This is a genomic window from Streptomyces sp. NPDC079167 (assembly GCF_040686735.1).
Lineage (GTDB): Bacteria > Actinomycetota > Actinomycetes > Streptomycetales > Streptomycetaceae > Streptomyces.
Genome location: NZ_JBFBLO010000009.1, coordinates 1 through 111540, shown reverse-complemented (window position 1 = coordinate 111540; position 111540 = coordinate 1). Strand labels below are relative to the sequence as shown.

107 protein-coding genes, 3 pseudogenes and 1 riboswitch (1 of these 111 only partly in view) are annotated in these 111540 nt (G+C 71.2%); of the genes and pseudogenes, 54 read left to right on the top strand and 56 right to left on the bottom strand.

The window, feature by feature from the left end; all coding sequences use genetic code 11:
- Positions 1–750, top strand: partial view of a LysR family transcriptional regulator gene (locus AB0P41_RS20290; RefSeq protein ID WP_365933293.1) — the 3' portion only. It extends 165 nt beyond the left edge of the window; the window shows 750 of its 915 coding nt (coding positions 166–915); its start codon lies off the left edge, out of view; its stop codon occupies positions 748–750.
- Positions 751–865: 115 nt separating this feature from the next.
- Here AB0P41_RS20290 and AB0P41_RS20285 read toward each other — a convergent pair whose 3' ends face one another.
- Complete coding sequence (locus tag AB0P41_RS20285) at positions 866–1297, bottom strand: ATP-binding protein (RefSeq protein ID WP_365933291.1); 432 nt, start codon at positions 1295–1297, stop codon at positions 866–868.
- A 227-nt stretch (positions 1298–1524) separates the two neighbouring features.
- Between AB0P41_RS20285 and AB0P41_RS20280 the strand changes: the two genes are divergently transcribed.
- Both AB0P41_RS20280 and AB0P41_RS20275 read left to right on the top strand, forming a co-directional pair.
- Positions 1525–2478: a helix-turn-helix transcriptional regulator gene (locus tag AB0P41_RS20280; protein ID WP_365933289.1), complete on the top strand. Its 954-nt coding sequence runs from the start codon at positions 1525–1527 to the stop codon at positions 2476–2478.
- On the top strand, positions 2415–2621 hold the full coding sequence (locus AB0P41_RS20275; protein ID WP_365933288.1) for a DUF397 domain-containing protein: 207 nt from the start codon (positions 2415–2417) through the stop codon (positions 2619–2621). Before AB0P41_RS20280 ends, AB0P41_RS20275 begins: the two co-directional genes overlap by 64 nt.
- Here AB0P41_RS20275 and AB0P41_RS20270 read toward each other — a convergent pair.
- Complete coding sequence (locus AB0P41_RS20270; protein ID WP_365933286.1) at positions 2614–3762, bottom strand: 8-amino-7-oxononanoate synthase; 1149 nt, start codon at positions 3760–3762, stop codon at positions 2614–2616. The genes AB0P41_RS20275 and AB0P41_RS20270 overlap by 8 nt on opposite strands.
- A 144-nt stretch (positions 3763–3906) precedes the next feature.
- Between AB0P41_RS20270 and bioB the strand changes: the two genes are divergently transcribed.
- The 4 genes from bioB to AB0P41_RS20250 all read left to right on the top strand — a co-directional run bounded on the left by bioB (position 3907) and on the right by AB0P41_RS20250 (position 7821).
- Complete coding sequence (gene bioB, locus AB0P41_RS20265; RefSeq protein ID WP_356714994.1) at positions 3907–5070, top strand: biotin synthase BioB; 1164 nt, start codon at positions 3907–3909, stop codon at positions 5068–5070.
- A complete protein-coding gene (locus AB0P41_RS20260) occupies positions 5063–6367 on the top strand; it encodes an adenosylmethionine--8-amino-7-oxononanoate transaminase (protein ID WP_365933284.1) in 1305 nt (434 codons plus the stop codon). Before bioB ends, AB0P41_RS20260 begins: the two co-directional genes overlap by 8 nt.
- A 1-nt stretch (position 6368) precedes the next feature.
- Positions 6369–7058 (top strand): dethiobiotin synthase, encoded by a 690-nt coding sequence (bioD, locus tag AB0P41_RS20255; RefSeq protein WP_365933282.1) that lies wholly within the window; start codon positions 6369–6371, stop codon positions 7056–7058.
- A 67-nt stretch (positions 7059–7125) separates the two neighbouring features.
- Positions 7126–7821, top strand: coding sequence for a class I SAM-dependent methyltransferase (locus tag AB0P41_RS20250; RefSeq protein WP_365933280.1), 696 nt, complete (start codon positions 7126–7128; stop codon positions 7819–7821).
- Positions 7822–7831: 10 nt separating this feature from the next.
- On the opposite strand, the gene AB0P41_RS20245 is transcribed toward AB0P41_RS20250, so the two are convergent.
- Complete coding sequence (locus AB0P41_RS20245; RefSeq protein ID WP_356715002.1) at positions 7832–8203, bottom strand: fic family toxin-antitoxin system, toxin component; 372 nt, start codon at positions 8201–8203, stop codon at positions 7832–7834.
- A complete protein-coding gene (locus AB0P41_RS20240; protein ID WP_356715004.1) occupies positions 8200–8427 on the bottom strand; it encodes an antitoxin in 228 nt (75 codons plus the stop codon). The genes AB0P41_RS20245 and AB0P41_RS20240 overlap by 4 nt, the downstream gene beginning before the upstream one ends.
- 122 nt (positions 8428–8549) lie before the next feature.
- Between AB0P41_RS20240 and AB0P41_RS20235 the strand changes: the two genes are divergently transcribed.
- The 6 genes from AB0P41_RS20235 (at position 8550) to mug (ending at position 14660) form a co-directional block, all read left to right on the top strand.
- The gene (locus tag AB0P41_RS20235; protein ID WP_365933278.1) at positions 8550–8969 is read left to right on the top strand and encodes a GNAT family N-acetyltransferase; all 420 of its coding nucleotides are present in this window, start codon (positions 8550–8552) and stop codon (positions 8967–8969) included.
- A 209-nt stretch (positions 8970–9178) separates the two neighbouring features.
- Positions 9179–10513: a hemolysin family protein gene (locus AB0P41_RS20230; RefSeq protein WP_365933276.1), complete on the top strand. Its 1335-nt coding sequence runs from the start codon at positions 9179–9181 to the stop codon at positions 10511–10513.
- Complete coding sequence (locus AB0P41_RS20225) at positions 10510–11529, top strand: hemolysin family protein (protein WP_356715011.1); 1020 nt, start codon at positions 10510–10512, stop codon at positions 11527–11529. Before AB0P41_RS20230 ends, AB0P41_RS20225 begins: the two co-directional genes overlap by 4 nt.
- A gap of 123 nt (positions 11530–11652) precedes the next feature.
- On the top strand, positions 11653–12489 hold the full coding sequence (locus tag AB0P41_RS20220) for an SGNH/GDSL hydrolase family protein (protein WP_356715013.1): 837 nt from the start codon (positions 11653–11655) through the stop codon (positions 12487–12489).
- 164 nt (positions 12490–12653) lie between these two features.
- Positions 12654–14096, top strand: coding sequence for an adenylosuccinate lyase (purB, locus tag AB0P41_RS20215; protein ID WP_356715015.1), 1443 nt, complete (start codon positions 12654–12656; stop codon positions 14094–14096).
- An 18-nt stretch (positions 14097–14114) separates the two neighbouring features.
- On the top strand, positions 14115–14660 hold the full coding sequence (mug, locus tag AB0P41_RS20210; RefSeq protein WP_365933273.1) for a G/U mismatch-specific DNA glycosylase: 546 nt from the start codon (positions 14115–14117) through the stop codon (positions 14658–14660).
- Between the two features lie 195 nt (positions 14661–14855).
- Here the strand turns inward: mug and AB0P41_RS20205 are convergent, their stop codons facing one another.
- The 3 genes from AB0P41_RS20205 to AB0P41_RS20195 form a co-directional block, all read right to left on the bottom strand.
- Positions 14856–15293, bottom strand: a complete 438-nt coding sequence (locus tag AB0P41_RS20205; RefSeq protein WP_365933271.1) for a hypothetical protein — start codon at positions 15291–15293, stop codon at positions 14856–14858.
- A 127-nt stretch (positions 15294–15420) separates the two neighbouring features.
- Positions 15421–16161: an ABC transporter permease gene (locus tag AB0P41_RS20200; protein ID WP_365933270.1), complete on the bottom strand. Its 741-nt coding sequence runs from the start codon at positions 16159–16161 to the stop codon at positions 15421–15423.
- Between the two features lie 5 nt (positions 16162–16166).
- Positions 16167–17108: an ATP-binding cassette domain-containing protein gene (locus AB0P41_RS20195; protein ID WP_365933268.1), complete on the bottom strand. Its 942-nt coding sequence runs from the start codon at positions 17106–17108 to the stop codon at positions 16167–16169.
- 107 nt (positions 17109–17215) lie between these two features.
- Between AB0P41_RS20195 and AB0P41_RS20190 the strand changes: the two genes are divergently transcribed.
- The 3 genes from AB0P41_RS20190 to AB0P41_RS20180 all read left to right on the top strand — a co-directional run bounded on the left by AB0P41_RS20190 (position 17216) and on the right by AB0P41_RS20180 (position 20378).
- Entirely contained in the window at positions 17216–18388 is a 1173-nt protein-coding gene (locus AB0P41_RS20190; RefSeq protein WP_356715024.1) for a histidine kinase, read from the top strand.
- Positions 18389–18392: 4 nt separating this feature from the next.
- On the top strand, positions 18393–19043 hold the full coding sequence (locus AB0P41_RS20185; protein ID WP_356715026.1) for a response regulator transcription factor: 651 nt from the start codon (positions 18393–18395) through the stop codon (positions 19041–19043).
- 177 nt (positions 19044–19220) lie between these two features.
- Complete coding sequence (locus AB0P41_RS20180; protein WP_365933266.1) at positions 19221–20378, top strand: ROK family protein; 1158 nt, start codon at positions 19221–19223, stop codon at positions 20376–20378.
- Between the two features lie 160 nt (positions 20379–20538).
- Here AB0P41_RS20180 and AB0P41_RS20175 read toward each other — a convergent pair whose 3' ends face one another.
- Complete coding sequence (locus AB0P41_RS20175) at positions 20539–21306, bottom strand: GntR family transcriptional regulator (protein WP_365933264.1); 768 nt, start codon at positions 21304–21306, stop codon at positions 20539–20541.
- 278 nt (positions 21307–21584) lie between these two features.
- Positions 21585–22469, bottom strand: coding sequence for an RNA polymerase sigma factor SigJ (sigJ, locus tag AB0P41_RS20170; protein ID WP_365933263.1), 885 nt, complete (start codon positions 22467–22469; stop codon positions 21585–21587).
- 179 nt (positions 22470–22648) lie between these two features.
- On the opposite strand from sigJ, the gene AB0P41_RS20165 reads away from it, so the two are divergent.
- Complete coding sequence (locus AB0P41_RS20165; RefSeq protein ID WP_365933260.1) at positions 22649–23512, top strand: alpha/beta fold hydrolase; 864 nt, start codon at positions 22649–22651, stop codon at positions 23510–23512.
- Positions 23513–23527: 15 nt separating this feature from the next.
- Here AB0P41_RS20165 and AB0P41_RS20160 read toward each other — a convergent pair.
- Positions 23528–24376, bottom strand: a pseudogene (locus AB0P41_RS20160) (DMT family transporter); the annotation flags it as partial.
- Positions 24377–24423: 47 nt separating this feature from the next.
- Between AB0P41_RS20160 and AB0P41_RS20155 the strand changes: the two are divergent.
- From AB0P41_RS20155 to AB0P41_RS20145, 3 genes are all read left to right on the top strand, one after another.
- Positions 24424–25911, top strand: coding sequence for a PLP-dependent aminotransferase family protein (locus AB0P41_RS20155; RefSeq protein ID WP_365933259.1), 1488 nt, complete (start codon positions 24424–24426; stop codon positions 25909–25911).
- 143 nt (positions 25912–26054) lie between these two features.
- Positions 26055–27635 carry an alkaline phosphatase D family protein gene (locus AB0P41_RS20150; RefSeq protein WP_356715038.1) on the top strand — a complete coding sequence of 527 codons (1581 nt, stop codon included), beginning with the start codon at positions 26055–26057 and terminating at the stop codon, positions 27633–27635.
- A 165-nt stretch (positions 27636–27800) separates the two neighbouring features.
- A complete protein-coding gene (locus AB0P41_RS20145; protein ID WP_365933498.1) occupies positions 27801–29183 on the top strand; it encodes a GNAT family N-acetyltransferase in 1383 nt (460 codons plus the stop codon).
- On the opposite strand, the gene AB0P41_RS20140 is transcribed toward AB0P41_RS20145, so the two are convergent.
- On the bottom strand, positions 29113–30333 hold the full coding sequence (locus AB0P41_RS20140; protein WP_365933257.1) for a PLP-dependent transferase: 1221 nt from the start codon (positions 30331–30333) through the stop codon (positions 29113–29115). The two genes, AB0P41_RS20145 and AB0P41_RS20140, sit on opposite strands and share 71 nt — an antisense overlap.
- 59 nt (positions 30334–30392) lie before the next feature.
- On the opposite strand from AB0P41_RS20140, the gene AB0P41_RS20135 reads away from it, so the two are divergent.
- The 3 genes from AB0P41_RS20135 to AB0P41_RS20125 all read left to right on the top strand — a co-directional run bounded on the left by AB0P41_RS20135 (position 30393) and on the right by AB0P41_RS20125 (position 33586).
- Positions 30393–30887, top strand: coding sequence for an Lrp/AsnC family transcriptional regulator (locus AB0P41_RS20135; protein ID WP_356715042.1), 495 nt, complete (start codon positions 30393–30395; stop codon positions 30885–30887).
- Positions 30888–30942: 55 nt separating this feature from the next.
- A complete protein-coding gene (locus AB0P41_RS20130; RefSeq protein WP_365933255.1) occupies positions 30943–32631 on the top strand; it encodes a DUF885 domain-containing protein in 1689 nt (562 codons plus the stop codon).
- 85 nt (positions 32632–32716) lie between these two features.
- Positions 32717–33586, top strand: coding sequence for an ATP-grasp domain-containing protein (locus AB0P41_RS20125; RefSeq protein ID WP_365933253.1), 870 nt, complete (start codon positions 32717–32719; stop codon positions 33584–33586).
- Between the two features lie 15 nt (positions 33587–33601).
- Here AB0P41_RS20125 and AB0P41_RS20120 read toward each other — a convergent pair.
- Positions 33602–34086: pseudogene (locus tag AB0P41_RS20120) on the bottom strand (rhodanese-like domain-containing protein).
- A 93-nt stretch (positions 34087–34179) separates the two neighbouring features.
- Between AB0P41_RS20120 and AB0P41_RS20115 the strand changes: the two are divergent.
- Entirely contained in the window at positions 34180–34626 is a 447-nt protein-coding gene (locus tag AB0P41_RS20115) for an Lrp/AsnC family transcriptional regulator (RefSeq protein ID WP_356715049.1), read from the top strand.
- Here the strand turns inward: AB0P41_RS20115 and AB0P41_RS20110 are convergent.
- The 3 genes from AB0P41_RS20110 to AB0P41_RS20100 all read right to left on the bottom strand — a co-directional run bounded on the left by AB0P41_RS20110 (position 34616) and on the right by AB0P41_RS20100 (position 39600).
- Positions 34616–37669, bottom strand: a complete 3054-nt coding sequence (locus AB0P41_RS20110; RefSeq protein ID WP_365933252.1) for an SMC family ATPase — start codon at positions 37667–37669, stop codon at positions 34616–34618. The two genes, AB0P41_RS20115 and AB0P41_RS20110, sit on opposite strands and share 11 nt — an antisense overlap.
- Positions 37666–38832, bottom strand: coding sequence for an exonuclease SbcCD subunit D (locus AB0P41_RS20105; RefSeq protein ID WP_356715053.1), 1167 nt, complete (start codon positions 38830–38832; stop codon positions 37666–37668). Before AB0P41_RS20105 ends, AB0P41_RS20110 begins: the two co-directional genes overlap by 4 nt.
- 132 nt (positions 38833–38964) lie before the next feature.
- Complete coding sequence (locus tag AB0P41_RS20100; protein ID WP_356715055.1) at positions 38965–39600, bottom strand: YigZ family protein; 636 nt, start codon at positions 39598–39600, stop codon at positions 38965–38967.
- A gap of 82 nt (positions 39601–39682) precedes the next feature.
- On the opposite strand from AB0P41_RS20100, the gene AB0P41_RS20095 reads away from it, so the two are divergent.
- A complete protein-coding gene (locus tag AB0P41_RS20095) occupies positions 39683–40099 on the top strand; it encodes a CoA-binding protein (protein ID WP_356715057.1) in 417 nt (138 codons plus the stop codon).
- 104 nt (positions 40100–40203) lie between these two features.
- Entirely contained in the window at positions 40204–41013 is an 810-nt protein-coding gene (locus AB0P41_RS20090; protein WP_365933249.1) for an AAC(3) family N-acetyltransferase, read from the top strand.
- A 64-nt stretch (positions 41014–41077) separates the two neighbouring features.
- On the opposite strand, the gene AB0P41_RS20085 is transcribed toward AB0P41_RS20090, so the two are convergent.
- Positions 41078–41632, bottom strand: coding sequence for a YbaK/EbsC family protein (locus AB0P41_RS20085; protein WP_356715061.1), 555 nt, complete (start codon positions 41630–41632; stop codon positions 41078–41080).
- A gap of 31 nt (positions 41633–41663) precedes the next feature.
- Entirely contained in the window at positions 41664–42248 is a 585-nt protein-coding gene (locus AB0P41_RS20080; RefSeq protein WP_356715063.1) for an XRE family transcriptional regulator, read from the bottom strand.
- Positions 42249–42341: 93 nt separating this feature from the next.
- On the opposite strand from AB0P41_RS20080, the gene AB0P41_RS20075 reads away from it, so the two are divergent.
- Positions 42342–43208: an EamA family transporter gene (locus tag AB0P41_RS20075; protein ID WP_356715065.1), complete on the top strand. Its 867-nt coding sequence runs from the start codon at positions 42342–42344 to the stop codon at positions 43206–43208.
- 44 nt (positions 43209–43252) lie between these two features.
- Here the strand turns inward: AB0P41_RS20075 and AB0P41_RS20070 are convergent, their stop codons facing one another.
- On the bottom strand, positions 43253–44005 hold the full coding sequence (locus AB0P41_RS20070; RefSeq protein ID WP_356715067.1) for a DapH/DapD/GlmU-related protein: 753 nt from the start codon (positions 44003–44005) through the stop codon (positions 43253–43255).
- A gap of 148 nt (positions 44006–44153) precedes the next feature.
- On the opposite strand from AB0P41_RS20070, the gene AB0P41_RS20065 reads away from it, so the two are divergent.
- Complete coding sequence (locus tag AB0P41_RS20065; protein ID WP_365933246.1) at positions 44154–44687, top strand: gamma carbonic anhydrase family protein; 534 nt, start codon at positions 44154–44156, stop codon at positions 44685–44687.
- A 57-nt stretch (positions 44688–44744) separates the two neighbouring features.
- Here AB0P41_RS20065 and AB0P41_RS20060 read toward each other — a convergent pair whose 3' ends face one another.
- Entirely contained in the window at positions 44745–45392 is a 648-nt protein-coding gene (locus AB0P41_RS20060; RefSeq protein ID WP_356715070.1) for a DedA family protein, read from the bottom strand.
- A gap of 131 nt (positions 45393–45523) precedes the next feature.
- On the bottom strand, positions 45524–45961 hold the full coding sequence (locus AB0P41_RS20055) for a DUF4442 domain-containing protein (RefSeq protein ID WP_356715122.1): 438 nt from the start codon (positions 45959–45961) through the stop codon (positions 45524–45526).
- A 108-nt stretch (positions 45962–46069) separates the two neighbouring features.
- Between AB0P41_RS20055 and AB0P41_RS20050 the strand changes: the two genes are divergently transcribed.
- Together AB0P41_RS20050 and AB0P41_RS20045 are read left to right on the top strand one after the other, a co-directional pair.
- Positions 46070–47104: a hypothetical protein gene (locus AB0P41_RS20050; RefSeq protein ID WP_356715072.1), complete on the top strand. Its 1035-nt coding sequence runs from the start codon at positions 46070–46072 to the stop codon at positions 47102–47104.
- A 66-nt stretch (positions 47105–47170) separates the two neighbouring features.
- Entirely contained in the window at positions 47171–48481 is a 1311-nt protein-coding gene (locus AB0P41_RS20045; RefSeq protein ID WP_365933244.1) for an MFS transporter, read from the top strand.
- Here AB0P41_RS20045 and AB0P41_RS20040 read toward each other — a convergent pair.
- The 3 genes from AB0P41_RS20040 to tuf form a co-directional block, all read right to left on the bottom strand.
- Entirely contained in the window at positions 48443–49288 is an 846-nt protein-coding gene (locus AB0P41_RS20040) for a fused MFS/spermidine synthase (protein ID WP_365933242.1), read from the bottom strand. The two genes, AB0P41_RS20045 and AB0P41_RS20040, sit on opposite strands and share 39 nt — an antisense overlap.
- 116 nt (positions 49289–49404) lie before the next feature.
- On the bottom strand, positions 49405–50256 hold the full coding sequence (locus AB0P41_RS20035; RefSeq protein ID WP_356715078.1) for a patatin-like phospholipase family protein: 852 nt from the start codon (positions 50254–50256) through the stop codon (positions 49405–49407).
- 67 nt (positions 50257–50323) lie between these two features.
- A complete protein-coding gene (tuf, locus tag AB0P41_RS20030) occupies positions 50324–51493 on the bottom strand; it encodes an elongation factor Tu (RefSeq protein WP_356715080.1) in 1170 nt (389 codons plus the stop codon).
- Between the two features lie 409 nt (positions 51494–51902).
- On the opposite strand from tuf, the gene AB0P41_RS20025 reads away from it, so the two are divergent.
- The 8 genes from AB0P41_RS20025 (at position 51903) to lnt (ending at position 59597) form a co-directional block, all read left to right on the top strand.
- A complete protein-coding gene (locus AB0P41_RS20025) occupies positions 51903–52649 on the top strand; it encodes a TVP38/TMEM64 family protein (RefSeq protein WP_356715082.1) in 747 nt (248 codons plus the stop codon).
- 171 nt (positions 52650–52820) lie between these two features.
- The gene (locus AB0P41_RS20020; RefSeq protein ID WP_356715084.1) at positions 52821–53693 is read left to right on the top strand and encodes an undecaprenyl-diphosphate phosphatase; all 873 of its coding nucleotides are present in this window, start codon (positions 52821–52823) and stop codon (positions 53691–53693) included.
- 472 nt (positions 53694–54165) lie between these two features.
- The gene (locus tag AB0P41_RS20015) at positions 54166–54948 is read left to right on the top strand and encodes an SGNH/GDSL hydrolase family protein (protein WP_365933239.1); all 783 of its coding nucleotides are present in this window, start codon (positions 54166–54168) and stop codon (positions 54946–54948) included.
- Positions 54949–55050: 102 nt separating this feature from the next.
- Positions 55051–56046, top strand: coding sequence for an alpha/beta hydrolase-fold protein (locus AB0P41_RS20010; RefSeq protein WP_356715089.1), 996 nt, complete (start codon positions 55051–55053; stop codon positions 56044–56046).
- A gap of 105 nt (positions 56047–56151) precedes the next feature.
- A complete protein-coding gene (locus AB0P41_RS20005) occupies positions 56152–56400 on the top strand; it encodes a hypothetical protein (RefSeq protein ID WP_365933237.1) in 249 nt (82 codons plus the stop codon).
- A 112-nt stretch (positions 56401–56512) separates the two neighbouring features.
- On the top strand, positions 56513–57376 hold the full coding sequence (locus AB0P41_RS20000) for a universal stress protein (RefSeq protein ID WP_365933235.1): 864 nt from the start codon (positions 56513–56515) through the stop codon (positions 57374–57376).
- A 66-nt stretch (positions 57377–57442) separates the two neighbouring features.
- Entirely contained in the window at positions 57443–57913 is a 471-nt protein-coding gene (locus AB0P41_RS19995; RefSeq protein WP_356715095.1) for a nuclear transport factor 2 family protein, read from the top strand.
- Between the two features lie 109 nt (positions 57914–58022).
- Positions 58023–59597 carry an apolipoprotein N-acyltransferase gene (lnt, locus tag AB0P41_RS19990; RefSeq protein WP_356715097.1) on the top strand — a complete coding sequence of 525 codons (1575 nt, stop codon included), beginning with the start codon at positions 58023–58025 and terminating at the stop codon, positions 59595–59597.
- Positions 59598–59693: 96 nt separating this feature from the next.
- Here lnt and AB0P41_RS19985 read toward each other — a convergent pair whose 3' ends face one another.
- Positions 59694–60152, bottom strand: coding sequence for a MerR family transcriptional regulator (locus AB0P41_RS19985; RefSeq protein ID WP_356715099.1), 459 nt, complete (start codon positions 60150–60152; stop codon positions 59694–59696).
- Here AB0P41_RS19985 and AB0P41_RS19980 point away from each other — a divergent pair.
- Positions 60151–60978 carry an SDR family NAD(P)-dependent oxidoreductase gene (locus AB0P41_RS19980; protein WP_365933233.1) on the top strand — a complete coding sequence of 276 codons (828 nt, stop codon included), beginning with the start codon at positions 60151–60153 and terminating at the stop codon, positions 60976–60978. The genes AB0P41_RS19985 and AB0P41_RS19980 overlap by 2 nt on opposite strands.
- Before the next feature lie 82 nt (positions 60979–61060).
- Here the strand turns inward: AB0P41_RS19980 and AB0P41_RS19975 are convergent, their stop codons facing one another.
- The 4 genes and pseudogenes from AB0P41_RS19975 to AB0P41_RS19960 form a co-directional block, all read right to left on the bottom strand.
- Positions 61061–61477 (bottom strand): hypothetical protein, encoded by a 417-nt coding sequence (locus AB0P41_RS19975; RefSeq protein WP_365933230.1) that lies wholly within the window; start codon positions 61475–61477, stop codon positions 61061–61063.
- Positions 61474–61793, bottom strand: a pseudogene (locus AB0P41_RS19970) (IS5/IS1182 family transposase); the annotation flags it as partial. The gene AB0P41_RS19975 and the pseudogene AB0P41_RS19970, both read right to left, overlap by 4 nt.
- Before the next feature lie 114 nt (positions 61794–61907).
- Positions 61908–62819 (bottom strand): Gfo/Idh/MocA family oxidoreductase, encoded by a 912-nt coding sequence (locus tag AB0P41_RS19965; protein ID WP_365933229.1) that lies wholly within the window; start codon positions 62817–62819, stop codon positions 61908–61910.
- Between the two features lie 33 nt (positions 62820–62852).
- Positions 62853–64064: an FAD-dependent monooxygenase gene (locus AB0P41_RS19960; RefSeq protein WP_365933227.1), complete on the bottom strand. Its 1212-nt coding sequence runs from the start codon at positions 64062–64064 to the stop codon at positions 62853–62855.
- A gap of 82 nt (positions 64065–64146) precedes the next feature.
- On the opposite strand from AB0P41_RS19960, the gene AB0P41_RS19955 reads away from it, so the two are divergent.
- A complete protein-coding gene (locus AB0P41_RS19955) occupies positions 64147–64785 on the top strand; it encodes a TetR family transcriptional regulator (protein ID WP_365933225.1) in 639 nt (212 codons plus the stop codon).
- Between the two features lie 41 nt (positions 64786–64826).
- Positions 64827–65339, top strand: a complete 513-nt coding sequence (locus tag AB0P41_RS19950; protein WP_365933223.1) for a DinB family protein — start codon at positions 64827–64829, stop codon at positions 65337–65339.
- A 20-nt stretch (positions 65340–65359) separates the two neighbouring features.
- Here AB0P41_RS19950 and AB0P41_RS19945 read toward each other — a convergent pair whose 3' ends face one another.
- Both AB0P41_RS19945 and AB0P41_RS19940 read right to left on the bottom strand, forming a co-directional pair.
- Positions 65360–65896: a hypothetical protein gene (locus AB0P41_RS19945; protein ID WP_365933221.1), complete on the bottom strand. Its 537-nt coding sequence runs from the start codon at positions 65894–65896 to the stop codon at positions 65360–65362.
- 76 nt (positions 65897–65972) lie between these two features.
- Positions 65973–66692 (bottom strand): uracil-DNA glycosylase, encoded by a 720-nt coding sequence (locus AB0P41_RS19940; RefSeq protein WP_356715115.1) that lies wholly within the window; start codon positions 66690–66692, stop codon positions 65973–65975.
- Between the two features lie 278 nt (positions 66693–66970).
- Between AB0P41_RS19940 and AB0P41_RS19935 the strand changes: the two genes are divergently transcribed.
- Positions 66971–68185 carry an IS110 family transposase gene (locus AB0P41_RS19935; protein ID WP_365933219.1) on the top strand — a complete coding sequence of 405 codons (1215 nt, stop codon included), beginning with the start codon at positions 66971–66973 and terminating at the stop codon, positions 68183–68185.
- A gap of 47 nt (positions 68186–68232) precedes the next feature.
- Here the strand turns inward: AB0P41_RS19935 and AB0P41_RS19930 are convergent, their stop codons facing one another.
- The 5 genes from AB0P41_RS19930 to AB0P41_RS19910 all read right to left on the bottom strand — a co-directional run bounded on the left by AB0P41_RS19930 (position 68233) and on the right by AB0P41_RS19910 (position 72932).
- Positions 68233–69813 (bottom strand): ABC transporter substrate-binding protein, encoded by a 1581-nt coding sequence (locus AB0P41_RS19930; protein ID WP_365933217.1) that lies wholly within the window; start codon positions 69811–69813, stop codon positions 68233–68235.
- A gap of 116 nt (positions 69814–69929) precedes the next feature.
- A complete protein-coding gene (locus tag AB0P41_RS19925; RefSeq protein WP_356717139.1) occupies positions 69930–70685 on the bottom strand; it encodes an SDR family oxidoreductase in 756 nt (251 codons plus the stop codon).
- A 22-nt stretch (positions 70686–70707) separates the two neighbouring features.
- Positions 70708–71469 carry a 3-oxoacyl-ACP reductase FabG gene (gene fabG / locus AB0P41_RS19920; protein WP_014157515.1) on the bottom strand — a complete coding sequence of 254 codons (762 nt, stop codon included), beginning with the start codon at positions 71467–71469 and terminating at the stop codon, positions 70708–70710.
- Positions 71470–71670: 201 nt separating this feature from the next.
- On the bottom strand, positions 71671–72054 hold the full coding sequence (locus tag AB0P41_RS19915) for a DUF3037 domain-containing protein (protein ID WP_356717137.1): 384 nt from the start codon (positions 72052–72054) through the stop codon (positions 71671–71673).
- A complete protein-coding gene (locus AB0P41_RS19910) occupies positions 72051–72932 on the bottom strand; it encodes a HipA family kinase (protein WP_365933496.1) in 882 nt (293 codons plus the stop codon). The genes AB0P41_RS19915 and AB0P41_RS19910 overlap by 4 nt, the downstream gene beginning before the upstream one ends.
- 283 nt (positions 72933–73215) lie before the next feature.
- Between AB0P41_RS19910 and AB0P41_RS19905 the strand changes: the two genes are divergently transcribed.
- On the top strand, positions 73216–73560 hold the full coding sequence (locus tag AB0P41_RS19905; protein WP_365933215.1) for a hypothetical protein: 345 nt from the start codon (positions 73216–73218) through the stop codon (positions 73558–73560).
- Between the two features lie 590 nt (positions 73561–74150).
- Positions 74151–76793 carry an FxSxx-COOH system tetratricopeptide repeat protein gene (fxsT, locus tag AB0P41_RS19900; RefSeq protein ID WP_365933213.1) on the top strand — a complete coding sequence of 881 codons (2643 nt, stop codon included), beginning with the start codon at positions 74151–74153 and terminating at the stop codon, positions 76791–76793.
- On the opposite strand, the gene AB0P41_RS19895 is transcribed toward fxsT, so the two are convergent.
- Positions 76773–79586: an AAA family ATPase gene (locus AB0P41_RS19895; protein ID WP_365933211.1), complete on the bottom strand. Its 2814-nt coding sequence runs from the start codon at positions 79584–79586 to the stop codon at positions 76773–76775. The genes fxsT and AB0P41_RS19895 overlap by 21 nt on opposite strands.
- A gap of 194 nt (positions 79587–79780) precedes the next feature.
- Here AB0P41_RS19895 and AB0P41_RS19890 point away from each other — a divergent pair, with 194 nt between their 5' ends.
- Both AB0P41_RS19890 and AB0P41_RS19885 read left to right on the top strand, forming a co-directional pair.
- On the top strand, positions 79781–80695 hold the full coding sequence (locus AB0P41_RS19890; RefSeq protein ID WP_365933209.1) for an MBL fold metallo-hydrolase: 915 nt from the start codon (positions 79781–79783) through the stop codon (positions 80693–80695).
- Between the two features lie 21 nt (positions 80696–80716).
- Positions 80717–82207, top strand: a complete 1491-nt coding sequence (locus tag AB0P41_RS19885; protein WP_365933207.1) for a carboxylesterase family protein — start codon at positions 80717–80719, stop codon at positions 82205–82207.
- Positions 82208–82322: 115 nt separating this feature from the next.
- Here the strand turns inward: AB0P41_RS19885 and AB0P41_RS19880 are convergent, their stop codons facing one another.
- Positions 82323–83372: a zinc-binding dehydrogenase gene (locus tag AB0P41_RS19880; protein ID WP_365933205.1), complete on the bottom strand. Its 1050-nt coding sequence runs from the start codon at positions 83370–83372 to the stop codon at positions 82323–82325.
- A 74-nt stretch (positions 83373–83446) separates the two neighbouring features.
- Here AB0P41_RS19880 and AB0P41_RS19875 point away from each other — a divergent pair, with 74 nt between their 5' ends.
- The gene (locus AB0P41_RS19875) at positions 83447–84022 is read left to right on the top strand and encodes a TetR/AcrR family transcriptional regulator (protein WP_365933203.1); all 576 of its coding nucleotides are present in this window, start codon (positions 83447–83449) and stop codon (positions 84020–84022) included.
- Between the two features lie 175 nt (positions 84023–84197).
- The gene (locus AB0P41_RS19870; protein ID WP_356716627.1) at positions 84198–84650 is read left to right on the top strand and encodes a Rieske (2Fe-2S) protein; all 453 of its coding nucleotides are present in this window, start codon (positions 84198–84200) and stop codon (positions 84648–84650) included.
- A gap of 116 nt (positions 84651–84766) precedes the next feature.
- Here the strand turns inward: AB0P41_RS19870 and AB0P41_RS19865 are convergent, their stop codons facing one another.
- Positions 84767–85708 (bottom strand): LysR family transcriptional regulator, encoded by a 942-nt coding sequence (locus tag AB0P41_RS19865; RefSeq protein ID WP_365933201.1) that lies wholly within the window; start codon positions 85706–85708, stop codon positions 84767–84769.
- Positions 85709–86232: 524 nt separating this feature from the next.
- The gene (locus tag AB0P41_RS19860) at positions 86233–87564 is read right to left on the bottom strand and encodes an aminotransferase class I/II-fold pyridoxal phosphate-dependent enzyme (RefSeq protein WP_365933199.1); all 1332 of its coding nucleotides are present in this window, start codon (positions 87562–87564) and stop codon (positions 86233–86235) included.
- Between the two features lie 35 nt (positions 87565–87599).
- On the opposite strand from AB0P41_RS19860, the gene AB0P41_RS19855 reads away from it, so the two are divergent.
- A complete protein-coding gene (locus tag AB0P41_RS19855) occupies positions 87600–88328 on the top strand; it encodes a pyridoxamine 5'-phosphate oxidase family protein (protein WP_356716633.1) in 729 nt (242 codons plus the stop codon).
- Between the two features lie 9 nt (positions 88329–88337).
- On the opposite strand, the gene AB0P41_RS19850 is transcribed toward AB0P41_RS19855, so the two are convergent.
- From AB0P41_RS19850 to AB0P41_RS19835, 4 genes are all read right to left on the bottom strand, one after another.
- Entirely contained in the window at positions 88338–89294 is a 957-nt protein-coding gene (locus AB0P41_RS19850) for an EamA family transporter (protein ID WP_365933197.1), read from the bottom strand.
- Between the two features lie 156 nt (positions 89295–89450).
- Complete coding sequence (locus AB0P41_RS19845; RefSeq protein WP_356716636.1) at positions 89451–90470, bottom strand: EamA family transporter; 1020 nt, start codon at positions 90468–90470, stop codon at positions 89451–89453.
- 67 nt (positions 90471–90537) lie between these two features.
- The gene (locus AB0P41_RS19840; protein WP_365933195.1) at positions 90538–91086 is read right to left on the bottom strand and encodes a Clp protease N-terminal domain-containing protein; all 549 of its coding nucleotides are present in this window, start codon (positions 91084–91086) and stop codon (positions 90538–90540) included.
- 211 nt (positions 91087–91297) lie between these two features.
- Entirely contained in the window at positions 91298–91918 is a 621-nt protein-coding gene (locus AB0P41_RS19835) for a PadR family transcriptional regulator (protein ID WP_356716639.1), read from the bottom strand.
- Between the two features lie 146 nt (positions 91919–92064).
- Between AB0P41_RS19835 and AB0P41_RS19830 the strand changes: the two genes are divergently transcribed.
- On the top strand, positions 92065–92724 hold the full coding sequence (locus tag AB0P41_RS19830) for a class I SAM-dependent methyltransferase (RefSeq protein WP_356716641.1): 660 nt from the start codon (positions 92065–92067) through the stop codon (positions 92722–92724).
- A 98-nt stretch (positions 92725–92822) separates the two neighbouring features.
- The gene (locus AB0P41_RS19825; RefSeq protein WP_365933193.1) at positions 92823–93644 is read left to right on the top strand and encodes a PhzF family phenazine biosynthesis protein; all 822 of its coding nucleotides are present in this window, start codon (positions 92823–92825) and stop codon (positions 93642–93644) included.
- 22 nt (positions 93645–93666) lie between these two features.
- On the opposite strand, the gene AB0P41_RS19820 is transcribed toward AB0P41_RS19825, so the two are convergent.
- Both AB0P41_RS19820 and AB0P41_RS19815 read right to left on the bottom strand, forming a co-directional pair.
- Positions 93667–94446, bottom strand: coding sequence for a type II CAAX endopeptidase family protein (locus tag AB0P41_RS19820; RefSeq protein WP_365933191.1), 780 nt, complete (start codon positions 94444–94446; stop codon positions 93667–93669).
- 93 nt (positions 94447–94539) lie between these two features.
- On the bottom strand, positions 94540–96045 hold the full coding sequence (locus tag AB0P41_RS19815) for a glutamate-cysteine ligase family protein (RefSeq protein ID WP_356716646.1): 1506 nt from the start codon (positions 96043–96045) through the stop codon (positions 94540–94542).
- A gap of 492 nt (positions 96046–96537) precedes the next feature.
- Between AB0P41_RS19815 and AB0P41_RS19810 the strand changes: the two genes are divergently transcribed.
- Together AB0P41_RS19810 and AB0P41_RS19805 are read left to right on the top strand one after the other, a co-directional pair.
- Positions 96538–97152 (top strand): hypothetical protein, encoded by a 615-nt coding sequence (locus tag AB0P41_RS19810; protein WP_356716647.1) that lies wholly within the window; start codon positions 96538–96540, stop codon positions 97150–97152.
- A gap of 288 nt (positions 97153–97440) precedes the next feature.
- A complete protein-coding gene (locus AB0P41_RS19805; RefSeq protein WP_356716649.1) occupies positions 97441–97647 on the top strand; it encodes a DUF5999 family protein in 207 nt (68 codons plus the stop codon).
- Between the two features lie 67 nt (positions 97648–97714).
- On the opposite strand, the gene gcvP is transcribed toward AB0P41_RS19805, so the two are convergent.
- Positions 97715–100600, bottom strand: coding sequence for an aminomethyl-transferring glycine dehydrogenase (gene gcvP / locus AB0P41_RS19800; protein ID WP_356716651.1), 2886 nt, complete (start codon positions 100598–100600; stop codon positions 97715–97717).
- Between the two features lie 193 nt (positions 100601–100793).
- Positions 100794–100889: riboswitch (glycine riboswitch) on the bottom strand.
- Positions 100890–101022: 133 nt separating this feature from the next.
- Here gcvP and AB0P41_RS19795 point away from each other — a divergent pair.
- A complete protein-coding gene (locus AB0P41_RS19795) occupies positions 101023–101394 on the top strand; it encodes a PRC-barrel domain-containing protein (RefSeq protein WP_365933189.1) in 372 nt (123 codons plus the stop codon).
- Here the strand turns inward: AB0P41_RS19795 and AB0P41_RS19790 are convergent.
- The 10 genes from AB0P41_RS19790 to AB0P41_RS19745 all read right to left on the bottom strand — a co-directional run bounded on the left by AB0P41_RS19790 (position 101316) and on the right by AB0P41_RS19745 (position 111352).
- Positions 101316–102785, bottom strand: a complete 1470-nt coding sequence (locus AB0P41_RS19790) for a DNA polymerase IV (RefSeq protein ID WP_365933186.1) — start codon at positions 102783–102785, stop codon at positions 101316–101318. The genes AB0P41_RS19795 and AB0P41_RS19790 overlap by 79 nt on opposite strands.
- 65 nt (positions 102786–102850) lie before the next feature.
- Positions 102851–103468 (bottom strand): MerR family transcriptional regulator, encoded by a 618-nt coding sequence (locus AB0P41_RS19785; protein ID WP_104790518.1) that lies wholly within the window; start codon positions 103466–103468, stop codon positions 102851–102853.
- Positions 103469–103635: 167 nt separating this feature from the next.
- On the bottom strand, positions 103636–104109 hold the full coding sequence (locus AB0P41_RS19780) for a bifunctional nuclease family protein (RefSeq protein ID WP_006123076.1): 474 nt from the start codon (positions 104107–104109) through the stop codon (positions 103636–103638).
- Between the two features lie 53 nt (positions 104110–104162).
- Entirely contained in the window at positions 104163–104897 is a 735-nt protein-coding gene (locus AB0P41_RS19775; RefSeq protein WP_356716657.1) for a MerR family transcriptional regulator, read from the bottom strand.
- A gap of 41 nt (positions 104898–104938) precedes the next feature.
- The gene (locus tag AB0P41_RS19770) at positions 104939–105712 is read right to left on the bottom strand and encodes an FHA domain-containing protein (protein ID WP_356716659.1); all 774 of its coding nucleotides are present in this window, start codon (positions 105710–105712) and stop codon (positions 104939–104941) included.
- Positions 105713–105902: 190 nt separating this feature from the next.
- The gene (locus AB0P41_RS19765) at positions 105903–106772 is read right to left on the bottom strand and encodes a DUF881 domain-containing protein (RefSeq protein WP_356716661.1); all 870 of its coding nucleotides are present in this window, start codon (positions 106770–106772) and stop codon (positions 105903–105905) included.
- Positions 106773–106789: 17 nt separating this feature from the next.
- Positions 106790–107122, bottom strand: coding sequence for a small basic family protein (locus AB0P41_RS19760; protein ID WP_003970459.1), 333 nt, complete (start codon positions 107120–107122; stop codon positions 106790–106792).
- Entirely contained in the window at positions 107119–108039 is a 921-nt protein-coding gene (locus AB0P41_RS19755; protein ID WP_356716663.1) for a DUF881 domain-containing protein, read from the bottom strand. Before AB0P41_RS19755 ends, AB0P41_RS19760 begins: the two co-directional genes overlap by 4 nt.
- Before the next feature lie 98 nt (positions 108040–108137).
- Positions 108138–110633 carry a mannose-1-phosphate guanyltransferase gene (locus tag AB0P41_RS19750; protein ID WP_356716665.1) on the bottom strand — a complete coding sequence of 832 codons (2496 nt, stop codon included), beginning with the start codon at positions 110631–110633 and terminating at the stop codon, positions 108138–108140.
- Between the two features lie 110 nt (positions 110634–110743).
- Positions 110744–111352, bottom strand: a complete 609-nt coding sequence (locus tag AB0P41_RS19745; protein WP_104790512.1) for a CDP-alcohol phosphatidyltransferase family protein — start codon at positions 111350–111352, stop codon at positions 110744–110746.
- Positions 111353–111540: the final 188 nt, after the last annotated feature.

Here is a 111540-nt window from a genome sequence, read left to right as displayed (position 1 = left end):
GCGCGGCTGACTGCCGCCGGTGAGCTGCTGGCGGGGCGGGCGAGACGCGTCCTGGACGAGATGGACCAGGCGCGGCACGAGCTGGCCGGGCTGGCAGGGCTGTCGGGCGGCCGGCTGCGGGTCGGCACGTTCGTGACGGCCGGGATCCATCTGCTGCCGCCGGTGCTCACCGCGTTCCGGCGCGCCCACCCCGATGTCGAACTGGCTGTCACGGACTGCGAGCCGCCCGCCGGTGTCGCCGCCGTGGCGGCCGGCGACGTGGACCTGGCGCTGACCCACGCCTACGAACCCGCGGCCGCCGACCCGCTCCCGGCGGGGGTCTGCGCCGAGCCGCTGCTCGTCGAGGAGCTGGTGCTGGTCACCGCGCTCGGGCAGAAGCTGTCCGAGGGCAGCGGCCCGCTGCCCGTGGCCGAACTCGCGGGCCGCCCGCTGATCAGCAGCGCGCCCGGCCATCCACCGCGCCGCGGGGTGGAGCGTGCGCTGGCGGAGGCGGGGGCCACCCCCGCCGTGGTGTGCGAGTCGCCCGGATACGCACTGGTGTGCGCGCTGGTCAGCGCGGGGATCGGGGTGGCGGTGGTGCCGGAGATGGTGGCCGCGATGTCTCCGGCGCCGCTCGCCGTCCGGCGCCTGGAACCAGCCGCCTTCCGGCGGACGATCTCCGTGGCACACCGGGGCGACCGGAACACCGCGGCGGCGACGACGCTGATGGCCCTGCTGCGCAGCGGCTTCGGCCGGGCTTCCGCAGTGTGAGGGGGCTCCGCACCGCACGGGTGGGCCGCCCACCGCACGGCACGCCCGCACCGCACGGGTGGCCCGCCCACCGCACGGCACCGCCCGCACCGCACGGGTGGCCCGCCCGACGGTGTCAGGCCCGGGCGGAAACCGGCCATGGCAGAGCGACCGACACGGTCTTGCCACCGTCCGGGGTGGGGCTGACGCTGAGCCGCCCGCCGTGCTCCTTCGTCAGGGCCCGGATGATCACCAGGCCGCGGCCGTTGTCCTGCCGGACCGCGGCGGGCAGCCGCTGGGGCCAGCGGGGGTGGCTGTCCGTCACGCCGAGACAGAACTCGACGTCCCGGTCGAGGCGGAGGTCCACCGTGAAGGTGGGCGACTGCCCGAAGGTGTGCTGGACGGCGTTGGTGGCGAGCTCCGAGACGATCAGCCGGATGGTGTCGGCGGTGTCGTCGTCCTCGGCCAGGCCCCATTCGGCGAGTACCCGGGCCACATGTCTCCGGGCCGTGGAGACCGAGGCCGGATCGCTCGGCAGAGTGACGGTTGCTTCCTGATGGTCTGCCATGGCGACGTCCCTTTCCCGCCCTGACCGGCCCGTGCCCGGCCTGGATTGTGCTTCGCGCCAGACTGTCACCCATGTGGCCCGCCATGACGGCGATCCACCAAGATATGCATATATCTGTCGCTCATTACGGTGAACTCCGCCCCCTGAGCCGTGTCCGGGCGTAACACTGGCCCCTTTCCGAGCCGACCCGTCCGGGGCGGCTCTCCGTACAACGGAAGGAGGCCGCCATGCGGAACGGCCCTGCGGTACGCCGTCGCAAGCTCGGGGAGGAGCTGCGCAGTCTGCGTCACACGTCGGGACTCACGAGCCGGGACGCCGCCGGGATGCTGGGCTGGCACCAGTCGAAGGTGAGCCGGATCGAGACGGGGGCGAGCGGCGTGACGCCCGGTGACGTGACCCGCCTCCTGGACGCCTACGGCGTCGACGACCGTCAACTGCGTTCCCTGCTCCGGACGCTCGCCGGCTCGGCGGGCGGCGGCGGGAGCGGGTGGTGGCACGCGTATCGCGGTCTGATCCCACCCCAGTACCGCGACTTCATCAGCCTGGAGTCCCAGGCCGACGCCGCCCGCACCCTGGAGACCTCCGTGGTTCCGGGCCTGCTGCAGACCGCCGACTACGCCCGGGCGGTGACCCGGTCCTCGCTGGACGGACTGCCGTCCGCTCAGCTCGATTCCCTGGTGGAGGTCAGACTCGCCCGCCAGGGTGTCCTCCACGCACCCCGGCCGCTGCGGCTCAGCGCCGTACTCGACGAGGCCGTGTTACGGCGAGGGGTCGGCGGCCCGCGGGTGATGACGGAGCAGCTGGTCCATCTCTCACAGGTCGCTGAACTCCCGCACGTGACACTCCAATTACTGCCGTTCGAGGCCGGGAGCTATGTCGGCTTGACAGGCCCCTTTGTTATTTTTTCATTTCCGACCACTTCTGATCTAGACGTGGTCGTTCTTGACCATTTGACGAGTAGTCTCTATCTGGAGCGGAAAGAAGACCTTGAGGCGTACGGCTCGGCCTTCCGCACGATGCAGGCTCACGCGCTGTCGCCGGAGCGTTCGCTGGACCTGATCACCGCAATAGGCCGCGGTGATCAGGCGGAGCCTTCAGACTGCCCGAGGGGGCCACGATGTCCGACCGTCTCGCACAGCCCGCAACCAGGTGGCGGCGCAGCAGCCGCAGTACCGGAATGAACAACTGCGTGGAAACAGCGTCGGCCGGCGACGACGAGCTCGCCGTACGGGACTCCAAGGACACGTCGATTCCGCCGCTTCGCTTCTCCGCGACGGCGTGGACGGCCTTCGTCGCCGGACTGGACGGCCGCCCGGTCAGCTGACGGGCCCCGGCGCGGTGGAGAGGACCGTGCCCACGGCGGCTCCGACCTGATCCTGCGTCAGGTCTGCCCGGGCTGTCAGCCTCAGCCGGGAGATCCCGTCAGGCACCGACGGCGGCCGGAAGCATCCCACCGCGAGACCCGCGGTGCGGCAGTCGGCCGCCCACCGCACCGCGGACTCCGCCGAGGGCGCGCGGACCGAGACGACGGCCGCGTCGGGGCGCACGGCGGTCAGTCCGGCCGCCGTCAGCCGGCCGTACAGCTCGAGGGCGACGGCCCCGGCCCTCGCCGCGCGTCCGGGTTCGCGGCGCAGCAGCCGCAGAGCGCCCAGGGCCGCGCCGACGGCCGCCGGTGCGAGACCGGTGTCGAAGATGAACGTGCGGGCCGTGTTGACCAGATGACGGATGACCCGGGCCGGGCCGAGCACCGCTCCGCCCTGGCTGCCGAGCGACTTGGAGAGGGTGAGGGTGGCGACGACCCCCTCACCGCCCGCCAGTCCGGCGGCGGCGAGCGCGCCGCGCCCGCCCTCGCCCAGGACACCCAGTCCGTGCGCGTCGTCCACGAGGAGGGCCGCGCCGGTGTCGCGGCAGACGCCGGCGAGGGCGGCCAGGGGGGCGGCGTCCCCGTCCACCGAGAAAACGGAGTCGGTCACGGCCAGCGCCCGCCCGTCGTGTTCGTAAAGCGCCTTTCGCACCGCCTCCGGGTCCGCGTGCGGCACGACGGCGGTGGCGGCCCGGGCGAGGCGGCAGCCGTCCACGATCGAGGCGTGGTTGCCCGAGTCGGACACGATCAGCGAGTCGTGTCCGGTGAGCGCCGTGAGGGCGGCGAGGTTGGCCGCGTAACCGGACGAGAACACCAGGGCGGCCTCAAAGCCGCAGAAATCGGCGAGTTCGCGTTCGAGTTCGGCGTGCAGCGCGGTGGAGCCGGTGACGAGCCGTGAGCCGGTGGCGCCCCCGCCCCATGTGCGTGCCGCCTCGGCGGCGGCCGAGGTGACCTCGGGGTGCCGGCTCAGGCCCAGGTAGTCGTTGCTCGCGAGGTCCAGCACGTCCGTCCGGGCGGGCCGGGGGCGCAGCGTCCGGACGAGTCCGGCGTCGGCACGGCGCCGGGCCTCGTCGTCGGTCCAGTCGAACGGGGCGTAGGACATGAGCGGGTCCCTTTTTGTAGGCAGCTCACAGACCCTAACCGGGTGCGCAACAGGCCAGGGTGTGGCAATACACACAGCTTCGACCGGCTCTGCTGTCCGGTTCCTCCTTGGCCGATGACGGTGCCGTACGTCAGGATCAAGGCCATGGACCTGCTGAATACGCTGGTGGACAAGGGGCTGCGGCGCGAACTGCCGACCCGTGACGAAGCGCTCGCCGTACTGGCGACGTCCGACGACGAACTGCTCGACGTGGTGGCGGCGGCCGGAAAGGTACGCCGTCAGTGGTTCGGGCGGCGAGTGAAGCTCAACTATCTGGTGAACCTGAAGTCCGGGCTCTGCCCCGAGGACTGCTCGTACTGTTCGCAGCGGCTCGGTTCCGAGGCGGGGATCCTCAAGTACACCTGGCTGAAACCGGACGAGGCCACGAAGGCCGCCGCCGCGGGGGTGGCCGGCGGCGCGAAGCGGGTCTGCCTGGTGGCGAGCGGCCGGGGGCCGACGGACCGGGACGTCGACCGGGTGTCGCGGACGATCGAGGCGATCAAGGAGCAGCACGAGGACGTCGAGGTGTGCGCGTGCCTCGGCCTGCTCTCGCAGGGCCAGGCCGACCGGCTGAGGTCCGCGGGCGCGGACGCGTACAACCACAACCTCAACACCTCGGAGGGGACGTACGGGCAGATCACGACGACCCACACGTACGCCGACCGGGTGGACACCGTGCAGCAGGCCCAGGCCGCCGGCCTCTCGGCGTGCTCGGGGCTGATCGCCGGGATGGGGGAGAGCGACGCCGATCTGGTGGATGTCGTGTTCTCGCTGCGCGGCCTGGACCCCGACTCGGTGCCGGTCAACTTTCTGATCCCCATCGAGGGCACCCCGCTCGCCAAGGAGTGGCACCTCACCCCCCAGCGGTGCCTCCGCATCCTGGCGATGGTCCGGTTCGTCTGCCCCGACGTCGAGGTGCGGCTCGCGGGCGGCCGTGAGGTCCATCTGCGTTCGATGCAGCCGCTGGCGCTGAACCTGGTCAACTCGATCTTCCTGGGTGACTACCTGACCACCGAGGGCCAGTCGGGCCAGTCCGACCTCGACATGATCGCGGACGCCGGTTTCGAGGTGGAGGGAGCGGACACCACGACGCTTCCCGAGCACCGTGCCCCGGCCGGCGGCGGCTGCGGTTCGCACGAGGGCGGCTGCGCTCCGTGCGGCGAAACCGCCGAGGCCCCTCCGGAGCCGTCCGAGACGCCGGCGGCGCGTACGGATCTGGTGACGGTCCGCCGTCGCGGTACCGGGACGGACCTCGCGCCCAATGCCTGATCCGCTCCGCCCCGCCGAACTCCGGGCCCTGGACCGGGCCCACGTCTGGCACCCCTACGGACCGATGCCGGGCCGGCAGGAGCCGCTCGTCGTGGAGTCCGCCTCCGGGGTGCGTCTACGCCTGGCCGAACCCGCCCACGGACAGCGCGAGTTGGTGGACGGCATGTCGTCCTGGTGGTCCGCGGTCCATGGCTACAACCATCCGGTGCTCAACGAGGCCGCCCGCGGTCAGCTGGACCGGATGAGCCATGTGATGTTCGGCGGGCTCACCCACGAGCCCGCCGTCCGCCTGGCGACCCGGCTGGTGGAGATCACTCCTGAGCCGTTGCAGCACGTCTTCCTCGCCGATTCGGGGTCGGTCTCCGTCGAGGTCGCGGTGAAGATGTGCCTGCAGTACTGGCGTTCGGCGGGGCGGCCCGCCAAGCAACGGCTGCTGACGTGGCGCGGCGGCTATCACGGGGACACCTGGCAGCCGATGTCGGTGTGCGACCCCGAGGGCGGGATGCACGAGCTGTGGTCGGGGTCCCTCCCCCGGCAGATCTTCGCGGACGCCCCTCCGGACGGCTTCGACGCCGAGCCCGACGAGACCTACGTGAGGCATCTGCGCGAGCTGGTGGCCGCGCACGCCGACGAGACGGCGGCGGTGATCGTGGAGCCCGTGGTGCAGGGGGCGGGTGGGATGCGCTTCCACTCCCCCGCGTATCTGCGGGTGCTCCGCGAAGCGTGCGACGCGAATGACGTGCTGCTGGTGTTCGACGAGATCGCGACGGGTTTCGGCCGTACCGGGCAGCTGTTCGCGGCGGGGCACGCCGGGGTCTCCCCGGATGTCATGTGCGTCGGCAAGGCGCTGACCGGGGGCTATCTGACACTCGCGGCGACGCTGTGCACCTTCAGGGTGGCGGAGGGCATCTCGAACGGGGACGTTCCGGTGCTCGCGCACGGGCCGACGTTCATGGGTAATCCACTCGCCTCGGCGGTGGCCTGCGCCTCCGTCGATCTCCTGCTGGGCCAGGACTGGGAGCTGGAGGTGAAACGGATCGGCACGGGACTGCGCCGGGGGCTGGCGGAGGCCGCCGGTGTTCCGGGCGTACGGGATGTCCGGGTGCTGGGCGCGATCGGAGTGGTGCAGCTCGACCACGAGGTCGACATGGAAGCCGCCACACGGGCCGCGGTGCGCGAGGGCGTCTGGCTGCGTCCGTTCCGCGATCTCGTGTACACGATGCCGCCGTACGTGACCGGCGACGACGATGTGGCAAGGATCTGCCGGGCCGTGTGCGCGGCGGCGAGGGAGGGCTGAGATGACGATCCTCGTGGTGACCGGGACGGGCACCGAGATCGGCAAGACAATCGTGACCGCGGCGGTCGCGGCCGCTCACCGGGACCGCCGGGTCGCGGTCCTCAAGCCCGCCCAGACAGGTCTCGAACCGGGCGAGCCGGGGGACGCCGCCGAGGTGTCACGGCTGGCCGGCGCTCATGTGACGGCCGTCGAACTGGCCCGGTTCCCGGAGCCGTTGGCACCGGAGACAGCCGCACGCCGTGCAGGCCTCGCCCCCGTACGCCCGTACGAGATCGCCGAGGCCGCCCAGAAGCTGGCGACTGAGCACGACCTGGTGCTGGTCGAGGGCGCGGGCGGGCTGCTCGTCCGGTACGACGAGCAGGGGGCCACGCTCGCGGACGCCGCGCGGCTGATGGCGGCGCCCGTGCTGGTGGTGGCCCCGGCGGGCCTGGGCACGCTCAACGCCACCGCGCTGACGACGGAGGCGCTGCGGACGCGGGGCCTCATGTGTCCCGGCGTGGTGGTGGGAAGCATGCCGGCCGACCCGGACCTGGCCTCGCGGTGCAACATCGACGACCTGCCGGTCGCCGCGGGCGCACCGCTGCTCGGCGCGGTACCGGCCGGTTCCGGGGCGCTGGAACCGGCCGACTTCCGGGCGCGGGCGGCGAGTTGGCTGGCACCGGAACTCGGCGGTCATCGTCCGGGCGGCTGAGCGGGGCCGTACGGGGGAGAATCTGAGGAGAGCCGTATTCACACGTGCCCTCCGAGGAGGCCCGATCATGCGTCGGCGCAGCACACCTGTCCCCCGGGACGCGGTGCACCATCCGGTCTTCGCCCGCTTCTACGCCAGGCTGAGCGTGGCGGCCGACCTCAAGGGGGGTGTGGCGGACCGTCGCGAGGAGCTTCTCGCCGGCCTTTCGGGCCGTGTCATCGAGATCGGCGCGGGCAACGGCCTCAACTTCGCGCACTACCCGGGGGCCGTGTCCGAAGTCGTCGCGATCGAGCCCGAGCGCGGCCTGCGGCAGCTCGCGGCCGGTGCGGCGCTGCGCGCGGAGGTGCCGGTCGACGTGGTGCCGGGCACGGCCGAGGCGCTGCCGGTCAAGAGCGAGGCCTTCGACGCGGCGGTGGCCTCGCTGGTCCTGTGCACCGTGCGGGACCTGCCCCGGGCGCTGGCGGAGATCAAGCGTGTGCTGAGGCCTGGCGGTGAGCTGCGCTTCTTCGAGCACACCCTGGCCACCGGCCGGGCCCTGGCGACCGCGCAGCGGGCAGCGGACCGCACCCTCTGGCCGGTGCTCTTCGGCGGCTGTCACACGGCGCGGGACACGGTGGCGGCCATCGAGGAGGCCGGCTTCGAGCTGGGGGTGTGGCGCAGGTTCCGCATCCCGGAGAAGGGTGTGCAGCTGCCGAGCTCGCCGTGTGTGCTCGGCGTGGCCCGGCGGTCGGCCGTGGTGGACCGCTCGGCGGAGGCAGGCTGAGAAACGCCGGTCACAGACTCCAGCGTCGGAGCTCTTCGGCGATGATCCGGACGTCGGCCTTGCCCTCCTTCACCAGCCGCGCGAGATCGCGCACCTGCTCGGGAGAGGTGATGACCTTGAGCCCTGAGGCGACGAGATAGCCGTAGGCCACGGCGGAGGCGAACATGGCGTTGGAGTGCTCGAGCGCGGGCACGTGCAGGAGCAGCTGGAGCAGGGCGGCCGCCCGGGAGTGCGGGTCGCTGTAGACGGGGCTGCCGAAGATCTCCGCCTCGTGCCGGCTGACCGCGGCGACGAGCGCACCCCAGTCGACGACCTGCGGATCACCGGGCGTCTTGTGCTCGGCGACCATGAGCAGCCAGGAAAGGTCGATCTGCAGGTTCAACGGGTGCCTTCGCGCTCCGGGCCGAACTCCTCGGCGAACACCGACTCGTACTGCTTCATGAAGTCGGCCGCGGCCTCGACGAAGGTGTGTCCCACCTCGCCCGCATCCTGTTTGACGAGCTCCTCTATGTAGCGGTTCACGCTGATGCCCCGCTGGAGGGCGCGCTGTCGCGCCGCCTCGGCGGTGGCCTCGTCCACTCGAACGTTCAGCTGGGTCTTGGGCACGCCATCACGCTAGCGCGTGTCCGCTAGCACCCGCAAGAGGGAGCGGGCCGGGACGACGCCGCCGGCAGGGCCCGGGGCGAAACAGTTCGCTCTTCCCCCGAGCGCTCTGGTTGGCTCGGGACATGACCGATCTCGATATCCGCTGCGCCACCCTCTCCGACGTCGACGCCGTGCTCCGGTTCTGGCGCGAGGCCGCGGAGGGCACCAGCATCACCGACGACCACGAGGGGGTCGCCCGGCTGATCACCCGGGACCCCGAGGCCCTGCTCGTCGCGGAACGCGACGGCCGGATCGCCGGGACCGTCATAGCCGGCTTCGACGGATGGCGATGCTCCGCGTACCGGCTCGCCGTGCACCCCGCCTGCCGCCGGCAGGGCGTCGCCACCGCGCTGCTGGAAGCCGCGGAAGGCCGATTCCTGGCCCTGGGCGGCCGCCGGGTCGACGCCATGGTGCTGGAAGCCAACGACCGGGCACACCACGCGTGGGGCGCGGCTGGCTACCATCGCGAGGACCGCTGGCGGCGCTGGATCAAGTCCCTGTGACCACGTCCGGAACCGCCGAACGCCCCTGCCCAGCAGCGAGCCGTCTCCCCGTACAGGCAATTTTGCCGAGCCTTTACTATGGATCCTCGACCGTCCGACCCTTTCGAAAGGTGTGAGCGTCCGCCCATGGGCGAGCCCCCCAGTAGTAGACACCGCCGACATCGCGCGAACCTTCTGCCCCTGCCCGATCATGGGACGGAGGTGAACCGATGACCGAAGTGCTCCTGCTCCTCGTGGCGGTACTGCTCTCCCTCGCCTGCGGAGCGTTCGTGGCGGCGGAGTTCTCCCTGACCACCGTGGAGCGCGGCGATCTCGAACGGTCCGTCGAGCGAGGGGACCGGGGCGCGGCGGGAGCCCTCAAGGCCGTACGCAGCCTCACCTATCAGCTCTCCGGCGCACAGCTCGGCATCACCGTCACCAACCTGATCGTGGGCATGCTCTCCGAGCCGTCCATCTCCAAGCTGATCCGGGGGCCGGTGGAAGCGACGGGTCTGTCGCCCGGGGTGTCCTCCTCGCTGGCACTCGTGATCGGTACGGCGCTGTCCACCGTCGTCCTGATGGTGGTCGGTGAGCTCGTCCCGAAGAACTGGGCGATCTCCTCCCCGCTGGCCGTCGCCCGGACGGTCGCCGCTCCGCAGCGCGCGTTCACCGCGGTCTTCCGGCCGTTCATCAGCCACCTCAACAACACCGCCAACCGGATCGTGCGGCGCTTCGGCCTCGAACCGGCCGAGGAACTCGCATCGGCTCGCAGCCCGCAGGAGCTGGTGGCCCTGGCGCGCCACTCCGCGAAGGAGGGAGCGCTCGAGGCGGACACCGCGGAACTCTTCGTACGCACTCTCAACCTGTCCGAACTGACCGCGGAGAACGTGATGACGCCCCGCGTCCAGGTCACCGCCCTCGATGTCCAGGCGACCGCCGAGGACGTCGCGAACGCCACCCGGGCGACCGGGCTGTCCCGGTTCCCCGTCTACCGGGGCAGCCTGGACACGGTCGTCGGCGTCGCCCACATCAAGGACGTGCTGGCCGTTCCCGCGGACCAGCGGCCCCGTAAGCGGGTGTCCGACATGCTGCGCGAACCGCTGCTCGTGCCGGAGACGCTCACCGTCGACCGTCTGCTGGACCGGCTCTCCGGAAAGCTGGCCATGGCCGTCGTCATCGACGAGTACGGCGGCACGGCGGGAGTCGTGACGCTGGAGGACATCGTGGAAGAAGTGGTCGGCGAGGTGCGGGACGAGCACGACCCGCACGAGACCCCCGACCTGGCGGCCGCGGGCGAGGACGCCGATGGGCGCACCCTCTGGTCCGCCGACGGAGCGGCCCGCACCGACCAGCTCCGCACCATCGGACTGCGGGTGCCGGACGGGCCGTACGAGACCCTGGCCGGTCTGATCGCCACGGAGGTCGGCCGTATCCCGGTGGTCGGCGATTCCGTCGAGCTCACCGGGTGGCGCCTCGACGTGGTGGACGCTTCGGGGCACCGCGCCGCGCGGGCGCTGCTGCACGCCCCGCTGCCGGGCAGCGACGAGCAGGAGGAGGATCGATGATCGCCGTCCAGCTCTTCATCGGCCTGCTGACCCTGGTCGTCAACGCCTTCTTCGTCGGCGCGGAGTTCGCGCTGATCTCCGTGCGCCGCAGTCAGATCGAGCCCGAGGCCGAAGCCGGGAACCGGCGGGCCCGTAGTGTCATCTGGGGGCTCGAGCACGTGTCGGCGCTCCTCGCGGCGGCACAGCTGGGCATCACGCTCTGCACCCTGGTGCTGGGCATCGTCGCCGAGCCCGCCATCGCCCATCTGCTGGAGCCCGTGTTCGACGGGGTGGGCGTGCCGCACGGCCTGGTGCACCCGATCTCGTTCGTGATCGCCCTGACCGTGGCGACGTATCTGCACATGCTGCTCGGCGAGATGGTCCCGAAGAACATCGCGCTGGCCGAGCCGGCCCGCACGGCGTTGCTCCTCGGACCGCCGCTGGTCACGCTCGCGAGAGCGCTGAAGCCGGTGATCTTCGCGATCAACGCCTTCGCGAACGCGCTGCTCAAGCTGCTGCGGGTGGAGACCAAGGACGAGGTCTCCGCGACCTTCTCCGACGACGAACTGGCGCGCCTCGTCAAGGACGCCGAGGACTCCGGGCTCGTCGACGACCGCTCGGCCGACCGTCTGCGCCACGCGCTGGAACTGGGCCGGCGCCCGGTCCGGGACGTGCTCCTCCCGGTCGACCGGGTGCTCTCCACCAGGGTCGGCACGACCCCGGAGGAGCTGGAGCGGCTCTCGCACGAGTCCGGCTTCTCGCGGTTCCCGGTGATGGACAGCGAGCAGCGCATCATCGGGTACCTCCATGTGAAGGACGCCCTGGACGCCATGCCGCGCGATGTGCCGTTCCCGGTGACGGCCCTGCGGCCGATCGCCCGGGTGCGTGCGGCGACGCCTCTGGACGACGTGCTGACCGCGTTGCGGCGCAGTCGCACGCATCTGGCGGCCGTCCTCGACGAGGACGGCCGGCTGGCGGGCATGATCACGATGGAGGACGTACTCCGTGAGCTGGTGGGCAGGCCCCAGCCCCGCTGACGCCCGCGTAGGCGTCGGCGTCGCGTGACGGCAGGGGGAGGGGCGTGGCCTCGGCCGCGCCCCTCCTCCGTGCTCCCGCGGCCCCTGGTGAGGGAGTACGGGCGCGGTACGATCGGCAGCGCCATGGAATTGAATGCCTCCTACACCAGTCTTGTCGCGGTCGGCGACTCGTTCACCGAGGGCATGTCGGATCTGCTGCCCGACGGTTCCTACCGGGGCTGGGCCGATGTCCTCGCCGCCCGTCTCGCTCTTCGCGCACCCGGATTCCGTTACGCCAACCTCGCTGTACGGGGGAAGCTCATCGGCCAGATCGTGGACGAGCAGGTCGCGGTCGCCGCAGCGCTCCAGCCGGATGTGATCACGCTCGTCGGCGGGCTCAACGACACCCTGCGGCCGAAGTGCGACATGGGCATGGTCCGCGACCGGCTGGAGGAGGCGGTGGAGCGGCTCGCACCGGCGTGCAAGACCTTGGTGCTGATGCGCAGCCCGGGCCGGAACGGTCCGGTGATGGAACGTTTCCGTCCGCGCATGGAGGAGCTGTTCTCGCTGGTCGGCGACTTGGCCGAGCGCCATGGCGCGGTGGTGACCGACCTGTACGGCGCGGCGTCGCTGGGAGATCCGCGGATGTGGGACGTGGACCGGCTGCACCTGACGGCCGAGGGACACCGCAGGGTCGCGGAGGCGGTCTGGCAGACACTGGGGTTGCCCGCGGAGAGCGACTGGCAGAGCCCGATGCCGGTGTCCGCGCCCGCCCGGTGGGCGCAGCGGCGGATCGACGACGTACGGTTCGCCCGACACCATCTGATGCCCTGGATCGGGCGGCGCCTGACCGGGCGCTCGTCCGGCGACGGCCGGGCAGGCGCGCAGTTCGACTCGGAGCTGGGCAAGGCGTACTGGATCACTCCCGTGGACCCGGCGAGCCCGGGGCCGGTGACCGGCTGGCGCCGGCTGGACGGCTGACCCGCCTCGGTGTACGGCCCGGCCGCCGGGCAGTCGGACAACCCGCAACCCCGCAACCCGGCGACCCGTGGCCGGGGAGCCGGAGGCCGGGCCGGCGGCTCGTAGGAAGCCACATACCGGCCCGTGGGACGGACCTGCAGAAACCGCCAGTAGAATCCGGACACGTGACTGCTGTGTCTGCGAAGCCTCGCATCCCCAATGTCCTGGCCGGCCGCTATGCCTCTACGGAGCTGGCCGTCCTCTGGTCCCCCGAGCAGAAGGTGAAGCTGGAACGTCAGCTGTGGCTGGCGGTGCTGCGCGCTCAGAAGGACCTCGGGATCGAGGTACCCGACGCGGCCGTGGCCGACTACGAGCGCGTGATCGACCAGGTCGACCTCGCCTCGATCGCCGAGCGCGAGAAGGTCACCCGGCATGACGTGAAGGCGCGGATCGAGGAGTTCAACGCTCTCGCCGGCCATGAGCAGGTCCACAAGGGCATGACCTCCCGGGACCTCACCGAGAACGTCGAGCAGCTGCAGATCCGGCTCTCGCTGGAGCTGATGCGCGACCGCACGGTGGCGGTTCTGGCGCGGCTGGGCAAGCTGGCGGCGGAGTACAGCGAGCTGGTCATCGCGGGCCGCTCGCACAACGTCGCCGCGCAGGCGACCACCCTCGGCAAGCGCTTCGCCACCGCCGCGGACGAGCTGCTGGTGGCTTACGGGCGCCTGGAGGACCTGCTGGGCCGCTACCCGCTGCGCGGCATCAAGGGCCCCGTCGGCACCGCGCAGGACATGCTGGATCTGCTGGGCGGGGACGCGAGCAAGCTCGCCGACCTGGAGCAGCGCGTCGCCGGCCACCTCGGCTTCGGGCACGCTTTCACCTCCGTGGGCCAGGTCTACCCCCGCTCCCTCGACTACGACGTGGTCACCGCGCTGGTGCAGCTGGCCGCCGCGCCGTCGTCGGTCGCCAAGACCATCCGGCTGATGGCCGGGCACGAGCTGGTGACGGAAGGCTTCAAGCCGGGCCAGGTCGGCTCGTCGGCGATGCCGCACAAGATGAACACGCGCTCCTGCGAGCGGGTCAACGGCCTGATGGTGATCCTGCGCGGCTACGCGTCGATGACGGGCGAGCTGGCGGGCGACCAGTGGAACGAGGGCGACGTGTCCTGTTCCGTGGTCCGCCGGGTCGCGCTGCCTGACGCGTTCTTCGCCTTCGACGGCCTCCTGGAGACGTTCCTCACCGTCCTCGACGAGTTCGGCGCGTTCCCCGCGGTCGTCGCGCGTGAGCTGGACCGCTACCTTCCCTTCCTCGCGACGACCAAGGTGCTGATGGGTTCGGTGCGGGCAGGGGTCGGCCGCGAGGTCGCTCACGAGGCCATCAAGGAGAACGCGGTCGCCTCGGCTCTCGCCATGCGGGAGCAGGGTGCGGAGCGCAACGAGCTGCTGGAGAAACTGGCCGCCGACGAGCGCATCCCGCTCGACCGCGGTGAGCTCGATGCCCTCATGGCGGACAAGCTCTCGTTCACCGGCGCGGCAGGCGATCAGGTCGCCGTTCTGGTGGCCAGGATCGAGGAGATCGCCAAGCAGCACCCGGAGGCCGCGGCGTACGCCCCCGGCTCCATTCTCTGACGGCCTGCTCCCAGCCGTATGACACCCGATGAGCTGTCGGCCGCCCGCGACCGCGTCGTACCCGACGTGGTCGCGGGCGGTCTGCGTGTGCTGTTCTGCGGAATCAATCCGAGCCTGATGACCGCCGCTACGGGGCATCATTTCGCTCATCCCGGCAATCGGTTCTGGCCGGTACTGCATCTGTCGGGCTTCACACCCAGGCAGCTGAAACCGTCGGAACAGGATCAGCTTCTGGGCTACGGCCTGGGCATCACCAATGTGGTGTCCAGAGCCACCGCACGGGCGGACGAGCTGAGGCCGGAAGAATTCCGCGCGGGCGGAGAAGTCCTGTCGGCCAAGGTGGAAGCGCTGGGCCCGTTGTGGCTGGCCGTGGTCGGGGTGACCGCTTACCGCTCGGCCTTCGGCGACCGCCATGCGCGGATCGGCCCGCAGGAGCGGACCATCGGAGGCGCCCGTGTCTGGGCTCTGCCCAACCCGAGCGGCTTGAACGCACACTGGACCGTGCGCACCATGGCGGACGAGTACGCCCGCCTGTCGGCGGCGGCTGAGCAGGACGGCTCGTAACAGGCCATGTGTCGGCCCACCTGTCGGGCCACGTGTCGGCCCACCTGTCGGGCCACGTGTCGGCCCACCTGTCGGGCCACGTGTCGGCCATGCGGCAGGGCTCGTGCGCCGGCGGCAGGACTTCCGGCAAACGGCGCGGACACGGGGACGACATGCGGGCGCGTACGGACAGCGCGCTGACAACGCGCAGGTGAGTCAGGGCGGGTCGACCACCGTGACCAGTACGCCCAACTCGCAGCCTGGCCCGTCATCCTCCAGGTGGAGCGCGACGGCGACCCACCGGTCCTCCGTGCGCCACAGCTGGAGATGTTCACAACTGGCGACGGGGTCGGCCCAGGGCTCGGCTATCACCTCCCCTGCCATCATCCGTTCCTGTGCGCTCCACAGGCTGACGATCTGCGGTTCTCCCCAGCGCAAGGTGAGCAGTGCGAGCAGCGCGTCGTGTTCCGCCAGACATTGCGCGCGGAGTTCGAGGCGGTCCGCCTCGTCCCCGTCCATGTGGTCGTCCTCGCCGAGGAGGAGCGCTGTGTGGTAGCCAGGTCCGCTGATTCCCGAGCCCGCCGGGACGCGCTCCGAGGGGAAGTCCCTGGTGCGCATCCCGTCGATGAGACGGAGATGGTGTGCGGTGGTCATACCGTCAGTAAACCGCTCTGCACTGACACATGGCGTCGCGCCAGCCCTTTCCCCGCCTTTCTCAGGGCAGGAAGACGACTACCTGACACCTCGACGGCCGAGCAGTCGCGCCCCTCTTACCGCACCCTCAGGCGTCTCGCGTCCGCAGTCTCCACCAGCCGGCCAGCAGGGCAACACCGGCCCATACCGCGGTCACCGCCAGACCCGCCCACGGTCCGAGGCTTCCGTCCGGATTCTGGCGGAGCACCGATTGCCCTGCCTGATCGGGCAGATATCGAGCAACGCCCCCCGCGACGTCTCCGACGACGAAGGAGACGATCAGCAGGAAAGGTATGAGCGTACTGAGCACGGCGACAGCACTCCGCAGCACCGCCGTCAGTCCTGCGGCGAACAGGGCGATCAGCGCGAGATAGATCCCGCCTCCGAAAGACGCACGGAGGGCTCCTGGGTCTTCCAGGCCGAGCGCGTACTCCCCCATGAACATCTGTCCCACCAGAAACGTGGCGAAGCTGGTAACCGTCCCCACAGCAAAGGCGAGACTGCCGACCACCGACATCTTCGCGACGTAGAGACGGCCTCGTCGGGGGACGGCCGAGAGGGATATGCGCAGAGCTCCGTTCAGGAACTCGGAGGACACAGCCGTCGCCCCGAAGCTTATGGCCGCGATCTGGCCGAAGTTCAGTGCGTAGAAGGCCGAGAGCAGCAGATCGTGACCGTCGTCAGCCTCCGCCTGCCCCACGGTGGCAAAGGCGAGCACCGTGACGGCAAGCGTGGCTGCGAACACCGCTGTCAGCGAGAACAGCACGGACCGCACCGATCTGATCTTGATCCATTCGGAGCGCAGTACCGCCGTCGAGGGAGTGGTCACGATGCTCAGGCCTCCTGGCGGGGACGTGTGGTGGGCGATGCGGCCGCGCTGAATTCCGATTGATCCGTGGTGAGATCGAGGTAGGCCTCTTCCAAGGTGGGCTGCAGGTCGAAGAGTTCGAGCAGAGGGATGCCGTGGGCCGCGGCTGCGGCGCCGACCTCCTCCGCCTTGGCCCCGTAGACGGTCCAGCGTCCGTCGTCTTCCTGCACCGGCCTGTGTCCCCGGCGGATCAGGACCTCGCAGAGCCGGGCGGAATCGGTGGTGCGGAGCCGGGTACCGGGCCGGCCGCGGGAGTCGAGGAAGCTCTGCATCGGCAGGTCCGCGAGAAGCCGTCCTCGACCGAGGACGATCAGGTGGTCGGCGAACGAGGAGGTCTCGTTCATCAGGTGGCTGGAGACCAGGACGGTGCGGCCCTCGCGGGCCATGCCGCGCATCAGCTCGCGGATCCAGATGATGCCTTCCGGATCCAGCCCGTTCGACGGTTCGTCCAACATCACGACGTCCGGCTCGCCGAGCAGCGCTCCCGCGATCCCCAGGCGTTGGCGCATTCCAAGCGAGAACGTCTTGATCCTCCGTCTCGCGACCGCCGCGAGGCCCGTTTCCTCCAGGACCTCGTCGGCCCTGCTCTCGGCTAAGCCGTTGCTGACCGCGAGAGCGAGCAAGTGGTCACGCGCGGTGCGCGAGCCGTGAGCTGCCTGGGCGTCCAGCAGGGCGCCCACCCGGCGCAGCGGACTTTCCAGCGAGGCGTACGGCCGCCCACCGATGGTGGCGGTGCCGGCTGTGGGCCGGTCCAGGCCGAGGACGAGTCGCATGGTGGTGGACTTGCCCGCACCGTTGGGGCCGAGGAAGCCTGTCACGCGGCCGGGTTTCACGCTGAAGGTGAGCTGGTCCACGGCGCGGGTGGGTCCGTAGTCCTTGGTGAGTTCGTGGACGTCGATGCTGTTCATGTGCCAAGCCTGGCTGCCTGTCGCCGACGCTGCCTCCCCCGCCAGGGTTGTTCGTCTCCCTCGCTCGGGGGAGTCGCGCTCCGGCCTGTCCTGACACGATGGCAGGCATGCGCCGCTTCTTCGTAATTCTGGCCAGACCGGTCACGTACAGTCGTTGGCTGCACCTGCTCATTCCGGCCGCCGTCGGCAGCGTGTGGTTGTTCATCTCGCCCAGCAAACCGTGGATGCCGTTCCTTTTCGCGATACCTGTCGGGCTGATTCCGGCGATGCGTCTGGCCGAAGGGCTTCAGGCACAGCTGCTCCTCACACCCGAGCAGCGAGGCCGCCTCGACGCCGCAATCTCCGTCGGGCGTGCCACGACATGGGCAGCCCGCTGGCGAACCGTTGCCTGGCTGGAGCTGCGACTCGCGCTCGCGGCAGTGACGTGCTTCGCAACGGTCTGGCTGTCGGCCACGGCGGTCGACCTCCTGCGAGGTGCATCCGGGACAGAGCCGAGCGACGTATGGCTGGCTGGCGGCGTCGGACCCGGCTGGTGGTGCGCCCTGCTCGCCCCCGTGCCGATCCTGATACTGCTCGGGCTGGTCGTCCTGTGCGGCGAGGTGGTGACGGCAGCGGCACGGGGGCTGCTGGGACCGTCTCCGACCGAGCGAATGACCACCCTCGAGGAGCGCACGGAGCAATTGCTGGAGCGTAACCGCATCGCGCGCGAGCTCCACGATTCGATCGGGCACGCGCTGACGGTCGCGGTCGTGCAGGCGGGGGCTGCCAGGACGGCGGGCAATCCGGAGTTCACCGCACGGGCGCTGGCCGCCATCGAGGAGACGGGGCGCCAGGCACTGGACGATCTGGAGCGTGTTCTGCGCGTGTTGAGGGAGTCGGACCCTCCCGCCGGGGCTCGGCCGACCCTGGTCGAAGCCGACCGGTTGCTGGATTCGGCCCGCGGCTCCGGCATGGAGATGGACGTAAAAATGACCGGCCCGCTGGATCTGGTCCCCGGACCGGTGTCCCGCGAGGGCTACCGGATCCTGCAGGAGTCGCTCACCAACGTGCTGCGTCATGCCGGCGGCGTTCCCGTACGGGTGAGGATCGCCGTTGCGAAGGAGAGGCTGGAGCTGGAGGTCGCCAACCCGTTCGCGGCATCGGCACGTGCACCGAGCAGCGGCAGTGGGCTGCGGGGCGTGCGGGAGAGGGCCGCCCTGCTGGGCGGCCAGGCCAGGACCGGCCCGCACGAGGGGGAATGGATCGTGCACGCGAGCCTTCCGCTGGACCGCATACGCTGACCGGATGCCGGTCACCGTACTTCTCGTCGACGACGAACCTCTGGTGCGCGCAGGGCTCCGAGCGGTCCTGGAAGCGCAGGACGACATCGAGGTGGTAGGTGAGGCAGCCGACGGTGCGGCCGTGATCCCTCTCGTCAGCAGCCTCCGCCCCGACGTCGTGGCCATGGATGTGCGCATGCCCCTGATGGACGGCATCGAGGCGACCCGGCTGGTGCTGCGCACCGTCTCCGATCCGCCGAAGATCTTGGTGGTGACCACGTTCGAGAACGATGAGTACGTCTACGAGGCGCTGCGAGCAGGGGCGGACGGGTTTCTGCTCAAACGGGCCCGGCCCGCGGAGATCGTTCACGCGGTGAGGCTGGTAGCCGAAGGTGAGTCGCTGCTGTTCCCGGCCGCGGTCCGGCAACTCGCCGCAGACTACGGTACGAACAAGGCGCGGGACGCGATGGTCCGGGCGGCGCTCACCGGCCGCGAGTCGGCCGTGCTCCGCCTGATGGCACGGGGCCGGTCCAACGCGGAGATCGCCGCCGAGCTCGTCGTGGGCGTGGAGACCGTGAAGTCACATGTCAGCGCCGTGCTCGCGAAGTTGGGTGCCAGGGACCGCACTCAAGCAGTGATCGCAGCCTATGAGTCAGGCTTCGTGGCTCCCCGCTGACCCTCGTGGCTCCGGCTGTGCTGCTCCCGGACCGGAAGCAAGCCGGCCCTCGCGGCTCCGGCTGCTCCTACCCGGGCCGGGACCGGTTCCGGTTGTCTCTCTCCGGGTGCTGGTCGCCGAGGTCGGGGTCAGCGAGTACGATCCGGCAGACATGGGCACGACCTGGGAGGACACACGGTGGGCAGGCTAACCGGTGGGGACCCGTCTCTGCTGCGGAGGATCAATTCCGCGGTGGTGCTGCATGCCCTGCGAGGGGCGGATTCGCCCACGCTCACGGACCTGACCCGCATCACCGGTCTGTCGCGTCCCACGGTCGAAGGTGTCGTCGAGGGGCTGTTCGCAGCAGGGCTGGTGGTGGAGGCCCTGCCCGACGAGAGCGGGACCAGGCGCCAGGGCCGCCCTGCCAGGCGGTTCAGGTTCCGTGCCGAGGCCGGGTACCTGCTGGGCATAGAGATAGGCCCGCACCGGGTCTCCGCCCTCCTGTCCGGGCTGGACGGCCGGATCGTCGGCGCAGGATCACGGGACGTGTCCGAGACGGCCTGCGCGGATGACAGACTCGACCAGGTCAGAGGCATGATCGCCGACTTGCTGCGCCGCACCGGGGTGCAGCGGAGCAGTTTGCGAGCGGTCGGCGTGGGCAGCCCCGGCATCGTGGAGGCGGACGGCACCGTCCGGCTGGGCACCGCCCTGCCGGACTGGACCGGTCTCGCACTCGGCGAAAGGCTGCGGCGTTCCTTCCGGTGCCCCGTCCTGGTGGAGAACGACGCCAACGCGGCTGCGGTGGCCGAACACTGGAAGGGCGTGGCGACCGAGTCGGACGACATCGTCTTCGTCCTGGCGGGCTTGAGCCCGGGCGCCGGGTCGCTGATCGGCGGGCGGCTGCACCGCGGGTTCGGTGGTGCGGCCGGAGAGATCGGCGCGCTGCATCTCCTCGGCCGTGATGTCACGCCGGAGCATCTGCTCTCCACGACCGACACTCCGCTGGACCCTCTGGACGAGCACGCGGTCGCGGCGGTCTTCGCCAAGGCCAGGCGCGGCGATGCGGGGGCCCAGGCCGCGGTCGCGCGGTTCATCCAGCGTCTGGTGCACGATGTCGCGGCCCTCGTGCTGGCGCTGGATCCGGAGCTTGTGGTCATCGGGGGCTGGGCTGCCGGACTGGACGGTGTTCTCGACCCGCTCCGCGACGAGCTCGCCCGCTACTGTCTGCGGCCACCCCGGGTCGCCCTCTCCCTCCTCGGGGAGGCGGCTGTCGCCACCGGCGCGTTGCGGCTGGCACTCGACCACGTGGAGGAACAGCTCTTCGCCGTGGAAGGCACAGTGACGGCCCGCCGCTGACAGCGACGGGCCGTGGAGAACAGGGCCGGGCCCCAGCCTCCGGACAGGAAGTCCGAGGCGGGCGGAATCCGGGCAGCATGCCTCCCGGAGACGTCGAGGGACAGGTTCCCGGAGACGTCGAAAAACAGGTTCGACGTCGAGAAACAGGTTCCCTGAGACGTCAGGAGGCTTTGCGCTCCTGCTCGTCGTGGCTGATCTCCAGCGCGCCGGAATCACCGAAGGTGAGTCGGCAGGTGTCTGCCCTGTAGGTGGCCACAGAGACCGCTGCCGTGCCTGCGGCGACGAAATGCCGGGTGGTGACCACGAGGACCGGGGCGCCGGGGAGCCGGTCGAGCTCCTTCGCGTCGTCCGCGCGTGCCGAACCGAGCTCGACCGAGCGGTCCTGGCCGTCGAGGTCGAGGCGGTGGAGTTCCCGCAGGACCTTGCGCGCCCGGACAGGCCCTGACGGCACTTCGATGGCGGACAGCTCGGGCACGGACGACGTCGGCACATAGAGGAGTTCGGCCGCCACGGCCTGCCCCTGAGCGACCCGGATGCGGCGCACCACATGGACAGATTTCCCGGCGTCCGTGCCGAGCAGCGCGGCGACCGCAGCGGGAGCGGTGTCCATGGTGCACTCGATGGGCTGCCAGGCGTCGTCCGTGTCGCCGCCCGCCCAGCCCTGCTGTGCGGTGGCCACGGCCACGCCGACCCGGGGCGGTGCGACGGTGGTGCCCACGCCGCGGCGCCGCTGCAGCCTGCCTTCGAGTTCCAGCTGCTCCAGCGCCTGACGGAGGGTGGCCCTGGCTACGCCGAAGCGCGCCGCGAGGTCCCGCTCGTTGGGAAGAACCTCTCCCACCGCGAAGTCCGAGTCGAGTGCCTCACTGAGCACGGTCTTGAGGTGCCAGTACTTCGGCTCCTGCACCGATTCCAGCTGCGTGGTCCCCACCCTGTCCTCCGCATCCGCCGGTGGCTTGTATTCCGCGACGTTATTTATTAAAGGTTCCTGCCTTATCGTTCCGACCTTAGGACGGCGAACCACCTTGGTCAAGACCAATCATCGCCCGGTGACGCAGCGAAGCGGTCCACTGCCGCAGAGCGTTCACGGGACGTTCGTGTGGGAAGGGGCGCAGGCAACACGAAGCCCCACGGCCGACTCCGTCGGTGAGGGCCGTGGGGCCGGGCGGGGCTCATGACGTCGACAGGGCGGGGTTGCCGCCTGCGTGGCTAACCCACGTGCAGCGCAGCCAGTTTGTCGGGATTGCGGATGACGTAGACGCACCTGATGACTCCGCCGTCGACCTCGGCCTGGAACACCGCGTCCACCTCCCCCTTCACACTGAACACCAGGGCGGGGCCGCCGTTGAGCTCCAGGATGCGGACGTCCGTCGCGGCAGGCAGGCCCTGGCCCACCGCGATGAGGAAGCGGCCGACCTTGTCCGCGGTCTCGATGATCCGCCGCGGCGCCTTCGCCTTGCCTCCGCTGTCGCTGACGAGTCGCACGTCGGGAGCCAACAGGGAGAGCAGTTGCTCCAGGTCCCCGCCCGAAGCGGCGGCGAGGAAGCGCTCGGTGAGATCGCGCCGCACGGCCGGGTCCACGTCGTACCTCGGCTTGCGCTCCTCCACGTGGCGCTTGGCACGGCCGGCCAGCTGCCGTACCGCCGCCTCGGACCGGTCGAGAGCGGCGCCGATCTCCGCGTACGGGAATCCGAATGCCTCGCGCAGGACGAAGACGGCACGCTCCAGCGGGGAAAGGGTTTCGAGGACCACGAGTACGGCGAGGGAGACGGAGTCGGCGAGCACAGCGCGCTCAGCCGAATCGGGGACGGCCTGACCGAACGCGGTGACCACGGGTTCGGGCAGCCACGGCCCCACGTACGCCTCGCGCCGGGACTTCAGATGGCGCAGCCGGTCGATGGCCAGACGCGTGGTGATCCGGACCAGAAAGCCCCGGGGCTCCCGTACGTCCTCACGCTCCGCCGACGACCAGCGCAGCCACGCCTCCTGCACCACGTCCTCGGCGTCGGCGACGCGGCCGAGCATGCGGTAGGCGACCCCCGTGAGGAAGGGCCGGTGTTCTTCGAAGAGATCGGTCACGGTGTCGGCAGTCACTCAGCCATCCCAGCCGACGCGCCTGAGGGTGTCCAGCGGGAATCGCACTCGCCCCTTGAACTACGAGCTACCCGGCGGTAATCATTGTTGACGAGGCGTCTCATTCATTCCGCCCCGCCCCGCCCGTCGCCGACCGAACCGTTTCGCCCCGCCCCGCAACGCTCGTCCCGAGGAGCAGCATGGCCGCCACGATCTCGTTCGCAGTGGGCTCCCCCGTCGGCCGCCGCACGGTCGATGTGTCGTACGAACGGTCCGGTTCGGGTGACCCGTTGGTGCTGCTGCACGGCATCGGTCATCACCGTCAGGCGTGGGATCCGGTCGTACGCGCCCTGGCGGCCGAGCGGGACGTCGTAGCGGTTGACCTGCCCGGGTTCGGTGCCTCACCGGCGCTGCCGCAAGGGCTCAGCCATGATCTGCGGACCATGGTTCCGGTGCTCGGCTCGTTCTTCGACGCGCTCGGCGTGGTACGGCCACATGTGGCCGGCAACTCTCTGGGAGGGCTGCTGGCGCTTGAGTTGGGCCGTGAGCAGCTCGTCCGTTCGGTGACGGCTCTGTCCCCCGCGGGTTTCTGGACCCGGAGCGAGCGTCGTTACGCCTTCGGAGTGCTGCGGGCGATGCGCCGGGCAGCCCTCTCGATGCCGATGCCGCTGATCGAGCGGCTTTCGCAGAGCTCGCCCGGCCGGACTGCGCTGACCAGCACCATCTACGCGCGCCCCGGCCGTCGTTCACCGGACGCGGTCGTGTCGGAGACCGTCGCCCTGCGCGAGGCCACCGGTTTCCGGCAGACACTGGAGGCCGGTCTGACCGTCGCGTTCACCGACGACATACCGGACGTCCCCGTCAGCATCGCCTGGGGCGACAAGGACCGTCTGCTCCTGCGCCGACAGGGCGTCAGGGCCAAGCGCCTGATACCGGGCGCGCGGCTCGTCCGCCTTCCGGATTGCGGCCATGTCCCGATGAACGACGACCCCGCCGCCGTCGCGCGGGTCATCCTCGACACGAGCCGCCGACGCACGGGTGCCGCCCCGGCCCAGAACACCTGAGCCCAGCGCCACGCCCAGCCCCACCAGGAGGCTTCCCACGCCCTGACCCACGCCGTACGTCCCGGTGCCGACCAGCGGTGCGGTCAGCGCGGCCGAAACGGGGATCAGGCCGGAGAAGAGCGTGGCCCGCTCGGCGCCGATGCGCCGCATACCGCTGTACCAGCACACGAAGCCGATGACGGTGACCACTGCCGCCTGCCAGAGCAGCGCCAGGGACTCCCCCGCGGTGGGCACCCGCAGGAAGCCTCCCCCGTCGAGCAGGACGCCGAGCAGCGCGGATTCCACGGCGGCCACGGCGCACACGACCGCCGACAGGAGTTTCGGTCCGAGGGGGCGGAGCACCGGCACGGCCAGTACCGCGAAGCCGACCTCACCACCGAGTGCGCCCACCGAGTACAGGACGCCGGCCAGGTCGGTCCGGCCCCAGCCCTGGACGGTGAACGCGCCGACGGCCACGAGACCCGCCGCGCACAGGACCGCCCGGGTGGGACGGCGCCCTTCCAGGGCGGGCACGAGGACGCCGACGACGATGGGCGCGCACCCGACGAGCACTCCCGGCACAGCCGGTTCGGCCGTACGTTCCGCAGCCAGGACGGCGAGGTTGAAGCCGACCATCCCGACGGCGGCGAGGGCTCCCAGGCGGCCCCACTGCCTCGGGGTGAGCGTCCTCAGGACCGCGGTGGGCCGCGGTCCGGCGCCGGAGCGCAGCAACGGCAGGAGCAGCAGTGCGGCCAGGCCGTACCGCACTGCCTGGCCGCCCGCGTACGGGTAGTCGCCGAGGACGCTGTTCGCCGTGAAGGAGGCGCCTACGAGGGTGCAGGCAAACGCCGCGAGGAGGGCTCCGCGCAAGGGGGTCACGTTCATGAGGGCGACGCTAGGTTCCGTGACGGTCCCGTTTAAGGTCCACTTCCATGACTTCTTCGGGGACCAATCCACCGCCCGGCCCGGCCTCGTCCGAAGAGGGCGGGGCCGCTTCAGCTGCCTGGGAACTGCTGCTCCCCGCCGCCTCCGCCCCCGCCCGCCGACGAGGACGCGCGCTCCAGTCGGCGCTGCGCGATGCCGTGCGTTCGGGCCGTCTGCCGGCCGGCACCCGGCTGCCCGCCAGCCGTGAGCTCGCAGCCGACCTCGGGGTGTCGCGCGGTCTGGTGACCGAGGCGTACGAGCAGCTGACGGCGGAGAGTTACCTCCGCGCCGGCCGGGGTGCGGGCACCTGGGTCAGCGGAGCGGTACGGCCCGCCGCGAAGGGGGCGCGGGATCTGTCACCACGGGCGCCCGGGCCGGAGGTCGACTTCCGTCCGGGCACCCCGGACCTCGCGCTCTTCCCGCGGAATGCCTGGACGGCGGCCCATCGCACGGTCCTGGACCGGCTGCCGCACAGCTCGCTCGGTTACCCGGATCCGCGCGGCCTGCCGGAGCTCCGCGTGGCGCTGGCCTCTCTGCTCACCAGGCGCCGGGGCGTGGTGGCCGATCCGGAGCGGCTGGTGGTGTGCTCGGGGGTGGCCCAGGCGACGACTCTGCTGGGGTTCGTCCTGCGCGAGCGCGGCGAGGCAGCGGTCGGCGTCGAGGATCCCGGCAGCCCCGAGCACGCCTCTTTGTTCGCCTCCACCGGCCTGAAGACGCTCCCGCTGCCGCTCGACGACGAAGGGCTGGCGGTGGAACCGCTGCTGCGCTCCGGTGTGCGCGCTGTGGTCACAACCCCGGCTCATCAGTTCCCCACCGGCATCGCGTACTCCTCCGGGCGGCGCGGCGAACTCCTCGACTGGGCCCGGCGCACCTCGGGCGTGATCATGGAGGACGACTACGACGGCGACTTCCGCTACGACCGGGCGCCGGTCGGGGCCCTGCAGGGCCTGGATCCGGAACATGTCCTGTACACCGGCTCGGTCAGCAAGTCCCTGGCTCCCGGCCTGCGGCTGGGCTGGCTCATCGCCCCGGCCTCGATGACCGACGCCATCGTCGCCCGCAAGCGCACCATGGATCTGGGCAACCCTTCGGTCGACCAGGCGGTCCTGGCGGACTTCGTCGCCGGCGGCGGATACGACCGGCAGCTGCGCCGCTGTCAGCGCGCGTACCGGGAGCGCCGCGACGCCCTGACGGAGGCACTGTCCGCTCACTTCCCCGGGACGGAGGTGAGCGGCATCTCCGCGGGCCTGCACATCATCGCCCGGCTGCCGGAACGCTTCGGTCCGCAGGACGAGTTCCTCCGGCGGGCGGCGGACGCCGGCATCGCGCTGCGGCCGCTGAGCGACTGCACGGTGGGCGGGATGCGGGACAGCACGGTCCGTCTGGTGCTCGGTTACGCGCATCTGGCGCCCGCTGTCATCCAGCACGGTGTCCGGCTCCTGGCCGAGGCGGCACGACACGGCCGGGTGCCCCGGATCCGGGCCGCCGGGGCGTGAGGACGCAGGGGCCGAGGGGCTGACCGACCGGTTGTTCATCTGTGGTTGGCGTGCACGCCGCCACCGGGGACTAGGCATAGGGCTGCACCCAGCCTGTACGCCCCCGCTGTCCCGGCAGCCCTCTCGCCCATGGAGGCGCATCGATGTCCAACCGTCCCCTCGTCCCGGCCCCCGGCCGCCGCACCGTGCTGCGTGGCTCGCTCCTCGCCTCGGCGGCGGTCGCCGTGCCCGCCGTGGTCACCACGGCCCCCGCGTTCGCGCTGTCGGGCCGGCCGAGCGCTTCCTGGGGCGTGCAGGTCGGTGATGTCACGGCGTCGTCCGCCCTGGTCTGGGTCCGCTCGGACCGCCCCGCGCAGATGGTGGTGGAGACCTCGGCGACCGAGTCCTTCCGCCGCGCCCGCACCTGGCACGGCCCGCTGGTCGACGCCCGTACGGACTTCACCGGCACCACCCCGCTGTACGGCCTGCCGGCCGGCGAGCAGGTCCACTACCGCGTCACGCTCGCGGACCCGCACGACCCGCGCCGGACGGGCAAGCCGGTGTACGGAACCTTCCGCACGGCGCCGGCGCGCCGGCGTGACGGGGTGCGTTTCCTCTGGTCCGGCGACATCGCGGGGCAGGGCTGGGGCATCAACCCCGACATCGGCGGCTACCGGGTGTACGACGAGATGCGCCGCCTGGACCCGGACTTCTTCCTCTGCAGCGGCGACAACATCTATGCCGACGGGGTGATCGAGCCCAGCGTGACGCTGCCCGACGGGCGGATCTGGCGCAACATCACGACCCCGGAGAAGTCGAAGGTCGCCGAGACCCTGGACGAGTACCGCGGGAACTTCCGGTACAACCTGCTCGACGACAACCTGCGGGCGTTCAACGCGCAGGTCCCCTCCGTCATCCAGTGGGACGACCACGAGGTGCGGAACAACTGGTACCCGGGGCAGATCCTCGACGACGTCCGCTACACGGAGAAGAACGTGGACGTGCTCGCCACGCGCTCGATGCGGGCGTTCCGCGAGTACTTCCCGGTGACGACGCTCCAGGGATCGCCGGACGAGCGGCGCATGCACCGCGTCGTGCGGCACGGTCCACTGCTCGACGTGTTCGTGCTGGACATGCGGTCCTTCCGCAACGCCAACTCGCCCGGCCGGCAGGCCGACGACACCCAGGGCATCCTCGGCGCCGAGCAGCTGCGCTGGCTGAAGCGCGAGCTGTCCCGGTCCCGTGCGGTGTGGAAGGTGATCGCTGCCGACATGCCGCTGGGGCTGGTGGTCCCGGACGGAGCCACGGACATCGAGGCGGTCGCCCAGGGAGACCCGGGAGCTCCGCTGGGGCGCGAACTGCAGATCGCCGAGCTGCTGCGCTTCATCAAGCACCGGCGCGTCACCGGCACCGTATGGCTGACGGCCGACGTGCACTACACCTCAGCCCAGCACTACGCCCCCGAGCGTGCGGCCTTCAAGGACTTCGCGCCGTTCTGGGAGTTCGTCTCGGGTCCGCTGGCCGCGGGCAGCTTCCCCGCCAACGCGCTGGACGGGACGTTCGGCCCGGAGCGGGTCTTCGTCCGGGCGCCCGACCGGCAGAACGTCTCCCCCATGGAGCAGCCGCAGTTCTTCGGAGAGGTCGACATCGACGGCGGGAGCGGGGAACTGACCGTACGGCTCCGGGCCCAGGGCGGCTCGGTCCTGTTCAGCAAGGTGCTGCAGCCGGGGCGCACCGGGCAGTGAGCTCGACGGGACGGCTGACACCGGGTCCCGGCCGGGAGCGTCGACGGTGCGGGGACGACGACATGAAAAAGGTGCTGAAGGCGACCAGATCCACACGTAACCCGTCAGTCACAATGCGTTCGTGATCAGGCAACACCGTTCGGTCACAGTGAGGGCATGACTGATGTGACATCCGCGAAGAGTGCCCGCCGTCCGCACCACTGGCGGCGGGACCTGATCGAACTGGCCGCCCTCTTCACTGCCGTAGCCGTGGCCGACGCGATCGCCAACCTGATCGGGCACCAGCCCGACGGGCCCTATCTGCTCATGGCTTCGGCCGTGGCTCTGGTGGCCACGGCCGCCTTCCACACGTGGTGGGCGCGGCGGCACAGCCACGCACCACCCCCGGACACCGGCACCGGCACCGGCACGGGCCCGGAGCTTCCGTCAGCGGACGCCGACGAGCCCGCCGAAACGGTGCTCTGGCGGATCCGGACGACCGTGCGGGACGCGCCGGGTGCCCTGGCCGCCCTCTGCATCGTCCTGGCACGTCACCGGATCGACATCCTGACGCTGCAGACCCACCCGCTGGCCGAGGGCACCGTCGACGAGTTCCTGCTGCGCGCGCCCACGACGCTGCCGGCCCAGCAGCTCACCCGGGAGATCTCCGCCGCCGGCGGATCGGCCACCTGGATCGAGCGGGCGGACGCCCACGACCTGGTGGACACGCCCACCCGGGTCCTCGGCCTCGCCACCCGCACCGCGCTGGACGCGGCCGAACTCCCGCTGGCGCTGCGCCAGCTCCTCGGCCGGTGCACCATCCACTCGCTGCCCGCGCTTTCCGTCACCGGCCGCCCCACCGGGGAGAGCGCACCGGTGGAAGGTGTCCTGGAGGAGACCGTGATGAGGCTGCGCGATCCGTCGGGCGGTGTCATCACGGTGGAGCGCCCCTACCTCCCCTTCACCCCGACGGAGTTCGCCCGTGCCCGGGCGCTGGTCGAGCTCGACGCGCGGCTCGGCCCGCGCGTCCCGCGCAGCGAGGACGTCCTCACCCTGCCGGAGGGCAACGAGATCACCGTGCGCCGCGCGGACCGCGGTGACCTCGACGCGGCCCTCGCCATGCACGGCCGCTGCTCCGAGCACACCCTCGGCCTGCGCTACCACGGTCCGGTCCGTGACGCCGACCGGTATCTGGACCACCTGCTCAGCCCCCGTTTCGGCCGCACACTGGCCGTACAGACGGCCTCCGGCCGGCTGGTGGCGCTCGGTCATCTGCTCTGGGACGGGGACGAGACCGAGGTCGCCCTCCTCGTCGAGGACGACTGGCAGCGCCGCGGCATCGGCTCCGAGCTCCTCGGCCGGCTGGTGGCCCTGGCCGTCGAGGCGGGCTGCGAGAGCGTCTACGCCGTGACGCAGGCCCACAACACCGGGATGGTGGCCGCCATGCGGGCGCTCTCACTGCCTCTCGACTACCAGATCGAGGAAGGCACCCTGGTCATCACCGCGCGGCTGGCCGCGGCTCCCGTCCAGCGGTTCGCGCCGTCGGCGGAACAGCGTTCCGGTCACTGAGGGCCTGGCACAGATCCGCCCAGAGGTCCTCGACGTCCTCGAGGCCGACGGACATGCGCAGCAGACGGTCACCGACACCGGCGGCCCTCCGGTCTCCCTCACCCACGATGCGGTGGCTGATGGAGGCCGGATGCTGGATGAGGGTGTCCACGCTGCCGAGGCTCACGGCGGGCGTGATCAGCCGGACCCCCGCGATGACCCTGTGCGGATCCCCGAACACCTCGAAGGACACCATCGCGCCGCCCACCTCCGGGTAGTGCACGCGGGCGACGCGGGGGTCGGCCGAAAGCCTGCGGGTCAGTTCTGCGGCGGAGGCCGACGCAGCCCGGATCCGTACCGGCAGGGTGGACAGCCCGCGCAGCAGCAGATAGCCGGCCATCGGGTGCAGCACGCCGCCGGTGGCGAACCGTACCTGTCGCAGGGTCGCGGCGAACTCCTCGTCGCAGGCGACGACTCCGCCCATCACGTCGCCGTGGCCGCCCAGGTATTTGGTGGCACTGTGCAGCACGATCCGGGCCCCGTGTGCGAGGGGCCGCTGCAGCACGGGCGTGGCGAAGGTGTTGTCGACGAGGAGCGGCACGGAGCCGCAGGAGTGCGCCACGGCCCTGATGTCGATCTCGGCCAGCGTCGGGTTGGCGGGCGTCTCCACCATCACGAGACCGGTGTCCGGGCGGATCGCGTCGGCGATGCCCGCCGGATCCGTCCAGGTCACCTCGGTGCCCAGCAGTCCGGCGCTGAGCAGGTGGTCGCTGCAGCCGTAGAGCGGCCGCACGGCGACCACATGGCGCAGCCCCAGGCTCGCGCGGGCCAGCAGCACGGCGGTGAGCGCCGCCATCCCGCTGGCGAACGCGACTGCGTCGGCCGCGCCTTCCAGCCGGGCCAGTGCCGTTTCGAAGCGGCCCGTCGTCGGGTTGTCGAGCCGTGCGTAGACGGGCGGGCCTTCGGGCCTGGCCCCGGTGGTGGCGAAGGCGTCGATGCGCGCGGCCTCGCCCCGGGAGTCGTACGAGGGATAGGTGGTGGACAGGTCGATCGGCGCGGCGTGCAGGCCGAGAGAGGCGAGGTCGTCGCGTCCGGCGTGCACGGCTTCGGTGGCGAGCGCCCTGGACCGGAAGGAGGGCTGGGGTGTCAGCGAGGTGGCTTCGGTGTCCATGTCACCAGCCTGAACAGGAACCGGCCCGAGGCGCCACAAGGCCGTGCTACGTTCGCCCGATGTCTGAATCCGTCGCTCTCGATCCGGTTGATCTGCACATACTGCGGCTGTTGCAGAACGATGCGCGGACGACGTACCGGGAGCTGGCCGCAGAAGTCGGAGTGGCCCCGTCGACGTGTCTGGACCGGGTGGCACGGCTGCGCCGGTCCGGTGTGATCCTCGGGCACCGGCTGCGGCTCGATCCGGCGCGGCTCGGCCGGGGCCTGGAAGCACTCCTGCTGGTCCAGGTCCGGCCCCACCGCAGGGAGCTCATCGGCCCCTTCGTCGAACGGATCAGGGCGTTGCCCGAGTCCAGGGCGTTCTTCCACCTCACCGGGCCCGACGACTATCTGGTGCATGTGGCCGTCGCCGATCCGACGGACCTGCAGCGCCTGGTGCTGGACGAGTTCACCTCACGCCGCGAGGTGGCACGCGTGGAGACCCGGCTGATCTTCCAGCAGTGGGAGTGCGGCCCTCTGCTGCCGCCTCTGATGCCGCCGGCGACCGGCGTGTGATCCCGAAGTCCTGTTCCCCGTGACGTGGAGGCCTTCTCCGTACGAGGATGTCCACATGTCAGACACATCGAGCAGCGCACTGCCGCGCCAGGTCGCCGACGCCTACGTCGACGCGTACATCGAACTCGACCCGATCACAGGTACCTATCTCGGTGTCGCGGAAAGCTCCCGCCGGCTGCCCGATTTCTCGCCCGCCGGCCAGGCCGCCATGGCCGGGCTCATCCGCAGCACCCTCGGGGAACTCGACGCCGCCGAACAGGTGCCGGGTGCGGACACCGACGAGGAGAGGCGGTGTGCGCGCCTGCTGCGGGAGCGCCTGACGGCCGAACTCGCCGTCCATGAGGCCGAGGAGGGGCTGCGGGCCGTCTCCAACATCCACTCCCCGGCGCACAGCCTCCGCGACGTGTTCTCGGCGACGCCGACGGCGACGGACGAGGACTGGACGGCGGTCGCGGACCGGCTGCGGGCCGTACCCGGGGCTCTTGAGGGGTACCGCGCCTCGCTCGCCCTCGGTCTGGAGCGCAAGCTCTACGGCGGTCCGCGTCCGGCCGCGACGTTCATCGGCCAGCTGGGGACCTGGGCCGGGGAGGACGGCACCCCCGGATTCTTCCAGGACTTCGTGGCCGCGGGCCCCGGGTCACTGCGCACGGAGCTGGACGAAGCGGCCGGACAGGCCGCCGGGGCCCTGGTCTCCCTGCGGGACTGGATGAGGGACGTCTACGCCCCCGCGATCGAGGGCGCCCCCGACACGGTGGGCCGCGAGCGTTACGCCCGCTGGGCACGCCAGTTCAACGGCACGGATCTGGATCTCGACGAGGCGTACGCCTACGGCTGGTCCGAATACCACCGGCTGCTGGCCGAGATGAAGACCGAGGCGGACAAGATCCTCCCCGGCGCGGGCCCCTGGGAGGCCCTCGCCCATCTCGACGTGCACGGCAAGCACATCGAGGGCGTGGAGGAGGTCCGGGCCTGGCTGCAGAGCCTGATGGACGAGGCCATCGAGGCGCTCGACGGCACCCACTTCGAACTCGCCGAGCGGGTCCGGAAGGTGGAGTCCCGGATCGCACCCGCGGGCGGTGCCGCCGCCCCGTACTACACCGGGCCGTCGGAGGACTTCTCACGGCCGGGCCGCACCTGGCTCCCCACCATGGGCGAGACCCGTTTCCCCGTGTACGACCTGGTGTCCACCTGGTACCACGAGGGCGTGCCGGGCCACCACCTGCAGATCGCGCAGTGGACGCATGTCGCGGACAGCCTCTCCCGCTACCAGGCGTCGGTCGGCCAGGTCAGTGCCAACGCCGAGGGCTGGGCGCTGTACGCCGAGCGGCTCATGGACGAACTGGGCTTCCTGCCCGACGCCGAACGCCGCCTCGGCTATCTGGACGCGCAGATGATGCGCGCCTGCCGGGTGATCGTGGACATCGGCATGCATCTGGAGCTGGAGATCCCGGGCGACTCCCCGTTCCATCCCGGTGAGCGGTGGACGCCGGCCCTGGCCGAGGAGTTCTTCGGCAGCCACAGCGGCCGGCCCGCCGACTTCGTGGAGAGCGAGCTGACCCGCTACCTCTCCATGCCGGGGCAGGCCATCGGCTACAAGCTGGGCGAGCGCGCCTGGCTGCTGGGCCGGGAGAACGCGCGGAAGGCACACGGTGACGCGTTCGACCTCAAGGCCTGGCACATGGCGGCCCTGTCGCAGGGGTCGCTCGGTCTGGACGACCTCGTGGAAGAGCTTTCCAGGCTCTGATCCCGGCGGTGCGGGGGCCCGGTGCACGCCACCGGTCCCCCCGCACGCTCCTCTCCCCACCGGCAGCCCGAAGGATGATGTCCGCATGCCCGCCCCCGGCTTCCTGTTCTGCCGCGACCCTCTGCGGCCGCGGCACTCCGATCCGGCGTTCGCCCAGGAGGCGGCCGCGGCACGGCGCGCCGGTGCGCGGACCGCGCTGGTCGACCACGACGCGCTGCTCGCCGGGGATCCGGAGAGCGCCGTCGGCCGGGTGCCGCGGGACTCGGGGCCGTACTGGTACCGGGGCTGGATGATTCCGCCCGGCCGCTACGCGGAGCTGGAGCACGCACTCGCCGCCCGGGGCTGCTCGCTGCTCACCGACGCCACCGCCTACCGCGCCGCCCATGAACTCCCCGGCTGGTACGAGGTGTTCGCCGAGCTCACCCCGCTCAGCGTCTGGCGTGCCCTGGCCGTCGGTGAGGCGCTGCCGGAGCCCTCCGTCTGGTCGGGCCTCGCCCGGGGGCTCGGCTCCGGTCCGGGCATCGTCAAGGACTTCGTGAAGTCCCGTAAGCACGAGTGGGACGAGGCGTGCTTCGTCCCCGAGCTGGGCGACGAGGAACGACTGGCCCGTGTCGTCGGCCGGCTCGTCGAACTGCAGGGGGACTTCCTGGCCGGCGGCGTGGTGCTGCGGGCATACGAACGGTTCGTGCCGGGCGGGGAGGCGCGGGTGTGGTGGGTGGACGGCGAGGCGGTGCGGGTGACGGCCCATCCGGACACGCCCGGCCTGCTCCCGGCGCCCGCCCTCGACGCGGTCGGCGAGGCCGTGCGCACGCTCGGCTGCCGATGGGTGACGACCGACGTGGCGCTGCGGGAGGACGGGGCGTGGCGGGTGGTGGAGGTCGGCGACGGTCAGGTCAGCGGCCTGCCGGCCGACGACGACGGCGAGGACCTGTTCGGCGCGCTCCTCGGCACGTGAGCGCGCCCGACCGGTTCAGCAGCCGCAGTCCTCGGCGCCCCTGGGCGCGGTGAGCGGGTCGGCGGTACGCCGCTCCGGCCCCTCCCCGGTCTCGTAGGCGAATCCCTCGCGCACCCAGTACTCGAATCCGCCGAGCATCTCCTTGACCTGGTAGCCGAGTTCGGCGAGCGCCAGAGCGGCCTTGGTCGCACCGTTGCAGCCCGGCCCCCAGCAGTAAGTGATCACGGGACGGCCGGGTCGAGGAGCCCGGCCGCCTGCTCCGCGATCAGGGCGGCCGGCAGGTGCACCGCGCCGGGGACGCGCCCCTGTTCCCAGGACGCGGTGGACCGGGAGTCCAGCACGACGAATCCGGGGTCTCCGCCGGCCTCCAGGGTGGTGGCCACATCGGACACGTCGGCGTGGAACGCGAGTGAGCCGCCGAAGAACGCGACGGCGGCGGCAGAGGAGGCGGGCGGCACCTGGAGGACGGGGTTACCTGTGATGATGCTCTGTGAGGTCATGCCCGGAAATCTACGGTGGGTCCTCCCCGCCCGGAAGCAGCGATCCCCTGCACATCACTTGATCCACGGTGGATTCCCCTGTTGTCTGATCTCATGACCGAGTATTCCCCGGACGCCACGGACTGGCGCATTCTCGACGTCCTGCAGCGCGACGGGCGCGCGACTTTCGCCGAGCTGGCCCGCGCGGTGGCGATGTCCCCCAGCGCCGTCACCGAGCGCGTACGCCGCCTCGAGGAGGCGGGGGTGATCAGCGGGTACGCAGCGGTGGTGGACCCGGAACGGCTGGGACTGCCGATCCTCGCCCTCGTACGGCTGCGCTATCCGACCGGCAACTACAAGCCGTTCCACGATCTGACGGACACGACACCGGAGATCGTGGAGGCGCACCATGTGACCGGGGACGACTGCTTCGTACTGAAGGTGACCGCGAGGTCGATGCGTCATCTGGAGGAGGTCACGGGGAGGATCGGCACCCTCGGCTCGGTGACCACCAGCATCGTGTACTCCTCGCCCCTCCCCCGTCGGGCGATCAGCCGCTGAGCGTGCCGGCGGCCCGGTGGACCACCGCCGATCCGTGCCGCTCCTTCACCACCTCGAGCTGGGCGGGGATGCGACGGCGCAGGTCGGCCACATGGCTGACGATGCCGACACTGCGGTCGCGTTCGCGCAGCGAGTCCAGGACGTCGAGCACCTCGTCCAGTGTCTGGTCGTCCAGACTGCCGAAGCCCTCGTCGATGAAGAGCGTGTCCAGGCGCACTCCGCCCGCCTCGTCCGTCACCACGTCGGCGAGGCCGAGCGCCAGGGCGAGCGAGGCGAAGAAGGTCTCCCCGCCGGACAGCGTGGCCGTGTCGCGCTCCCGGCCCGTCCAGGAGTCGACGACGTGCAGTCCGAGCCCCGCCCTGCGGCCTCCGCTGCGCTCGTCGGAGTGGACCAGCGTGTAGCGGCCCGCCGACATCCGCTGGAGGCGGGCCGTCGCCGCGGCGGCCACCTGTTCGAGGCGGGCCGCCAGTACGTACGCCTCCAGCCGCATCTTGCGCTCGTTGTCCGCGGAGGTGCCCGCGGTCAGACCGGCGAGACGTGCCACCCTCTCGTACTCCTGGCGCAGAGGGCCCAGGGCGCGGACCTCTTCCTCCGCGCGGCGGGAGAGCCGGGCGAGCTCCGCGCCGCGCTCCTCGGCGGCCGCGTGCACAGCGGCGCTGTCCCGCAGCATCCTCGCGGACCGGTCGTACGCCTCCTGGGCCGCGTCCGGCTCCGCGGGCGGCCGGCCGGCGGCGGCCCGGGCGTCCTCCTCCGCAAGTCGGTCGGCGACCGTGGCGGCCTCCGTCTGCCAGGCGTCGATGCGATGCTGCAACTCCCGCTGGGCGGTGTCACCCAGGAGCTTCGCGGCGGCTGCCTGCGGGGTGGCGAAACCGGCCCTGAAGGCGGCGTCGGCGAGCCTGCCGTCGGCCTCCTTGAGCCGCTCTGCCGCGTCCTGCTCCGCACGGAGCGCCTCGGCGGCGTCGGCCAGCAGCCCGGCACGGCGCTCCAGGAGTTCCGCGTGTTCGGCCACGGAACCGCAGTCGCCCCGGGCCTTCACCAACTCGGCTTCCAGTGCGGACTGTTCACGGTCGAGCGCCTCCCGCTGCGAGGTGCGGGCCGCGCCGCGCCGCTCGGCCTGCTGCCGGTCGTCGAGGCGGCCGAGGTGCTCACGCTCGGCGGCGGCGAGCGCTTCCCTGGCCGCGTGCGTCCCCGCGGCCAGGCGGTGCGCTTCCGCGTGCTCCTGGGTCAGGCGCTCGACGACGGCCTGCAGTGCGGCCACGGAGTTGTGTGATCGGCCGGCCGCCCCTGTGGCTCCGTCCACGTCCTCCGGGTCCGCCGCCTCCGCCCGGGCAGCGGCGAGTCGTTCGCGCACCACCCCCAGCTCGTTCTCCGCCTCGGCACGTTCCCGGTCCGCCCGCTGGTGGGCGGCGAGCGCCGCCTCCTCCGTGGCCCGGTCCACGTGGCCGTCCTCCGCACGGGCCGGCTCGGGGTGCTCCGCCGAGCCACACACCGTGCAGGCGACGCCGTCGACGAGCCGACCCGCCAGTTCCGCGGCGATGCCCCGCAACCGCTGCTCCCGCAGCGTCAGCCACTTCTCGTGCGCCTCCACGGCACGTTCGCGGGCCGCGGTCAGGGCCGCCGCCGCGGCTTCCTCGCGGAGGCCGAGGGCGTCACGGCGGCGTGCCGCCTCCAGCCTCCTGCGAGCGGGGTCGAGGCGGCCGGCCAGCTGTTCCGCGCGGGTCGCGGCCTCCTGTGCCGTCTCGACGCGTTCCCTGAGGCTCCGGTGGGTGGCGTCCCAGCCGGCCAGCCACTGTGCCGCCTCCTGGATCAGTTCGTCGTCGGAACGGGACTGCCGCTCCAGACGGGAGCGTTCGGTGTCGATCTCCCGGCTGCGCCGTTCGGCCCGTTGTGCGGCGTCGAGTGCGCCCAGCTCGGCCCGCAGTCCGCGTTCCGTGCCGGCCAGCTGCTCGAAGCCCGCTTCGGCCAGTTCGGGAGGCAGCCCCGCGCGGGACCGCTCGCGTGCCGCGACAGCCGTGCGATGGGTCCGCTCCGCCTCGTCGCGCAGGTCGAGCGCCGGCGCGACCAGGTCGGCCTTGCGCGCGCGGGCCAGCTGTTCGTGGCAGCGGTCGCGTTCCGCCCGGCGGTCCTCCAGTCCCGCGGCCCGGCGTCGGGTCTCCTCGTAGCGCTGCTGGAGCCGGGCGAGTTCACGCTCGGTTTCGAGCGCGCGGCGCGCGGCGGCGGCCCTGTCCTCGGCCCCGGCCAGGAGGCACCGGGCGATGTCGGACCGTTCAGCGGCTCCGCTGCGCGCGACGGCGGCCCACTGCAGGACCCCTTCGGCGAGACCGGGCTCGCCGGGCCGCGCGTCCGGCGGCGCCGGCTCGTCCGCCGCCGGGCCGGCTGCCTGGGCGATGCGCTGGGCCAGGGCGAGAATCTGCTCGTCCCCCGCCTTGACCCGGGCTTCGGCCGCGCGTCGCAGTTCGGCCAGGCGCTCCTCGACGGCGGCGAAGCGGCGGGTGTCGAAGAGCCGGCCGAGCAGCTTTCCGCGCGCTTCGGCGTCGGCGCGCAGGAACCGCGCGAAGTCGCCCTGCGGCAGGAGTACCACCTGACAGAACTGGTCCCGGCTCATCCCGACGAGGCCGCCGATCTCCTCGCCGATCTCCTGGTGGGAGCGGCTGAGAGCCTTCCATCCGTGTTCCGGCTCGTACTCGCGCAGCCGGCTCTGCGCCTTCTCGGTCGTGAAGCCGCCGCCCCTCTTCTTGGGACGGGGCTGCGCGGGCCGCCTGGTGATCTCCAGGCGGCGCCCTCCGACGGTCAGCTCCAGGCACACCTCGGTCGGCAGGTCCACCGGGGCGTGGTCACTGCGCAGCGAGGTGCCGGGGCTCTGCCGGGCACCGGGCACCGCGCCGTACAGGCCGTAGCAGACGGCGTCGAGGACGGAGGTCTTGCCCGCGCCGGTGGGACCGTGCAGCAGGAAGATCCCGGCCGAGGACAGTGCGTCGAAGTCGACTTCCTGAGGCGCGCCGAAGGGTCCGAACGCGGTCAGGGTGAGTTTGTGCAGCCTCAACGGGACACCTCGTCCACTCCGTCGCTCACCCGTACGTCGTCGAAGACGGCGCGCAGCACCGTCCTTTCCTGCGCGCTGGGTCCGCTTCCGCCGCGTACATGGGCCACGAAGTCCTCCGCCACCTGCTGGTCGTCACGTCCCCGCAGCCGCTGGGCGTACGACGCGTGGGGGTCCTGCGGGGAACGCTCGGGGTCGAAGACCAGGCTGAGGGTGTGCGGGAAGCGCTCCGTCAGGCGGGCCATCGGTTCGTCCGGCCGCGCCGGGTCCGTGAGCGTGGCCTCCACCCAGGAGTCCTGGTGCCGATCGAGGGCCGGGTTTTCGAGCAGGGTGCCGAGGCGTCCGCGGAGCCGGGCCAGGGGGCGCGGCACCGGGCAGTCGACGCGTTCGGCGGTCAGGTCCCCGCCGGGGCCGAGGTCGATCAGCCACATCGTCTTGCGGTGCGTGTGCTCGGAGAAGGAGTACGCGAGGGGTGATCCGGAGTAGCGCACGCGTTCCGTGACCGTCTGGCAGCCGTGCAGGTGGCCGAGTGCGACGTAGTCGACGCCGTCGAAGACCCCTGCGGGGACGGCGGCGACACCGCCGACGGTGATGTCGCGTTCACTGTCGCTGGGTTCACCGCCCGCCACGAACGCGTGGGCGAGAACGACGGACCGGGTGCCGTCCGGCCGGGCGGCGAGATCGGCCCGCACCCGGTCCATGGCCGCGGTCAGGACTGCTTCGTGCCCCGCCTTCGAGGCGCCGAGGCTGTCCCTGACGAGTGCCGGCTCCAGATAGGGCAGGCCGTAGAACGCCACGTCGCCGTGCGTGTCGCGCAGCACGACCGGGGTGGCGCAGTCGGCGGGGTCGGTGCGCAGATGGATCCCGGCCCGTGCGATCAGCCCGGCACCGACGCCGAGCCTGCGGGCCGAGTCGTGGTTGCCGGAGATCATGACGGTCGGGACACCGGCGGCGGCGAGCCGGTGCAGGGCGTCGTCGAAGAGCTGGACCGCCGGGAGGGGCGGTACGGCCCTGTCGTAGACGTCGCCCGCCACGACGACCACGTCGACGGCCTGCTCGCGCACCGTCCCGACGAGGTGGTCGAGGTAGGCCGCCTGGGCATCGAGCATGGAGACGCGGTGGAAGGACCTCCCCAGATGCCAGTCCGAGGTGTGCAGAATCCTCATGCCTTCACTCCGGCTGCTCCGACCCGCATGTTCCACTTCCTCCGCCCCCGGGACCGGACCGGTCCGCACGCCGCCCACCGCGGATTTCCGCGGCCGGCCCGACCACGCTAATGCCGCGCGGCCCCGGACCCCTCATCCGGCTGGGACATCCCCGTACGCCTCGCCGCCCAGTTCGAGCGTCGCGGAACCTGCCGTGGCGTCGGCCAGCCAGGCCCTGAAGCCGTCGACGTCGGCGTCCGGCACCCCGATGGCGATGGTCACCGCCTCCGTGTAGGTCACGTCGCGGACGTCCACCCCGGTGGCCCGCAGATCGTTCTCCAGCTTGCCCGCCCGCTGGTGGTCGACGGTGACGGTGGCGAGACGGAACCGGCGGCGGGTGGTCGTGCCCAGCGCGTCGAGCGCTTCACCGACGGCTCCTCCGTACGCCCGGATCAGTCCGCCCGCTCCGAGCTTGACGCCGCCGAAGTAGCGGGTGACCACCGCGACGGCGTACCGCACCTCACGGCGCATGAGCATCTGCAGCATGGGGACGCCCGCCGTCCCGCCGGGCTCCCCGTCGTCAGAGGCCTTCTGCACGGAGGCGTCGGCGCCGATGACGTAGGCGAAGCAGTTGTGGTTGGCGGTGGGGTGCTCCTTGCGGACGCGCGCGACGAACTCCTGCGCCTCCTGCTCGGTGGCGGCGGGGGCGAGCGCGCAGAGGAAGCGCGATCGGCTGACCTCGGTCTCGTGCACGCCCGCGCGGGCGACTGTCCGGTACTGCTCCTGCATCGGTCCACCCTATGCGCCGGACCGTCCGGCACTTTCACCCTCCCGTGGGGAATGGTCCGGCGGGACCGTCCGTTGTCAGGGCATGTACGCAGACGATGAGACGGTTCGCAGGATTCTCCAGGACACGGGCGACACGTGGGCGGTGGTCGGCCTCTCCACCAACCGCTCCCGCGCGGCCTACGGGGTGGCGGAGGTCCTCAAGCGCTTCGGCAAGAGGGTGGTACCCGTCCACCCCAAGGCGGAGCCGGTCCACGGCGAACAGGGGTACGCCTCACTGGCGGACATACCCTTCCCCGTCGACGTGGTGGATGTCTTCGTCAACAGCGACCTGGCGGGTGCTGTCGCCGACGAGGCGGTGGCCGTGGGGGCGAAGGCGGTCTGGTTCCAGCTCGGCGTGATCGACGAGGAGGCGTACGGGCGCACGCGCGCCGCCGGTCTCTCCATGGTGATGGACCGCTGCCCGGCGATCGAGATACCCCGCCTGGACGCCGGCCGCTGACGCCTGCCGGGGCCGGCCTCCACCACGAGAACACCCGGGCCCCGGCACCCGCGGCGCTCGCCGTCCGGAAGGCGTGGTGTCGCGGAAGTCCACCGGCGGGGAGAATGTGCGCTGTGACACAGCATCTCCTCCTCGGCGGTGAACGCGTCGGGACCCAGCTGTACGACCTCGGTGTGCGGCGGGGCGACATCCTGCTCGTTCATGCCTCGATGCGCTCCGCGGGCGGTGACGCGAGGGGGATGTCCGATGCGCTGCGCCGTACTCTGGGCCCGGAGGGGACGCTGGTCGTCCCTGCCTTCACGCCGGAGAATTCCGACACCTCGCGCTCCTACCTGGACCGGGTCCGCGGCCTGAGCGACGAGGCCCGCGCCGAGGTGCGTGCGTCGATGCCCGCGTTCGACCCGGCGACGTCTCCGGCACCCGGCATGGGCGCGCTCGCCGAGTGGGTGCGGCTGACTCCGGGCGCGCTGCGCAGCACCCACCCCCAGACCTCGTTCGCCGCGCTCGGCCCGGCGGCGGGGAAGCTGCTCTCGGGACACCGTCAGGACTGCCACCTGGGCGAGAACTCCCCGCTCGCCCGGCTGTACGAGGCGGACGCACAGGTCCTGCTGCTGGGGACGGGCTTCGCCAGCTGCACCGCCTTCCACCTCGCGGAGTACCGCCGCCCCGCCCCGCCCCGCCGTCTCTACCGCTGCGTGGTGGCGTCGGAGGGCGGACGCCGCTGGTGGGAGTACGAGGACATCGCCCTGGACGACAGCGACTTCGCCGCACTCGGGGCGGACTTCGTCCGTGCGCGGTCCGAAGTGGTGGCCCAGGGGCAGGTGGGGGCGGCGCGGAGTCATCTGTTTCCCCTCCGCGCAGCGGTGGAGTTCGCTGCGGAATGGCTCAGGGAACGTCGGCCCGACGGCCGTTGAACGTCGCCGACGGCCGATGAACGTCCCCGGCGGCCGTTGAGCGGCCCCGACGACTATCGCCCCCTCAGACGCCGAGGCCCTCCAGCACGACCGCTCCAGGCAGTGCGGCCAGGGCCTTGCCCGGGACGATCAGCTTGCCGCGGCGGCTTCCGCTGCCGATCAGTACCCACTCCTCGTCCGCCACGGCGGGGTCGACCAGGAGGGGCCAGGCCGCCGGGAGGCCGATCGGGGTGATCCCTCCGTACTCCATGCCGGTCTCGCCGACGGCGACGTCCATCGGGGCGAAGGACGCCTTTCGGGTTCCGAGGTGCTTGCGCACCACCCCGTTCACATCGACCCGGGCGCGCGACAGCACCACGCACGCGGCGAGGGTCGTGTCACCGCCCCGCTTGCCCGCCACCACCACACAGTTGGCCGACGTGTCGAGCAGCTCCGGGCCGTAGTGCTCGGCGAACACGGCTGTGTCGGCGATCCCGGGATCGGTGTCGACGTGGAGGACCGACTCGGCGGGGATGCCGCCCCAGCCGGCCGCCACCGCTTCCGCGACGGGAGGGGTGAGCAGGTCCAGCCGGTCGGCGGCGGAGGCGGCATCGCCGAAGATGTCCAGGAGTGAGCGCATGCCGCTCACGCTAACAGCCCCTGCGAGCTGCCTACTTGCCCTCTCGGCGGACCGGCGGGATCGAGACCGCCATGGTCAGGTCGGCTGGCTCGGAGCCGTCGTTGCGGTAACTGTGCGGCACGTGCGCCTCGAACGTCGCGGAGGTACCGGCGGGCACCACGTGGGTCTCGCCGTCGACGACCAGGGTCAGTTCACCCGCCGTGACGTGCAGGAGCTCCACCGTCCCCTCGGGATGCGGATCGGAGGCGCTGCTGTCGCCGGGCATCAGATGCCAGGACCAGAGCTCGATCGGCCCCCTGGCCTCCGTGCCCACCAGAAGCGTGGTCGAGCTGCCTGCCTCCGTCGACCACATGCGCACCGCCTGGGCCTCCGGTACCAGCCGCACCTGGGACCCCTGTTCGTAGTCGAGCAGGGTCGTGATGCTGACGCCCAGCGCGTCGGCCAGCTTGACGGTGGTGCCGACGCTCGGGTTCGTACGGGCCTGCTCGATCTGGATGATCATGCCGCGGCTGACCCCCGCCCGTGCCGCGAGAGCGTCCAGGGTGAATCCGCGCTCGCCCCGCCAGCGCTTGAGGTTACGGGCGAGCGACTGCGTCAGCTGATCGAGGTCAGACACATTCCGTCCAATATTATGGATGACAGAGTCGAAAATAGTGCACTACCGTGTGGTGTCCCCACCCGGCCACCAGACTGTACTGCGAGGCTCTCCATGACAGCACTGTTCGCTCTGGCCACCAGCCTGCTGTGGGGGCTGGCCGATTTCGGCGGCGGCCTGCTGACCCGGCGCACCCCCGCCCTCACCGTGGTGGTCGTGTCCCAGTGCATCGCCGCCGCGGTCCTCGGAGTCGTCGTGCTCGCGACCGGCGGCTGGAGTGAGGCCGGGGGCCGCCTCTGGTTCGCGGTCGCGGCGGGGGCCGTCGGTCCGGTCGCGATGCTGAGCTTCTACAAGGCCCTGGCGCTGGGCCCGATGGGCGTGGTCTCCCCGCTCGGCTCCCTCGGAGTGGCGGTCCCGGTCGGAGTGGGGCTGCTGGTCGGCGAGCGGCCCGGGCTGCTGCAGTTCGCCGGGGTGGCGGTCGCCGTCGCGGGGGTCGTCATGGCCGGCGGGCCGCAACTGCGCGGCGCGCCGGTGCAGCGCCGGGCGGTCGCACTGACGCTGGTGGCCGCTTTCGGCTTCGGAGCGGTGATGGCCCTGATCGCGGAGGCGTCCACCACGCTGACCGGCCTCTTCCTCGCCCTCTTCGTCCAGCGGATCACGAACATCGCGGTCGGCGGAACGGCGCTGTACGTCTCCGTGCGCCGGGGCGGCCGCGCGCTGCCCGAGGACGGCGGGGCGGCCACCGTCCGGGCCGCGCTCCCCGCACTGGCCTTCGTCGGGCTCGCCGATGTCGCGGCCAACGGTACGTACTCGATCGCCGCGCAGCACGGCCCGGTCACCGTCGCCGCCGTCCTGGCCTCGCTGTATCCGGTGGTGACCGCGCTGGCGGCGCGAGGCGTGCTGGGTGAGCGGCTGCGCGGGGTCCAGGCGGCGGGCGCGGGCCTGGCCCTGCTCGGAACACTCCTGCTGGCGACGGGCTGACCGACTGGCGGGCTCCCGGGAACGGACGGTCGGACCCGCAGGCGTCAGGCGCCCTCGGTCGCGTCCTCCAGCAGCAGCGCCACAGCCGCCAGTTGCTCCGGCGTGACCCCGTCCGGGATCGGCACCGGCGCGGGAGTACGCAGCGGCGGCTGCCAGCCCTCCTCCGGATCCCAGCTCCGCACCACCCGGGCGGGCGCCCCCGCCACCACCGCGTGGTCGGGCACCTCTCCGCGTACGACGGCTCCTGCCGCGACCACCACGTTGCGGCCGAGCCTGGCCCCCGGAAGGATCACCGCTCCGGTGCCGATCCAGCAGCCCGGCCCGATCTCGACGGGCTCCATGCGCGGCCACTGTTTGCCGACCGGCTCGTCGGGATCGTCGTAACTGTGGTTGGTGGAGGTGATGTAGACGTACGGACCGCAGTAGGTGTCCGAGCCGATCGAGACACTGGTGTCGGCGATGACATGACTGCCCCGGCCGAGCACCACACCGTCGCCCAGGGTCAGGACGGTCTCGGCCCCCAGGTCCAGATCGGGCATCAGGCCGGCCGTGAGCGTCACCTGTTCACCGATGATGCAGTGGTCGCCCAGTTCGATCCATGGCTCCCCGAAGACGGTGCCCTGAGGGAAGGCGAGCCTGGTTCCCGCACCGATACGGCGGAAGCGGAGCCGCCCGGGGTGCTGCGCGGTGACCGCCCCGGTCTCCTGCACCCAGGCCCAGACACGATGGACCGCGCGGGACGCGAGGCCACGCCGCCGGAGGGCCAGGGAGGAGAACGAGTTCCGGTTCTTCGGCACCCGCTCACGGTAGTCCGCCCGGACGGAGCGGGCCCTCGCGACGGGCTGTGATGTTCACCCCACCTGTCCGGCGCGCCGAGGCCGTCCATTACGGTTCGTGCGGAGCAAGGGGCCCCGAGCGCACCACACCTCACCGGAGGAGCAGGCGATGGCAGTGCAGGCATTGGTCACCGGTATCGGCGGCAAGGAGCCGGACATCGATCCGGACGCGTTCCTCGCCCCGACCTCCGTCGTGATCGGCGACGTGTCGATGGCCGCGGGGTCCAGCGTCTGGTACCACGCGGTGCTGCGCGCCGACGCCGGCCCGGTCTCCCTGGGCCCCGACAGCAACATCCAGGACAACTGCAGCGTGCACACGGACCCCGGTTTCCCGCTGACGGTGGGCGCCAGGGTGTCCGTCGGTCACAACGCCGTACTGCACGGCTGTGTCATCGAGGACGACGTACTGGTCGGCATGGGTGCCACCGTGCTCAACGGCGCGCACATCGGGGCGGGTTCCCTGATCGCCGCACAGGCACTCGTGCCGCAGGGGATGCAGGTGCCCCCGGGGTCCCTCGTCGCCGGCGTGCCCGCGAAGGTCAAGCGGCAGCTGACCGCCGAGGAACGCGAGGGCATCGCCTTCAACGCGGCGGGCTACGTGGAGCTGGCGAAGGCCCACCGCGCGGCGCACCAGGAGGACTGACGGCCGCGGGGCCCACACGGCGGCCCCGCGAGGGCCTCGCGAGGGCCCCACGCCGGGTCAGTCGGCCGGGACCGCTTCCGGCACCGCGTGGTCGGCCTGCTCCGCGGCCTTCTTGGCGCGGTTCTTCAGCACCAGCATCGAGACCAGGCCGATCAGCACGGCGGCCAGCAGCCCCAGCCACGAGAAGCGCTTGAGCCACGCCTCCGCGACGACTCCCACCGAGTAGATGACGGCGGTGGTGCCGCCGGCCCAGACGATGCCGCCGAGCACGTTGGCGACGAGGAACTTCCAGTACGGCATGTGCAGGACACCGGCCAGCGGCCCCGCGAAGATCCGCAGCAGTGCGACGAAGCGGCCGAAGAAGACCGCCCACATGCCCCACTTCTCGAACGAGCGCTCCGCCATGGCGATCTGTGGCGCCCCGAAGTGCTTGGGGAACTTTCCGCCGAGCCAGGCGAGCAGGGGGCGGCCCCCCTTGCGGCCGATGGCATATCCGATGGAGTCACCGATGATCGCCCCGGCGGACGCACAGGCGCCGAGCACCACGGGGTCGATGTCGCCGTGCTGGGAGGCGAGGAGCGCCGAACTCACGAGGATGATCTCGCCGGGCAGTGGGATACCCAGACTCTCGAGTCCGATGACGACCCCCACCAGGAGGTAAATGCTGACCGCGGGGACGGTCTCGAGCCACTCCTGGACGTGCAACGCGGGGTCCTTCCCGTGTAGGGATCTGCGGTCGTGCACCACGGGTGGTGCACGGCGGGCAGCCTACCGGGCCGGACGGCCGGAGCGGGCCCCGCGGCCCCGGCCCGGACGCGCGGGGGGCCGGGCGGCGGTCATCGGTTCGGACGCAGGGTCCAGACCACGCTCATCTCGCTGGTGACGGCGCCGTCGGCGCGCCGTATCTCGACGCTCACGGGAAACTCCGGGCGCTTCCCCTCGTCGAGTTCGGCGACGACCTCGGCCGCAGGGCGGCCCAGCACCGCCGTCGCGGTGAGTTCGCCCATGGCCACCTTCTTGAAGGCCATCTCCGTGGTGACGGGCAGCGGGACGGCGCGGGCCATCTGGTCGCCGAACGCGGCGACGACGATCGCGCCGCTCGCCGACTCGGCGAGCGTGAACATCGCTCCGGCGTGGGGTCCGCCGAGGTGGTTGTGGTAATCGGCCCGGTCGGGGAGCGAGAGGACAGCGCGTTCCGCGGTCGTCTCGAGGTACGTGATGCCGAGGGTCCGGACCATCGGGACGCTCGCGGACAGAATGTCGCCGACCGTCATCTCTTCTGTGCTCATAGCGCGATGTTACTAGCGGGTAGTGCTCTTTGACCATCCCCTCACAGGGCCGCCCGTGGCAGAGGGCCCCCCACCCCTCTATGGTTACTGGCCATGTGGCCAGGACAGCAGCCGCCCGGGGGCGAGCAGAACCCGCAGGACCAGAATCAGAACCCGTACCAGCAGCCGGGGTACCAACAGCCGAATCCCTATCAGCAGCCGGGATACCAACAGCACGGGCAGCCGGGCTACCCGCAGCCCAACCCCTACCAGCAGCCCACGGTGCCGCAGTACGCCGTACCGGGAGGGCCGGGCGGGCCCCGGCCGGACGACAAGAAGAAGACGACGGTCGTCGCCGTGGTCGCGGCCACCGCGGTCGTCGTCGCGGCGGTCGTCACCGGTGTCGTCGTGATGAACAAGGACGACGACAAGGGCGGCTCGGACGTGGCCGGAGGCAAGGCGTCCTCGTCGCCGTCCGCGAAGGCGTCCGAGTCCGCGTCGTCCTCCCCTGCGGCCAACCCGCGGGGCGGCGAGGACGCGGCGCCCACGGTTCCGGGCTGGAAGGTCGTGACCAACCCCAAGTGGGGCACGCAGTTCGACGTGCCGGGCGACTGGGAGGTCTCGGGCACCGGTGTGATCTCGGGCTTCGAGAACGCGAAGGACCCCACGGGTCCTCCGGCGGTCGGCTTCTCCGCGCCCGCGCACTACAAGACCAAGTGGTGCACCGACGACCCGGACAAGGACGGCACCAAGGACGACACCAGCCTGGCCGGTGTCGGCACCAAGGGCGGGCAGGGCGCCAAGAACACGGATGAGGCGGCCACGAACGAGGCCGCCAACTGGGTCTGGGCCGCCTATGCGCAGGAGGACCCGAAGGACAAGGTGAAGACCGGCAAGCCCAAGCCGTACACGACCAAGTCCGGCCTCTCGGGCAGCGTCGTCACGGCCACGGCCACGGGGCTGGCCAACAAGAACAAGTGCGACACCGACGGCAAGTCGATCGCGTTCACCTTCAAGAACGCCAAGGACGAGTACTCCTCCTGGATCCTCTACGCGAACGCGGGGATCGACGACGAACTCCCGGACACCACCATCCAGAAGATCCTCAGCACGGTGCGTCTGGCGGAGGGCGCGGAGACCGCGTCCTGAGCCTCCCGCGCACACCGCCGGACGATCCATTTGGCGGGAGGGGGCCGGGCCGGGGATAGTCCCTTGGTGACTTCCGCCGCCCCCTCCCCCTCCCCCGCCCTCCGCTCTCTGCCGGAAGGCCGCAATTTCGGTCTGCTGACCGCCGCCGCGATCATCACGAGCCTGGGCACCAACGGCGCTCTGATCGCGGCGGCGTTCGCGGTTCTGGAGTCGGGCGGCGACGGCGGTGACGTCGGCCTGGTCGCAGCCGCGCGTACGGCGCCACTGGTGCTCTTCCTGCTGATCGGCGGCGCGGTGGCGGACCGGCTGCCGCGTCACCGGGTGATGGTGGCCGCGAACGCGCTCAACTGTGTCTCGCAGGCGGTCTTCGCCTGGCTGGTGCTGACCGGCGGCGCCGAACTGTGGCACATGATGCTGCTGACGGCGCTCTGCGGTACCGGGCAGGCCTTCTTCGGCCCGGCGGCCGAGGGCATGCTGATGTCCAGCGTCAGCGGTGAACAGGCGGCCCGCGCCTTCGCCTTCTTCCGGATGTCGATGCACGGCGCCGCCATCGGCGGCGCGGCACTCGGCGGGGCCATGATCGCGGCCATGGACCCGGGCTGGGTGCTGGCGGTCGACGCTGCCGCGTTCGCCGTCGCCGGCGTCCTCCGGGCCTTCCTGGATGTGAGCCACATCCCCGCGCGCGCACCCGGCGGCGGGCTGCTCACCGATCTCCGGGACGGCTGGCGTGAGGTCGTCGGGCGTCCCTGGCTCTGGGCGGTCGTGCTGCAGTTCTCCGTGGTCGTGGCCGTCGTCGGGGCCGCCGAGGCGGTGTACGGACCGCTCGTGGCGCGGGACGAGCTCGGGGGAGCCCGCCCCTGGGGGTTCGCCCTCGCTGCGTTCGGGGTCGGCACGCTGGGCGGGGCACTGCTGATGATGCGGTGGAAACCCAGGCGGCTGCTGCTGGCCGGGACCCTCTGCGTGTTCCCGCTGGCCCTGCCGTCCGCGTCGCTCGCCATCCCGCTGCCGGTCGCGGGCCTCTGCGCGGTGATGTTCGTGACCGGGGTCGCCATCGAGGTGTTCGGGGTCTCCTGGATGACGGCCCTGCACCAGGAGATCCCGGAGGAGAAGCTGTCCCGGGTCGCGGCGTACGACTGGTTCGGCTCGGTGGCGATGGTGCCGCTGGCCACGGCGGCGGCCGGCCCGGTGGAGACGCTCGTCGGGCGCAGCCAGGCTCTCTGGGGCTGCGCGGCTCTGATCGTGCTGGTGACGGCGGGCGTGCTGTTCGTCCCGGACGTACGTAATCTGAAGCGTCGCACCTCGGTGAAGCAGGTCGGCGTCCCGGAGCGGCCCCGGGAATCAGCCGATGCCGAAGGCGCCCTCGGGGGGCTCGGGTGAGGCCACGGCCTCACTGTCCCTCACCGGCTTCGCATCGCCCATGAACCTGGTGAGCGCCGCACCGTGCTCGACCCGTGCGGGGAACGCGTCGGCGGCGCACAGCCGGGTGAGCGGAGCGACGTCGACCGGGGCGCGGGAGGCGAGCAGCACGGCGTTCCCGAAGCGCCGGCCGCGCAGCACAGCCGGTTCGGCGATCAGGGCGAGCTCGTCGAAGACCTCTGCGAAGTTGGCCAGTTGGGACCGCAGGAAGGTGAAGGGAGCGCTGTCGGCCAGGTTGGCCGCGTAGACGCCGTTCTCGCGCAGGACGCGTCCGGCGGCCCGCGCGTACTCCACGGAGGTGAGGTGGGCAGGCACCCTCGCGCCGCCGAAGACATCGGCGATCAACAGGTCGGCGGAGTCCTCCGGAGCCCTTTCCAGCCAGCCCCGGGCATCCGTGCCGTGCACCGTGACGCCGGCGCCCTCGGGCAGCGGCAGATGCTCGCGGACCAGGTCGACGAGCCCTCGGTCCGCCTCGGCCACGTCCTGCCGCGAGCCGGGCCGGGTGGCCGCGAGGTACCGCGGCAGCGTGAGCGCGCCGCCACCGAGATGCACGGCGTCCAGCGGCGTTCCGGGTGTACCGGCCCGGTCGATGACATGGCCGAGCCGGCGTACGTACTCGAATTCGAGGTGCTCCGGCTCGTCGAGATCGACGTAGGACTGCGGGGCGCCGTCGACCGTGAGCAGCCAGGCCCGGTCCCGGTCGACGTCGGGCAGCAGCCTTGCGGTGCCGCAGTCGGTGTCGCGGATGACGGGTATCGGCTCGTTCACGCCCCCATTGTGACGGGCGGGCAGCCCCTGTGGTGACGGACGTGGAGCCGGAGCCCTTGTGGTGAGGGGCTGGTAGCCCTTGTGATGACGGGCCCCGGCTCCGCTCCCCCGCGGGGTCAGCCGTTCCACACCGCGGCGACCGCTTCGGTGTGGGCGGCGGACTGGGCGAGACCCGCTCTGGCTGCCGCGGCCCGGCGCGCGGGGTCCAGGGAGTTACGGCCGATGGCCTTCCGGGTCCCGGCGTCCGGGGTGATGACCTCGACGCGGGCGCCCGCGGCCTCCAGTTCGGCGGCCTGTGCGCGGGGTGAGGCGATCACCTTGTTGCCACTCGCGGTGGGTGCGATCACGACGACGCGTTCGTAACCGGAAGCGAGGTGGGCGTTGGCCGGGGAGTGCACGCCCCCGTCGATCCAGCTACCGCCGCCGGCGCTGACCACGGGCCAGACCGCCGGGACCGCGCAGCTCGCGGTGACGGCGTCGGTGAGCGCGACCGTGCCCGTCCTGTCGAAGGTGTGCAGAGCACCTGTCAGCGCGTCCACGGCGGTGATCAGGAGGTGCCGTTCGGGCCATTCGGGGGACGGAAGCCGGCTCGCGATCGACTCGCGCCGTCCGTCCGCGGTCGCCGTGAGGCGGCTGTCCCGGGCCAGGGCGCCGAGCCTGCGTCCGTACTCGTCGGGTGTGCGGGAGGAGAGCACGGCTCTCGCGTACCGCAGGATGGTGACGGGTCCGAGCCGGCCCGCCGCTCCCTTCTCGTTCTCCGGAGAGGCCAACTGCCGCTCGTAGAGGTCGTCGACGCCGGCGGGGCCGAAAGCGAGCTGGGCTCCGACGATGGCCCCGGCCGAGCTTCCGACGATCAGATCGGCGGTGGAGAGGTCGACGCCCGCCTTGGCGAGGCCATGCAGGATGCCGGTTTCCCAGGCGGTGCCGGTGACGCCTCCGGCACCCAGTACAAGAGCTGTGTCTGCCATGACACCCAGTCTGATGCACCGCGCGCGGCCCGCCTCCCCGGGGTGGGGAGACGGGCGCGCCCGGCCCTCAGAGCAGACCGGTTACCGTGCCCGCGCCGACCGTGCGGCCGCCCTCGCGGATCGCGAAGCCGAGGCCGGACTCCAGTGGGACGTCACGGCCGAGCTCGACGGTCATGGTGACCGTGTCGCCGGGCCGTGCCACCGCCGCGTCGCCGAGGTCGACGTCACCGACGACGTCCGCCGTACGGATGTAGAACTGCGGCCGGTATCCCGTGGCGACCGGAGTGGTCCGGCCCCCTTCCCGAGCCGACAGGACGTACACCTGAGCGGTGAAACGCCGGCTCGGCGTCACGCTGCCGGGCGCCGCCACCACATGCCCGCGGCGGACGCGGTCACGCTCGACCCCGCGCAGCAGCAGGGCGACGTTGTCGCCGGCCTCGGCGGACTCCATCGGCTTCCCGAAGGTCTCCAGGCCGGTGACGACCGTCTCGACGTCCGCGCCGAGCACCGACACCCGGTCCCCGGCACGCACTGTCCCGCGCTCCACGGCCCCGGTGACGACGGTGCCGCGGCCTGTGATGGTGAGCACGTTCTCCACGGACAGGAGGAACGGCGCGTCCGTGTAGCGCACCGGCATCGGCACGTACGTGTCCACCGCGTCCAGCAGCCCCTCGATGGATGCCGTCCAGCGTGGGTCCCCCTGGAGCGCGCCGAGCCCCGACACCCGTACGACGGGCACGGTGTCCCCGCCGTAACCGTGCGCGGAGAGCAGCTCACGGACCTCCAGCTCGACCAGGTCGGTGAGCTCGGGGTCGCCGGCGTCGGCCTTGTTGAGGGCCACGACGATGTGGTCGACCCCGACCTGACGCGCCAGCAGGACGTGCTCCGCGGTCTGCGGCATGATGCCGTCGAGCGCGGATACGACGAGGATCGCCCCGTCGAGCTGCGCCGCTCCGGTGACCATGTTCTTGATGTAGTCGGCGTGTCCGGGCATGTCGACGTGCGCGTAGTGCCGGGTGTCCGTCTCGTACTCGACGTGCGCGATGTTGATGGTGATGCCGCGCTGGGCCTCCTCCGGGGCCCGGTCGATCCGGTCGAACGGCACGAAGGTGCCGGTGCCGCGGTCGCTCAGCACCTTGGTGATGGCGGCGGTCAGCGTGGTCTTGCCGTGGTCGACGTGGCCCATGGTGCCGATGTTGAGGTGCGGCTTGGTGCGCACGTATGCCGTCTTGGGCATGGCTCGTTCCTTGGTTTTCGAAGCTGAGACGAGAAGACCCCAGGGCCCTGCCGACCCTCCCCTTGCGGGGTCCGCCGGACTGTCGGGGGAGGGTCAGCTTCGGGCGCCGCCGAAGGGCGCTGCGGCAGCGGCGAACGCTGCGTCAGTTGCTGCTGCGACCACTGCGGTGCATGCGGCCACGAGGCTCACGGCAGCCTTCGGCGCGTCCGCGACTGCGGACTGCGCTGCGAGGAAGGCGTACCGGAACATGCCCTGATCATGGCGGAGCGGCGCACCGGCGTCGAATGGTTTTCGCGCGGGCCTGCTCCACCCGCGGCCGGGCGGAGCAGGCGGCCGGCGTGACGAGTGACTCTCCGCCCTCGCACGGACATTACGGCGATCACACACCTGTTTCGGTTACGCTCCCCAGATGTTCGACCCCGTCCCCGCAACACGGCCGTCCGGTGGCCTCGCAGTGCGCTGTACGAGGGCGCTCCTGTCCCCCTGGTCCCGGTTCTCTCTGCTCGTGGCGGTCCTGCTGGCCGCTGCCACCACCATGCTGCTGTTCGAACCACAGCGGCTGCTGGCCTCCGGCTGGCCTCCCCAACTCACGGGTTCCGCCGCGGCGATGCTGTTCGGGCTCGCCTACGGCGTGTGCACCGTGGCGTTCGTACCGCGTCCGCTTCTCAACCTGGCCGCCGGCGCGCTGTTCGGTGCCCAGACCGGTCTCGCGGCGGCGCTCGCCGGAACCGTCCTCGGTGCCGGTGTCTCCTTCCTGCTCGGCAGGGTGCTGGGGCAGGACGCGCTCCGGACCCTGTTGCGCGGCAAGTACCTGAAGGCGGCGGACGGTCTGCTGAGCCGGCACGGGTTCAGGTCGATGCTGGCGTTGCGGCTTTTTCCCGGGGTGCCGTTCGCCGCGGCCAACTACTGCGCGGCGACCTCCCGCATGGGTTACCCGCCGTTCCTGCTGGCCACCGGGCTCGGCTCGATCCCGAACACGGCCGCGTACGTCATCGCGGGCAGCTCGGCCTCCTCCCCCACGTCACCGGTGTTCCTGGCCGCGATGGGCTTCATCGTGCTGTCCGGGGCGGGTGCGGCGCTCGTGGCCTGGCGCAGGCGGCACAAGCTGGGCGGCACGGACGGTGCGCCGTCGCCCGGGGCGGGCGACGCGGCGTAGCCAGGGGCAGGCGGGAGTCCGTTCACCTGTAGGCGATACGCTGCGCGCAACCGACAGAGGATGTCCGGGGCCGTGGCGTCCCGTCCCCTTTTCTGACCGCATCCGCACGCCGCCGACGGCCTTCGCGTCCGTCGGCCGTTGCATGAGTACCTCCGGGATGGCCTAAGCCCCATGAGCTGGTTCGAATCATTCGTCCTGGGCCTCGTTCAGGGACTGACCGAGTTCCTGCCGATCTCCTCCAGCGCGCATCTGCGGCTGACCGCGGCGTTCGCGGGCTGGCACGACCCGGGAGCCGCGTTCACCGCGATCACGCAAATCGGCACGGAGACCGCGGTCCTCATCTACTTCCGCAAGGACATCGTCCGGATCGTCTCGGCCTGGTTCCGGTCGCTGACCAATTCCTCGATGCGCGGCGACCACGATGCGCAGATGGGCTGGCTGGTCATCATCGGTTCGATTCCCATCGGTGTGCTCGGGGTGACGTTCAAGGACCAGATCGAGGGTCCGTTCCGTGACTTGCGTCTGATCGCCACGACGCTGATCGGCATGGGCATCGTCCTCGGCATCGCGGACCGGCTCGCGGCCCGCGACGAGACCGGCGGCAAGCACCGGGCCATCAAGGAGCGCAAGTCCCTCAAGGAACTGGGTGTCAGGGACGGGCTGATCTTCGGCATCTGCCAGGCGATGGCCCTGATCCCGGGTGTCTCCCGCTCGGGCGCGACGATCAGCGGCGGCCTGCTCATGGGGTACACCCGCGAGGCGGCGGCACGCTACTCCTTCCTGCTGGCGATCCCTGCGGTGCTGGCCTCGGGCGCCTTCGAGCTCAAGGACGCAGGCGAGGGCCACGTCTCGTGGGGGCCGACGATCTTCGCGACGGTCGTCGCGTTCGCGGTCGGTTACGCCGTGATCGCCTGGTTCATGAAGTTCATCACGACGAAGAGCTTCATGCCGTTCGTCATCTACCGTGTGATCCTGGGCATCGTGCTGTTCATCCTGATCGGTGCGGGCGTGCTGAGCCCGCACGCGGGCGAGTCCGCAGGCTGACGGAGGCTTCGGCGCGCAGGACCCCCGCTGCCAGCTGGCTCCCCGCACCCCCGGTGCGCCTGACCGGCGTCGGTGCGGCGGAGGGGAGTCAGCCGCCGGCCGCTTACGCTCGTGACGCCGCCGACGGGCCAGCAGCATGGTGGCAGGCACGGGCGAGGTCCTCGCGTCCAGCAGTTCCGACCCGGCGTAGCGCCCCCGGATCCTGTCGTCCAGGAGGCATGGACCAAGGCGGGCGACCCCGAGTCGACTGCCTCGCGCAGCAGCAGGCCGGCGGCGTTCCGCCGTGCGTGACCGGAGGCCGAGCCGGCCGCGATGCCGCGGCAGCGCCGTAGCAGAACGCCGGTGAGGGGCGGGTCATTTCGCCGATGACATGGGCGCACCGGGGCGGGGAGGTTGGGCGTGGTCACGGCCGCCGGCCTCGCGCGGCAGCCGTGCGCCGGCCGTGTTCCCTCCCACCCCACGGAGATGCCCCATGCCTCTGTCCCGTTACGCCGGTGCCGCACTGCTCGCCCTCGCAGTCGCGACGGTCACCATGTCCCCGGCGGCAGCCGCCCCGGAGGCGGCCGAGGTGAACTACGTGGCCCTCGGCGACTCGTACGCCTCCGGTACCGGCGCCGGCAACTACTCCGACGCCGCCTGCACCCGGAGCCGCAACGCCTACCCCGCTCTCTGGGCCGACGCCCACGACCCGGCCTCGTTCACGTTCGCCGCCTGCGGCGGTGCCAAGATCCCCGACGTGCTCAGCGGCCAGGTGGACGATCTGGACGAGGACACCACCCTGGTCAGCCTGAGCATCGGGGGCAACGACTCCGGCTTCGCCTCGACCATGCTCAGCTGTCAGTACTCCACCCGGTCGGCCTGCGAGCGGGCCCTGGAGACGGCCGGGGAGTACGTCGTGAACGAGCTGCCTGGCGAGCTGGACAGCCTCTACGCGACCGTCCGCGCCCGGGCGCCCCACGCCGAGGTCGTCGTCATCGGTTACCCGTACCTCTACAAGGAGGGCGGCCTCTGCCTCGGCGGGCTCAGCTCCGCCAAGCGCACGGCCGTGAACCAGGGTTCGGATCTGCTCAACGAGACGATCGCGGGCCGTGCGGCGGCAGCCGGGTTCGCGTTCGCGGACGGCCGGCCGGCGTTCTCCGGGCACGAGATCTGCACGAGCGACGCCTGGATCAGCAGCTCGAACATCCACCCGACAGCCGAGGGCCACAAGTCGGCGTATCTGCCGGCCTTCAGCGCCGCTGTGTCGGGCACCTGAGCTCAGTACACGTCGCGCGCTCACCGTTCGCCGGCGGCGTGCGGGCTGCGGGCTGCGGGCTGCGGGTTAAAGGTGGCGGAGACGCCGGCCGATGACTCGGGTATGTCGCGCACACGCCGCACCGTTCTCACGACCGGAGCCCTGCTGGGCGCCGGAGCACTCCTCGGCGTCGCCCCGAGCAGCGCAAGCAGCACAGTCCTTGCCGAACGCCGCCTGGACGACCGGCTCGTCGAACTGACCATGGACTCCCCGGCTCTCGGTGGCCGGAGCACGGTGGCCCTGCTGACACCACGCGGCTGGGATCGGCGCCGCCCCGGTGACCGCTGGCCCACGCTCTATCTGTTCGCGGGTGGAGACGGCGACCACACGACCTGGACCAGCCTGTTCGAGGTGCAGGACCTGGCGGAACTGCGTGATGTCCTGGTGGTGATGCCGGGGATGCCGCTGTTCGGCTTCTGGACGGACTGGTGGAACCACGGCAAGGGGGGCGCTCCTCGGGTACGTACGTACTTCCTCCGTGAAGTCATGGCCCTGGTGGAGAAGGATTACGGCGCCGGGCCCAGCAGAGCGGCAGCCGGCGAGTCCCAGGGCGGATTCGGCGCCCTGGGACTCGCCGCCCGCGTCACGGGGCTGTTCGGCGCTGTCGCCGCCTTCGGGGCTCCCGTACACCCGGTCCGGCACCCGGAGATGTGGCTTTCGGGTGCGAAGTACGTCGGCGTGGACGGCTACGCGGTCTTCGGCGACCCGTGGAAGCAGTGGAAGACCTGGCTCGACTGGGATCCGTACCACCACGCCCGCGGACTGCGTCACACGCCCGTCTACCTCGCCTCCGGTGACGGAACGCCCGGTCCGCTCGACGGTGACGAACCGGATCCCCACATCCCCGGCACCGAGAAATGGGTGGCGCTCGCCGACAAGGGCGTCGTGTCCGTCACCGAGGCCGTGTGCGGCGAGGAGACCCGGATGCTCAGCGACCGTCTCACGTCCCTGGGTGCGCCCGTGACCACTCACATCTATCCAGGTGGGCACAGCGGCACCTACGGCCACAGGGAACTGCGTCACGCTCTGCCGATGCTGACGGCGGCGCTACGCCGGTGACGCTCGCGCGGCCGGGTGAACGATGTCGTGCGCGCCGTCAACGTGATGTCGTCCGGCAGCCTAGTGTCTGGGCTTATGCGCCACAGTCTGAACGAGCTTGTCGAGATGCAACGTGCCGTGAACGAGGCGCACGCCCGCGTCGTCGAGCTGCGCGCGAGGTTCGGGCCGCCGACGGTACAGCCGTGGACGCAGGCGCAGACCGCCGCTCACGAGACCGCGTGGCGGGCCTGGCGAGACCTGGAACGAGATCTCCAGTCAGCGGTCACGGACCATGCCGGAACCGAGGGCGTCAGACGTACCGAAGTCGAGAAGGCGGTACGGGAACGAGCGTCCGAGTCCGACGGCCCGGACTGACCGGTGACGACCCCCGTGCCCGCCGGGCCTCCGGCGGGCAACCGGGTCATAATCACGGTGCAGGGCCGTTTCGCACCGGCCCCGAAGCTCTCCGACCCCGTGGGAGGCTTGCATGACCGCCGACGACCTTCCCGTGATCGCCGCCGTGGACGGCTCGGCCCACAGCTGGGAGGCGCTCACCTGGGCCGCCGCCGAGGCGGTGCGCACCGGTCTGCCGCTGCTGATCGTGCATGTCAGGCCGCCCACCCGGCGTGCGGAGGAGGCGAGAGGGCTGCGGGAGGCCGAGGAACTGCTCGCGCAGGCCGTGCTGCGGACCTCCCGGCTCGCCCCCGAGCTGCCCACCTCGACGCTGGCGCCGCTGGACTTCCCTTCGGCGGCGCTGACCTCGCTCAGCCGTGACGCCTCTCTCGTGGTCGTCGGCTCGCGTGGTCTCGGCGGATTCCGCTCGCTGATGATCGGATCGAACAGTCTGGCCACCGCCTCGATGGCGCACTGTCCGGTCGTCGTCGCCCACACCGGCAGGACCGAGGAGGGTGAGGTGGAGCCGTCGGACGCCTTCCCGGACGTGGTCGCGGGGGTCGCCGCCGACGAGAGCAGCGGCGCGGTCCTCGATTTCGCGTACGCGGCCGCCGCCTCCAGGCCGGGTGCGCGGCTGCGGCTGGTGCACGGGTGGACGATGTTCTCCTCGATGCTGTCCGGCGGCCCGGTGTTCGACAGCGACGCGGCGGCGGAGTCGGCCGAGCGGGTGCTCGCCGAACTCACGGCGGGCCGGCGCGAGAAGTTCCCGCGGGTGGAGGTCGTGCGCGAACCGGTCCGGGGTTCGGCGTCCCGCACCCTGGTCACGGCATCGGCCACCGCCACGCTGACCGTGGTCGGGCGGCGCAGGGGCGGCGAGGCCCTCGGGCTCGGCCTCTCCCCCGTCGCGCAGACGACGGTGACGCACGCCCTCGGCCCGGTGGCTGTCGTCCCCACGTGACACCTGCTTCCGGCCGGGCGCGCCCGGCCCCTTGGCGTGCGGCGAGCGACCGCCGAGACTTGGGCGATGACACAGCGCGTGGCTCTCGCGACGGTGATGGACCGGCTCTCCATCGATGCAGTGATCACCGATTACGCCGTGGCGTGGGGCGACGGCGCCTGGGAGGACTACGGCGCCCTGTTCACCCCGGAGGGGCGCGCCGACTACCGCGATGCGGGCGGTGCCGAAGGGCCGGCCGCCGAGGCCGCGGGGTGGCTGGCGGAGAGCCTCCGGCCCTGCCCCGCCCGGCACCACCTGATCGTCAACAGGCGCCTGGATCTCCAGGATCTGGGCGGCTACCCCGGTGACCGGGCGCAGGTGCGGGCCGACTATCTCAGTCCGGCGGCACCCACCGCCTGGGACGGGGAGGCGGCTCCGTCCCTGGTCACCGGCGGTGCGTACGTCTTCGAGCTGGTGCGTACGGAACCGGGCTGGCGGATCCTGACCGTCGCGGCGCGCCGGAAGTGGGGGTACGCGCCGGGGGCGGCAGCCGGCTGACGCGCGGCAGGCGGGGCGCCCGTCCGGTGGCCGCGGCACGCCCCCTGTGCGCTGCTGATCTTCTGCACCACACTGGGATCAGGCGCACCGACCGGCGAGGAGGGCATGTATGCCGATGCTGCGCGGGCGGCTTCGCGACGGGCCGGCCGGGGAGGGCGGCGCACGGCCGTACGAACGGCTGCTGCGGTCCAGAACCGGCCGGGGTGCCGTGGCCCTGTGCGCGGGCGCCCTGCCCGCCCTGGCGTTTCCCGCGCCGTCGCTCTGGTGGTTCGCGTACGTCGCGCTGGTGCCCTGGCTGCTGCTGATCCGCTCGGCGGGTACGGGCCGCCGTGCGGCGGCCGACGGCTGGCTCGGCGGCACGGGCTTCATGCTCGCGGCGCACCACTGGCTGATGCCGAGCCTCCATGTCTTCATCCTGCTGCTCGCCGCCCTGCTGGGACTGCTCTGGGCGCCCTGGGGCGTTCTCGTGGCCCGGCTTCTGGGGGGCTCGCCGTCCGTCCGGCGTGCGGTCGCCGCGGTGGCCGTGGTGCCCTCCGGATGGCTGGTGGTCGAGCTGGTCCGCTCCTGGGAGGGGCTCGGCGGCCCTTGGGGGCTGCTGGGCGCCAGCCAGTGGGATGTCCCGCCGGCGCTGCGCGTCGCCTCGGTGGGGGGTGTGTGGCTGGTGAGTCTGGGGCTCGTGGCCGTGAACACCGTGGTCGTGCTGCTGCTGGCGGTGCCGGCGGCCCGCAGGGCCGGGGCCGCGTGCCTGGTGGCGGGGGCGCTGGGCGTGGGCGCGACGGCGCTCTGGGCGCCCCGGCCGGAGGAGACCGGTACGACCAGGATCGCTGTCGTGCAGCCGGGTGTGGTCGAGGGGCCCGGCAGCATCGAACGTCGTTTCGCCCGTAGCGAGGCACTGACCCGGGACCTCGCGGGCCGGGACGTGGACCTGGTGGTGTGGGGTGAGAGCAGCGTGGCCGTCGATCTGTCCCGGAACGAGGCCGCCGCGGACCGCGTCGCCGCACTCTCCCGTCTGGTCGGGGCCGATGTCCTGGTCAACATGGACGCCCGGCGCACGGACGGCCCCCATCAGGCCGGAATCTTCAAGTCCGCGGTGCTGGTGGGCCCGGACGGCCCGACCGGGGACCGTTACGACAAGATGCGCCTGGTGCCGTTCGGTGAGTACGTTCCCGCCCGCGCACTGCTCGGCTGGGCGACCTCGGTCGGCAAGGCCGCGGGGGAGGACCGGCTGCGGGGAAGTGAGCCCGTGGTGATGGACCTGCCGGACGGGCTGCGGGTGGGACCCGTGGTGTGCTTCGAGTCGGCGTTCCCCGACATGAGCCGGCAACTGGCGAAGGACGGGGCGCAGCTGATCGTCGCCCAGTCCTCCACCTCGACGTTCCAGCAGAGCTGGGCTCCCGAGCAGCACGCCTCGCTGGGAGCGCTGCGGGCGGCGGAGACGGGCCGCCCGATGGTGCACGCCACGCTGACGGGGGTGAGCGCGGCGTACGGCCCCCGGGGCGAGCGGGTGGGAGCACCGCTGGGGACGGACGTGAGCGGGGCCGCCGTCTACGACGTACCGCTCGCCCGGGGCACCACCCTCTACGTCCGGCTGGGGGCGTGGCCCGTGTACGGCGCACTGGCGGTACTGGCCGTCTTCTTCGGAGCGGCGGGGCTGCGGTCCCTCGGAGGGCGGTACGCGAGTTGATGTCTGGTTCGTTGTCGTCTGAACGTGTGGCCGTGGGGACTCCGGGCCGGTCAACGGGTTCGGCTGTGCCGGAGTGGCGGGGTGAGCGGCATCAACTCACGCCCCGCCTTCTGGCGGATGGCACTCCTGGTGAGTGGTGGCCTGGGCTGCCGCATCCGGGTGGGACGGATTCCAGAGCCGGTCGGCCTCGCCGCGGACGACATGGTCCTCGTAGGTCCTCACCTTGTGCCGCATCACGTCCAGGGTCTCTTGCAGTGCCCGGATCTGCGCCTCCACGTGGTTCTCGTGTCGGCGCAGCAATTCCAGCCGCTCATGTTCGTTGCCCGGGCCCTGACCGACCAGCTCGATGTATTGCCGGATCGTCGCCAGCGACATGCCGGAGGAGCGCAACTTCGTGCAGATCGCCAGCCACTCCAGATCTTCCTCGTGGTAGACCCGACGGCCGTTGGACAGGCGGCGTACCGGGTTGGCGAACAGGCCCTCCCGCTCGTAGAACCGCAGCGCGTGAACGCTCAGCCCACTGCGCTCCGCCACCTCGCCGATGCTCAGGTCCATGAGCGACTCCCGTCACACAGTTCTTGATCTGGACCCGACTCTAGTTTCTAGCCTGGAGCTGTTGACCCATCGGGCGATCGGAACAGGGGAGAACATGAGCGTTTGGTTTGTTACCGGTGCATCGCGTGGGCTCGGCGCGGAGATCACCCGTGAGGCGCTGGATCGAGGACATAGCGTGATCGCTACGGCGAGGGACGTGTCGGCGGTGCTCAAGGCGCACCCGCAAAGGCCGGACGGACTGCTGGCGGTGAACGCGGACGTGACCGAACCGGAGCAGTTGACGGCTGCGGTGGAGGCTGGCCTGGCGGAGTTCGGCCGGATCGACATCGTGGCCAACAACGCCGGTTACGGCCTCGTGGGCGCGATCGAGGAGACCTCTGACAAGGCTGCCCGGGATCTGTTCGACGTCAACGTGTTCGGCGTGCTCAACACGTTGCGGGCGACCTTGCCGACGTTGCGTGCTCAGCGATCCGGACATGTCTTGAACATCGGCTCCGTGGGCGGCTTCGCCACTGCTCCGGCGGCGGGCCTGTACGGCGCGTCGAAATTCGCCCTCGAGGGCATCTCCGAGGCACTGCACGGCGAGCTGGCCCCGCTTGGCGTCCGCGTCACGATCATAGAGCCGGGCGGCTTTCGCACCGACTTTCTCAACAGCTCCAGCATCCAGGTCGAACCAGCCGCCATCGTCGACGTCACCGAGGTCGCCAAGCCGCCGCTGCGCCTGCAGTTGGGTGCGGACGCGGTCGAGCGCGTCGAGGCAAAGCTGGATCTGGTGCGACGTGAACTCGACCAATGGCGCCACGTCGCGCTCTCTACCGCCATCTGAGCCTCAGAAGGCGGCACGCGACCCGATGCCCGTCGTGAGTTGCGTTGGGTGAGGTGTGCTGGTCGCGGAGGCGCTGGATGTCCTACGGCCGGTTCTGGGTGAACAATCCGGGTTCGGTCTCGGTGAGGATGCCACGGGCGACGAGACGCTTGAGCTTGGAGCGGACGCCTTCGACATTCTTCGGCAGCAGCCCGAGGTCGAGGGCTTCGCACAGGTCACGGGCCCGCAGCGGCCGCTGTTTCTCGTGGAAGACCGCGAGGAGCTGAGGGTGGAGCGGGTGCTCGGGCAGTTCCGGCTCTGCCGGGGGCGGAGCGTCCTGGTCGAGCCCGTCGGCCAGGGAGGTGGCGGTCTGCCGGGTGATCTGTACGTGCTCCAGATCGCGCTCGATGTTGTTCAGGCGGGCGGTGAGCTGGTCGATCTCGACTCTCAACGCGTCAGTCTGGCAGGCGAGTTCGGCCTCTCGCTCGGCGGTTCGGGCGAAGAGTTGGCTGATGCTCATGCCGCCGCCCGTACCGATTCGCCCAAGGCGAGATCGGCTGGGGTGCGCCAGCTGGTGGCAGTGGTGCCGGTCAGGCGCCGGGTCATCCGGTCGGTCTCGGCCCAGTACACGCGGGAGACAGAGGAGGCCAGTCGGGCCTCGTAGTCCCTGACGAGCCGTCGGTGCAGCATCAAGATCCCGAAGGTCTGCTCGACTCTCCACCTGATCGGCTGCGGGACCCGAGATCCTGCGGGTTCCGCTCGACAATCGCGACGTCCACGCCCAGACCCCGGCCGTGATGGACCACCTTCTGCATGAAGCCCTGGTCAACCAGGGCCAATCTTGCAGGACTTGCGCTCGCTCACCCCGCCACTCCAGCACGGCCGACCCCGTTGACCGGCCCGGAGTCCCCACAGCCACACGTTCAGGCGACAACGAGCCGGACATCAGGTCACGTACCGGACGCCTGCTCCGAGGCGTCCAGCACCACCCGCTCGCACAGCCGGTGGGTCTCCAGAGCGTCCTGGGCGCTGAGCACCTCGCCGGCCCGCACCGCGTCCAGGAAGGACAGCACGCTCTGTTCGATTCCGCGCTGGCGGGCGACCGGCACCCAGTCCCCCCGCCGCCGCAGGGTCGGCTGCCCCTTGTGATCCACGACGTCCGCGAGGTTGATGACCTGCCGCTTGGTGTCCTGCCCCGAGACCTCGAGGATCTCCTCCGTCGATCCGTTGAGCCGGTTCATCATGCCGATGGCCGTGAATCCGTCGCCGGACAGCTGGAGCACCACGTGGTGCATGAGCCCTTCGGCGATCCGCGCCCTCACGACGACGTTCGACACGGGGCCGGGGACCAGGAAGCGCAGGGTGTCGACCACATGGATGAAGTCGTCCAGCACCATGGTGCGCGGGTCCTCGGGGAGGCCCACCCGGTTCTTCTGCAGGAGGATCAGCTCGCGCGGGTGTTCGACGCACTGTGCGTACGACGGGGCGAGCCTGCGGTTGAACCCGACGGCGAGAGAGACACCGCGCTCCTCCGCGAGAGCCACCAGCCGCTCGGACTCCGCGAGTTCGTAACTGAGCGGCTTGTCGACGAAGGTGGGGACGCCCGCTTCGAGAAGCCGCCCCACGATCTCCGCGTGGGCGGCGGTCGGCGCGTGCACGAAGGCGGCGTCCAGCCCGCTGTCGAGCAGCGAGCCGAGATCCTCGTGGCACTGCTCCTCGGGGATGCGGTGGGCCCCGGCGACAGCCGCCAGCGTCGCCGGGGTGCGGGTCTGCAGATGCGGTTCGACACCGGCCAGGGTCGTCAGTACCGGCAGATACGCCTTCTGCGCGATGTCGCCGAGTCCGATGCAGCCGACCTTCACGAGGTTCTCCCTGTCGCCTTGACCAGGGCGTTGTCACGGTCGCGTGGTCTGTCCTTCCCTGGTCCCGGCAGCATACGTGCGCTGCGGGGGCTGCCAGTCACAGATCCCGTCGAAGGTGCGCAGGACGAGACCCGGACCCAGCCGGGAGACGGCGGACATCAGCCCGTTGCGGAGGGCGACGGCCGGCGCCCCGGTCAGCCCGGTCATCCGGGAGACCTGCGCCGCCTTGCGGACCATCGCGGTCGTACGGGGGTGCCTGGCCGCGCTGTAGGCGGCCACACCCGCTCCCAGGTCACCGTCCGGTGTGACGTGGTGGGCGAGGACGACGGCGTCCTCGATGGCCTGGTTACCGCCCTGACCGAGGAAGGGGACCATGGCGTGCGCCGAGTCACCGACGAGGACGGTGCGGCCCCGGTGGAAGGACGGCAGCGGATCGGCCAGGTGGTACACGTCGTGGCGCAGGACCTGGCCGGGTTCGACGGCGTCGATGATCGCGGGGATCGGGTCGTGCCAGTCGCCGTAGCGGCGCAGCAGCTCGGACTTCTCGTCGTCGGCGGCCCGGGCGCCGGCGGGGACGGCCGCCGCGGCGTAGGCGTAGACCCCGCCGTCCTTCAGCGGGTGGCTGCCCCAGAGCGCGCCGCGGCCCCAGGTCTCGTGCGAGCTGAAGGTGCGGATGGGTCCGGGGGCGAGGACGCGCCAGGTGGTGAAGCCGCTGTACGAGGGGCCCGGGTGGCTCGGGAACAGCTCGGTGCGCACGGCCGAGCCGATGCCGTCGGCACCGACCACCAGATCGGCCTCGATGTCGCCGGTGGCCGTCCTGACGAGGGCCGGGCTTCCGCCCGCGCGACCCGCATCCACGACTCGCGCCGGTGTCCCGGTGCGCACGGCGTCCTCGGGGAGCCGTGCGCGCAGCAGGCCGACGAGCGCCGAGCGGCGCAGCAGGACGAGCGGCCCGCCGAAGCGTTCCGCCGCGGCGGCGCTGTCCGTGCGGGCGAGCCAGCGTCCCGAGGGGGTGCGCATGCCGCCGTCCCCCTGCCAGGCAGCGAGCGCTCTGACCTCGTCACCGAGTCCGATGACGTCGAGGGCGCGCTGGGAGTTGGGGGCGAGGCTGATGCCCGCGCCGACGGGTTCCAGTGAGGCGGCACGCTCGAGCACGGTGACCTGCCACCCGCTCCGGTGCAGCGCCGCCGCGGCGGTGAGTCCGCCGATTCCGCTGCCGATGACCACCGCACGGGACGTCGTCATGACTGACTCCTCCTCGGAACTACATCTGTAGTAGGCAGGCTCCACCGTACTACATCTGTAGTGAAGGCGGTAGATTGATCTCATGCCCACACGCTCCACGCCCGCGGGGGCAGCCTCCGCCGACGGCGCCCGGCCGCCCCTCCCCTCCCGCGCCGAACTGATCGCCGACACCGCTCTCACCCTTCTCGCCGAACGCGGGATGAGAGGTCTCACCCATCGGGCGGTGGACGAGCGCGCCGGGCTCCCCCAGGGGTCGACGTCCAATCACGCCCGCACGCGCGAGGCCCTGCTGGAAGCCGCCGTCCGCCGCCTCGCCGAGCTGGAGGCGCGGGTGCTCGCGCCGGGGGAACTGCTCACGAGCAGCGATCCGGCCGGGGCCGCCGCCGGGCTGGCACACGCGCTGCACCGCTATCTGACCGGCTCCACCCATCTCCTGGTCTGCCGCTACGAACTGGCCCTGGAGGCCACCCGGCGCCCCGCCCTCCGGGTCTTCTACGACGAAGCGGGCCGCCGGTTCCGTGAACCGCTGGTGGCCCTGATGACCGCGGCGGGATCGTCCGACCCGGAGCGCCACGCGCTGTCCGTCGTGGCCTGGGCGGAGGGGATGATGTTCGCGTGCGCCGTGGGTTCCTACCACCGGGCCGTACCGGCCGAGGAGGAGCTGCGCAGGGGCTGCGCCGAACTGCTGCGGGGCATGCTCGGCGCAGGTGCCACCGGATAAGCCATGGCGCCGCTGATCACCACTGCGCGAGGATGCCCCGCATGACGACAGAGGAACGGTCCCGGCCGGCGGTCGACGCGGCCGAACGACAGATGCTGGAGGGGTGGCTCGACTACCATCGGGCGACCCTGGCCATGAAGTGCGAGGGCCTGACCGACGCCCAGCTCCGGGAGGCGTCCGTCCCTCCCTCGGAGTTCACCCTCCTCGGCCTCGTCCGGCACCTGGCCGAGAACGAGCGCGGCTGGTTCCGCGAGGTGCTGGCCGGTGAGGAACTGCCGCCGGTCTACGGGACGGACGAGGACCCGGACGGGGAGTTCCACCTCACCGAGGCGGACACCTGGGACGAGGCCAGGTCCACCTGGCTGGGCGAGATCGAGATGGCGCGGGCGAACGCCGCGAAACTCGGGCTCGACGACCTGTCCGTCGGCCTGGGCAGGCACGGCAAGCCGTTCAGCCTCCGCTGGATCTACACGCACATGATCGAGGAGTACGCCCGCCACAACGGCCACGCCGACCTCGTACGGGAACGGATCGACGGGGCCACCGGCGAGTGACGCCCGGGCGGCGCGCCGCGTCACTCCCCCGGCGCGCTCCCCCGGAGCCGCTGCTCCATGCGCCCGATGGCGGCACGGACCCCTTCGCCGTATTTGTCGCCCTCCAGCACCCCGACGGCGTCCCAGGCCCGGTCCAGATGGGTGCGGGCGGCCTCGAAACGCTGCAGCTTCAGATAGTCCGCCGCCAGATTGAGATGCAGGGAGGGAACGAGGGCCCGTACGGCGGTCACCTCCCGGTGCTGGGTGCCCGGCTCCTGCTCCGGGCCCGGGCCCGGAGCCTTGTCCTCGGCCGCGCCCTGGCCCGCCGCCCCGGCCAGACCTTCCGCGGCCGTCAGCGCCCGGAGGTCCCAGGCGAGCTCGTCCCCGGGATCGTCCTGGGTGTCGGCCATGTAGTGGGCGAGGGTGCAGCGGTGCAGGGCGGCACCGCGCTCACCGATCTCCGACCAGATGACCCCGAACCGGTTGCGGGCCTCCTCCCTGTCACCGGCGTGGAGCAGCATGATCGCCTGGCCGATCCTGATCATGACGGCGTCCCCCGGCACTTCCCGCTGCTCCACTACAGAGGTCTCCCCTGATCACCGCCCGGCCTGTTCCGGTGGCTCAGACGCTAGCGGCAGCCACGGGCAATCGCGCTCAGGCGCGGGCCCCGGCGACCGGCCGGGTCGTCCCGAGGCCCAGGTCCGGGATCTGCCAGTCGACCGGCTCGTGGCCCTGCGCGGCCACGGCCTCGTTGATCTGCGTGAAGGGGCGGGAGCCGAACCACTTCTTGGCGGAGAGCGGCGAGGGATGGGCGCCCTTGACCACCACATGACGGTCCTGGTCGATCAGCGGGATCTTCTTCTGGGCGTAGTTGCCCCAGAGGACGAAGACGGCCGGGTCCGGCCGCTCGGCCACGGCGCGGATCACCGCGTCGGTGACCTTCTCCCAGCCCTTGGCCTTGTGCGAATTCGCCTCGCCGCCGCGGACCGTCAGCACCGCGTTGAGCAGCAGGACGCCCTGCTCGGCCCATGGCATCAGATATCCGTTGTCCGGGACCGGCAGGCCGAGCTCGGCGTTCATCTCCTTGTAGATGTTGCGCAGCGAGGGGGGCGTCTTCACGCCCGGCCGGACCGAGAAGCAGAGGCCGTGCCCCTGCCCCTCGCCGTGGTAGGGGTCCTGGCCGAGGATGAGCACCTTCACCCGGTCGTAAGGCGTGGCCTCCAGCGCGGCGAAGACCTGTTCGCGCGGCGGATACACCGGCCCCCTGGCCCGCTCCTCCTCGACGAAGTCCATGAGCTCCTTGAAGTAGGGCTTCTGCAGCTCTTCGCCGAGGACGCCGCGCCAGGACTCGGGCAGCAGGTCGGTGTCGGTCACGTCCACAACCTCCGGTAAGCAATCAGTTCTTGACCACAGAACCTACCGGGGAGCACTGACATTGATGCTGATACTCAGGTTCCGGTGGTCGTGGCTCGGGCACTGACTGACGCCCTGCTGGGCTGTCCTCAAGTTGTTCTGTCCGACCGCCGGGACCTGTTCTCATGGCTCCGGCCGGGCGGAACATGACCTGATAGGAGCTTGGTCAGAAGCCCCCTCAATGTCCTGTCTGCGCCACCCGGCCGGCGCCCACCTTCGGCTCGGAAGGCAGCATCAGCATGACATCAGCGGTCGCGGACGACACCACGGACCAGGATGTGTTCGGCGGCGTCGACTCTCATGCCGACACCATTCACGTCGCGGTCATCAGCGACAACGGCGGTCACCTCGCGGATGCCGAGTTCGCCACCACCACCGCCGGATACGCCGCAGCCCTGGCCTTTCTGAACGCCCACGGCCACGTGAGGGCGATCGGGGTGGAAGGCACCGCCTCCTACGGGGCCGGCCTCACCCGCGCCGCCCGCTCGGCGGGCCTCGACGTCGTCGAGGTCAACCGTCCCGACCGGGCCGAACGCCGCCGCATCGGCAAGTCCGACACCATCGACGCCTACGCCGCCGCCCGCGCCGCCCTGTCCGGACGGGCCTCCAGCGCGCCGAAGGACGACACCGTCGCCGGCATACGCGCCCTGCACAACGCCGCCCGCTCCGCCGTCAAGGCCCGCACTGCCACCCTCAACCAGATCACCCACATCCTCGTCACCGCGCCCGAGAGCATCGGTGCCAAGTTCGGGCAGCTCAAGGGCGTCGACCGGACCGACGCCCTGGCCCGGCTGCGACCGGCCGGCGACGCGGTCCACACAGCGGTCCTCACCGCGCTCAAGAGCCTCGCCCGACGCGTCAAAGAGCTGACCGCCGAGCACGAGACCCTGACCCGGGCCCTCGACGGCGAGGTCACCGCCAACAACCCCGGACTGCGGGCCGCCTACGGCGTCGGCCCCGACACCGCCGCCCAGCTGCTGGTCACGGCCGGAGGCAATCCCGAACGCCTGCGGACCGAGGCGTCCTTCGCCGCGCTCTGCGGAGCCGCCCCCGTCCCCGCCTCCAGCGGCCGCACGAACCGGCACCGCCTCTCACGAGGCGGCGACCGGGCGGCCAACGCCGCCCTCTACCGCATCGCCCTGGTCCGCATGTCCAGCGATCCCCGCACCCGCGACTACGTGGCACGGCAGACTGCCGCCGGCCGAACCAAGAAGGAGATCATCCGGCTGCTGAAACGGGCCATCGCCCGGGAGATGTTCCGCTGCCTGACCACCACCGTCACTATCCCAGGCATCGCCGACCTGCGACCCCTGCGGCAGTCGAAGAACATCACCCTCACCGCAGCGGCCCGCCACTTCGGAGTCTGGCCCGCCACGATTTCCACCCTCGAACGCGGAATCCGCCGAGACGACAACCTCGCCAACACCCACCGCGACTGGCTCACCGCCGCTTGACAGCCAATAGGAGCATCAACCGGCCCGCCGAGCCCCTCGTCACCCTCCTACCAGCTGGCCTTGCGGTACAGCTCCCACATCTGCATGACGGTCTGCGGGTCGAGCGCCCGCTCGCCACCGCCGATGTCCTCACCCGCGGCCACGTAGAGCTTGCCCTGCCACAGCGGCAGCAGCCGTACATCCTTCACGAGGATTTCCTGGGCCCGCTTGAACTGGTCGGAGACCGCGCCCCGGTCGCTCTCCTTACGGGAGGACGGCAGCAGCTCCCGGGTGATCTCGTTCGACAGATACGGGGTGCCGGTGACGCTGTCCTCGCCGACGAAGGGAGCCACGAAGTTGTCCGGGTCCGGGAAGTCGGGGAACCAGCCACGGCCGAAGACCGGATAGTCGCCCTTGGTGAAGCCCTCCTGGAAGGTCTTCCACGGCGCGCTCTTCAGCGTGATCCGGAACAGGCCGGACGCCTCGAGCTGGCGCTTGAGCTCGGCGAATTCGGGAGCGGTGGAGGAACCGTAGCGGTCCGTGGTGTACCAGAAGGTCATCTCGACCGGCTCGGTGATACCCGCCTCGGAGAGTATCGCCCTGGCCTCGGCGACGTCCGGGTCGCCGAAGGAGTCGAAGAAGCTGGTGGCGTGGCCGGCGATGCCCTTCGGAACCATGGAGTAGAGCGGTTCGGCGGTGCCCCGGTAGACCTTGGCGACGAGGGCGTCGCGGTCCACGACCTGGGCGATGGCCCGCCGGACCGGGAGCTTCCCCGCCGCCGGGTCCTCGGGATTGAAGACGAGGAAGCGGATGTCGGCACCGACCGACTCCACGATCTGCAGGCCGTCGTTGTCCTTCTTGTTGTCCTCGAGACCGATGACCTCCTCGGCGGTGAGGCCGCGGTAGGTGGCGTCGATCTCCTTGCTCTTCAGCGCCTTCACCATGGGGGTGGAGTCCTTGAAGTAGCGGATCGTGACCGCTTCGTTCTTCCGGTCGGCGAACCCCTTGTAGCTGGGGTTCTTGGTCAGCTCGGCCTGCTTGCCCGGCTCGTACGAATCCATGACGTACGGCCCCGAACCCGTGACCTTGCCGTCGTCGCGGATGCGGTCCTCGGGATAGTCACCGGGGGCGACGATCGACATGGCCGGGGTGGCCAGGATGAACGGGAAGGTCGCGTCCGCCCTGCTGAGGTGGAAGACGACCGTGTCGTCCCCCTTGGTCTCGACCCGGTCGAGGGAGCCGAGAAGACCGGCCGGGCCGCCCTTGACCTTGATCTTGGTGATCCGGTCGATGGAGTACTTCACGGCCTCGGCGTCGATCTTCTCGCCGTTGGAGAATTTCAGGCCCGACCGCAGGGTGCACCGATAGGCCATGCTCGTGGCGTCGGTGAACCGGCACTCCTCCGCCGCGTCGGGCTCGGGGCTGGTGCTGCCGGTCGGGAAGCTGACCAAGGTCTGGAAGACGTTCCTCATCAGCTCCCATGAGCCGTCCCACGCCGCCGCGGGATCAAGGGTCGAGGGCGAGCTCGTCGTTCCGACCGATATCCGCTGGTCCGTCTCCGAACTGCCGTCGGACAGCAGACCGCAGCCGGCCAGTACAGAAAGGGAAGCAAGGGCTGCAGCGGCCTGCAGACTGGCCCGGTAGAACACGTGCACGCTCCTCGATCAGCCTTGGGGTCGGCAGACCATACCGCAGCGCCCCACCGGATCAATCCCCTGGCCCGGCGGGGCACTTGAGTCAATCAGGCCAAACCGGCGCAGGCTTCTCAGGCCACACCCGCGTTGAGGAAAATACCTCCGTCGACCACGAGAGTCTGCCCGGTGACCCACGCGGACTGCTCGGACGTGAGGAACGCAGCCGCCCCTCCGATGTCCTCCGGGACACCGAGCCGGCCCAGCGGGTAGGCCGCCGCGGCCTCGGCCTCCCGGCCCTCGTACAGCGCCTCGGCGAACTTGGTCTTCACCACGGCGGGGGCGATCGCGTTGACCCGCACGACCGGTGCGAACTCGTGCGCCAGCTGGAGGGTCAGGTTGACCATGGCTGCCTTGCTCATGCCGTAGGCGCCGATGAACGGGGACGCGGAGACACCGGCGACGGAGGCGATGTTGACGATCGCCCCGCCGTTGTCCCGCTGCCACGCCTTCCAGGTCTGCTGGGCGAACCCGAGCGCCGAGATCACATTGGTCTCGTAGACCTTGCGCGCGACGTTGAGATCGAGCTCGGCCATGGGGCCGAAGACGGGGTTCGTACCGGCGTTGTTGACCAGGTAGTCGACCCGGCCGAACGCCTCCATTGCACGCTCGACGGCCGCGGCCTGGTGCGCCTCGTCGTGCGCCTTGCCCGCGATGCCGACAGCCCGGTCGGCGCCGAGCTTCTCCACGGCCTCCTTCAGGGCGTCCTCGCCACGGCCCGTGATGACGACCCGGTCCCCCCGGGCGACGAGAGCTTCCGCGATGCCGTAGCCGATGCCCCGGCTCGCGCCCGTGATGAGCGCGACCTTGCCACTGTCCTGCACAGTCATGGTGTCCGTTGCCCTTCCGGGGTCAGTTGAGCGGTCCGCCGGCGACGTACATGACCTGCCCGGACACGAAGCCCGCGTCATCGCCGGTGAAGAAGGCGATCGCGTTGGCGATGTCCTCGGGGTGCCCCACGCGCTGCACCGGGATCTGCGTCGCGGCGGCGGCCTGGAACTCCTCGAAGCCCATGCCGACCCGCGCGGCCGTCTGGGCGGTCATCTCGGTGACGATGAAGCCGGGGGCCACGGCGTTGGCCGTCACGCCGAACTTGCCGAGCTCCTTGGCGAGCGTCTTGGTGAAGCCCTGGAGACCGGCCTTGACCGCGGAGTAGTTGGCCTGACCCCGGTTGCCCAGCGCCGAGGAGGAGGAGAGGGAGACGATACGGCCGAACTTGGCCTCCACCATGTGCGACTGGACGGCCTTGGCCATCAGGAACGCACCCTTGAGGTGGACGTTCATCACGAGGTCCCAGTCGGACTCGCTCATCTTGAAGAGCAGGTTGTCGCGGAGCACGCCCGCGTTGTTGACGAGGATCGTCGGCGCGCCCAGCTCGGCGGCGACGCGCGCGACGGCGGCCTCCACCTGCGCGCTGTCCGACACGTCGCAGCCGACGGCGAGGGCCTTGCCCCCGGCGGCGGTGATCTTCTCGACCGTGTCCTTGCACGCCGCCTCGTCGAGGTCGAGTACGGCGACGGCGCGGCCCTCGGCCGCCAGGCGTACGGCGGTGGCGGCGCCGATGCCCCGTGCCGCTCCCGTCACGATGGCGACGCGCTGCTCGGTGGTGGACATGCTTGGTTCTCCTCGCCCTTGGATCGCGGCTCAGCGGACGTCAGGAAGTTCCCGATAACTGAGCAACCGCTTAGTACCTTCAGCAGACGAGACGCTAGAAGCCCCGGCACCCGGTGTCAACGGCACACGGGGGCCCGGGCGCATGTCACACCGGACGGTGGCGCCGCCCCGGGGCTCCCGGGCGGCGCCACCCTCCCCGGATCAGCGCACCAGCAGGTCGAGCAGCCGCTCGACCTCGGCGGCCGGGTCCGTGGTCAGGCCGCTGTGCACGACGCCCGGCTGGACGACCGTGGAGCGGGGCGCGATCAGCCAGCGGAAGCGCCGCCCCGGATCGTCACCGGCCGCCTGGCCCGCGGCGTCACCGCCGCCGCACACCCCCTCGACCGCCCGCAGGGCGGCCTGTACACCGAGTACGTCGGCACTCGGATCCAGCGCCCTGAGCTTGCGCTCGTCCAGGTGCGTCCGCGCGGCGACGAACGACTTGGCGCGGCAGTACACCAGCACACCCGCGTTGAAGCACTCACCGCGCTCCACGCGCGGCACGACACGCAGGACCGCGTACTCGAAGACATCGCGCTCGCTCATCGGCCGCCGTCCTTGCTGTTCCCGGCACCCGCCTGCGCGTCCCGGTCCTTCTTCGTGAGATTCGGCCGGGGGGCCAGGCGCTCGGTGAGCCATCCGGGGGCCTGGCTGGGCCGGGTCTTGGTGGGCCCCTCCATGACGACGCGCTCATGGATGCTTCCGGCACGTGCGAGCAGCGGCTCCACGTACGCCCGGCGCAGTTGGTCCGTGGTCTCGAAGCCGGGCTCACCCGCCAGCCACTCGTCCGGCACCTCGGCGGCGACCTCGGTGAGGAGTTCCTCCGTGACCAGCGGGGCGAGCTCGGCGGCCGCGGCGGCGATGTCCGGGCCGAACGGCGCGAGGACATGGTCCGAGGCGTTGTACGGCTTGGCCGCGGACGCCTGCGCGCCCGGCCAGTTGTGGTGCCAGATCATGGTGGCCCCGTGGTCGATCAGCCACGGCTCCCCGTGCCAGACGAGCATGTTGGGATTCCGCCACGACCGGTCCACGTTGTTGATCAGCGCGTCGAACCAGACGACCTTCCCGGCCTCGGCCGCGCCCACCTCGTACGCGAGCGGGTCGAATCCGAGCGAGCCAGGAAGGAAGTCCATTCCGAGGTTCAGCCCGGCGCTGGCCTTGAGCAGCTCCTGCACCTCCTGGTCCGGCTCGGCGAGACCGATGACGGGGTCGAGCTGGATGGTCACCAGCTCCGGCACCCGCAGCCCCAGCCGCCGGCCGAGTTCCCCGCAGATGACCTCCGCGACCAGGGTCTTGCGGCCCTGTCCCGCCCCGGTGAACTTCATGACGTACGTGCCCAGGTCGTCGGCCTCGACGATCCCGGGGAGCGATCCGCCTTCACGCAGGGGCGTGACATAGCGAGTCGCTACGACTTCTTCCAGCACTTCCCAGGCCACCCATCTTTTCAGCCTTTACGATCCGGGGAGTCCCGGCCGGCACGTCGGTCTCCCCGCTCCCCCAGCACACCGTCGATGGTGCCGCGCCCCTTGCCACCAGCTTCCGGCAGGAAGTGAGCATAGTAACCGAGGGTGATCGCCGACGAGGAGTGCGGCCTCGACCCCGCCCCCTCGTGACGCCGGAACCCGCGGCGCGGAAACGAAGACGGCTGCCGGCGTACGAGTCCGGCAAGTACGCCCGCCCGGCCCGGGGCTGAGCGACGATACGGGGATGACGACTAAACGCGTGGTGTTGGTTGTGACGTGCGTGGTGGTGGCCGCCCTGGGTTGGGTGTTCGCCATCACCCAGTGGGAGACGGCAAGCCGTATCGCGACGGTGGTCTCCGCTCTCGCGGGCATGGCGGCGGTGGGCATCGGGATCTGGGCGGCACTGCCCGGTCCGGACCGGGCCGGCGTCGTCGTGCGTGACACCGGTGCGGCCCAGGCAGAAGGCGCGGGCCGAGCGGTCACCGGATATCACGGGAGCGGACCGGCAGGCTCCGTCACCGTGGAGCGGACCGGCGATGCCGGGACCACGGGAGGCGGCGACGCCATCAGCGGGTACAGCGAGAAGTAGTCCATGGCATAGGTGTGCGGAGGCCGGATCCCCGGAAGAGATTTCGCGGACGGCCCTCGTCGCACCGGATCAGGTGTCAGCCTGTCAGCGGGAGGCGAGAACGGGCTGTGGGCCGGAAGTGGCGAATCGAGGTCGTGGCGTTCACAGCGGCAGGGACCGCCTCTTCACCGCTGGTCCGGGTGCCACATGGACGAACGTGACGGGGAGTGTGTCCTGCGATGAAGTGGAGGAAGCGCCGGCGGAGCGCCGCCGGCCTGGGGGCCGCCGGCGAGGAGTCGGCGCCGACGGTGAACGTCACCGACTCCGGAGATGCTGCCGCCCGAGGCGCTGGAACGGCAGTGACCGGTTACATCGGTGCGGCCCCAGCCGGAGGTAACCCGCCCGGGGGCGGGGTGCGCATATCCGGTACCGGGGATGCCAGGGCATTCAGCGGGGGAATCGCCAACAGCGGGTACATCGGTCGGCTGACGGTCACCCAGCACCACGCGGCTCCGGCGACGCCGGCTTCCTGGCCCCATCAAGTAGGGGTCATACCGCCACGAGCCCAGTCCTTCCAGCAGCGGGCGGAGGGGGAGCTCCTCCGGGCTGCGGTGGCTGGAGGAGGGACGGCGGTCCTGAATCAGGTCCTGTCGGGGACCGGCGGTGTCGGCAAGACCCAGCTGGCCGCCGAATTCGCCCGCAACGCCTGGAAGCACCACCGGGTGGATGTTCTGGTGTGGATCTCCGCCGGCAGCCGGTCCGCCGTCACGAGCGGCTACGCCCAAGCAGCGACGGAGGTCCTGGGGAGGGATTTCGCGGACCCGGAACAGGCCGCGGATGCGTTCTTGGCCTGGTTGGAACCCAAGGCGGGGAAGCAGGGATGCCGGTGGTTGATCGTCCTGGACGATCTCGCCGATCCCGCGGACCTTCGCGGCCTCTGGCCGCCGCTGAGTCCGTCAGGCTGTGCGTTGATCACCACCCGCCGTCGCGACGCCGCCCTCGGCGGAGATACCCGACGCCTGGTGCCGGTGGGGTTGTTCACTCCCGAGGAAGCGTCCTCCTACCTCCTCCGCGTTCTCACGGCCCACGACCGGCAGGAGGCCGAGGCGGAGCTCGCTGAACTGGCTGCGGACCTCGGCCATCTTCCACTGGCCCTCTCGCAGGCAGCGGCCTACCTCGTCGACGCGGACCTCGACTGCGCCGCCTACCGCGCGCTCCTGGCGGAGCGGGCCACCAGACTCACCGACATGGTGCCCGAGCCTGCCGCCCTGCCCGACGACCAGATGGCCACCGTCGCCGCGGCGTGGTCGTTGTCGATCGAACGCGCCGATACCCTGCGTCCTGCCGGCCTGGCCCGGCCGATGCTCGAGATGGCCGCGATGCTCGACGCCAACGGCATACCCGGCTCCGTCATCACCGCGAGCCCGGCACTGGCATATCTCACTGCACGCCGATCCGTGGAATTCGGCCCGGGGCCCGATCGGACGCACCGTCGCAGTGAGGACGTCTCCGCCGCTCAGGCCACCGACGCGTTGCGTGTTCTGCACCGCCTGAACCTGATCGACCACTCCCCCGCGACTCCACACCTGGCGGTGCGCGTTCACCGCCTGCTGCAGCACGCTGTGCGGGACACCTTCGAGGAAGGCCGGACGCATCAGCTCGCCCACGCCGTAGCGGGAGCGCTGAGTGAGGTCTGGCCGGAGCTGGAAGGTGCCACCCCCCTCGCGGGGGCCCTGCGTGCGAACGCCGTCGCTCTGGAGCGATGTGCGGGTGAGGAGTTGTGGCGGCCGGAGGCCCACCCGCTCCTCTTCCGGCTGGGTGCCGGCCTCGGCGAGTGCGGTCAGGTGGCTGCCGCAGTCACCTTCCACGGCCACCTGGTCGACACCGCTCAGCGCGTCTTGGGGCCCCTGCATCGCAGTACGCTCCTCGCCCGGCACAACCTCGCCCACTGGCGAGGTCAGGCAGGAGATGTGGCGGGCGCCGCACAGGCGTACGCGCGCTTGCTGCCCGACCAGGCAGGCGTGCTCGGCCCCGACCACCCCGACACCCTCAGCAACCGCAACCAGCATGCCGACCTCTTGGGGGCGAGTGGAGATGTGGAGGGCGCCATCGCCGCCTGCACCGAACTGCTGGCTGATCGAGAGCGGGCCCTGGGCCCTGACCATCCCGACACACTGGTCTCTGCGCACAATCTGGCGCATTGGCGCGGCGCGGCAGGAGATGTAGCCGGAGCGACCGAGTCGTACGTCGAACTGCTGCACCGGGTGGAGCGGGTGTTGGGTGCTGACCACCCCAGCACCTTGTTGACCCGCTCCACCCTCGCGCACTGGTGGGGAGAGGCAGGGGATACGGACAGGGCGGCCGGCGCGTACGCCCAGATGCTGCCCGACTACGAGCGGGTACTCGGTCCTGACCACCCCAGCACTTTGATGACGCGCTCCGCCCTTGCACAGTGGCGGGGAGAGTCGGGGGACGCGGACGGAGCAGCGAGGGCGTATGCCGACATGCTGCCCGACTACGAGCGGGTACTGGGTCCTGACCACCCCAGCACCCTGGCAGTCAGAGGCGGCCTGGCTCGATGGACGGGGAATGCCGGGCAGAAGGAAGACGCAGTCGACGAGTACGCCGAACTATTGGCTGACCATGTCCGCATTCTGGGGCAGGACCATCCCCAGACTCTGATCATTCAGCAGCAGCTCGCTCACTGGCGGGGAAAGGCAGGAGATACAGCGGGGGCGATTGCCGCATTCACCTCGTTGCTGCCGGAACAGATACGGGTGCTGGGTCCGGACCACCCGGAAGTCGTGGTGACCCGGAACAACCTTGCCCATGCGCAAGGTGAGGCCGGGGACGCGGCCGGCGCCGCTGTCACCTACGCCGAGCTGGCCCGGCAAGCCGAGCGGATCATGGGCCCTCGGCATCCCCACACGCTGGGGGCGCGCCACAACTTGGCCCACTGGAGAGGCATGGCGGGGGACGCGGCCGGCGCCGTGACCGCGTACGCCGGACTGCTGGAGCAGACACTGGCGGTCCTGGGGCCCGACCATCCCCAGACTCTCGCGACCCGGTACAGCTTCGCCCGCTGGCGCGGTGAGGCAGGAGATGTGACGGGCGCGGTCGAGGCGTTCGCCGGGCTGCTGCCCCATCGGGAGCGGATACTGGGCCCCGACCACCCGGAGACGATCCGCACCCGTACCAGCCTCGACCGGTGGAGGATGCGAAGGGGACAGCCCTCAGAGCCGCGGGACGGGTGATCTGCCGCCTGTCGCCAGGGCGTCCTCGACGAGGTCGCGCAGCTGGGAGCGGGCGGTGATGCCCAGTTTGGGGAAGCTGCGGTAGAGGTGCGAACCGACCGTGCGGGGGGAGAGGAAGAGCTTCTCGCCGATCTCGCGGTTGGTGAGCCCCCGTGCGGCGAGACGGATGATCTGCTGCTGTTGCGGAGAGAGTTCGGCGAGCACGTCGGGGGCCGTGTCCGTGACTTCGAGGCCGGCTGCCCTCGATTCGGCCCGGGCACGCTCGACCCAGGGATGCGCGCCCAGGCGCCGGAAGATGTCCAGGGCTTCGGTGAGCGGCTCACGCGACTCCGCGATGCGCCGGCGACGCCGCAGCCACTCGGCGAGTTCGAGCAGGGCCTGGGCACGTTCGAAGGGCCAGTGTTCGAGGACCGGGTCGGCCAGGGCGGCCCGGAAGTGCGGCTCGGCGTCCTCGGGGTCCGCCAGCAGGCCACGGGCCCGGCTGAACAGCGCACGCAGGCGCGGTGAGGCGTTGTCCGCGAGCGCGTGTGCGGAACGCTCGACGATGGCGGCGGCCTCCTCGCGCCTGCCGCTGCGTACGGCGGCGGCGGCCAGCTCCGCGACAGCCGGACAGGAGGCGTGGTAGTGCACGGGGTCGCCGTCTGCCGTGAAGATCATGCGGAGTTGGTCGTAGGCCCTCTCGTACCCGCCTTCCGCGGCTGCCGCGGCACCGAGCGCACGACGGGCATAGACGTGGACCGAGCGGCTTTCCAGCGGGTCCGTCAGGGTGAGCGCCTCTTCGGCCCGCGCCCGGGCCGAAGAGACATGCCCCTGGTAGGCCAGCACGGTGGCATCCACAGCGGCCGCGCAGGCCACGGCGTGGTCGAGGCCGGTCACCCGGCCGACCGCGGTGGTGCGGGCGCAGGCCTCACGGGCCTGGTCCCACCTTCCTCGTTCCACGTAGGCCCAGGCGACCGCGCCGCCGAGCCCTTCCGGCAACGGTCCCCGCAGCTCCCAGCGGTCGAAGGCCTCGTCGAAGGCTCGGACGGCCTGCGGAAGCTCGTCCAGGAGCCAAGCCATGATCCCGACGGTGGTGAGCTGCTCCGGCCGGGCTTCCGCGTCGGCGGCCAGCTGTGGGAGGAGGGAGACGAGTCGGTCACGGCCGTCGAAGGGGTCCGTCACGGCCCTCACCCAGGTGCGCGGGCCTGCGGGCGACGCGTCCTCGGGAAGGCGCTCCAGGATCTCCTGGATGCGGTGGCGCTGGGTGTCCTCTCCGGAGTAGAAGCGGACCACAGCGGCGCCGGCCAGGAGGTCGAGCGCCGCGGCGGGCCGCGAGACCGTCAAATCACCGGCGGCGTGCACAAGTCGGGAGAAGACCGTGGTGTGGCGCACGGTCAGGATCGCCAGCCGTCCCGTCTGCACCGCGGCGGAAGCAAGCAGCGACGCGTCATCCGTGCGGGCGCGTGCCGCGGCGGCCAGTTCCTCGACCCAGGCGAGGTCACCGGTGAACACGGCAGCTGAAGCGGCTTCGACCATCAGCCGGGCGCTGTCCTCGCGCCCCGGCGCGAGTTCCGCGGCACGTTGCAGGGCCTTGGCCGCTGCCGCGTGGCCGCCGCGCCTGCGGGCCCGGGCGGCGGTCCGCTCCAGCTCCGCCGACACGGCCTCGTCCGGGCCCGGGCAGGCGGCGGCCAGATGCCAGGCACGCCGGTCCGGTTCGTCCCGCAGCATCTCGGCGAGCGCGAGGTGAGCCTCGCGCCGGGCACCCGAGGACGCGGCGTGATACACGGCGGAGCGGACCAGCGGATGGCGGAACCGGACGTCTCGGCCGGTCCGCCGGGCCAGTACGGCCTGCTCGGCGGGCAGCCAGACCTCGTCCTCGGCTTCCGGAAGCCCGGCTGAGACGGCGATCGCGGTGTCGACGCTGTCCATGGCGGCCAGGAGGAGCAGGGCCCGCGTCGTGGCGGCGGGGAGGCCGTCCAGGCGGGCGGCGAAAATCCGCTCCAGGCGATCGGCGAGCGGGAGCGGGCCGGCGGACGGCATCCTCGTGGCCGCGTCGTGAGCGCCGGCTGCCCTCGCCAGTTCCACCAGTGCCAGTGGGTTGCCGCCGGCCTGGTCGATGATCCGCGACCTGGTGCGGCCGGAGGGCCTCTTCGGCTGCAGGTCGAGGAGCCGGCCGGCGGCAGCGTCGTCGAGCGGTTCCAAGGTGAGCGTCGGCACGTGACGGTCGAATCCCGGGAGGTGATCGCCGCCACGGACCGCGATCAGCATCGTGACCGGCTCCCCCGCCAACCGTCGGGCGACGAAGGACAGCACGTCCAGGGAAGCACGGTCGAACCACCGGGTGTCGTCCAGCACCACGAGCACCGGACGATGGTCGCCCAGGTCCGACAGCAGACTCAGGACGGCGACCCCGAGCAGCATGGGATCGGGCGCACCGGGATGCCCGGGCGTGGACGGCACCGCGCCGAAGGCGTCCTGGATCGCAGCGCGCTGCCTCTCCGGCAGCGCGTTCACCGCGGCCTGCACGGGCCGCAGCAACTGGTGGAGGGCGGAGAACGCAAGGCTCGACTCCGACTCGCTGCCCTCGGCCCGCAGTATGCGCGCACCGCCGGCTTCGGCCCGGCGCACCGCACGGTCCAGCAGCGCGCTCTTTCCCGTGCCCATGTCGCCGGCCAGCAGGACCACCGGGTTCGCCGACGCCGGGTCCACCGCGTGAAACAGGCGTGCCAGCTCCGCCTCCCGTCCGACGAACGGCTCACCCGGATCCGGCTCCGGTTCCATGACCGCACCGCGGCCGCCATCGTGCTCGTCCACGGACTCTCCAGGAACTGTGGCTCTCCGAACGGGAGCCGCCTTGCCTTGCTCCGTCCAGGCTACAAGCGGCCGGGCCCACTGCCCGCGGCACGGGCAGGTGCAGCCAGGTGCAGGTGCAGTCACGTTACGGATACCGCCCGGCCGAGTCTGCTCGTACCTTTCCAGGAAAGCCCCCGAACTCGCAGGGAAGCCCCATGGAACAGATCACGCTGGGCAACGTCACCATCACCCGTGTATGGGAATACTTCGGCTCCGTCGAAATGACGCCCGAGGCATTCTTCCCGGAAAGCCCGAAGGAAGTGTGGAACGGCGGCGACTCATGGCTGACCCCCCATTTTCTGGATCCTGATACCAATACCGTGAATTCCGCGATCCAGACCTGGCTGCTGCGCAGCGAGGGCAGGACCATCCTCGTCGACACCGGCGTGGGCAACCACAAGGACCGCCCGTACTCCCCGGTCTGGAACCGCCTCGAAACAGGCTTCCTGGCCAATCTCGCCCGGGCCGGCGTCGAGCCCGAAGACGTGGACATCGTGATCAACACACACCTTCACGTCGATCACGTCGGCTGGAACACCTACCTGGACGGCCGGCAGTGGGTACCCACTTTTCCCAACGCCACTTATCTGATGCCGAAGGACGACTTCGACTTCTGGAATCCCGAGAACGGCCACAAGCCGCTGCTCGGCCGAGGCAACCAGAACGTCTTCGAAGACAGCGTGGCCCCGGTGCACCGGGCCGGCCGGACGCTGCTGTGGGAGAACAGCCACCGGATCGACGCCGGCCTGCGCCTGGACGCGGCTCCCGGACACACCCCCGGCTCCTCCGTACTGACCCTCACCTCCGGGACGGACCGCGCGGTGTTCGTCGGCGACATGCTGCACAGCCCCGTACAGATCCTCGAACCGGACGCCAACAGCTGCTTCTGCGAGGACCCCGCGGGCGCCCGCGCCACCCGTCGCAAGGTGCTGGGCTGGGCGGCCGACAACACGGCACTGGTGATCCCCGCGCACCTGGGCGGCCACGGCGCCGTCGAAGTGGTGCGTGAGGGAAGCTCATTCGCCATCAAGGGCTGGGCTCCCTTCGCCCCGTACACCGAGCAGGGCTGAGGCCCTCAGAAAGGCATGATCGTGAATCACCACCCCGAGCCCGTCGTGGCCACGGCGCTGGGAGCCGTCCGCGGCCTGCGCGAGGACGGCATCCTCACCTTCCTCGGCATCCCCTATGCCGCACCTCCCCGCGGCGCCGGCCGGTTCGCTCCGCCCCAGCCGCACGAGCCGTGGGACGGCGTGCGGGACGCCACCGTACCGGGCCCCAACGCTCCTCAGTCCGAGCGCGAACTCGGCAGCGTGGACATGTCCCCGTACTTCGGCACCGGTTGGAGCCGTGGGGATGACTACCTCACCGTCAACGTCTGGACGCCCGCCGCCGCCGACGGCGGCCTGCCCGTCATGGTGTTCGTGCACGGCGGCGGATTCGTCGCCGGTTCGACGCGGTCCGCGATGTACGACGGCTCCGCCTTCGCCCGCGACGGCGTCGTCCTCGTCACCCTCAACTACCGGCTCGGTATCGCCGGGTTCCTCGACATCCCCGGCGCGCCCGCCAACCGCGGCCTGCTGGACGTCGTAGCCGTGCTGCGCTGGGTGCGGGCGAACATCGCCGCTTTCGGCGGTGACCCGGACAACGTCACCCTCTTCGGCCAGTCGGCCGGGGCCACCATCGTGGGTGGCGTCCTGGCCGCCCCCGAGGCCGCGGGCCTCTTCCGCCGGGCGATCGTCCAGAGCGGCAGCGGTCTGGGGGCGTTCACCACCGAGCAGGCCGCGCGCGTCACCAGCGCGGCGGCCGAGGCCCTGGGGGTCCGGCCCCAGGCCGACGCCTTCGCGGAGGTCTCCGACGAGCGCCTGGTGGAGGCCGCCTCCCGGCTCTCGGGCATCGACCTGCGGACCGACACGCACCACGACCCGCTGATCGGACTCAGCCCCTTCAGCCTTGTCCTCGACACACAGCCCGCCGCATCCGTCGCTGCCGGCCTGAGCGCCGATGTCGACCTGCTCATAGGGACCAACACCGAGGAGGGCAACCTCTACCTGGTCCCGGTGGACAAGTACGCCACCTCGACCGCCGGGGACGTCGAGGACACGGCGGCGCGCTCGCACCCGAATCCGGAGCCGCTCGTCGAGACCTACCGCAAGGCCCGCCCCGAGGCGTCCTTCGGGGAGCTGCGCTCGGCCATCATGGGCGACGCCCTGTTCGGCGCGGGCAGCTGGGCCCTGGCCGGCGCTCATGCCGCGCATCCCGGTTCCGCCACCTTCGTCTACGAGTTCGCATGGCGGTCCCACGCCCTCGACGGGCAGCTCGGCGCCACCCACGCCATGGAGCTGCCCTTCGTCTTCGACCTCGCGCACCTCCCCCGGCTGCACGGCCCGGCCGCCCTGCTCGGCCCCGACGGTCCCCCCGCGGAAGTCGTCGCCCGTACGCACGAGTCCTGGGTCCGGTTCGCCAGGACCGGCAACCCCGGCTGGGACCCGTACGACAACGAGCGCAGGGCCGGCATGCGCATCGACACCGAGTGGACCCAGGTGGAGGACCCGCGCAGCCAGGAACGACAGGCGTGGAGCTGACCCTCGCAGGCACGGGCCCGGCCCTTCACCGGCCTGAGGCACACGAACCTGCCGGGCCCCTGTGCCGGCAGCGCGGCGCCTGCCGGCGCTGGTGACCGGGGCCGGCAGCCGGCGGTCAGGGGCGCATGACGATCTTTCCCACGTGTTCCCTGCGGGCGAGCTCCTCCTGCGCCCGAGCGGCCTGCTCCAGCGGGAACGTCGCGGCGACCACGGGCTGGATACCGGCCTGTCGGGCGAGTTCCATGAGGAGGCCGAAGTGCCTGGGCGTGTGCATCGCGGAGCCGATCAACTGCGTGTTGTGCAGGTAGAGGCGGCGCACGTCGAAGGCCACCTCGAACCCGCCGAGCGCGCCGGCGACGACCCATCGGCCGCCCTCGCGCAACAGCGGCAGGCACTCGGTCACCAGGTCTCCGGCGACCACGTCGAGTGCGACGTCGATGCCCTCCGGGGCGGCGCGGCGGACCTGCCCCGCGACGTCGTGCGCGCGGTCGACGACGTCGTGCGCGCCCGCCTCGCGTACCGCGTCGATCTTGGATCCGCTGCTGATGGCGAGCACCCGCGCGCCGCGTGCCCGGGCGATCTGGATCAGCGCCAGGCCGACACCGCCGGACGCCCCGGAGACAAGGACGGTCTCCCCCTCCAGCAGCCGGCCCCGCTCGATCATGCCCAGCGCCGTGCCGTAGGCCGTCGGCAGCGTAGCGAGCTGTTCGTCGGTGAGCGGGGAATCCGTCACGTCGTGCACCTGGGCCGCCGGCGCGGTCACGTACTCGGCATAACCGCCGTCACGTTCGCTCCCCATCAGGCCCACCGGGTTCGCGTCCGGCCCTTCGGTGTCGTAGACCGCCGGATCGACGACCACGCGGCGCCCGACCAGGCTCCCCTCCACGTCGGCGCCGACCGCCACGACCCGGCCGGCCACGTCGGCGCCCTGGATGCGCGGGAAGGCGATCGGGCCCCGCCAGCCCGACAACGCCTTCGGGTCTCCCGGCCTGCCGTAGGCGCCCTCCCTGGTCCACAGATCGGTGTTGTTCAGCGCTACGGCGCTCACCCGGACCAGCACCTCTCCCGCCTGCGGGGAAGGCACGGCCACCTCCGTCGGCTCGAGAACCTCCGGCCCTCCGTGCCGCGCGATCCGCACCGCGCGCATGGTCTCCGACACACCCATTGCTCGAACCTCCTCATCGGTATACTGATCTGTATACCCATCTCACGGTACACCGATCAGTGAAGAGGCGCCCGATGCCGGAAACACAGCCCATGACACCGGCCGGCCGCCGCATCGTGGAGGCTGCCGAGGAGCTGTTCTACAACCGCGGGATCACGGCGGTCGGCGTCGATCTGATCGCCGAGCACTCGGGCGTGACCAAGCGGACCCTCTACAACCGGTTCGGCTCGAAGGACCACCTCGTGGCGGCCTACCTAGCGGAGCGGGACCGGCGCTGGCGGTCACTCGTCCGCGCCGCCGTCGACGCCTGCGACCGGCCCGTGGAGGCCGTCACCGCGCCCTTCGCCGCGCTGCGGACCTGGAGCGGGACCAACTCCCGCGGATGTGCGTTCATCAACGCGCTGGCCGAGCTCCCCGACCCTTCGCATCCCGCGCACCGCATCGCCGCGGACCAGAAGCTCTGGCTGCTGGACCTGTTCGGCGAGCTGGCCACCGCGGCGGGCTGCCCGGACCCCGCCGGTCTCGCCACCCAGCTCCTCGTGATCCACGAGGGCGCCCTCGCCACGCAGCCGCTCCCGCTCGACACCCTTTCGGCAAGCATCGACCTGGCGCGAGCCCTGGTCCGGGCCGGCACGCCGGCCAGCCCGTAGGGCTGGAGGCCGAGAGCCCCGCGCGACGGCCGACGCCATGGACCTGCGCATGCTCCTCGTCGCTCCCGTGCGGAAGAATCGGCCCCGTGACTGAACGAGCGGCCGCGAGGACAGGTATCCACACCTGACGCCATCCTCACCCGGCGTCTCGTACTCCGACGAAGGGAAAGCCGGCATGAGCGCATCACAGGAGAGCCAGGCCCATGTGGGGCGTCGCACCGTCGTCGCGGTCGGGGCGACGGGACTGGCCGTCGCTCTCACCGCGTGCGGCGGCGGATCCAAGGACTCCGGCGGCCCGGACACGGCCGAACCGGCCGGGAAGAAGGACGGCGCGAACGGCGGCGCGCCTCTCGCCCGGACAGCCGACATCCCGGAGGGAGGAGGCGTCGTCCTCGCCGACCAGGGCGTGGTGGTGACACAGCCGAAGGCCGGGGAGTTCAAGGCGTTCTCGTCGAAGTGCACCCATCAGGGCTGCGCGGTGAAGGGGATCGCCGACGGCGTCATCACCTGCCCGTGCCACAACAGTACGTTCGACGCGGCGACCGGCGAGGTCACGGGCGGCCCGGCGACGATGCCACTGCCGGAGAAAGAGATCCGGGTGGAGGGCGGCTCCATCACGCTGGCGTGAGGGGCCGCACCTGCTGTTGCCCGGCACCGCGGCCGTCGGAATCACGATGACCGCCGCGGAACGGGACGCCCGGCTCCTGGCAGCGGTACATATCACTGTCTGTCAGACCCTGCACGTCACAAAGGTGTTCCGGCCGTCACGGGCCCCCGGGAATCGGCGGGCAGAGCCCGGCCGGCCGCACGCAACGCCTCCACCGCGGCCCTGATCGACGGCCTGCGGTCGGCGTCCGCGCGCCACACCGCGTGAACATGACGCCGCATCGGCTGTCGCACGGGCACCAGACTCACCCCGCCGGGCACCGGCCCCCTGCCCAGCCGGGGCGCCACACATACACCGAATCCGGCCGCGACCAGGGCGAGCTGGGTGTGGTGTTCGCCTGCGAGGTGCGCGATGCGGGGCTCGATGCCCTTGGACCGGAGGGTGAACATCAGCCAGTCGTAACAGAATTCACCCTCCGGCCAGGAGACCCAGTCGTCCTCGGCGAAGTCCTCGATGTCCACCTCCCGTCGGCCGGCGAGCGCATGACCTGCGGGCATGGCGATGTCCGGCGCGTCGTCGAGGAGCTCCGCCTTGACCAGGCCCGCGGGCACCGGCAGGCGCTTGTTGCTCCAGTCGAGCACCACCGCGAGGTCGGCATCCCCCCGCAGCACCGCGCGGATCCCGCTCTCCGGTTCCAGCTCCGCCGTACGCAGCCTGAGCTCGGGGTGGCCCGCACGGAGGGAGGTGAGAGCGGCGGGGAACAGCCCGCGGGCCGCCGTCGGGAACGCCGCGAGCCGTACCTCGCCCACCACCTGGCCCCGCTGCGCCTCGATGTCGGACCGGGCCACCTCCACCTGCGAGAGAATCTTCGCCGCGTGGTCCGCCAGCAGCCGGCCGGCGTCGGTGAGGCGGACCCCCCGGCCGTTCTTGGCCAGGAGCTGCTGCCCGACCTCGCGTTCCAGCTTGGACATCTGCTGGGAGACGGCCGAGGTGGTGACGTGAAGACCGTCGGCCGCTCCGCTCACCGAGCCGTGCCGGGCCAGGGCATCCAGCGTCCGCAGGCGCTCCAGATTCAACATGTAAGCAATGCTACGTCAAGCACCAGGCAATGGATCACTTGTTCTACGTGGTGGTGCCCGCCCTCACCGACTTCTTCAGCGGCCGTTAGTGCTCCAGCAGGAGGGCGATCCCCCTCGCCGTCGGAGGCCCGTCGGTTACGGGCCCGCCCGCGCGCCTGCGGGCGTGCCGTGCACCGCCCGTACGCGCGCTTGTGCAGTCAGCCCCGGTCGGCGAGCTCGGTCACCTTCGCCCGCAAAGGCTCCAGCTCGCCGCTCGCCGACCGCCCTGACCTGCACGGGACCGTCCGCCTCCGCACGATCGTCAGGAGCCTGCGGCAGTCGCCGAACAGCTCGCCCTCGTCGCCGCGCCGCCGCGGTGCGGGATGAGCAGGACTGCCCGCCCGGCCACCTCCGCCGATGCCGGAGCGACGACCCGGCGTCGGCCCGGGTCTGCTCGGCCAGACGTTTCAACACCCACTCCGCGGGGACCAGTTCGCCCCGCGGCCCTCACCCGGAGCCGGGCGCCCGGCTCACGCGTCAGGCGCTCAGCCGTGACTGACCGGGCGGGCGGGCGGTACCGCTGCCGCCACCGCCTCGGCCAGCGGACCGATGTCGGCGACGGACAGTGAGGAGACGGTCAGGCGCACCCCCTGCGGCGAGGCCATCCGGAACCGGGCCCCCGGAGCCACGGCCCAGCCGGCGTGCAGCATCCGGGCCACCGCGCCGGTCTCGTCGCTCACGGGCACCCAGACGTTCATGCCGGTCCGCCCGGTCGCCGCGACGCCCCGCTCCCCCAGGGCCCGCACGAGCGCGTCCCTGCGCTGCCCGTAGGAGCGGGCGACCACCGCCGCGTCGACGGCCCCGGTCGCCCACAGGTGCGCCACGGCCCGCTGCAGCAGCCCGCTGACCCAGCCCGGCCCCAGTCGCTGACGCCCCGTCACCCGGTCGACGGTGAGCCCGTCACCGGTGAGCACGGCGAGCCGCAGGTCGGGTCCGTACGCCTTGGAGACCGACCGCACGAAGGCCCAGCGCTCCGTGACGCCGGCGAGGGGGTGCACCGGCAGGTCGACGATGGCGTGGCCGTGGTCGTCCTCGATCAGGAGCACGCCGGGGTGCTCCGAGAGGACCGACCGCAGCTCGGCGGCCCTCCGGGCGCCCACCGCCGCGCCGGTCGGATTCTGCGCCCGGTCGGTGACCACCAGGGCCCTGGCACCGGCCCGCAGGGCACGCTCCACCTCGCCGGGGAGAGGGCCGTCGTCGTCCAGGGCGACCGGGACGACGCGCATCCCGAGCGCCGGGACGAGATCGAGCAGCGCACCCCACCCCGGGTCCTCGACGGCAACCGCGTCACCGGGCCTGAGGTGCGCGGCGAGCACGCGCTCGATCGCGTCGAGGGACCCGGAGGTGACCGCCACCGGCCCGGCGGGAACACCGTCGGCGTCCAGCCCCGCCCGCGCGAGGTCCCCGAGGCGGGGGACCACCGCCGCGTCCCCGTAGAGACCGGGCTCGCGCGCGTACGCCTCCGCCGCGGCGGCCAGCGCCTCCCCGAGGCCAGGCAGCAGGGCGGGGTCGGGGTTGCCGTCGCCCAGGTCACGGACGCCCGGAGGGGCCTCCACCCGGAGTGATCCACGCGCCGTGCTCGCGGGCCGCGGCCGCACCCGGCTGCCCCGGCGCCCCGCGGTCTCGATCACTCCGCGCTCGCGAAGGTTCCGGTAGGCCGCGGCCACCGTGTTCGGGTTTACCCCCAGCAGGGTGGCCAACTCCCGCAGGGGCGGCAGGACATGACCGGGCGCCAGATCACCCGACGCAACGCCTCGCTCCACGCTCGCGGCAATGTCGGATGCACGCCGCCCACTGATCCGATACTCTCCTAGCACAAACGAGAGTATGCACTAGTGCAATGGAGTACGCAATGCCGGACACCGCCACGCCCGACAGCACCGGCCTCCCCGGAGCCGACGCCTACGAGCGGACCGGGCGCACGGTCCCGAGCCGGTCCAGGGAGCGCGCCTCGTACGACCACGAGACGGTCCACTCGATACTCGACACGGCCTACCTCTGCCACCTCGGCTTCATCCGCGACGGCGCGCCCGTCGTCCTCCCGACCCTGTTCGCCCGGGTCGGGAAGCGGCTGTACGTACACGGCTCGACCGGATCCCGCCCGCTGCGCGCCACGGGCGCGGCGGATCCGGGCCTCGCCGTGTGTCTGACCGTGACGCACGTGGACGGCCTGGTGCTGGCCCGTTCGGCCTTCCATCACTCGATGAACTACCGCTCCGTGGTGGTCCACGGCATCGCCCGCACGGTGACCGACCCGGAGGAGCGGCGCATCGCACTCGACGCCATCGTCGACCAGGTCGTGCCGGGCAGGTCGAGGGACTCCCGGCCCGCCGACGCGAAGGAACTCGCCGCGACCGCGGTGATCCGCCTGGACCTCGACGAGGTCTCCGCCAAGTCCCGTACGGGCGGGCCGAACGACGACCCCGAGGATCTCTCGCTGCCGTACTGGGCGGGCGTGGTCCCCCTGGACCACGGATACGCGGCGCCGGTACCGTCCGGCGACCTGGACCCGTCGGTCCAGGTGCCGGACTACCTCACCGCTCTCCGGCCTCCGGAGCAGCGGCCCGCCACCCGCCGGTGACCTCGCCGGTCAGGCCGCCACGGCGGCCCGCCGGCGGGCGGCGGCAGCACCACGCGTCTCGGAGAAGGCCAGTCCGGCCACGGCGGCGAGCAGGAGCAGAGTGCCGATGACCGTGGCCGTGGTGAGCCGCTCCCGCAGCACGGTCACCGCGATGACGGCGGCGCTCACCGGTTCGAGAAGCATGATCACGGACACGGTCGCCGAGCGGACCACCGCGGCGCCCGCGAAGTAGAGCGCGTAGGCGAGTGCGGTCGGCACCGCCGCCACGTAGACGAGCAGCCACAGGACCTGCCCCGTCTCGACGGTGTGCGGCACCAGGCCTTCGGCCGCCGCCATGGGCAGCAGGCCCACTGCGCCGATGCCGAAGGCCCACGCGCTGGTGGAGAGGGAGTCGCCCGCCGCACCGTCCCGGCCGAGCCACCGGGTCAGCAGCGTGATCGCCGCGTACCCGGCGGCGGACAGCACGGCCAGCAGCAGACCGACGGGCCGCACTTCGGCCGGCTCGCCGCCGAGCACCAGCACGGCGAGGCCGATGAGCGCGCCCGCCACGGCGGCGAGCCCGCCCCCGCCCAGCCGCTCCCCCATGGTCAGCCGCGCGCCCACCGCGATGAGGACCGGGCCCGCGCCCAGCGTGACGACGGTTCCGACCGCGAGTCCGGTCGCCTCGACCGCCGCGAAGTACGCGCTCTGGAACACGGTCAGACCGATGCCGGTCCCCAGGATGCGGAGCAGCCGCCGACGGTGCGGCTCGGTGGGGGTACGCGGCCGGCGGGGGCGCAGTGCGAGCACCCCGCCCAGCAGGGCGAGTCCGCCGGCGCAGCGCCAGAACGACAGGGCGAGCGGTCCGAGATCGCTGATCCGGAAGAGGAGCGAGGCGGCCGCGCCCGCCGTACCCCAGGCGAGACCGGCGACGACGAGATAGATGAGGCTCCGCCCGACGGGCAGGCCGGGTGCGGGGTGGGACACGTGACTCTCCAGAAGAAGGGGGTGGTGGTCGCTCGGCTCCGCGCGCGGGCAGCGACGAACCGCTCGGGGCGTACCCGAGCCCGGTCTTCGTCCGGAGTGGCCGCCTCGCGCTAGGCGGCAGGAGGCGGAAGTACGGTCAGCAGCATGATCGGCACCTTACGGCGAGGCGGGAGGCCGGGACAACTCGCTTCCGGCACCGGCCGGCTCGCGGCCCGCCTGCGCCCCCGGCCCCGATGCCACCGGTCCTGACGGCGGCTTGGGCGCGGACGACTGCGCGATGAGGGCACCGAGCAGTACCACTCCGCCGCCCACGAGCTGGGGCGCGGAGAGGTGCTCCCCCAGCAGCACCCAGGCGAGCACGGTCGCGATGACCGCCTCCAGGCAGGCGACGACGCCGGCGACCTGGGGTGACAGCAGTCGTACCGACACGACACCGGTGACGTAGGCAAGCACGGTCGCGAGGAGCACGATCCATCCGAGGAGCAGCCAGGCCGGCACCTCGTGCCCGTCCATGTCCGCCGTCCCTCCGAGCACCGTCCAGTCCATGGCCCACGGACCCGCGACCACGGTGAGCACGGCCGCGCCCGCCAGCAGTCCGTACGCGATCACTCCCACGGGGTGCGGAGGTTCGGCGTCCGCCGTGTCCCCGTAGCCGGCGCCCTGGTCCGACAGGACGAAATAGCCCACCTGGCAGCACGCCGCGCCGAGGGCGAGCAGCAGCCCGACCGCGTCGAAGCTCAGGCCGGCCCACACCTCGACGACACAGGCGAGCCCGCCGACCGCGAGCACCACACCGGCGGCTGCGGCGCGGGTGACGGGCCGCCGCTGCACGAAACGCACCCAGCAGAGGACGAGGGCGGGCGCCAGATACTCGATGAGGAGGGCGACGCCGACCGGGATGCGTGAGATCGAGGCGAAGTAGAAGGCCTGCACCCCGGCCACTGCGAACAGCCCGAAACCGGCCAGGAGTACGGGCCGCTCCCGCACCAGCTTCCGGTGCCGCCAGGCGACCGGCAGCATGACGAGGGCGGCGCCGGTCACCCGCAACCACACCACGTGCAGCGGGTCGAGCCCCGCCTCGATCAGCGGCTTGGCCGCAACCCCCGAACCACCGAATGCGAAGGCCGAGGCAAGGGCGAGGCCCAGACCCGCGCTTCTCCCCTGAGTCGCGTGCATCGGCACATCATGGCAGCAGGCGTCAGCAGCGTCACCCCCGTCACACCTGTCCACCGCGTGTTCATGATCACCCCCGCGGATCCTCCACGGCCGTACGGTCCGCCGCGCGGGCGCGCAGTGGCTCGACCGCGACCCCGGCCCGCTCCAGCACCTCGACCGCACGGCACCGCGGGTCCGCGACGAGGGCCGCCAGCAGATCGAGCCCGTCGGCGTGGATCTCCCCGCGCAGCAGCGCGCTCCCGAGAGCCCGGTCCATGGCTGCCTCCGCCGAGGGCGACCACCCTTCGCCCGCGGGTTCCCGTATGGCCGGGAACGCACCCGAATCCTCCTGCGTCCCCTGCCAGCGCAGGCCGTACCCGATGCTGCGCTGTACGAGGTACCCGAGCACCCTGGCCGGCTGCGGCCCGCCGTCGAAGGCCTGCCGGACCTCGGGATCGGACTCGATCAGGGAGTGCAGGAGGTGAGCCGTGTCGACGTGCCGGTCGCCGTCGCGCACCGCGCGCCGGCGCGCCCCCGTCACCACGGCGGCCATCGCGGCGCTCAGCGCGGCTCCGGCCCACGGGTGGTTCGGTGTCACAGTCACTTGTTCGGGGATCCCTGATGTCCGGTTCTGCACATCTCCACCCCATCAGTCCCGGGGAGCGAAAACATCCCCGGCGCGGCCCATCCGGCATCCGGCGGAAGGCGGGGACCGCCGCGGGTTCCTCATCCCTGGGGATGAGATCGCACCATCACAGACAGCGAGGCAGCGGGGGCGCCGGTCCGTACGGAGGACGAGAGAAGGGCCCCACGAGGGGGCCCTTCTCCGCTTGCGCGTACCGCACGGCTCAGTTCTCGTCGGCGAGGATCAGGTACAGCTTCTTACGGGCGTCGTTGATCACCGTGAGGGCCTTCTGCCGCTGGTCGGCCGAGCCGGTCTTCCAGACCTGGCCGAACGCCTCCATCAGGCCGAAGCCGGCCTGCCGGATCTCGTTGACGCCCTCCCAGTCGACACCGCGCCCCGCCTCTTCCCAGGGGGCCTCGGGGCCGGACTGCGCCTCGTCGCGGCCGAGGTCGGTGAGGGTGAAGAGCTTCTTGCCGCCCTCGCTGGCGCTGACGATCAGTCCCTCGTCCTCCAGCAGCTGGAGGGTCGGGTAGACCGAGCCGGGGCTGGGCTTCCAGGCCCCTCCACTGCGCTCGCCGATCTCCTGGATCATCTCGTAGCCGTGCATCGAGCGGTCCTTGAGCAGAGCGAGGATGGAGGCGCGTACGTCACCGCGCCTGGCCCTTCCCCGGCCGCCTCCACGGCCGCGTCCGCCGCCGAACGGCCCGCCCCCGAAGGGTCCGCCGCCGAAGGGCGGCCCGAACGGGCCGAAGGCCGCGCGGCCTTCGGAGTCTCCCCAGCCGGCGCCTCGGCGCCCGGGGCCGTAACCGTGGTTGTTTCCGTGGTCGTGTCCATGTGAACGCATGACTGCGCTCCTCTCCGTGTCGGTGCTGCCGCGACTCTTCATTGAACGGTCGCGATGCCTCAACGATATATCGGAAGCTATCGCCTGACAAGCATCTCGACGGGCGGTGCCGTTCCATGCGCCCCGGACCGCCTAAGGTCGCCCGCATGACTGAGCCCTCCTACCTCGCCGCGGTCCGGGACTCGTACGACACCGTCGCCGCCGACTACGCGGCGCGCGTCAAAGCCCCCGCGGAGCTCGATCCCCTCTCACGCGGGATGCTCGCCACGTTCGCCGAGGTCGTCCGGACGGCCGGGCTCGGGCCGGTCGCGGACCTGGGGTGCGGGCCCGGCAAGGTCACGGCGCACCTGGCCGGACTCGGGCTGTCCGCCTTCGGCGTCGACGTGTCCCCGAAGATGGTCGAGCTGGCCCGGCGGGCCCATCCGGGTCTGCGCTTCACGGTCGGCTCGATGACCGCGCCACCGATCGGGGACGGCGAGCTAGGCGGGATCCTGGCCTACTACTCGACCCACCACACGCCGCCGGAGGTGCTGCCCGTCGTGTTCGCCGAATTCCGGCGCACGCTCGCGCCCGGCGGACATCTGATGCTGGCCGGCCACGTGGGAAACGGCGAGCTCCTGCGTCCGACGCAGGCGTACGGAGGCCATCCGGTCTCCTTCGAGTCCCATCTGGTGGAACCGGAAAAGATCGTCGCCCTGCTGGAACAGGCCGGCCTCGTCGTCACCGCGCGCCTGCTGGAGGAGCCCGGCGAAGGGTCGAAGCGGGCGGCCGGCACGTTCTTCGCCCGGAAACCCGAAGGGCCCTGAGCGGGTTGCGGGCGCCGCGCCCGGCCTCCGTCGCCCGGGGCCGCGCATCCGCAATTGGCCTTGGACCGCGCGGAACGGCCCCGCCTACGGTCGGCTTCATGAAGATCCGCATCGTCGACGCGTTCACCGACCGCCCCTTCACCGGCAACCCCGCCGGAGTCGTGATCCTGGACTCCGGCCCCTACCCCGAGGCGGACCGCCTCCAGCGCATCGCGTCCGAGGTCAATCTCCCGGAGACGGCCTTCGCCCATCCCCTGCCGCCGGGCGGCGAGGCGGACTGGGCGCTGCGCTGGTTCACCCCGACCACCGAGGTCGATCTCTGCGGGCACGCCACCCTCGCCACCGCCCATGTCCTGCACACGACCGGAGTCGCGAGCGGCACGGTGCGCCACGCCACGCGTTCCGGAGTCCTGCGCACGACCGCCCATGAGGACGGCAGCCTGACGCTGGACTTCCCAACAGCTCCGCTCACCCCCGCGACGGCACCGCCCGGGCTCGTGGAAGCACTCGGCGCCTCACCCCTCTCCCTCCACGACACGGGGAAGCACGTCGACGACTTCCTGGTGGAACTCGCCGACGAGGCGGCCGTACGGGCCCTGAAGCCCGACTTCTCCGCACTCGCCTCCTGCTCCCGGCGGGGCGTCATCGCCACGGCGGCGGCCGAGGATCCCGCCGGGCCGTACGACTTCGTCTCGCGCGCCTTCTTCCCCCGGGTCGGCATCGACGAGGATCCCGTGACCGGCAGCGCCCACACCGCCCTGGCGCCCTTCTGGTCGGCGAGGCTCGGCCGTGACGACCTCATCGGCCTCCAGGCCTCCGCCCGCTCCGGCCTGGTCCGCACCTCGCTGCGCGGCGAACGCACCCTGCTGACGGGCAGCGCGGTCACGGTGATCGACGGAGAACTGCTCGCCGGGCTCTGAAAAAGGGGTGAGCGGGCCGCGCTCACGGAGTGGGCAGCCAGCCCACCTTCCCGGCGAGCAGCGCGTATCCGACGAACGCCCCGATGTCGAGCAGGGCGTGCGCGACGACCAGCGGCCCGACCCGTCCCCAGCGCCTGTACAGCAGCACGAAGACGACGCCCATGGCCATGTTCCCGATGAATCCGCCGATCCCCTGGTACAGGTGGTACGAGCCACGCAGCACGGAGCTCGCCACCAGTGCGGCCATGGGCGTCCACCCCAACTGCCCGAGCCGGCGCAGGAGATAGCCCACGACGATGACTTCCTCCACGAGGGAGTTCTGCACCGCGGAGAGGATCAGTACGGGGAACTTCCACCAGACGTCGGGCAGGGACTCCGGAACGACCGTCAGGTTGAATCCCGCGGCCCGCGCCACCAGGTAGAACGCCAGCCCCACGCTGCCGATCCCCGCCGCGACGAGGGTGCCCCTGCCCAGGTCGGGCCAGGGCCTGGTGCGGTCGAGACCGAGGGTCCGCAGTCCGGCCCGCTCCCGGAGCAGCAGGTGGGCCACCAGCGCGACCGGCACCAGGGCGGAGGCGATACCGAACAGCTGCCAGGCGAGGTCCAGCCAGGGCCGCCCGGGGGCGTACGAGCCATTGAGCGTCGCCGCCTGGTCCTTGAGGCCCCCGGGTTTCGTCAGCGATCCGATGAAGCTGATCAGGGCGGAAACCCCGCTGGCCCCGAGCGAGAGAGCCAGCACGAGGAGGGTCTCCGACCGGAGGATCCGCCGGGACACCCCCTCGTGAGGAATGGATTCAGCCACGCGCCCCGCCTCCACCTGTACACCTGCCGTCAGCTATGCGTCGTCATAGCTTGCCCGACGGGCCTGGGCGGCGGGACACCGGGCGGCATCTCCTCAGGGCGCGGGAAAGCCGATGGGCCAGGTGTGCACCGGCTCACCCACCTGCATCAGCTCGCCGTAGCGCCGGGTGGTGGCTGCCAGCGCGCCCTCCCGTTCGAGCCCCGCGTCCAGGGCGCGGTGATAGGTGTCGACCTGCCAGGAGGCGCCGTTCACCCTGAGCCTGCAGCGCTCCTCGATGACGCCGAGGTAGCGGTCCCGGTCCGAGGGCTCGATGTTCCACGCGTCCAGCCCGGCGGCCGCGAGCGGCAGCAGTTCGTCGCGTACGAGTTTGACGGCCGGCACCTTCGCCACGCCGCCGGAGCGTCCGGGGCGCGGCCACAGCAACTCGGCGTCGATCCCGTGCCGGCAGGCGGCGTCGAAGTTCTCGGCTGCCGCCTCGAAGGGCAGCTTGGTCCACACCGGCCGGGATTCGTCGGCGAGCGCGCGCACCAGCCCGTAGTAGAAGGCGGCGTTGGCGATCACATCGTCGACGGTGGGACCGGCGGGCAGGACCCGGTTCTCGACCCTCAGGTGGGGCACGCCGTCGGCCAGCCCGTACACCGGCCGGTTCCACCGGTAGACCGTGCCGTTGTGCAGGACGAGCTCGGCCAGGGTCGGCACACCACCCTCGTCGAGGACCCGCAGGGGGTCCTCGTCGTCGCAGATCGGCAGCAGGGGCGGGTAGTAGCGCAGGTTCTCCTCGAAGAGCTCGTACGCCGAACTGATCCAGCGCTCCCCGAACCAGGTCCTGGGGCGCACCCCCTGGTTCCGCAGTTCGGGCGGCCGCACGTCCGTGGCCTGCTGGAACAGCGGCGGCCTCGACTCGCGCCACAGCTCCTTGCCGAACAGGAAGGGGGAGTTGGCGCCGAGTGCGATCTGCACGGACGCGATGGCCTGCGCCGCGTTCCAGACGTCGGCGAAGCGGTCCGGCGTCACCTGCAGGTGCAACTGGACCGAGGTACAGGCCGACTCGGGGGCGATCGAGGCGGAGGTCGCGACCAATCGCTCGACACCTTCGATATCGAGGACGAATTCCTCGCCGCGTGCGGCGGCCATTTGGTCGTTGAGGAGCGTGTAACGGTCGACGTCCGAGAGGTTCGCCGAAACCACGTCGTCCCGGCCGAGGGTCGGCAGGATGCCGATCATCACGATCCCCGCGTCGACCTCCGCGGCCTTGCGGTGGGCATAGGCGAGCCCCGTGCGCAGCTCCTCGGCCAGCTGATCGAATACCCGGCCGCTCAGCCGGTGGGGAAGAATATTTACTTCCAGGTTGAACATCCCCAGTTCGGTCTGGAAATCCCGGCTGGCGATGCGCTGGAGCACCTCCGCATTCCGCATCCTCGGCATGCCGTCCGATCCCGCGAGATTCAGCTCGATCTCCAGTCCCATGAGATTCCTGGGACGATCGAACCTCCGCTCCGACAGGAGCCTCTCCAGCCCCGTCAGGCACTGGGTGAGCTTCTCGCGGTACGCCTGCCGATCGGACGCGGCAAAGGCGCCCGCCACGACCTTCTCGCCCATCGAAGGGTCCCTCCTCGAGTGGGCGGCCCGCGGCACAGGCCGCTCGTATCACGATCGATAATGCCCCGACGAGATGATCCGTAACGTCCCCACGACCGATGGGCACCCAGTAGTCTGGTGACTGGAGCCGGAGGCACATTCCGAAGGCATGGGGCATATGCAGTTTGCCCGATCGGGTTGCCCGGCTGAAACGCCGACGTGTTTCAGCCTACCGCCGCGCCGGGAAAGTACCTGGCGACGCGGGTCGGGAGCGGCCCGGATCCACAGAAAACGCGCAATTCAAAGTCTCGAATCCACCTTGCGGGCAATATGCGGGTCGGCTAGCCGAAACACCGTGTGAACATTTGTCGTATAAACTCTGCGAACGAGGCAGAGAGTTGACGCATCGGTCCGTCCGCCCCGTCACCGGCCTTCCTCTGGCCCCGCACGCCGACAGCGCCGTCTGCACCCGCCCACGCACCACCGTGTCTCCGAAGTGAGAGGCGACCCACTATGCCGCTGCATGTTTCTCCGGCCCCAGCGCCCGCACTGCGCAGCGTTCTCGCGGCACTCGGTTCTCCCACCGCAGTCCGCGAGGCCCATACGCCCGCTCTCCGGTCCGTCCAGGGATCGCTGAGCCCCGAACTCCCGCTCCCCGTCCATGTACTGGACCGGATCGTGCCGAACGACGCCGCACCGCGCACCCGCCTCGCCGGCTGGCGCTTCCTGATCCGCAGCGGTGAGCGCGCCGTCGCCGCCGCGGACACCATGCTCACCGCCGACGGCTGGACCTTCTCGCACTTCTTCGAGGGCCCGTACATCGTCTCCACCGAACTCGCCGTACGCCAGGCGGAGTCGGCGACGGCGCATTACCAGCCCCGGCTGCTGTCGGTGCCCGAGCTCTACATGTTCACGCTGTGGCTGCATCACGACATCGAGGCCGACGCCGGCGCCGGCACGCTCGCTCCGACCGATGTACTGGTGCCCCTGGCACCCGCTCCCCCGGGCATCACGGCCCACCGTCCGCACCACGTCGCGGAGCTGCTCCCGGTCATGACACTGCGTGTCGCCCCGGCGCCTCTTCCGGACCTTCCCGAACTTCCCGGCCTCCTCGGTTCGCCGGCCTGACACCCCTGACCCACGCGCCCCCGCCGAGCTGCTCGGCGGGGGCGCGACCGTACCCGTCCGGACTAGTCCGGTCAGGTCCCCCCGAACCATCCGAACGGACAGCCCAGTTGGATCGAACCGTCCGGCCGGGTGATGCGTCAGGGGAGGAGAACAGCAGCTGCCGCGAAATCCCTGCGGAGAGACGTCCGTAGGGCAACACTGGGACCGGACCGACTTGATACGGGGGCGGCCATGAGCCATTCGTCCAGCCGCAGGACACTCGAATCGACGCAGCGAAAGAACCCACCCATGTGCCAGCACCAGCCACCCTGCCCGACCGCTGACTCCAACGACCGGGAAGCCGCACGTCTGATGGCCCACCACCCGGAACAGGGCTGGAGCCTCCTGTGCAACGGCGTCCTGCTCTTCGAGGACACCGGTGAGCTGCTCCCCGACGGGCAGATCATCGCCCCGCACCGCCCACTGAAGAGCGCTCAGGTGGCGAAGGCCGCCTGACCGCGGCAGACGGAACACGGGGGCCGGCCGGAGAAGTCTCCGCACCGGCCCCGACGCGTATCCCTGCTTACTGGTCGTACTCGTCCAGGGGCGGGCAGGAGCAGACGAGGTTGCGGTCACCGAACGCACCGTCGATCCGGCGCACCGGCGGCCAGTACTTGTCCGAAGGCGTGACGCCGGCGGGGAAGACCGCCTCCTCGCGGCTGTAGGCGTGGGTCCACTCGCCACCGAGCGCCGCCGCCGTGTGCGGGGCGTTGCGCAGCGGGTTGTCGTCCCCGCTCCACTCGCCGGAGGCGACCTTGTCGATCTCACCGCGGATGGCGATCATCGTGTCGCAGAACCGGTCGAGCTCAGCCAGGTCCTCGCTCTCCGTCGGCTCGATCATCAGCGTCCCGGCCACCGGGAACGACATGGTCGGCGAGTGGAAGCCGTAGTCGATCAGCCGCTTCGCGATGTCGTCGATGCTGACACCGGTCGCCTTGGAGACGGGCCGCAGGTCCACGATGCACTCGTGCGCGACCAGGCCGGCCGGGCCGTTGTAGAGGACCGGGAAGTGCGGTTCGAGGCGCTTGGCGATGTAGTTGGCCGCGAGTACGGCGACCTGCGTCGCACGCTTCAGACCCTCGCCCCCCATGAGGCGTACGTACGCCCATGAGATCGGCAGGATGCCCGCCGAGCCCCACGGAGCGGCCGAGATCGGCCCGACGCCGGTCTCGGGGCCCGCCGCGGGCTGGAGGGGGTGGTTGGGGAGGTACGGCGCCAGGTGGGCGCGCACTCCGACCGGGCCGACACCCGGGCCGCCGCCGCCGTGCGGGATGCAGAAGGTCTTGTGCAGGTTCAGGTGGGAGACGTCGCCGCCGAAGTGGCCCGGCTTGGCGAGACCGACCAGGGCGTTGAGGTTGGCACCGTCGACGTACACCTGGCCGCCGGCGTCGTGCACCTCCCCGCAGATGTCCGCGACGTGCTCCTCGAAGACCCCGTGCGTGGAGGGGTAGGTGATCATGAGGACGGCGAGCTCGTCGCGGTGGGCCGCGATCTTGGCCCGGAGATCCTCTATGTCGACCTCGCCGTCGTCGGCGGTCTTCACCACGACGACCTTCATCCCGGCCATCACGGCGCTGGCGGCGTTGGTGCCGTGCGCGGAGGACGGGATCAGGCAGACCGTGCGTCCGTGGTCCCCGTTGGCCCGGTGGTAGGCGCGCACGGCCAGCAGGCCGGCGAATTCACCCTGCGAGCCGGCGTTGGGCTGGATGGAGACGGCGTCGTACCCGGTGACCTCGGCGAGACGCTCCTCCAGCTCCCGGATGAGGGTGAGGAAGCCCTGCGCCTGCTCGGCCGGCGCGAAGGGGTGCAGCGCGCCGAATTCGGGCCAGGTGATCGACTCCATCTCGGCGGTCGCGTTGAGCTTCATCGTGCAGGAGCCGAGCGGGATCATGCCGCGGTCCAGCGCGTAGTCGCGGTCGGCGAGCTTGCGCAGGTAGCGCAGCATCGCCGTCTCGGAGCGGTACTGGTGGAAGACCGGGTGGGTGAGGACGTCGTCGCCGCGCAGCAGCCCCTCGGGCAGCGCGTCGGCCGTTCCGGCATCCAGCGCCTCGATGTCGCCCCCGGCCCCGAAGGCCGCCCAGACCGCGGCGACCTGGGTGCGGGTCGTGGTCTCGTCACAGGCGACGGAGACGTGGTCGGCGTCGACGAGCCGCAGGTTCACTCCGCGCTCACGCGCGTCGGCGACCACACCGGCCGCTCCCCCCGGAACGCGGACGGTGAGGGTGTCGAAGTACGCGTCGTGCACGACCTCGGTTCCGGCGGCGCGCAGCCCCTCGGCCAGGATGGCGGCGAACCGGTGGGTGCGCCGGGCGATCGTCCGCAGCCCCTCGGGCCCGTGGTAGACGGCGTACATTCCGGCCATGACGGCGAGCAGCACCTGGGCGGTGCAGATGTTGCTGGTGGCCTTCTCACGGCGGATGTGCTGCTCGCGCGTCTGCAGCGCCAGCCGGTAGGCCTTGTTGCCGTCCGCGTCGACGGAGACCCCGACGAGGCGTCCGGGGAGGCTGCGGGCGAACTTCTCGCGCACGGCCATGAAGCCGGCGTGCGGTCCGCCGAAGCCCATCGGGACACCGAAGCGCTGGGTGGTCCCCACGGCGATGTCCGCACCCAGCTCGCCGGGCGAGGTGAGCAGGGTCAGGGCCAGCAGGTCGGCTGCGACGGACACGATCGCGCCCAGCTCGTGCGCCTGGTCGATGACGGGCTTGATGTCGCGCACGGCGCCGGAGGCGCCCGGGTACTGGAGCAGCACGCCGAAGACGCCCCGCTCGGCGATCTCGGCGGGGATGCCCTCGCCGAGGTCGGCGACGACCACCTCGACACCGGTCGGCTCTGCGCGGGTCTCGATCACGGCGACGGTCTGCGGCAGGGTGTCGGAGTCGACCAGGAAGACGCCGCCCTTCACCTTGCCGACCCGCCGGGCCAGAGCCATGGCCTCGGCCGCCGCGGTGCCCTCGTCGAGGAGCGAGGCGCCCGAGGTCGGCAGCCCCGTGAGGTCGGCGACCATCGTCTGGAAGTTCAGGAGGGCTTCGAGCCGCCCCTGGGAGATCTCCGGCTGGTACGGCGTGTAGGCCGTGTACCAGGCGGGGTTCTCCATGACGTTGCGCAGGATCACCGGCGGGGTGAACGTGCCGTAGTAACCGAGCCCGATCATCGGTGCGAGCACCTGGTTACGGTCGGCGAGGCTGCGCAGCTCTGCCAGGACCTCGGCCTCCGTACGGGCCTCGGGAAGGTTCAGTGCCTCGGCACTCCGGATCACGTCGGGCACCGCCGCGGCGGTGAGCTCGTCGAGGGAGCCGTAGCCGACCTGGGCCAGCATCTTCGCCTGGGCCTCGGCATCGGGCCCGATGTGGCGCTGCTCGAACGGAATGCCCTGCTCCAGCTGGGAGAGCGGAGTGCGACGGGGGGTCATGATGGAGGCCTCCTGGTCTGTCACGACCTGCGAGGGGCGCCACGGCGTGGCTGCCCGAACGGCCTCCCCATCTGTCATCTCGACCTGAGAGCTTCACCGGCACGCCCCGGGGCATACCGGCTTTCACCGTCGGTGAGGGTGGTCCCCGTCGCGGCACGTGCCGTACGGATCCCGCCCTGCTTTCCAGAGTGACCTCGTCCGTGCGGTACGGGGGCCTGAGAGATTCCGGGGAGGAGTTGCTCCTTCGGCGCCTCCGAATCGCTCCGGAGGACTCTCCCGCACAGGGTCAGCAGCCGTGCTCCAGCCTACCAGCGGGGCCGGGGCGGGCCGTCTCGAGTGGCCGACCTCCGGGATCTGGCATTTCGTAGTGCCTGTGGAGCAGCCGCGACCACCTGATGCAGTCGTGACCAGTGGGAGGCACCGTGCAGACCGACATCGATCCGCGCAGCCTGATCGGCCGCAAGGCCTTCGACCGACAAGGTGCAAAGATCGGAACGGTGGACGAGGTCTATCTCGACGACGCCACCGGGGTCCCCGAGTGGGCCGCCGTCCGCACCGGTCTCTTCACCAGGGACGCGTTCGTCCCGCTGGAACCGAGCGAATTCGTCGACGGCGCACTGGTGGTCCCCTTCGAGCGGGCCCTGATCAAGGACGCGCCCGACTTCGGCGTGGGCCGCCATCTCTCTCCCGAGCAGGAGTTGCAGCTCTACCGCCATTACGGGCTGGACTCCTCCCCCTCAGCCGACCCGGCTCCGGACAGGGACTTCGGCAGGCTCGCGGGCCACGAGGAGTAGTCCACCGGGTCCCGGACCAGACGGAGCGGATCGGCCGGCTGCAGCTGCGGATCGTCGATCCGGAACGTCCGCACCCGGCCGGGTGGCGTCCACGGTTCCTCGAAGCGCACGGTGACCCGGCCGACGCCGCTGCCCTGCACCCAGCCGTGCCCGTGGACCTCGTGCCGTACGTCGTGCCCGGCCGGCCAGCGCCGCGCGGCCAGTTGTTCCTCGCTCGCCGCGGTCTCCCCGCCGGGCTCCTCCTCCGCCCCGCGCCGCCCCTCGTGCGCCGCGGCATCCGCCGCGGCCGCGGCGGACTTCCCGGCGGCGTGCTCCGCGTCGGCGGCCTGCGCGAACAGGTCCTCCTGCGTGAAGTCCGCCAGCCCCGTGACACCGACGCCGAGCAGCCGGACGCCGCCGGTCGTGTCCACGGCCTCCAGAAGCCGCGCAGCGGCCTCCCTGACCACCGTCGGGTCGTCCGTGGGGCCACGCAGCGTCTCGGACCTCGTGAGCGTCGAGAAGTCGTAGCGGCGCACCTTGAGGACGACGGTGCGCCCGGAACGGCCGGCGCCCCGCAGCCGCTGCACGCACCGGTCCGCGAGCCGCTCGACCTCCGTCCTCACGCGCACCCGGTCGTGGAGGTCGACGTCGAAGGTGTCCTCGACCGACACGGACTTGGCGTCCCTCTCCGCGACGACGGGGCGGTCGTCGTACCCCTGCGCCATGCGGTGGAGCGCGACGCCGTGCGCCTTGCCCAGCAGCCGCACGAGCTCCGCCTCGCCCGCCTCCGCCAGGTGACTGACGAGGGTCATTCCGGCGCGCCGGAGATGGTCACCTGTGGCGGGGCCCACGCCCGGGAGGACGCGCACGGACATGGGTGCCAGGAGCTCACGCTCGGTGCCGGGCTCGATCAGCAGCAGCCCGTCCGGTTTCGCCTCCTCGGAGGCGATCTTGGCCAGCATCTTGGAGCCTGCCAGGCCGACGGAGCCGCTGAGTCCGGTGACGGCTCCGATGACGGTGCGCAACTGCCCGCCGATCGCCCGCGCGGACTCCGAGTCGTCGGCGACCCCGCCAGCCTCCAGGTCGACGAAGGCCTCGTCCAGGCTGAGCGGTTCGACGAGCGGGGACAGCCGCCCGAGCAGCTCCATCACCTGGTCGCTCACCGTCCGGTAGAGCGCGAAGCGCGGGACCAGATAGGCGGCGTTGGGCGCGAGGCGCCTCGCCTGTGCCATCGGCATCGCCGAATGCACGCCGAGACGCCTGGCCTCGTACGACGCGGTGGCGACCACGCCACGCGTCCCCAGGCCGCCCACCACCACCGGCTTGCCGCGCAGGCTCGGCTTCGACGCCTGCTCGGCCGAGGCGTAGAAGGCATCCATGTCGAGATGCAGAATGGTGGGCGCGGCTCTCACATGGACCGATGCTGCCCTATGCCACTGACAACCGCCCTGCCCGGCGCACGTACCGTGCCGGTGACTCAGCCCGCGCGATTACGGCGACGCGCGAGTTCGTCGGCGGGGTTGTGGCCGATCAGCGTCTCCCCTGTGTCGACACGCTCTCCGTGGAGCTGGGACAGCGCCGCGTCGACGTCCCGCCAGACGACGCCGACGGCGATGCCGAAGACGCCCTGGCCGCCCTGGAGGAGATTCACGACCTCGTCGGGCGAGGAGCACTCGTAGACCGTCGCACCGTCGCTCATCAGGGTCATCCGCTCGAGATCCGTGAATCCGCGCGCCCTGAGGTGCTGCACGGTGGTCCGGATGTTCTGCAGAGCGACCCCCGTGTCCAGGAACCGTTTGACGATCTTGAGGAGAACCACGTCCCGGAAACTGTAGAGACGCTGCGTCCCCGACCCGTACGCCGGACGCACGCTCGGCTCCACCAGCCCCGTACGCGCCCAGTAGTCGAGCTGTCGGTAGGTGATCCCGGCCGCCGCGCACGCTGTCGGCCCCCGATAGCCGATGTCCCCTGCCACTCCCACACCGTCCGCTGCCACCACAGCCGGCTGAACCGGCTGTCTGATGGAGTGGTCGGCCGCACTGCCGTGCTGCCGGTACGGCCCACCCGCAGCCGTACCGTCGCCGCTGCTTCTCACGCCGACCTCCGTCCTTGACCTGCCACCTCGAAGGTAGGCAGTCACCAGGGGTGCGTCAACGATCGCCACACTCGGCACGCCGAGTGATAATCACCCTGAGGGTGGTTTCCCGTGACTGATTTACGGGAACGGCTTGTCGGATGCGCTGACACAGCCTCCGCGGAAGGTCACTGGCTGTTGGTACCGAAGTCCTCCGGCGAGATCTGGTCGAGGAACTCGCGGAACTTCTCCACCTCGTCCTCCTGCTCGTCCGGGATGGCGATACCCGCGTCGTCCAGCACCCCGTCACTGCCGTAGATGGGCGTGCCGGTGCGCAGGGCGAGCGCTATGGCGTCGGACGGCCGCGCGCTCACCTCCACCCCGCTGGCAAAGACCAGCTCCGCGTAGAAAACCCCTTCCCGCAGGTCCGTGATGCGGACCTCGGTGAGCTCCTGGCCTACGGCCTCGAGCACATCCTTGAAGAGATCATGGGTCAGCGGCCTGGCCGGAGCCATGCCCTGCTGGGCGAAGGCGATCGCGGTCGCTTCCCCAGGGCCGATCCAAATAGGGAGGTACCGGTCGCCTCCCACTTCACGCAGGAGCACGATCGGTTGGTTGGAGGGCATTTCCACCCGGACACCCACAACGTCGAGCTCGTTCACACAGCAACCCTAGGACGTGCCCGCCATGTTTGGATAGTCGGGCTCCTCCGCCCTCAGTGGAAGCCGGCCTTCAGAGCGCTCTGCACCAGCGCGGCATGGAGCCGGACGGAGAGGTCCGCGAGCTCCTTCGCGGTGGCCTCCGCATGTGCTCTGGTCTGCGGATTCCGGTGTCGGCGCAGCGGCGCGACCACCTGCTCGACCAGCCCTGCCTCACGCTCAGCGGCGGCCTTGACGGCCCGCAGATGCCGAGGTTCGAGACCGAATCTGCCCAGGTCCGCCACCAGCCGTGCCACATTCACGGCCTCGGCGTCGTAGCTCCCGCCGGCGGCGGGCACGATCAGCCCGTACGACTCCCACTCGTCGAGCTGCTCCTCGGTCGCCTCGGTGGCCGCCAGGAGCTCGGAGCGTCCGATACGGGCGGCGGTGGCCTGCCCCTGGTCCCGGAGGGCGTCGGCGGGATCGCCCGGACCTCCGTGCGGCAGTGCCGCCTGCTCACCGCGTGCGAGGGCCTCCAGGTGCTCACGGATGACCTTGAGCGGCAGGTAGTGGTCGCGCTGCATGCGCAGCACCTGCGCCAGCCGCTCGACGTCGGAGGGGCTGAACTTCCGGTAGCCCGACGGCGTCCGCTGGGGCTCGATGAGCCCCTCCGTCTCCAGGAAGCGGATCTTGGAGATGGTGACTTCGGGAAATTCGTCGCGCAGCTGCAGAAGCACCGTGCCGATGCTCATCGCGCGCTGGCCGGCGGCGGCGGTGCCGTTACCGGCACCGCCTGTCGGTGTTCGCAGCATGGACCTTCCTGGGGTCCCCCCGGACACTGTCCGGGGGAGGGTCACACGCCCCGCTGGCTCGCGTAGAAGACCAGCCGGTACTTTCCGATCTGGACTTCGTCGCCGTTGGTCAGCGCGACGGAATCGATGCGCTCGCGGTTGACATAGGTGCCGTTGAGGCTGCCGACGTCTCCCACGGTGAAACTACCGTCCGGGTTCCTGTGGAACTCCACATGACGCCGCGACACGGTCACGTCGTCGAGGAAGATGTCGCTCTGGGGGTGACGGCCGGCCGTCGTCAGGTCACCGTCCAGCAGGAAGCGGCTGCCGGAGTTCGGGCCGCGTCGCACCACCAGCAGCGCGGAACCCGCCGGCAGGGCGTCGACGGCGGCCTGTGCCTCCGGGGAGAGCGACGGAACGGCCGTCTGGCCTGTCGCCTCCGCCTCGTACGCCTCGATACCGGAGATCGAGATGGTCGAGGTCGTCTCCGAGGCACGCTCGGGCACTCCGCCCCTCAGCGGCGCACCGCAGTTGGAGCAGAAGCGGCTGGCCGCGGCATTGCGATGCCCGCACCTCGTACAAACCGGCATGGACGAGCCCTCCGGAGCGGGGGTGAACCCTCCACCCGTACTCGAGGTCGATGGCTCCCCGAAACCTATGCGCCCTGCACCTCCGGGGTCAACGGACGACGCGCCGGCGCCTCCCTGGACCTCGTCGCGGAAGAGCGGGCGCTCCGAACCCTGCTCCTCGGCGCCCTGACGCGGAGCGCGGTGGCGGGCAGCGCTGTTGCTGTCCTCGCGGGCGCTCTTTCCGAACAACTTCGCAAACAACTTCACGGGCGTTTCCCCTTGACCGAAATAGACCCGCCCGTGGGGCAGGACGAACCCTGAATGACCACACCTGCCGACCCGGACATCCTCACAACGTCCGTATCCACCCGACAGTTTCCACCACGCGTCACCGATCCGTTGCGCCGACCCCCCGCAACCTCGCGCCCGTGTCCTTCGACTCCGGCGCACCGCCGCCTCACTGCGGCGACGACCGAGCGTAATCAGGCTGCTTCGGGGGCCGCAAGGCGTCCACGACGATGTCGTCGGCGCGCGCCACCTCCACCGTGGCCTGCTCCTTCTCGAGCGTCTGCACCACCCCACCGGGGATGTTCAGAGCCGGCTCCAGGTCCTGCGGCTTGCCGATGACCTTGAACTCGTAGGGAGACTCGACCTTCCGGCCGTCGACTCCCAACTCTCCCCCGTCCCCGGAGAAGTATGTGTTCGCCACCACCCGCACGCCGTTGATCTCGATGGCCTCGGCGCCCGCCGCGCGCAGCTCCTGGATGGTGTCGAGGAGCATGTCGGCCTCCACCGCACCGGCCGGGTCACTGATGGTCAGCGTGATGCCGGGGCCGTGCGCGGCTACGGTACCCGCCAGGATACCGAGCTGCCGCTCCTTCTCGAGCGTCTGCTTGCGGGCCTCCTCCGCCTGGTCGGAGCTGTTCTCCAGTTCCGTGCGCTGGTCGTCGAGGCGCTGCTTCTCGTCCTCGAGGCGCTGGGTCCGGTTGTCGAGCTCGTCGAGGATGCGGACCAGGTCCTCCTGGCGGGCCCCGCGCAGGGCGCTGTTGTCGCTGTTCGACCTGACCTGGATGGCAAGGCCCAGGCCGAGGACGAACAGCAGGAGGGCCACGATCAGTTGGGCTCTGCTCACCCTGGGCGGCCAGAGGCCCGCCCGCAGCCGCTGGCGTCCAGAGATCTCCTCCGTCCCGGCCTGCTGGGACGGGGCGGGACCGGACCGGGGTGCTTCGGGCGCTTCCGGCGGGAGCGCGCCGGCAGGCCCCCCGCTTCCGGGCCCGAACGCACGGCCGGGCTGCTGTGCGCCGCGCGGGTCCTGTTCGTTGCTCATACCGTCGCTCATCGGTCTCACGCCCGGAAGACGTGCCGGCGGATGGCCGCGGCGTTGGAGAAGATCCGGATGCCGAGCACGACCACCACACCGGTGGAGAGCTGGGCCCCGACACCCAGCTTGTCGCCCAGGAAGACGATCAGCGCGGCCACCACGACGTTCGACAGGAACGACACCACGAAGACCTTGTCCACGAAGATCCCGTCGAGCATGGCCCGCAGTCCGCCGAAGACGGCGTCGAGCGCGGCGACCACGGCGATCGGCAGGTAGGGCTCGACCACCGCCGGAACTTCGGGCCGGACCAACAGTCCGACCACGACTCCCACGACGAGGCCCAGTACGGCGATCACGATGTGCCCTTCCCTGTGTCTGCCGCACCACTGCCCGTGTCTGCGGCCTGAGGCTCTGCTGTACGTACGATCAGGCTGGGCGCGGCCGGAAGGCGCACCTTCTCCTGCTCGGAGATGCTGGTGCGGATGTCGAAGCTCTCGTGCAGCGCCTGAAGATACTGGCCGTCCGCACTGTCCTGGAAGGCCGTGGCGAGCTTCTTGCCGTCCCCCACCGCCTGCACCGTGTACGGCGGCACGAGCGGCCTGTTGTCGACCAGTATGGCGTCGCCCGCCGCGCGGATGGCGGAGAGGGCCGTCAGCCGCTGCCCGTTGATGGCGATCGCCTCGGCACCGGACTGCCAGAGACCGTTGACCACGCGCTGCATGTCCCGGTCACGTACCCGCCCGGTGTCGGCGAAGCCGGTGGACTCACGGGGGCCGCCGCCGCCCTGGTCGGTGTCCTCGGCGTCGTCCACGACCAGTTTGATGCCGGGGCCTTCGACCGGGGTGGCCCCGGACAGCAACGCCACCAGGCCGCCCTGGTCCCCACCGTGCTCCTGGAGCGCCTTGCGCTGCCGCTCGCCGACATCCTTGCGCAGTTTGTCGACATCCGCCTCGAGCGTGTCCGCCATGGAGGTCTCGGCGTTCACCCGGTCGATGAGCTCCTCGCGCTCCTTGGCCACGACGGGAGCGGCGACCCGGGCCTCCGCGGCACCGAGGGTGACCACGAGAGCGGCCAGCACCAGACCGGCGGCAAGTCCCAGCTTCGCCTTCAGCGTGCGCGGCAGCCCGTCCCGCCCCTCGGACCGGCGACGAGCCGAGGCTTCGGCGTATCCCTCGTCGAGGCTGTGTTCCATCACGGTGGTCAGCAGCGACATGGACGCGTCGGGGCGAGGACGCGGCGGAGCGCTACTCCGATCGGGGGGCGGCTGCGACATGCCGCACATCGTCGCACGTCATGCCTGCCGCCGCCGAATGGCCCCACCGTGGGTCCGCAAGCCGTGTGCCGAGGCCTGCGGACCCGTGGTGGTCCGGCTCAGTCGCCCGCGCTGTCCACGACCGCCGCCCACTCGTCGAGCAACGCCTGGGCCGAGGCGTCGTCGGGTCCCTCGGCCCACAGGTGCGTGACCGCTTCCGCACGGTCGGGCAGCACCATCACCCAGCGGCCGTCGGTCTCGACCACGCGGACGCCGTCGGTGGTGTCGACGCTGCGCTCCCCCGCCGCCTCCACGACCCGCCGCATGACGAGCCCCTTGACCGCCCATGGTGTGGCGAGGTCGCGGCGCAGCACGTGGGCACGCGGGATGCGGGCATCGATCTGGCTGAGGGTGAGCTGTGTCCTGGCGACGAGACCGATGAGTCTGACGAAGGCCGCCGCACCGTCGAAGACGCTGCTGAACTCGGGGATGATGAAGCCGCCCCGGCCGTCACCGCCGAAGATCGTGGTGTCCTCACGGCCCACGCGCGTCAGGTCGTCGGGCGACGTGGTCGTCCACTCGACCTGCGTGCCGTGGTAGGCGGCGACCTGTTCGGCGACGCGGGTGGTGGTCACCGGCAGGGCGACCCGTCCGCTCCTGCGCTCGGCCGCCACGAGGTCGAGCATGACCAGCAGCGCCCGGTCGTCCTCGATGATGCGGCCCCGCTCGTCCACGAGGGAGAGCCGTTCACCGACAGGGTCGAACCGTACGCCGAAGGCGGCCCGAGCTGACGAAACGATCTCGCCGAGGCGCACCAGTCCGGCCCGCCGCGACTCTGCGGACTCGGTGGGACGCGACTCGTCGAGCCCGGGGTTGATCGTCAGCGCGTCCACACCGAGGCGTCCGAGCAGGCTGGGCAGGACGAGCCCGGCACTGCCGTTGGACGCGTCCACCACGACCTTGAGGCCCGCGTCGGCGATGCCGCTCGTGTCGACGTTCCGGAGCAGGGAGCCGGTGTAGGAGTCGTAGACACTCGACGGGAAGTGAAGGTCACCGATCTCACCCGGGAAGGCCCGGCGGAATTCCTGACGGGCGTACACGCGGTCCAGCTTCTTCTGACGTGCCTGGGAGAGATCGGCTCCCCGCTCGTCGAAGAACATGATGTCGACCGAGTCGGGCACGCCCGGAGACGTACGGATCATGATGCCGCCGGCGCTGCCCCGCGCGGTCTGCTGGCGGGCCACCGGGAGCGGCACGTTCTCCAGGTCCCGGACATCGATGGCGCTGGCCTGGAGGGCCGAGATGACCGCTCTCTTCAGCGCGCGCGCACCACGGGAGTGGTCGCGTGCGGTCGTGACCGTCGCGCCCTTCTTCAGGGTGGTCGCGTACGCGCCTGCGAGCCGGACCGCGAGTTCCGGGGTGATCTCCACGTTCAGGATTCCGGAGACACCGCGGGCCCCGAAGAGATGTGCCTGTCCGCGCGACTCCCAGATGACCGAGGTGTTCACGAAGGCGCCGGCTTCGATGGTCTTGAACGGATAGACCCTGACGTTGCCCTGGATGATCGATTCTTCGCCGACCAGGCACTCGTCGCCGATGACGGCGCCGTCCTCGATCCGCGAGGCCCGCATGATGTCGGTGTTCTTCCCGATGACGCAGCCGCGCAGATTGCTGTGTTGCCCGATGTAGACGTTGTCGTGCACGACGGCCCGGTGGAGGAAGGCGCCGGATTTCACGACGACGTTGGAGCCGATGACCGTGTGCTCACGGATCTCGGCGCCGGCCTCGATCTTGGCGTAGTCACCGATGTAGAGCGGCCCCCGCAGAACCGCGTCGGGGTGGACCTCGGCGCCTTCCGCCACCCAGACCCCGGGCGAGATCTCGAAGCCGTCCAGCTCCACGTCGACCTTGCGCTCCAGCACGTCGGCCTGGGCCTTCACATAGCTTTCGTGCGTGCCCACGTCCTCCCAGTAGCCCTCCGCGATATAGCCGCAGATGAGCTTGCCTTCCTTCATGAGCTGCGGGAACACATCACCGGACCAGTCCACGGAGGTGTCTGCCTGGACGTAGTCGAAGACCTCGGGCTCCATGACGTAGATGCCGGTGTTCACCGTGTCCGAGAAGACCTGGCCCCACGTCGGCTTCTCCAGGAAGCGCTCCACCTTCCCGTCTTCGTCCACGATCGTGATCCCGAATTCGAGAGGGTTCGGAACCCGGGTGAGGCACACCGTGACGAGTGCGCCCTTCTCCTTGTGGAAAGCGATGAGATCGGTGAGATCGAAGTCGGTGAGGGCGTCGCCGGAAATCACCAGGAAGGTGTCGTCCTTCAGTGCCTCCTCGGCGTTCTTGACACTTCCCGCGGTTCCGAGTGGCTTCTCCTCGTTGGCATAGCTGAGCTCCATCCCGAGCTCCTCGCCGTCGCCGAAGTAATTCTTGACGAGAGAGGCGAGAAACTGGACCGTAACGACGGTCTCGTTGAGCCCATGCCGTTTGAGCAGCCTCAGCACATGCTCCATGATCGGCCGGTTGGCCACGGGCAGGAGCGGCTTGGGCATGCTTGAGGTCATGGGGCGAAGGCGGGTGCCTTCACCGCCTGCCATCACGACGGCCTTCATGTCGGAAACGTCCTCCTTGAGAGACGACGGTCTAGCCGACTTCACCCGTCAGGGCATCACCACAGCATCCGGTGCGGGCCGGCGACTCTGCACGGCTCCGCATCAACGAGCTAATCGGCTACTTCATCCGCCTTGACCAGACGGCGGACCTGGACCACGTACAGGATCCCTGCCCACCAATACAGGGTTGTACCCCACCCAGCGAACGCCCATCCGAAAATGGTGCCCAGGGAAGCAAGCCAACCACTTCCGTCGCTGAGCAGCAACAAGGGGAAGGCGTACATCAGGTTGAAGGTTGCAGCTTTTCCTAGGAAGTTCACCTGGGGCGGCGGATAGCCGTGCCGGCGAAGGATTCCCACCATGACCAGAAGCATCAGCTCACGGGCGAGGAGAGCGGCTGTCAGCCATAGCGGCAGGATCTCCCTCCATGTGAGCCCGACGAGGGTCGAAAGAATGTAGAGGCGGTCCGCGGCCGGGTCCAGGAGCCGGCCGAGGCTGCTGATCTGATTCCACCGGCGGGCGAGCTTGCCGTCGAGGTAGTCACTGACACCGCTCAGCATGAGGACCAGCAGGGCCCAGCCGTCGCTGTTGGGCCCGCCGAACACGGGGCGGAGAATCAGCCACAGGAAGAGCGGTACGCCGACGAGGCGCGCCATGCTGAGGATGTTGGGGATGGTGAGTACTCGGTCCGTCTGAACTCGAGTCTCCTGGACCTCCACCCGGGGGCCTCCTGTGAAGAACGTGCGAATGATGCCCCCTGACCTTACCCTCAGTCTCCGCGGACCGGTGCACAGGGGTACGAGGGCAGGCTCTGAACGCAGAAAAGCCCCGTGCCACAAGGGCACGGGGCTTTCCCGGAATAATTGTTCGGCGGCGTCCTACTCTCCCACAGGGTCCCCCCTGCAGT

Bases quoted from the DNA above. Each gene is read 5' to 3' on its own strand.
- AB0P41_RS20285 (WP_365933291.1), bottom strand. From the start codon at position 1,297: ATGGCAGACCATCAGGAAGCAACCGTCACTCTGCCGAGCGATCCGGCC.
- AB0P41_RS20280 (WP_365933289.1), top strand. From the start codon at position 1,525: ATGCGGAACGGCCCTGCGGTACGCCGTCGCAAGCTCGGGGAGGAGCTG.
- AB0P41_RS20275 (WP_365933288.1), top strand. From the start codon at position 2,415: ATGTCCGACCGTCTCGCACAGCCCGCAACCAGGTGGCGGCGCAGCAGC.
- AB0P41_RS20270 (WP_365933286.1), bottom strand. From the start codon at position 3,762: ATGTCCTACGCCCCGTTCGACTGGACCGACGACGAGGCCCGGCGCCGT.
- bioB (WP_356714994.1), top strand. From the start codon at position 3,907: ATGGACCTGCTGAATACGCTGGTGGACAAGGGGCTGCGGCGCGAACTG.
- AB0P41_RS20260 (WP_365933284.1), top strand. From the start codon at position 5,063: ATGCCTGATCCGCTCCGCCCCGCCGAACTCCGGGCCCTGGACCGGGCC.
- bioD (WP_365933282.1), top strand. From the start codon at position 6,369: ATGACGATCCTCGTGGTGACCGGGACGGGCACCGAGATCGGCAAGACA.
- AB0P41_RS20250 (WP_365933280.1), top strand. From the start codon at position 7,126: ATGCGTCGGCGCAGCACACCTGTCCCCCGGGACGCGGTGCACCATCCG.
- AB0P41_RS20235 (WP_365933278.1), top strand. From the start codon at position 8,550: ATGACCGATCTCGATATCCGCTGCGCCACCCTCTCCGACGTCGACGCC.
- AB0P41_RS20230 (WP_365933276.1), top strand. From the start codon at position 9,179: ATGACCGAAGTGCTCCTGCTCCTCGTGGCGGTACTGCTCTCCCTCGCC.
- AB0P41_RS20225 (WP_356715011.1), top strand. From the start codon at position 10,510: ATGATCGCCGTCCAGCTCTTCATCGGCCTGCTGACCCTGGTCGTCAAC.
- AB0P41_RS20220 (WP_356715013.1), top strand. From the start codon at position 11,653: ATGGAATTGAATGCCTCCTACACCAGTCTTGTCGCGGTCGGCGACTCG.
- mug (WP_365933273.1), top strand. From the start codon at position 14,115: ATGACACCCGATGAGCTGTCGGCCGCCCGCGACCGCGTCGTACCCGAC.
- AB0P41_RS20205 (WP_365933271.1), bottom strand. From the start codon at position 15,293: ATGACCACCGCACACCATCTCCGTCTCATCGACGGGATGCGCACCAGG.
- AB0P41_RS20195 (WP_365933268.1), bottom strand. From the start codon at position 17,108: ATGAACAGCATCGACGTCCACGAACTCACCAAGGACTACGGACCCACC.
- AB0P41_RS20190 (WP_356715024.1), top strand. From the start codon at position 17,216: ATGCGCCGCTTCTTCGTAATTCTGGCCAGACCGGTCACGTACAGTCGT.
- AB0P41_RS20185 (WP_356715026.1), top strand. From the start codon at position 18,393: ATGCCGGTCACCGTACTTCTCGTCGACGACGAACCTCTGGTGCGCGCA.
- AB0P41_RS20165 (WP_365933260.1), top strand. From the start codon at position 22,649: ATGGCCGCCACGATCTCGTTCGCAGTGGGCTCCCCCGTCGGCCGCCGC.
- AB0P41_RS20155 (WP_365933259.1), top strand. From the start codon at position 24,424: ATGACTTCTTCGGGGACCAATCCACCGCCCGGCCCGGCCTCGTCCGAA.
- AB0P41_RS20150 (WP_356715038.1), top strand. From the start codon at position 26,055: ATGTCCAACCGTCCCCTCGTCCCGGCCCCCGGCCGCCGCACCGTGCTG.
- AB0P41_RS20140 (WP_365933257.1), bottom strand. From the start codon at position 30,333: ATGGACACCGAAGCCACCTCGCTGACACCCCAGCCCTCCTTCCGGTCC.
- AB0P41_RS20135 (WP_356715042.1), top strand. From the start codon at position 30,393: ATGTCTGAATCCGTCGCTCTCGATCCGGTTGATCTGCACATACTGCGG.
- AB0P41_RS20130 (WP_365933255.1), top strand. From the start codon at position 30,943: ATGTCAGACACATCGAGCAGCGCACTGCCGCGCCAGGTCGCCGACGCC.
- AB0P41_RS20125 (WP_365933253.1), top strand. From the start codon at position 32,717: ATGCCCGCCCCCGGCTTCCTGTTCTGCCGCGACCCTCTGCGGCCGCGG.
- AB0P41_RS20115 (WP_356715049.1), top strand. From the start codon at position 34,180: ATGACCGAGTATTCCCCGGACGCCACGGACTGGCGCATTCTCGACGTC.
- AB0P41_RS20105 (WP_356715053.1), bottom strand. From the start codon at position 38,832: ATGAGGATTCTGCACACCTCGGACTGGCATCTGGGGAGGTCCTTCCAC.
- AB0P41_RS20100 (WP_356715055.1), bottom strand. From the start codon at position 39,600: ATGCAGGAGCAGTACCGGACAGTCGCCCGCGCGGGCGTGCACGAGACC.
- AB0P41_RS20095 (WP_356715057.1), top strand. From the start codon at position 39,683: ATGTACGCAGACGATGAGACGGTTCGCAGGATTCTCCAGGACACGGGC.
- AB0P41_RS20090 (WP_365933249.1), top strand. From the start codon at position 40,204: ATGTGCGCTGTGACACAGCATCTCCTCCTCGGCGGTGAACGCGTCGGG.
- AB0P41_RS20085 (WP_356715061.1), bottom strand. From the start codon at position 41,632: ATGCGCTCACTCCTGGACATCTTCGGCGATGCCGCCTCCGCCGCCGAC.
- AB0P41_RS20075 (WP_356715065.1), top strand. From the start codon at position 42,342: ATGACAGCACTGTTCGCTCTGGCCACCAGCCTGCTGTGGGGGCTGGCC.
- AB0P41_RS20065 (WP_365933246.1), top strand. From the start codon at position 44,154: ATGGCAGTGCAGGCATTGGTCACCGGTATCGGCGGCAAGGAGCCGGAC.
- AB0P41_RS20055 (WP_356715122.1), bottom strand. From the start codon at position 45,961: ATGACGGTCGGCGACATTCTGTCCGCGAGCGTCCCGATGGTCCGGACC.
- AB0P41_RS20050 (WP_356715072.1), top strand. From the start codon at position 46,070: ATGTGGCCAGGACAGCAGCCGCCCGGGGGCGAGCAGAACCCGCAGGAC.
- AB0P41_RS20035 (WP_356715078.1), bottom strand. From the start codon at position 50,256: ATGGCAGACACAGCTCTTGTACTGGGTGCCGGAGGCGTCACCGGCACC.
- tuf (WP_356715080.1), bottom strand. From the start codon at position 51,493: ATGCCCAAGACGGCATACGTGCGCACCAAGCCGCACCTCAACATCGGC.
- AB0P41_RS20025 (WP_356715082.1), top strand. From the start codon at position 51,903: ATGTTCGACCCCGTCCCCGCAACACGGCCGTCCGGTGGCCTCGCAGTG.
- AB0P41_RS20020 (WP_356715084.1), top strand. From the start codon at position 52,821: ATGAGCTGGTTCGAATCATTCGTCCTGGGCCTCGTTCAGGGACTGACC.
- AB0P41_RS20015 (WP_365933239.1), top strand. From the start codon at position 54,166: ATGCCTCTGTCCCGTTACGCCGGTGCCGCACTGCTCGCCCTCGCAGTC.
- AB0P41_RS20010 (WP_356715089.1), top strand. From the start codon at position 55,051: ATGTCGCGCACACGCCGCACCGTTCTCACGACCGGAGCCCTGCTGGGC.
- AB0P41_RS20005 (WP_365933237.1), top strand. From the start codon at position 56,152: ATGCAACGTGCCGTGAACGAGGCGCACGCCCGCGTCGTCGAGCTGCGC.
- AB0P41_RS20000 (WP_365933235.1), top strand. From the start codon at position 56,513: ATGACCGCCGACGACCTTCCCGTGATCGCCGCCGTGGACGGCTCGGCC.
- AB0P41_RS19995 (WP_356715095.1), top strand. From the start codon at position 57,443: ATGACACAGCGCGTGGCTCTCGCGACGGTGATGGACCGGCTCTCCATC.
- lnt (WP_356715097.1), top strand. From the start codon at position 58,023: ATGCCGATGCTGCGCGGGCGGCTTCGCGACGGGCCGGCCGGGGAGGGC.
- AB0P41_RS19980 (WP_365933233.1), top strand. From the start codon at position 60,151: ATGAGCGACTCCCGTCACACAGTTCTTGATCTGGACCCGACTCTAGTT.
- AB0P41_RS19985 (WP_356715099.1), bottom strand. From the start codon at position 60,152: ATGGACCTGAGCATCGGCGAGGTGGCGGAGCGCAGTGGGCTGAGCGTT.
- AB0P41_RS19975 (WP_365933230.1), bottom strand. From the start codon at position 61,477: ATGAGCATCAGCCAACTCTTCGCCCGAACCGCCGAGCGAGAGGCCGAA.
- AB0P41_RS19960 (WP_365933227.1), bottom strand. From the start codon at position 64,064: ATGACGACGTCCCGTGCGGTGGTCATCGGCAGCGGAATCGGCGGACTC.
- AB0P41_RS19955 (WP_365933225.1), top strand. From the start codon at position 64,147: ATGCCCACACGCTCCACGCCCGCGGGGGCAGCCTCCGCCGACGGCGCC.
- AB0P41_RS19950 (WP_365933223.1), top strand. From the start codon at position 64,827: ATGACGACAGAGGAACGGTCCCGGCCGGCGGTCGACGCGGCCGAACGA.
- AB0P41_RS19935 (WP_365933219.1), top strand. From the start codon at position 66,971: ATGACATCAGCGGTCGCGGACGACACCACGGACCAGGATGTGTTCGGC.
- AB0P41_RS19925 (WP_356717139.1), bottom strand. From the start codon at position 70,685: ATGACTGTGCAGGACAGTGGCAAGGTCGCGCTCATCACGGGCGCGAGC.
- fabG (WP_014157515.1), bottom strand. From the start codon at position 71,469: ATGTCCACCACCGAGCAGCGCGTCGCCATCGTGACGGGAGCGGCACGG.
- AB0P41_RS19915 (WP_356717137.1), bottom strand. From the start codon at position 72,054: ATGAGCGAGCGCGATGTCTTCGAGTACGCGGTCCTGCGTGTCGTGCCG.
- AB0P41_RS19905 (WP_365933215.1), top strand. From the start codon at position 73,216: ATGACGACTAAACGCGTGGTGTTGGTTGTGACGTGCGTGGTGGTGGCC.
- AB0P41_RS19890 (WP_365933209.1), top strand. From the start codon at position 79,781: ATGGAACAGATCACGCTGGGCAACGTCACCATCACCCGTGTATGGGAA.
- AB0P41_RS19880 (WP_365933205.1), bottom strand. From the start codon at position 83,372: ATGGGTGTGTCGGAGACCATGCGCGCGGTGCGGATCGCGCGGCACGGA.
- AB0P41_RS19875 (WP_365933203.1), top strand. From the start codon at position 83,447: ATGCCGGAAACACAGCCCATGACACCGGCCGGCCGCCGCATCGTGGAG.
- AB0P41_RS19870 (WP_356716627.1), top strand. From the start codon at position 84,198: ATGAGCGCATCACAGGAGAGCCAGGCCCATGTGGGGCGTCGCACCGTC.
- AB0P41_RS19865 (WP_365933201.1), bottom strand. From the start codon at position 85,708: ATGTTGAATCTGGAGCGCCTGCGGACGCTGGATGCCCTGGCCCGGCAC.
- AB0P41_RS19855 (WP_356716633.1), top strand. From the start codon at position 87,600: ATGCCGGACACCGCCACGCCCGACAGCACCGGCCTCCCCGGAGCCGAC.
- AB0P41_RS19845 (WP_356716636.1), bottom strand. From the start codon at position 90,470: ATGCACGCGACTCAGGGGAGAAGCGCGGGTCTGGGCCTCGCCCTTGCC.
- AB0P41_RS19835 (WP_356716639.1), bottom strand. From the start codon at position 91,918: ATGCGTTCACATGGACACGACCACGGAAACAACCACGGTTACGGCCCC.
- AB0P41_RS19830 (WP_356716641.1), top strand. From the start codon at position 92,065: ATGACTGAGCCCTCCTACCTCGCCGCGGTCCGGGACTCGTACGACACC.
- AB0P41_RS19825 (WP_365933193.1), top strand. From the start codon at position 92,823: ATGAAGATCCGCATCGTCGACGCGTTCACCGACCGCCCCTTCACCGGC.
- AB0P41_RS19815 (WP_356716646.1), bottom strand. From the start codon at position 96,045: ATGGGCGAGAAGGTCGTGGCGGGCGCCTTTGCCGCGTCCGATCGGCAG.
- AB0P41_RS19810 (WP_356716647.1), top strand. From the start codon at position 96,538: ATGCCGCTGCATGTTTCTCCGGCCCCAGCGCCCGCACTGCGCAGCGTT.
- AB0P41_RS19805 (WP_356716649.1), top strand. From the start codon at position 97,441: ATGTGCCAGCACCAGCCACCCTGCCCGACCGCTGACTCCAACGACCGG.
- gcvP (WP_356716651.1), bottom strand. From the start codon at position 100,600: ATGACCCCCCGTCGCACTCCGCTCTCCCAGCTGGAGCAGGGCATTCCG.
- AB0P41_RS19775 (WP_356716657.1), bottom strand. From the start codon at position 104,897: ATGCTGCGAACACCGACAGGCGGTGCCGGTAACGGCACCGCCGCCGCC.
- AB0P41_RS19765 (WP_356716661.1), bottom strand. From the start codon at position 106,772: ATGAGCAACGAACAGGACCCGCGCGGCGCACAGCAGCCCGGCCGTGCG.
- AB0P41_RS19755 (WP_356716663.1), bottom strand. From the start codon at position 108,039: ATGTCGCAGCCGCCCCCCGATCGGAGTAGCGCTCCGCCGCGTCCTCGC.
- AB0P41_RS19750 (WP_356716665.1), bottom strand. From the start codon at position 110,633: ATGAAGGCCGTCGTGATGGCAGGCGGTGAAGGCACCCGCCTTCGCCCC.